Source organism: Porcibacter vitabionis (assembly GCF_046263795.1).
In the GTDB taxonomy this organism is placed as follows: Bacteria; Bacillota; Clostridia; order Lachnospirales; family Lachnospiraceae; genus Lachnocurva.
Window position 1 is genome coordinate 57,672 of sequence record NZ_JBJYZD010000002.1, and the last position, 115,343, is coordinate 173,014.

Below are 115,343 nucleotides of genomic sequence, written 5' to 3' on the forward strand. Positions count from 1 at the left end.
TAACATCCAGACGCCACGAGAGTAGGTCTCGGACGAATTTGCAAGCCGATGTAACTTCCGAACGATCGACCGAGAAAAGCGATCAGCCCGAGGACTGTCTGAGCTGCGAAGCAGCGAGTTCCGCAGGGCCGCTTTTCGACAGGAGAGCGTTCGATGAAGTTACACGGCGAAGTAACCCTGAGGACGAGACCTACCCTCGTGGCAGCGGCTGTTTTAGAGAGTAGAACAGCGGATTCGAAGGGGAATCGAATCCGTGAAAATGGAGTTATGAAAAAACAGGATCCGGCTGGGAAACAGGATCCGAACGTAAGAAGAGAGATAGGAAGAGAGCGTTTTATGCATCTTGATGCCCTTCAGACCCGGGCTGTCACCCGGGGAGACGGACCCTGTCTCATATTGGCCGGACCTGGCGCCGGAAAGACGACGGTACTGACCGAACGCATTTTGTATTTAATCAGGGAAGCAGGTATTCCGGAGGAGCAGATCCTTGTGATCACATTCACAAGGGATGCTGCTATGGAAATGAAGACCCGCTTCCTTCAAAAGTCTGGGAAAACGGGACAAAGCGTTTCTTTTGGAACCTTTCATTCCGTTTTCTTTTTTATTTTAAGGACATCTCTCGGTTATCGGCAGAAGGATCTTCTGACCGGGCCAGGACGGCGGGCAATCTTAAAAGCAAGTCTGATCGAAGCCGGCCTTCCTTTCCTGGAAGATGTCGAAGAGGATCCCAAGGTCTGGCAGGAACTCAGCCGATTTGCCTGCAGCGGTCTACCCCTGGATCAGTATAAGCCCAAGTTTTTTCCGGAGGATTTTAGAAGGGTCATAGGACTCTATCAGGAGAAAAAGGAAGAAAGCCGGCTTTTGGATTTTGACGACCTTATGGGAAAAACCAGGGACCTCTTTTTGAATCGACCGGATCTGTTAAAACAGTGGAGGAAGCGCTATCCATACATTTTGGTGGATGAAGTGCAGGATATGAATCCCATCCAGTTTGAGATCCTGGCCCTCTTGTCCGGCCCGGCCAATCATATCTTTGCGGTCGGAGATGACGATCAGTCCATCTATGGCTTTCGAAACGCTTCTCCAAAACTGATGCTTCGCTTCCCGGATATTTATCCGCAGTGTGAAATCTTAAAGATGACGCGAAATTATCGGTCGGCAAAGGCCATTGTCACGGCTTCGGATCGTTTGATCCAATGGAATAAAGAACGCTATCCCAAGGAGGCCCTTGCCGTGTCAGAAGAAGAGGGGCAGATCTTCTATCTTTTTTCTGCATCTTTTGAGGAAGAGGCAAAGAAGATCCTTTCTCTGATCAAGCAGGACCTGAAAGGGGAAGGGCGGATCGGTATCCTTTTTCGGAACCGCTTTCATGCCGATGCCATTCGTCAGGAACTGGCGCTGAATAAGATCCCCTTTTCTTATCCGGAAGAGAAGAAGAACCCTTATGGTCATCCCATTTTCCGGGATATGGAAGCTTATCTTCGTCTGGCGGATGGAAAAAGGACGAGGGAGGATTTCCTTCGGGTCATCAACCGGCCCCTTCGTTATCTGCCGAGAACGATCTTTTCGGAGGATGGTTTAAGTGATGAGGAACTTCTGAACCGAGCCAGGTCTTATGGAGGCGGCAGGACTTCCTGCTCGGATGTCTATGCCGTAAGACAAAAATCGGAACGACTGTATCAAATCCTTCTGGCTTTCCTTTCAGAACTGCATTTCATTCGGACGCTTCCGCCTTATGCTGCGGTGAATTATATCTTGAAAGGGTGTGGTTATGAAGCTTTCTGCAGAGAGACAGAGAAAAACTCCGAGGGAGGCATATTAAGCCGGGAAAGGGAGGATGATAAAGATTCCGGACGAGATGGAGAGAGAGAAAGAAGATCGTCATGGGAAAACGATCGAGATCTCATTCTCCGCCTGGCTCATAAGGAGAAGTCTATTCGGGGCCTGGCGGATCGGATCCGGGACCTCTATCTGGATTGGGAGCGGGAGAATGAAGGTTTTAAAGGAAAACAAAAAGGAAAACAAAAAGAGACAGAAGAATCTCTTAGAAGAGAAAGAGATATTCGAACCGGAGAGGAGGGAGAGGATCCGAATCGATCGAATCTGAGGGATCGGATCTCGCTTCATACCTTCCATAGTTCCAAGGGACTGGAATTCGATACGGTCTATATTTTGAACTTAATCGAGGGAGCGGTGCCGTCGGCTAAGGCGGTTACAGAGGAGGAGATGGAAGAGGAACGCCGCATGTTCTATGTGGCTATGACAAGGGCCAAGACCAAACTGGTCTTGTCGACGGCGGTTTTGGACAATAAAAAATTAAGAACGCCTTCCCGTTTCTTACGGGAAATGCGTTCTTCTCCTGATCACAATTGTTCCTGAATCTCGTCAAAACGTTTGCTGACGCGGTCATATTCCTCGTCGGTTTCGATATTGCCGAGATAGGGCTCCTTCTTCTCATCCTCATAATAGCGGTAAATGTAGACCTGATCCTGCATGGGCTGGCCCTTGTCATCGATGGGTAGGAGGACGATGTAAAACTGGTCGCCGACGTCGAAGATCGTCAGAGCCTGGCAGTCCATTTCACTTCCGTCGTCCAGTTCGATGGTCACGGTAAGATCCGACAGATCGGTCTGTGTGTCGAGAGAAATTCCCTTATGTGCGCTCATATTTGGATCCTTTCTGTTTACATGATGGTTCCCTTACAATAGCTGATATTTTATGGAAAATCAATGCCTGTCTGTAAAAGGAAAGCCCATTTTTCTTTCTCCTATGCTAAAATAAATACAAATGTCCGATTTTCATGCAAGGGGCAATCATAAATATTGCATGGAATATCCAATTTAGGAAAAATTTACACGGAGCTTCAGACGGACCATTACCGGTAGAAGAAAGGCAGCAAAGAAGGCTATGTATCAGGTGGAAAGAGAAAAAGAAAATGAGGGGAAGCATATTGTGGAAAGACAGAGCGGGGAGACTTTTTCCCTTCATGTGACGGTCGGCGATTTCCGACAGTTTGGCTGTATCTTAAGAGGGAAAAAGGCAGTTTTTACCTTTGAAGCCAAAAAGACAGGTTCCCTTGTCCTCTACGATAAAAAAACCGGGGAGTTTTTGACTGAGATTCTCGCTGATATGGCTTACAGGATCGGAAAGGTTTTTTCTTTGTCAATCAGTGGTCCGGATTGGAGCAGGATCTCTTATCTCCTTCGTGTGGATGGAGATCTCATACCGGATCCATACGCCAGGATCATTGTCGGGAGAGAGAAATGGAATGATCCTGGCCGTTATGAAAAGGAATATCAAATTCGCTGCTGCCCGATTCTTAGAAAGTTTTCCTGGAAGGGACAGGAAAAATCCGGACCGATTCCCGCAAAGGATGCGATTCTTTTACGGCTTCATATGCGTGGATTTACCATGCAGACCAACCTGTCCGAAGAAAAAAGAGGAAATTTTCGTGGACTGATGGCAAAACTTCCTGCTTTAAAGGCTTATGGAATTACCATGCTGGAATTTCAGCCTCTCTATGATTTTGAAGAGATCCGTTATGAGTTCAAGGAAAAAGTGGGCTCCAACCGGCAGAAGACCAGGAAGGCAGGGAAACCGATCGGGGTCAATTACTGGGGCTATGGAGAAGCTCAGTATTTTGCACCAAAAGCTTCGTATTTTAGTGATCACAGAGACAGGAAAGCTTCTGAGGCAGAAAGAAGAGATACACCGGATCTTCATATGAAGGAGATGGTTCGGGCCATTCATCAAAATGGAATGAAAATTATTATGGAGATGAACCTGACGCCTCCCTATATGAAAGAGGAATTCGTCTTGTCCTGCCTGCGTTTCTGGGCAGAGGAATATCATATCGACGGTTTTCGTTTGATCGGGATCAGTTATCCTTTCCGGGCGATTGCCGAAGATCCCTTCCTGTCCAATGTGATGATCCTGTCGGATCAGATTCCGGAGGACCTTCTGAATCAGGAGGATAAGGATTACCGGCATTTCTACATTCAGGATGACTCCTTCCTCTATCCGGTCAGAAGACTGCAGAATCATATGGAGGGCAGTTTACCGGAATTCGCTAATATGATGCGGCGCCAGAATCAATCTTATGGCTTTGTGAATGCCGTTGCATCTACCTTTGGCTTCACACTGATGGATGCCTATTCTTACAGTGAGAAACACAATGAAGCCAATGGCGAAGAAAACCGGGACGGATTGAATGTGAATTTCAGCCATAATTATGGTGTCGAAGGGCCAACGAACAGCAGCAATGTCCTGAACCTGAGACTGCAGCATATCCGGACAGCCTTATCCTACGCGATCCTCTCTCAGGGGATCCCCATGATCCAGGCAGGGGACAGCTGGGGCAACAGTCAATCAGGCAATAACAATGCTTATTGTCAGGACAATGAGATCGGCTGGGTCACCTGGTCCGGGAAGAAAATTTATCGGGATCTGCATCGATATATAAAAAGGATCATTGATTTTCGAAGGGCCCATCCCATTCTTTCTAAGGAAAGCCCCATGCAGATGTCGGATTATCGCCATCTGGGCCTGCCGGATCTCTCCTATCATGGCAGAGAACCCTGGACGCCATGGCTGTCGAATGACAGGAAGTCCCTGGGAATCCTCTATTTCGGATCCTATGGTCCCTTCGGTCAGGAGGAAGATGTCTATCTGGCCTTTAACTTCTATTTCGATGAGGAGGAACTGGCTCTGCCGACCCTGCCTCGGAATGGTCAGTGGTTCTATGTGACCAATACCGGGCGGGCAGACTGGGCAGAGGAGCCCTTACTTCTCGAGGATCAGACCAAGGTCCGGGTTGGCGGAGGAAGTCTGACCATTCTGATCGGCCGGGAAGAGGAGCTTTCGAATCCTGAAGAAAAGAATAAAGAAAAGAAATAAAGAAAAGAAATAAAGAAATATAGAAATAAAGAAATGATGAAAGTTTTGGTAACAAAAAAATGACAGAAACAGAATCAATGGATCAAAAAAGAAAGTATATGGAAACAGGGATCAAAGAGGAACTTTCGGAGGGACAGAGTCACAAGGACTCTCCCAGAGCTTCGGATTTTGATCATAAGATCACCTGGAAGAAATTCAAGGGCCATTTGAAAACGATTCTTCACCACAAGCACTTGGTACGACAGGCCTGTTTTAAGGCCGGTCTTTACAAGCAGGGACTGCTTCACGACATGTCCAAATTCTCGCCGACAGAATTCTGGGTCGGCTGCAGATACTATCAGGGTTATCGGAGTCCCAATAACGCGGAACGGGAAGACAAGGGATATTCAACTGCCTGGCTCCATCATAAGGGAAGGAATAAACATCATCTGGAATACTGGATCGACTATAATCTGGAGAAGGACGGACCTCCCCTGGTCGGTATGCGGATGCCGGAGAAATACGTTGTGGAAATGTTCTGTGATCGTCTCAGCGCTTCGAAAACCTATCTCAAAGACAAGTATACCGATCGAAGCGCCTATGACTATTACAAAAAAGGCCGGGCTCATTATCTATTGCATCCATCTTCCGAAGCCCTTCTGGAAAAGCTCCTTTCTATGTGTGCCGAGAAAGGGGAGGATGCAACCTTCCTTTATATCCGAAAAGAAGTTCTGCATAATTTGAAATGATAGTCAAGTGACAGTCATTTATGATCGATCACGCGTGGTATTCCACCACAGACCACAGGTAACATTCTATGCAGCTTACACCTTTACATAATGCTGACGGTTGACTTCACGGATCAGTCCCTTTTGGGACAGGAGATGAATCACTTCCAGGAAGTCCCGGAAGCTTAGGCCGGATTCCGCCAGGAGCTTCTCACCGGATTTGGCATAATAATCCATGCATTGATAGAGACATTTCTCCCTCATGGTAAGACTTACCTTCTTTTCCGGGAGAAGATGTAAAGGCATCCCGGCTTCTTCACTCAATTTCTCAATCAATCGTTCCTCTGAAGGGATGATCGTTGCACCCATTTCAATCAAATGATTGGTGCCCTGGCTCATGGGGTCATTGATCCGACCTGGCACCACCAGAAGATTCCGGTTCTGCTGGCAGGCCATCTGAGCGGTGATCAGAGAACCGGATCGGATCCGTGCTTCGACCACGATCACATGGTCGGAAAGACCGCTGATGATTCGGTTCCTTTGAGGGAAGTGTTTTCCAATCGGTGGTGTTCCCGGTGCAAATTCCGAAAGGACACATCCTTTCTCCAAGATCCTCTGATAGAGATCCTTGTTTTCCGGCGGATAGATGACATCAACGCCGGATCCTAAGACGGCAACCGTTCTGCCGCCGGCTTCTAAGCAGCCTTCCTGGCCGGCAGAATCGATTCCCCGGGCCATTCCGCTCACAACCGTAAAACCGGTCCGCCCCAGGAGGTAACCGATTTCCTTCGCCGTGGAATAGCCGTAAGCCGAACACCTTCTTGCACCGACGATAGAAGCGGCCCTTGCCTCTTGATTGGCAAGTCTTCCGCGATAATAGAGACCGTAAGGGTGATCAATGACTTCCCGCAGTCTCTTCGGATAAGTTGTTTCTTCCACCGAAACAAAGGAGATCTCCTCTTTCTCTAATTCCATGGCCAGATCTTCCGGCCGGCTTTCTTTCTGTAATTCGATCAGATCATCCAATTCTTTCTCCGATAAGAGATTTGCCGAAGCCAGCTGCATCGGATCGGCCCGGTATACATTTCTTGCGCCTTTCAGACGGCTTGCCAGAGCTTTTTTCATTGGTGTTGATAAGAAACGCGCCTGATTGAGCCAGAGCGCGTATGGATTTTCTATTTTTTCTATCATATTTTTTATCATATTTTTCCCTTTTCTTAGAAATTGGCCCGGGTCAAAAGTCCTTTTTGTCCTGCTTATTTTTTTATAATCCACAGAATATCTGACCTATCCCCGAAAGGCTTTGATCCCCTGCCAGACAGCATCCTCCTGCCAGTATTTCTTATCCATGCTCCGATAGGAGACCGCTTCCATAAGGTCTGTTACTTCGGGATCCTCGTGTCCTTCGAGATCTGCAATGGTCCGGGCTGTCCGTAAGATCCGATGGAAGGATCTGGCGGTCAGATGCTGTTCCCGGAAGGCCGATTCCATATAGCGCATTCCCTGGTCGGTCAGCCGACAAAAGCGGTTCAGGTCCTTTACCGGGATCCGACTGTTCAACTGATAGGTCTGATCCCGGAAACGCAGGGCCTGGCGCTCTCTTGCCAGAATGACCCGGGAACGTATGGCAGCAGAGGATTCCATGGCATCACCTGTCACAAGATCCTGGAAGGTAACTGCCTGAGATTCTGCCGTCAGATCCATCCGGTCCAAAAGCGGCTGGGAAATCCGGGATAAGTAGGACGTGATCGCGCCATAAGAGCAATGACAGAGCTTTCCCGGATATTGACCGCAGGGGCAGGGGTTCATGGCACAGACCAGGAGAAAGTCTGCGGGATAAGTAATGGATATATTGTTCCTGACAAGGGTCACAGACCTGGCTTCCAGAGGTTCCCGGAGATTCTCCAAAGTATTTCTCTGAAATTCCGGCAGTTCATCGAGAAAGAGAATGCCGGAAGTTGCCAGAGAGATCTCACCGGGAGCTGCCTTCATACCGCCGCCGATCAGGCCTGCGGATGTAATGGTATGGTGGGGATTTCGGAAGGGTCTTTCCTCTAATAATCCTTGATTTACCTTCAGCATTCCGGAAACCGAATAGATCTTCGATAAACGGATGACTTCTTCCGAAGTCATGGGAGGAAGGATGCCGGGAAGAAGGCTTGCGGCCATGGTCTTCCCGGAACCGGGCGGGCCGATCATCAAAAGATGGTGACCACCGGCAGCAGATATTTCCAGGGCACGCCTTAAGATCAGCTGACCGTGCAGATCCTTGAAGTCCGCTGAGACAGGAAGAGCGCCGGATCGAGACATTCTTTTTTCCTCGGGATGATAAAAGAAATCCTGCACTTCTTCTTCGCTTTTCGATAGAAGATCGATCAGTTCTTTCAAGGAAGAGACGGGCAGAACATGGATATCCGGGCAGAGGCCGGCCTCATCGGCATTGGCTCTTGGTACGACAAGAATGTCCTCACCGCTTTCTGCCAGTCTTTCTTTCATGGAAAGGGCCGTAGGGAGAACGCCACGGACCGGAAGCAATTCTCCTTCCAGGGAGAGCTCGCCAATCATCATGACCCGCCGGAGAATGTCTTCCGGAATCAGTCCGATGGCGGCCAGAATCGAGGCCGCGATCGGGAGATCAAAGGTGGAACCGGACTTTCGAATGGAAGCCGGTGAAACATTGATGGTGATTCGTTTGGGAGGAAGGTGGATACCGGTATTCCGAAGTGCGGTTCGGATCCGGTCTTTGGATTCCCTGACTTCCTGACTCAGATAACCGAGATAGGTTGTGACGGGCAGTCCCTCGGATATATCCGCCTCACAAGTGACATGGAGACTGTCGATCCCGAAGATTGCAGCCGTTGAGACAGAACTGTACATGCAATACTCCTTTTATTTCTACATGGCCGTAAGGGGGGATCACAGCAAAATCTCTACTTCCGGGATGCAGGGAAGCAGAGTAGAATTTGTTTCCTATCTTACCATGAAAAATCAGCCTGCCATTGCGAAAAATCTTAAATAATTATGAATTTTATGAAAATTAAAGAAAAAAGTTGGGCCTATAGACACAGTTTATGCTTGAAATAGAAAATACGGTGTTGTATATTAAATGCGTTTGTTTACAAAAGCAGGGAGGTAATTTTTATATGGCAAAGAACCTCGTTATTGTGGAGTCACCGACAAAGGTGAAAACCATAAAAAAATTTCTCGGTAAAAACTATGAAGTAGTTGCTTCTCAGGGGCATGTCCGTGATCTGCCGAAAAGTCAGCTCGGCATTGATGTGGAGCATGGATGCGAGCCCAAATATATAACGATCCGTGGCAAGGGTGAATTATTGGCGGCGCTTCGGAAAGAAGTGAAAAAGGCAGATCATGTTTATCTCGCAACCGACCCGGACCGTGAAGGAGAGGCGATTTCCTGGCATTTGACCAAGGCTTTGAACCTGGAAGGAAAAGATGTCAAGCGGATCACTTTTAACGAGATCACTAAGAATGCTGTCAAAGCATCTTTTAAAAACCCCCGTTCCATCGATATGAATCTGGTGGATGCTCAGCAGGCAAGACGTGTCCTGGACCGGATGGTGGGATATGAGATCAGTCCCTTGCTCTGGGCTAAGGTCAAGAGAGGGCTTTCTGCAGGACGTGTTCAGTCGGTAGCACTTCGTATCATTGCCGACCGGGAAGCTGAGATCGATGCATTTATCCCTCAGGAATATTACACACTGGATGTTCTCCTGCATCCGGATGACATGAAACAGAAGATTACTGCTTCTTTCTATGGGAAAAATGGCAAGAAGATGGAGATCTCTGACAAGGCTTCACTGGATCAGATCATGAAAGAAGTGACCGGGTCTGAATTTCAGGTGGATTCCATCAAGACTGCTTCGAGAGAGAAGAAGGCACCCCTTCCTTTTACGACATCTACGCTTCAGCAGGAAGCATTCAAGGCTTTGAATTTCACCACGCAGAAGACCATGCGGGTTGCCCAGCAGCTTTATGAAGGCGTGGATATCAAGGGAAGCGGAACGGTCGGTCTCATCACCTATCTTCGAACGGATTCCGTTCGTGTATCTGAAGAGGCACAGACACAAGCTTCGGCCTATATTTCAGAGACTTATGGAGATGAGTTCCTAAGAAAAACGAAGGGCGAGGCCAAGCAGGGGCGGATTCAGGATGCCCATGAAGCAATTCGTCCGGCCGATCTGACCCGTCTGCCATCTGATATCAAGGATTCTCTTACCAGGGAGCAGTTCCGCCTTTATCAATTGATCTGGCGGCGTTTCATGGCCAGTCAGATGTCCAATGCCCGCTATGAGACGAAGACGGTTCGGATCAAGGCCGGACATTATCTCTTCACAGCTTCTGCATCCCACCGGACTTTTGACGGTTATATGCTGGTTTATACGGAAGCAGATCAGGAGAAGGATGAGAAGAAGGAAGCGGTCATGAAACTGACCGAAGACAGTAAACTGACCTTCGACAGTTTTGATGAGAAGCAGCACTTCACCCAGCCGCCAAGCCACTTTACGGAGGCTTCTCTGGTGCATACCCTGGAGGAACTCGGCATCGGCCGTCCTTCCACTTATGCGCCGACGATCTCCACCCTTCTGAAACGGCATTATGTCACCAAAGAAGGCCGGAATATTTTCATGACGGAGCTCGGCGATGCGGTAAATTCGATTATGAAAAAGTGCTTCCCGACCATTGTGGATGAGAAGTTTACAGCCAATATGGAGAGCCTTCTCGACGGAGTAGAAGAAGGAACCGTCGATTGGAAATCCATTATCTTGAACTTCTATCCCGACCTCGAGGAGTCGGTAAAACAGGCAGAAAAGGATCTGGAGAAGGTCAAGATCGCAGATGAAGTGACGGATGTGATCTGTGAAAACTGCGGCAGACATATGGTGATCAAATATGGACCGCACGGAAAATTCCTGGCTTGTCCGGGCTTCCCCGAATGCCGGAATACCAAGCCCTATCTCGAGAAGATCGGTGTTGCCTGCCCCAAGTGCGGCAAGGATGTTGTGATTCGGAAAACCAAGAAGGGTCGTGTCTTCTATGGCTGTGAGGATTATCCGAACTGCGATTTTATGAGTTGGCAGAGGCCGGTCGGCAAGTCCTGCCCCAAGTGCGGCAAGTATATGGTGATCCGTGGCAACCGCCTGGTTTGCTCAGACAAAGAATGCGGATATACAGAAACTCTTTCCAAAGATGAGAAATAATTTTAAGGAGGAAATATGGGAGTACAGTTACTCGATAAAACAAGGAAAATCGGAAAGCTTTTACACAACAACAATTCATCCAAGATTGTATTTAATGACATCTGTAAGGTATTGACAGATGTCCTGGAATCTTCGGTTCTTGTGATCAGTAAGAAGGGCAAAGTCCTTGGAATCAGTAATGACAGCGAAGTTCCGGAAATCACTGAGCTTTTGGTCGATGAGGTCGGCTCTTTTGTGGATGGACTTTTGAATGAACGTCTTCTGGGCATTCTTTCCACCAAGGAAAATGTAAATCTCTCCACCCTTGGCTTTGAAAAGACGGATTCTTCCAAGTACGCTGCAATTATTACCCCGATCGAAATTGCAGGAGACCGGCTGGGAACGCTTTTCGTTTATCGCTATAACAGACTCTATGACATTGACGATATCATTCTGGCTGAGTATGGCACAACTGTTGTCGGACTTGAGATGATGCGGTCTGTCAATGAAGAGAATGAGGAAGAAAACCGTAAGGAGCAGATCGTAAAATCTGCAATCAGCACACTTTCTTATTCAGAACTGGAAGCAATTATTCACATCTTCGATGAGCTGGACGGCACAGAGGGAATCCTGGTTGCAAGTAAGATTGCAGATCGTGTCGGGATCACAAGATCTGTTATCGTCAATGCCCTTCGGAAATTTGAATCTGCGGGAGTGATCGAGTCCAGATCTTCCGGTATGAAGGGAACCTATATTAAGGTCCTGAACGATGTGGTTTTCAGTGAACTGGAAAAGATCAAGGACAAGAGAAAATAAAAGGCTGATAATGCATGCTTGCATCTCTTGTCATACTATAGTATAATTTCAACGTTTGTAGTTTACACGTGACGGGGATTCCGGATCCCGGTGCCGCATTGCGGTCGATCCGAGAGAGGATCCGTCATGGAAGTTTTAACCAATGGAGGTTTTAAAATGAGTGTTTTATCCATGAAACAGTTACTTGAGGCAGGCGTACATTTCGGTCACCAGACCAGAAGATGGAACCCTAAGATGGCTCCTTACATCTTCACCGAGCGTAACGGTATCTACATCATCGACCTGCAGAAGACCGTAGGCATGATCGACAATGCTTACAATGCAGTTTATGATATTGTAGCTCAGGGCGGTACCGTTCTTTTCGTAGGTACCAAGAAGCAGGCACAGGATGCTGTTCGTGAAGAGGCAGAGCGCTGCGGCATGTTCTATGTCAATGAGCGTTGGCTTGGCGGTATGCTGACCAACTTCAAGACCATCCAGTCCCGTATCGAGCGCCTGAAGACCATTGAGCGTATGCAGGAAGACGGAACCTTCGATGTACTGCCGAAGAAGGAAGTTGCTGAACTCGTTAAGGAGATGGAGAAGCTTCAGAAGAACCTTGGCGGTATCAAGGATATGAAGCGGATTCCGGATGCCATCTTTGTTATCGATCCGAAGAAGGAGCATCTCTGCGTTGATGAAGCAAATAAGCTTGGCATTACCCTGATCGGTATCTGCGATACCAACTGTGATCCGGAAGAACTGGATTATGTCATCCCCGGTAACGATGATGCGATCCGTGCCGTTAAGCTTCTGACTGCTACGATGGCTGATGCCGTTGTAGAGGCAAAGCAGGGCGCTGAGGAGAACGCATCCGAGGAAGCTAAGGTAGAAGAGACTGAGGAGAACGAGTGATCTATCTGAACGCAAGGTTTGGATTTTACATTCCCTTTTAGATGACCTATTTTCGGAGGAAATTAAAATGGCAATTACAGCAAAGATGGTTAAGGAACTTCGTGAGCAGACCGGTGCCGGCATGATGGAGTGCAAGAAGGCACTGGCTGAGACCAACGGAGATATGGCAGAAGCAGTAGAGTACCTGCGTAAGAATGGTCAGGCAAAGGCTGAGAAGAAGGCCAGCCGGATCGCAGCAGAGGGTCTCTGCCTGGTAGCAAATGATGGTGATAAGAAGGCCGTTGTTGTAGAGGTCAACTCTGAGACTGACTTCGTTGCATCCAATGAAAAGTTCCAGACATATGTTAAGGAAGTCGCTGAGCAGGCACTGAATAGTGATGCTGAGGATATGGATAGCTTTATGGCTGAGAAGTGGGCAAAGGATCCTTCCAAGACTGTTCAGGAAGCTCTGGTAGAAGAGATCGCTGTCATCGGTGAGAAGCTTTCCATCCGCCGTTTCGAGCGTGTATCTGAAGAGAATGGTTTCGTCGTTTCCTATACACATGGCGGCGGCCGTATCTCTGTTTTGGTAGATGCTGAGTGTGCAGTTGTAAATGACGAGGCAAAGGAAGCAGTTCACAACATCGCAATGCAGATCGCAGCTTTAAATCCCAAGTATCTGTCTGATAAAGATGTTGATCAGGACTTCATTAATCATGAGACCGAGATCATCAAGGCCCAGATCGAGAATGATCCGAAGGAATCCCAGAAGCCTGACAAGGTGAAGGAAGGCATGGTTAAGGGTAGACTGAATAAGGAGTTGAAGGAAGTCTGCCTGATGGATCAGCCTTATGTAAAGGCTGCTGATGGTAAGCAGACCGTTCAGAAGTATCTGGATGAGGTTTCCAAGAGTCTTGGTTCTACTCTGACTCTGAAGAAGTTCGTTCGTTTCGAGACCGGCGAAGGCATGGAGAAGAAGAACGAAGACTTTGCAGCTGAAGTTGCAGCTCAGATCAATGGCTGATTTGAAATGACTGTTTTCAGACGGAAAACGCGAGAGCGTTTTCCGTCTTTTTTTTACAAAAATGGATCTAAAAACATAAACTACGATTGACGTACTACGATAGTCGTTGTATTATATTTTTGTCAAGATACTACGACAGCCGTAATACGACAGACATAATACGACAGATATAATTCGACAGAAAGGAGGATATGCTTGGAAATCAGCAGTGATGTGATTCGGGGCTACAATGACACTATCATATTGAGTCTGCTTCTGGATCAGCCATCCTATGGATATGAGATCTCAAAGATGATTCGGGAAAAGACAAAGGATGCCTATATTATCAAAGAGACGACCCTTTATTCCGCCTTTACCCGTATGGAAAAGAACGGATATATCGAATCCTTTACAGGGTTTTCTGACCAGGGGAAACGGCGGACCTACTACCGAATCACGGAAAAGGGAAAACAATATTACAGAGAAAAATGCAGTGAATGGGACCTGACCAAACAGGTGATTGAGCATTTCATCAGAAAGGAAACGTAATGGAAACAATTCAAAACTATCTGGAATCGATGTTTGCAAGTCTTCCAAATACGCCGGAAGTGATCAAGGCCAAGTGTGAACTGGGACAGATGATGGAAGATAAATACACAGAACTCATGGCGGAAGGAAAGTCGGATAATGAAGCGGTCGGACAGGTCATTGCAGAATTCGGGAATCTGGATGACCTGGCAGAAGCACTCGGAATCAGCCACATTTTACATGATAAAGGTGTATATTTTTCGAATACTCGTAAGGTTACAGAAGAGGAGGTTCGTTCCTATCTCTTTGATGCAACTCTGAGCAGTATGCTGCGGGGGCTTGGTGTATTCCTTGCCATTGTTTCTCCATGTGGAGTCATCCTTGCTGCTACCCTGCATTCCTCCAATGGCCGAAATTTCATTATTCTGGGATTGGTCTTTCTTTTCCTGGCAATCGCGGCATGTGTCGGGCTCTGTACCTACAGCGGACTTAAGATGGGAAAATGGGCTTTTTTGAAAAGAGAAGCTTGCAGCATCGATTATTCTACGACCGGAATGGTAAATGATGCCAGAAATCAACTGCATGGCACGGTGATCCTGGAACGGACCATTGCGGTCATTCTCTTTTGTACTTGTTACATACCACTGATTGTATTATGCATGTGGAAAAGGGAAGCATTTTTCGCCGGGATCGGTGTGACGATCCTTCTTTTCATGGTTGGTATAGCAGTTTTTATTCTGGTTGCAGCTTCCGGCAGAGAGAATGGCTATGCCCGCCTTTTACGACTCAATAGCCGGCAGAAGATGGAGGGCTATTTCTCAGAAGGGCAGAGGGATGTTTATTATAATCATCCGAGACTACAGGCTTTCATGTCTCTCTACTGGCCAACCGTCGTCTGCGCTTATCTGATCATCAGCTTTCTGACCTTTTCCTGGGCGATCAGCTGGATCATCTGGCCGATTGCAGCAATTGTCAATAACCTGATCCATACGATCTTTGGAAATGAGAAAGGCGAGTGAATTTCATGGAAAAGAAAAAGAGATATCTAAGAAATATTTATCTCACCCTTCTATCGCTGGCAACGATCGCAGCAATCTGCTATGGTACTTTTACTCGTATAGGTATGCCGGTCTTACATATCTCTGACGATGATTTTTTCTTCGGCTTCTACAATGAAGGAAACGAGACAACAAAAAAGGAGATCGAACCTTTTTCCAGTGTCAGGATCGAGCTGAAAAATGCGGATGTCTCTTTGGAAAACGGTGCGGATTATTCACTTAGCTACCGAGGAAACAAGTCCCGCTTTCCGGTATATCATATGGAGAATGATGTCCTTGTTATTTCAGATCCATCGACCGGGAAGGCTCCCACAGGTCTTCTGACAGTGATTGTTCCCAAAGAGCTTTCTTCGATGGGAGAATGGGACATTTCGACAGCAAACGGTGATGTTACGGTGGCTTTTGATCAGGAACTTACGATCGGGGCGGTAAATATTTCCAGCAAGAATGGAGATCTGAATTTATCTTCCAAGCAGACTGCCACAGGAGATGCAGTAAAATTGGATAGTAAAAACGGGGATCTTTCCCTTTCCAATTGGAATGGCAATTCTCTTCATGCTTCTTCTGAAAATGGAGATGTGACGGCAGAGAGGATCTGCTTTGAAACAACAGATCTGACCAGCGATACGGGTGATCTGTCAGTAAAACCGTCAGATCATTTGTCGGAATACCGCTATCATCTGACCGGAGGAGAAGGAGATATCTCCATCGCTGACGGGATCTATGACGGAAGTCCTGATTCGAAATCGGAGATCACAGTCGGAAAAGGGGAAAAAGACATGACCCTTCGATCACAAAACGGTGACATTGTTGTACAATGATTTGAGACCGGCCGGATGAAAAGGAGAAGGGAAGTCACAAGATGAAAAGGAGTCGGCAAGAGATCCGAAAAGAATTGGAAAAACATGCAGATGCAGACTATCGGAAATTTTCTTCGGGTCTTCTTCCCGGCGTCACATCTATACTTGGTGTTCGTCTGCCACAGCTTCGAAAAATGGCAAAAGAGCTTGCCCGGGAAGATGGAAGATGGAATCTAAAACAGCTTTCGGATAACTGCCTGGAAGAATTGATGCTTCAGGGTATGATCATAGCTTATATGAATTGCCCGATGGAAGAGAGGCTGGATCTGATCCGGGGCTTTGTCCCGAAGATCAATAGCTGGTCGGTTTGCGACAGCTGCTGTTCAACCTTAAAATTTGTAAAAAAAGACCAGGAGCCGTTTTTCTTATTTTTGCAGCCCTACATTCATTCTGATAAGGAATACGAACAGCGCTTTGCCGCAGTCATGCTTTTGGATTATTATATTGATGATCACTGGCTTTCTAAAACGGTGGAAGCTTTGGAAGAAATGCAGGCAGACAAGTACTATGCAAAAATGGCGATTGCCTGGGCCATGGCAGAATGTTATCTCCATTTTCCAAAAGAAATGATGCCGGTGATCCGGAATAATTCCCTGGATCCCACGATTCAGAGGATGACCTTGCAGAAAATCATAGAATCCAGGACGATCCCGGAGGAGATGCGGGAAGAATTTCGGACTATGAGGAATCGCTTGAACATTGATATAAAGGAGAAGGGACAGCATGGAAGAGACGCAGGAAACATTAGAAGAGGGGCTGAGACAGGAGATCCAAAAGCTTTGTCATGGAAGAAGAGACCTCGGGGAAAGAGATCGCTTTATTGAGAGCTTTACGGCTCTGATCACGATCTCAGACAGCCGGAGCAATTACAGCAATGCCAGAAACAGGCTTCGGAAAGCCAGGGAGATCTGGGAGGCGCTCGGATTTTTGCTCTGTCAGACCTTTGTTCGGAAGGGACTGGATCAGGAGAGGGCAGATGCCTGCCTCTATCAGGCTCTTTATGATTCGGCATGCCGTTACGTCGCAACGATGGATCAGCCGGGCTATGGAAAGAAACTCCTTGGTCTGATCACCATTAAGGAGAAGGAGAGAGCCAGACGGTCTGCCCAGGATGTCTGGGCCTCGGTCAATGGGGCTGAATTCTTATGGAAGGATACCGTTCCGGAATTTGACCATGCTTTTCTCGTCTATCAGAAGGCACTCTACGAAGCCTATCGAGCCCATGATGAGGAGGCAGATCTTCGATTGCGCCATGAGATCCTTTCTCATAAATAGGATGGGTTTTGATTCGGGTATTAAAAGTTTTTGACATTCATACTGAAACATTTTCAGATGATTGGAATTGGAAATAATGAAATAATAATGAAATAAGGGGGACAAGAAATGACTTACCAGGCAGATGAACACCGTTATGACAATACCGATTTATATCAACATGTAGGCAGATCCGGTCTCATGCTTCCTAAGATCTCTCTGGGACTTTGGCATAATTTCGGCTGTAACAGTGACTTTTCCAATATGAAAAAGCTCCTTTTTACGGCCTTTGACCATGGCATTACTCATTTTGATCTGGCCAATAATTATGGCCCGGAATATGGAAGAGCAGAGACGAATTTCGGTCAGATCCTAAAGGAGGATCTCATGCCTTATCGGGATCAGCTGATTATTTCTACGAAGGCAGGATATGATATGTGGCCGGGTCCTTATGGAAACTGGGGATCGCGAAAATATCTGATCGCATCTCTGAATCAGTCTCTGAAACGCATGGGGCTCGATTATGTCGATATCTTCTATCACCACAGAATGGATCCGAATACACCGATTGAGGAGACCATCATGGCTCTGGACCAGATCGTTCGTTCCGGCAAGGCTCTTTATGTCGGCCTTTCCAATTATAACGGGGAAATGGCAGATAAGGCTGTTCAGATTGCAAGGGAAATCCACCTGCCACTTATCATTCATCAGAATCGTTATTCGATTTTGGATCGAACCATCGAAAACAACGGATTAAAGGAGAGCGCAGGGAGAACCGGGATGGGAATTATCTGCTTTTCTCCTCTGGCTCAGGGTCTCCTTTCCGAGAAGTATTTGAAGGACATCCCTAAGGATTCCAGAATGGCCAGAGATGGCCGCTTCCTTCATGCGAGCGACTTAACAGAGGAAAAGAAGGCAGCCATTCGTTCATTGGATGCTTTGGCTAAGGAACGTGGTCAGACCCTTCCTCAGATGGCGCTTGCCTTTGTCCTTCATTCGAAGGAAGTGACATCGGTTTTGATCGGAGCATCGAAAGCGGAGCAGATTCTCGAGAATTTGGATAGTTTAAAACAGCCGGATTTCTCGGAGGAAGAGCTTCGCCGGATCGATAAAATATCTCTGCCGGTTGCCAGAAAGTAAAATCTTTTAGCCCTGCCTTGTGGCAGGGCTTTTTTGTGCAATTTTTAGGTCTCTTTCGTATTTCGATAGCTGTATGTTCACAAACCAGAAATAATGCACAAAAGATAAGCCTTGTTTTTATATATATTATACAGGATCAATAAAAAATCTTAGAATATCTAAGATGGTCATTAAAATATTCTATGTTTTTCAAGATCAAAAATCCTTATAGTATTCCTTGTAAAACAGATGAGGCACAAGGGGTGCTTGATAAAGGAGGGTTTTTACATGCAGAAAAAAAGAATTTTTGCAGCAGCTCTGGCATGTGTGCTTGGAGCATCAATGATGGCTTGCGGATCTTCGGGAAGTGGCTCTAAAGGCAGTGGAAAATCCACGAGCAGCGTAGCCAATAAGGATAAGCCGGTTGTATGGTATAACCGTCAGCCGTCCAACAGCTCCACCGGTGAGCTGGATTCCAATGCACTTCATTTCAACGACAATACTTATTATGTCGGATTTGATGCGAATCAGGGTGCTGAACTCCAGGGCAAGATGGTTGCAGATTACATTCAGAAACATGCAGCTGATCTGGACCGGAATCATGACGGAACCATCGGTTATGTCCTTGCAATCGGTGATATCGGACATAACGATTCGATTGCTCGTACCAGAGGTGTTCGTAAAGCACTTGGCACAGGGGTTAAGGACGGAAACGACATCGACTACAAGCCGGTTGGTACCAACACCGACGGATCCTCTAAGGATGTTCAGGACGGTAGTGTAGGAGGACTGAAGGTTCGTGAGCTTGCTTCTCAGGAAATGAAGAACTCTGCAGGTGCTACATGGGATGCAGCTACTGCAGGTAATGCAATTGGTACCTGGTCTTCTTCTTTCGGTGATCAGATCGATCTGGTCATCTCCAATAATGATGGTATGGGAATGTCCATGTTCAATGCATGGTCCAAGGACAACAAGGTTCCTACCTTCGGCTATGATGCAAACTCCGATGCAGTTGCAGCAATTGCAGACGGCTACGGCGGAACCATCAGCCAGCATGCTGACGTTCAGGCTTATCTGACACTGCGTGTTTTAAGAAATGCTCTGGACGGCAAGGATGTCATGACCGGCATTGCAACAAAGGATGATGCAGGAAACGTTCTGACAGATGATGTTTACAGATATGATAAGGACAATCGTTCCTTCTATGCATTGAACGTTGCTGTTACCGCTGATAACTACAAGGATTTCACCGATTCTACCAAGACCTATGAGCCGGTAAGCAATCAGGTGAAGAGTGACAAGAAGAAGGTATGGCTGGATATCTATAACTCCTCCGATAACTTCCTTGGTTCTACTTATCAGCCGCTTCTGAAGAAGTATGACAAGCTTTTGAATCTTGATGTTGACTACATTGGTGGTGATGGCCAGACGGAGTCCAATATCACAAACCGTCTTGGTAACCCCAGCCAGTATGATGCATTTGCAATCAACATGGTTAAGACCGATAATGCGGCATCCTACACCGCAATCCTGAATCAGTAATAACTGTTAACAGGATGGCTGCAGAGTAAAATGCAGCATAATTTGAGGAGGCATCAGGAGGTCGTCTCCTGCTGCCTCCTCTCTTTTTTGAGACGGAAGAAGATGGAGAATACAAAATAGGACAATCAGATTTTATTCTGTATCATTTTCTTCACCTTCCGCTTTCAAATCTTCTGAGACATGAGAGCCAAATCTCTGATCTCAACTACAGGATCTACAATGAAAAAGAAAAGTCAATACCCCCTAAGACTTTCTGTAAAATTGGATTCTGTGACAGATCTGTTGTGACTGTTTTTTCGATTCTAAGTAGTACAGGAGTATACATATGGCAGAAGAGAAAGATAATGTTATCTTATCGATTCGCGGAATGTGCAAGTCCTTTGGCCGTAACCGGGTTCTGGATCACATTAATATGGATGTGAAACGAGGATCCATTATGGGTCTGATGGGAGAGAACGGTGCTGGTAAATCAACCATGATGAAGTGTCTGTTCGGTACCTATCAGAAGGATGAAGGACGAATTATTCTGGACGGTAAGGAAATCAATTTCTCCGGACCCAAAGAGGCCTTGGAGAATGGTATTGCCATGGTTCACCAGGAATTAAACCAATGCCTGGAGAGAAGTGTCGTTGATAACCTCTTTTTGGGACGCTATCCCAAGACATCGTTAGGTGTCATTGATGAAGCACGGATGAAAAAGGAGGCATCGGATCTCTTCCGCCAGCTCAATATGACGGTGAATCTGACTCAGCCCATGAAATATATGTCCGTTTCTCAGCGGCAGATGGTTGAAATTGCAAAGGCTATTTCCTATCATTCGAAAATCATTGTTCTGGACGAGCCGACATCCTCTTTGACCGTTCCGGAAGTTGAGAAACTCTTTAAAATGATGCGGGCTTTGAAGGAACAAGGTATTTCCATCATCTATATCTCACATAAGATGGATGAGGTTTTCGAGATCTGCGATGAGGTATCGGTCCTTCGGGATGGTTCTCTTGTGATGACAAAGCCGGTTTCAGAAACCAACATGAATGAGCTGATTGCAGCCATGGTCGGCCGGTCTCTGGACAATCGTTTTCCTCCGGTGGATAACAAGCCGGGTAAGACGATTCTGAAGGTTCAGCATCTGTCGACGAAATTTGCGCCTTTCTTAAAAGATGTCACCTTTGATGTTCGTCAGGGAGAAATCTTCGGCCTATACGGCCTGGTCGGCGCAGGCAGATCCGAACTTCTGGAGACAATCTTCGGAATGCGGACCCGGGCTTCCGGTCGTGTCTACTACGATGACAAGCTTAGTAACTTCAACAGTTCCAAAGATGCCATGGATCACGGATTTGCAATGATCACAGAGGAGAGAAAAGCGAACGGACTCTTCTTAAAGGGAGACCTTACTTTCAATACCACCATTGCCAACATGAATCATTATAAGTCGGGAGTTGCTCTGAGCAGTCCGAAGATGATAAAGGCAACTTCGAATGAAATCTCCGTTATGCATACCAAGACCATGGGACCGGATGATATGATTGCCAACCTGTCCGGCGGTAACCAGCAGAAGGTTATTTTCGGTAAGTGGATGGAGCGGGATCCCAAGGTCTTTCTGATGGATGAGCCAACCCGAGGCATCGATGTCGGTGCCAAGTATGAGATCTATGAGCTTATCATTAAGATGGCAAAACAGGGCAAGACCATTATCGTGGTTTCTTCTGAAATGCCTGAAATTCTCGGTATTACAAACCGAATCGGTGTGATGAGTAACGGACACCTGGCCGGCATTGTGAATACCAAAGAGACCGATCAGGAAGAGCTCTTACGATTAAGCGCGAAGTATCTCTGATAATAGGATATAAGGAGAAAAGCTATGGCAAATACGATATTGACACAGGAGGATAAGGATCAACTCCTGAAGCCGATCGATGAGTATGTCGGCAAAATACAGGATGAGATCGATCAATTAAGAGCGGATGGTGCAACACTTGTGCGTCAGCTGGAAAATCACATGATCCTTCTGAAAGATGATAAGTCTTTGAACAAAGAGGAGAGAGCAAACCGGATCGCCGAAGATAAGGAGGCTCTGGCCAAGGCAAGGGAAGTTGAGTCGAAGAACCGGGCAGAGGTAGATGCCCTGGTCAAGAAAGCTGAGACTTATATCAATGCTCATTTCGACAAGGATTATCTGGAACCGATCAAAGCATCCTGTGAGGCAGAACGACAGGCCATCGAGAAGGATTATGAGCAGGCCATCGGAAAACTGAAGAATGAGCATGAAGCCGAATTGTCCAAGACAAGCGACAAGGCGGAGATCAAGGATGAGAATTATGTCTATAAGAACCGTCTCTATGATCAGAAGATGCGTCGGGATCTGAAACTCCAGGCCGTAAAGGATGAAGAGCATGAGGCTTTTGTCTATCGTTATCATTTGATCGACAAGCTCCGTATGTCCCATTTCACCTTCGGACAGAATATGGCTCAGAGAAGAGAGAATTACAAGTATACTTTTAACGCCCAGCAATTCCTTCTTCAGAATGGTCTGTATTTCGTTATCATTATGGTCTTTGTCATCCTGGGTATTGTTACACCGATGGTTAAGGGCTCTCCGCTTTTCACCTATAATAATATTCTGAATATTCTCCAGCAGGCTTCGCCGAGAATGTTCTATGCCCTGGGTGTTGCAGGACTGATCCTTCTGACCGGTACCGACCTTTCCGTTGGCCGTATGGTTGGCATGGGCATGGTGGCTTCTACCATTATCATGCATCAGGGACCTAATACCGGTACTGTTTTCGGTAAGGTTTTTGATCTGACCAAGATGCCTCTGGCAGGAAGAGCAATTCTGGCACTTCTTGTCTGCATCGTTCTCTGCACCATCTTTACATCGATCGCAGGTTTCTTCACCGCAAAGTTCAAGATGCACCCCTTTATTTCAACCATGTCCAACATGCTGATCATCTTCGGTATGGTTACTTATGCAACCAAGGGTGTATCCTTCGGATCCATCGATCAGAAGATTCCTGCTATGGTCATTCCGAAGATCAACGGCAGATTCCCGACCATCATTATCTGGGCGGTTGCAGCGATTGCCATTGTATGGTTCATATGGAACAAGACGACTTTCGGCAAGAATCTCTATGCAGTCGGAGGTAACCCTGAGGCTGCATCGGCTTCCGGTATCTCTGTCTTTCGTGTAACTCTGGGTGCATTTATTCTTGCCGGTATTCTCTACGGCTTCGGCGACTGGCTGGAATGTAACCGAATGGTTGGTTCCGGATCTGCAGCGTACGGACAAGGATGGGATATGGATGCAATCGCAGCCTGCGTTGTCGGTGGCGTATCCTTCACCGGTGGTATTGGAAAGATTTCCGGCGTTGTTGTCGGTGTTCTGATCTTCACGGCATTGACCTATTCTCTTACGATTCTGGGCGTTGATACCAACCTCCAGTTCGTATTTGAAGGTATCATTATTCTTGCTGCAGTTACTCTGGACTGCCTGAAGTATATCCGTAAGAAGTAAGGACTAGAATTATCTTCTCCCAGACAGATACAAATAGGACCCGTCACAGATAGCATTTTGTGACGGGTCTTTTTATGCTACAATGACTATAAATATTTGTATGAAAATAAAGGGGAAAGTCATGGCAGACTATCGTGTTTTACTTGTAGATGATGAAGAGGATGTTATCCATGTCATGCAGAAAAAGGTCAACTGGGAGGACCTTGGATTTTCTGTCATCGGATATGCGAAGAATGGTGTCCAGGCTCTGGAGATTGCAGAAGAAGAGATGCCGGATGTGGTCATAACAGATATCAAGATGCCCTATATGGATGGTCTGGAATTATCGCGCCGTTTGAGAAAGGAATTTCCGGATCTTCGTATCCTTCTTTTTACCGGCTTCGATGAGTTTGAATATGCCAAGGAAGCCGTTCATCTGGAGGTTTCGGAGTATATTTTAAAGCCCATCAGTTCCATTGAACTTACCAAGACTCTGACTGAGCTTAAGAAAAACATGGATGAGGAAAGAAGCGCACGGCAGAATGTCCGTATGCTTCAGGAATTCTATATGGAATCTCTGCCGGTGATCCAGTCCAATTTCTATATCATGCTGATTGAGGGCAGAATACCGGAGGACTCTTTTGATAAATATAGAGCGGATTATCAGGTGGCAGAATCTTCGGGCGGTTACTGCTTCTGTATTTTTCATGTCAGCTCCCATCATATTCCGGAGGGTATGCATCCTTCGGTCCTTCAGCTTTCGGTCTGGAAGTATATTACGGATGAAATGAAGCAGAAATGGGATGCGGATTTCTTCACATATCGTGGAGATATTGCCATGCTGGTCCGCATGCCATCTGCGGAGGATGTGACCAGATTGACGGATGATTGTAACCGGATCGTTCGAAGCGCCGGACGGGTTCTTGGAGCTGTTGTGACCGCCGGAATCGGTGGACCGGTAGAAGATCTCAAAGACTTGCAGACCTCCTATCTCGGTGCCAGAGAAGCGGTTTCCTATCGTGTTTTGTACGGAACAGGACGGGCAATTAATATCCGTGAAGCAGCACCGGAAGAAAAAGCAAATTATGAGATTTCTTCGGAGGGAGATTTTCACCAGTTTTTTACAGCCATTCGGATGGGTAAGAAGGATGTTGTCACAGAAGCTTCGGATGACGTGATTGATAAGATCATCCGTCTCTCATCAACGGTGAAGCAGTATCGAATGGAGGTCAGTAATCTTCTGGCTGCATTGTATCGTTTTGCCAGGGGCAATGAGATCTCCATGGAGGCAATTCTGACACAATCGGGTCTGACAGAAGATCCTTTTCTGCAGCTTATTGAATTGGATGCGGAATCCCTTCGGGAATGGCTGAAAGGAACCGCTCTCTCCATGATGGATGCCATGAGCCGCCTTCGTTCCTCCAACAGTCTGTCTTATGTCGAAGGCGCCAAAAACTATGTTCGGGATCATTATAGTGAAGCCGACCTCTCCCTGGAATCGGTTTGTAAGGCCTTGGGCGTATCGGAATCCTATTTCTCCAGTATTTTCAAGAAGGAGACGGGAGAGGCATTTGTAAGCTTTTTGACCGGTTATCGGATGGAGAAGGCGAAAGATTTGCTTTTACTTACCAATGATAAGAACTATATCATCGGTAAGAAAGTCGGATATGAGGATCCGAATTATTTCAGTTATGTTTTTAAAAAGGCCTTCGGGGTCTCTCCGTCCAGATTTCGTCAGAAACAGGTAGAAGATGCGAAATAACAGGAAAGAAACAAATGAGAAAAAACAAAAGAATGTGAGAGAACGTATCAAGAGCCGCCTGGAACTTTACCGTGAGAGGATTATGGTTTTAAAGAAAAGCCATACAGTCAATGGGATCCAGTCGACACTCATGATTTCCTTTTCTGCCTTGTCTTTGGCCATTGTTGTGATTCTCGGATCACTCTTTATGTTTCGCTTTCGGACGAGTGTCCGTACAACGGCATTAAGCAGCACGGAAGCAATTCTCCAGCAGACGGGAACATCTCTGGACGAGAACCTTCTTATGGCCCGCCGTATTTCGGATACGGCGGATTATGAGGTGCTTTCGGGTAATTCCCTTTCGGATCCATTTGTGGCCAAGAATCTCTATCTCCTCTATGAAGCAAATAAGGATGCCATTTTGTCCATTGCACTCTATGATACAAGCGGAAGCCTGCTTCTGGCAGAACCTGTGGCAAAACAGAAAGAGGATCCTGATGTCAGTCATCAGGAGTGGTTTCAGGGAGCTTTAGATAAGCCGGAAAGTTTTTATGTCTCTGCTCCTCATGTCCAGAATCTTTTTCAGGACGATAGTTCCCGCTATAACTGGACGGTTTCTATGTCCAGAGTGATCTATCTGACCGAAGGAGACCGGCCGAAAAAGGCGATCCTTCTTGTAGATCTGGATTACAGCCGTCTGGAACGGATCATGAAGAAGATCAATGAGAATGCGGGCGGTCAATATTACTACATATGCGATGATAAGGGAAATCTCATCTATCATCCCAGGCAGGTGCCGATCCTGGAAGGTTATGAGAAAGAACCCTCTGCAACATTTGCTATCCGCCATGAGGATGGCAGCTTTCCTAAGGCTTCTTTGAAGGGAAGGGATTACATCAGTATCCGCTCGATCACCTATACCGGCTGGAAATTAGTCAGTGTGATTCCGGGCAAGACCCTGACTCAGAATATGATCAATAATGTCTGGTTTCTTTTCTTCATTCTTTCCATGACTTCTGCAACCGTCCTGCTGATTAACCGGATCGCTGCAATCCGAATCGCCCGGCCCATTCTGGCTCTGGATGAATCGGTCAAGTCCATTGAGGCCGGAAAACTGGATGGACAGACCATCTATATCGGTGGCTCCCCGGAGATTCGTCACCTGGGGGACAGTATCCAGAAGTCCTATGAAGAGATCGATCGTCTCATGCACCAGATTGTAGAAGAAGAAAGACTTCGGCAGAAAAGTGAGATGGATGCTTTGCAGAGCCAGATCAACCCGCATTTCCTTTACAATACCCTGGATTCCATTACCTGGATGATAGAAGGAGAGAAAAATGAAGAAGCTGTCTATATGATCACTCAGTTGGCAAGACTCTTTCGGATTAGCTTATCCAAGGGCAATCGTATCATTTCCATTGGTGATGAAGTGCTGCATGCCCAGAGTTATATGAATATTCAGAAATACCGTTATAAGGATCGCTTTCAAGTGCAATTTCATCTTCCGGAGGAAATCAAGACCTATTGCACGGTCAAGCTCATTCTCCAGCCAATTCTGGAAAACGCCATTTATTATGGCGTAGAGACCATGGATGGGGACGGCTTGATCGAGGTGAGTGGAGAAATTTCCGATAAGGATATCTACATCCATGTCAAGGATAATGGAATCGGTATGACAGAAGAAACAGTCAAAGGACTTCTGACCGGGGGTGAGAAGACTCCACGGCATGGATCTGGCGTCGGTTTGAAGAATGTGAATAACCGGATCCGCCTTCAATTCGGCGAGGCATATGGTCTCATCATTCAAAGTGAGCCGGACGAAGGTACAAAAGTGACACTGCATCTGCCGGCCATTCCCTTTACAGAGGAAAACAGAAAGAGACTGGAGGAGGGACAATGAAGGGAAAGAAGGGTTTTCTCATCTCAGAATTGATTCTTGTCGGTCTGACTGTTTTCTTCCTGGCGAAGCTTATGTGGGGAAATTCAGCTCCTAAGATGAAAGAGGTTGCTGTGATTCTGGAAGATTCGGAAAATGAAAAATGGACCGCCCTGAAGGGAGGGCTGAAGGCAGGAGCTTCGGAAGCCGGGATCCGCCTGAATTTTATCTCTACCGGAAGCTTTGAATCTGCAGAGGATGAGGTTTCGATCGTGAAAGAAACCCTGGCAGAGGGAACGAATGGACTTCTTGTCTGGCCGCTGAATGGAGAGGCAGAAAAAGAGATTCGAACACTGGCTCGTCGGACTCCCCTGGCTTTTCTGGGAAATGGTCATACCAAGAAAGTTCGGACGACACAAAACGATTCCAGAGAGAACGGGAAACAACTGGCCGGGATGATCCTTACGGATTATTCTTCGAATCTGAGTGAAAAGCATTTGGGAGTTCTTCGGTCAAATCCGGCGGATCAAAGCGAGAAGGAGCTGTTTTTAGGGTTAAAAGAAGGTCTGAAAGGCAGCGGAGTGACATTTTCCTGGGAACTTGGATCTGCTTCGGACGAAGAGGTCACAAGTAAGATCTCAGAATTTCGAAACCGAACGGAAATCATCGTCGCTTTGGATGACAGACAGATTGAACTTTCGACACAGATGAAAAAGAATGGCGATCTGAATCGAGCGGTTCTCTATGGCTTCGGCCGTGGCATGAATGCCGTTTACCAGTTGGATGAAGGGAATCTTCAGGGTCTGGTCTTCCCGAATGATTTCGATATGGGATATGAGGCCGCCAGAAGCTTCAGCGGTTTCTCTAAAGTTTCCCTTCTCAAAGAAAGCAATCATAAGATTCCGGTTCGGCTTTTACGAATGAGAGATCTTATGAAAAAGGAAAATCAGGATATGCTTTATATCATCTCGCATAATCTTTGAATGCAGGGAAAATAGGTGAATAAATGATGAAATCCTTTTTTAAGAACAATGGAAGGCGCTTTCTTTCCGCCCTTCTTATGATCGCTTTGACAGTTTGTCTTGTTTCCTGCGGCACCGTCGAAACGTCGGATGTAAAAAGACTGAAGCTTGGGGTCGTGATCTACGATGAAGGAGATCTCTTTTTAAAAGAGATCACCGATGAACTTATTGCCCAGGCGAAGAAGAGATCAAAAACTTCCGGCGAAAAGCTTCAGATTACAGTTTCTGTTCGTTATGCGAGAAGCAAACAAAATATTCAGGATGACCAGGTGGAGGACCTGATCGACAATGGCTGTAATGTTCTGGCCGTGAATCTTGTGGACCGAAATGACCCCATGGATATTATCGATATGGCCAAGAAGAATAATATCCCGGTGATCTTCTTCAATCGTGAGCTGGTTTTGCAGGACCTGAACCGCTGGAACGGGCTCTATTATGTTGGAGCAAGGGCTGCCCAGTCCGGCCAGATCCAGGGCCAGGAGTGCGTGGAGTATTTGAAACAGCATCCGGAAGTGGATCGAAATCATGATGGGAAGATCCAATATGTGGTCTTACGCGGGGAAATTAACCATCAGGATGCAATCATCCGGACAGACCGATCGATCAATACCATTTTGGATAACGGAATTCCTTTGGATAAATTGTCCTATGAGGTAGCCAATTGGAGCCGGCTCCAGGCAGAAAATAAGATGAATCAGCTCTTAGAAAGCTATGGGAATTCGATTGAACTGGTGCTCTGCAATAATGATGATATGGCACTCGGCGTTTTGGATGCCTTGCAGAAAAGGAATCTCTCGAGAACTTCTTATCCGGTGATCTTCGGTGTAGATGGGGCGAAAGAGGTCCTTTCGGATATTAAGAAAGGACTGATTCAGGGAACTGTCTATAATGATGGCAAGACTCAGGCGGATAAGGTGATGGATATTGCTGTCCGTGCCTTTGAAGGGAAAGACCTCAGGGGACTCTCCATGACGGATGGAAAGAGCACCTATGTCGACTACCGGAAAGTGACCATCGATAATGTCGATCAGTTTCTGAGCCTGAAGTAATTGAAAAGGAAAGTATTCTTATGGTAAGATAGATTTTGGCTTTTAAGAAATTCGCGCTTTGACGGATATATAAAGTCGGGTGTCCGTCCAATAGAAAGATGCAAAGGGGATGAAAAAATGAGTAATAAGAAACGTGTTCTCCTGAAACTGAGCGGTGAAGCTCTGGCGGGAGAGAAGCATACCGGTTTTGATGAAATGACGGTTCGGACCGTCGCAAAGGAAGTAAAGAAACTGATCGATCACGACTTCTCTGTCGGAATCGTCATCGGCGGTGGAAATTTCTGGAGAGGGCGTACCGGAGAAGAGCTGACCCGTTCCAAGGCAGATCAGATTGGTATGCTGGCTACCGTTATGAACTGTATCTATGTATCAGACATTTTCCGTGGGGAGGGAATGAAGACCGAGATCTACACCCCCTTTGTCTGTGGCGCTTTCAGCCATCTTTTTGACATTGATGCGGTTAATACTGCCTTGGATGCCGGAACAGTGACCTTCTTTGCAGGCGGCACAGGACATCCATACTTCTCGACCGATACAGCTACGGTTCTTCGCGCTGTTGAGATCGGTGCGGATCAGATCCTTCTTGCCAAGGCAATCGATGGTGTCTACGATTCCGATCCCAAGACCAACCCCAATGCAAAGAAGTATGACAGCCTTCCGATTCAGGACCTTGTTGATCAGAAACTCGGTGTCATCGATCTGACCGCTTCCATTATGTGCCTGGAGAATAAAATGCCGCTCAAGGTCTTTGCCCTTTCGGAAGAAGATGGTATTCTGAAGGCAGCATTGAATCAGGATTTTGACGGAACTTCCATTACAGCCTGAAATGAAATAGAATTTCGGCATGACATCTTGATGAAAAAGATCAAAACTGCAGCTCTTAAATTTTAAAAATGATCAAGGAGAATCATTATGGCAGTGAATTTATCTGAAAATAAAGACCGTATGGAGAAGAGTATCCTGAATCTCAAGGAAGAACTCAATGCGATTCGTGCAGGCCGTGCCAACCCTCATGTCTTAGACCGGGTTATGGTCAGCTATTACGGAGCCGAGACACCGATTCAGCAGGTAGCCAATGTTACCGTTCCGGAACCTCGCATGATCCAGATCCAGCCCTGGGATCCCAGCCTTTTGAAGGAGATTGAAAAGGCAATCATGATCTCTGATGTCGGAATCAATCCGACCAATGATGGCAAGACCATTCGTCTGGTTTTCCCGGATCTCACGGAGGAACATCGTAAGGATCTGGCCAAGGACATCAAGAAAAAAGGTGAGGAGGCCAAGGTCGCTGTTCGAAATATCCGCCGGGATGCTATGGACGCTTTAAAGAAGGCACAAAAGGCTTCTGAAATTTCCGAAGATGAAGAGAAGGATCAGGAAACCGAGGTGCAGAAGATGACAGACGAGTTCACGAAGAAAGTGGATGGTCTGATTGAGGAAAAAATCAAGGAAATCATGACTGTCTGATATTGGACGATAGAACAGACTTACGAGGGCACGAGGGTTTCTTGTGTCCTCGTACTTTATCATGGAGGAATATATGAAGATTCCGGAACATGTTGCAATTATTCTGGATGGAAACGGACGCTGGGCCAAGGCCAAGGGCATGCCCCGGACTTATGGACATGCAGCCGGCGCCAAAAATGTGGAAGTGATCTGCAAGGCTGCGGACGATATCGGAATCAAATATCTGACGCTTTATGCTTTTTCTACGGAAAACTGGAAACGTCCGTCGGATGAGGTTTCTACTCTAATGAAGCTGCTCGGGACTTATTTAAAGAAATGTATGAAACTTTCCGTAGAAAATAATATGCGGGTCCGCATTCTCGGAGATCCGGAAGGTCTGCCGGAAAACTTAAAGAAGGCAATTGATCAGTTGGAAGACCTGTCGAAGGACTTTACCGGCCTGAATCTTCAGATCGCTATCAATTACGGCAGCCGGGATGAGATCACGCGTGCGGCAAGAAAAGCCATGAGAGACCTTATGGATGCCGGAAAGCAGCCGGAGGATCTGACAGAAGAAGATCTGTCCTCTCATATGGATACGGCAGGAATTCCTGATCCGGACTTTATGATTCGGACCAGCGGAGAAGAACGGCTGTCCAACTATCTCCTCTGGCAGCTTGCATATTCAGAATTCTATTTCACCAAGACTCCCTGGCCGGACTTCAATGCAGACTGCCTGAAAGAGGCAGTGGAAGAATATGACAGGAGAAACCGCCGCTTCGGTGGACTTTGAGTAGAATAAGAAAGGAGATTTTATGTTTCGAACCAGATTATTAAGCGGCATTGTTCTGGTCGCTCTGGCTTTACTTTTTATTATCACGGGAGGAAGGGTTCTTCTCGCATCGACTTGCGCCATTTCCCTGGTCGGCCTCATGGAACTCTATCGAGTATTTGATATCAATAAGAAGCCGGTCGGTATATTGGGTTATCTTTTTACCGTCCTTTACTACTTTGACCTCTTATACCAATTTCTCCCCAATCTGGAGATCCTGGTCATTGCCTTTTTGATCCTGCTTCTGGCCTGCTTTGTCCTGACCTATCCTAAATATCATTCCAGACAGATCATGGCGTCTTTTTTCGGCGTATTCTATGTCTCGATCATGTTGTCCTTTATCTATCAGACTCGTGAGATCACAAACGGCGAATACATTGTCTGGCTGATCTTCCTCTGCTCCTGGGGCTGTGATACCTGCGCTTATTGTGTGGGCCGCCTGTTTGGAAAGCATAAGATGGCACCGGTCTTAAGTCCGAAAAAATCTGTCGAAGGTGCTATTGGCGGTGTCGCCGGGGCTTTCCTTCTGACATTGATTTACAGTCTGATTTTTAAAAGCCAGATGCAGATCGGTGGCCGGGAGATTCTGATCTTAGGATTGATTTCCTCAGTCGGCGCTTTGATCTCCATGATCGGTGATCTGGCAGCATCTGCCATCAAGAGAAATTATGATATCAAAGATTACGGTAAGCTGATCCCGGGACACGGCGGTATTCTTGACCGTTTCGACAGCGTGATCATCACGGCGCCGATCATTTACTTCCTGGCAGTCTATCTGGTTTGATCTTACAGATTTCAAAGGATAAAATTTCAATCGATCCTATGCTGTTGGGGAGGACCATTTCCTGACATCAGAAGTATTTCGAATGGAAGTATTTTGGATGGAAGTATTTCGAATGGAAGTATTTCGAATGAAAGTATTTTGGAGTTCATATGAAAGTTGCAATTTTAGGGGCTACCGGTTCGATCGGGACCCAGACTCTGGATGTCATACGACAGCATCCGGAAGCTTATGAAGTGACAAGTTTATCCTGCGGGAGAAATATAGACCAGTTGGAAAAAGAAGTGCGGGAATTTCATCCGGCTTTTGTTTCCGTCTGGGAAGAAGAGAAGGCTTTGGATCTTCGCACCCGTCTGAAGGATCTTTCGCTTCCGGTTTACAGCGGCATGGAGGGCTTGATCCGGGTGGCAGAAGATCCGGCATCGGATATTTTAATTACCGGTATCGTTGGTATGCTTGGAATTAAACCGACGATGGCAGCCATTCGGGCAGGGAAGAAGATCGGTTTGGCCAATAAGGAAACACTGGTTACGGCAGGGCATCTGATCATGCCTATGGCTAAGAAATATCATGCCGAGATCCTGCCGGTTGACAGCGAGCATTCGGCGATTTTCCAGTCTCTTCAGGGAAGCCCGAAGAAACGCTTAAAGAAGATCCTTCTTACCGCATCCGGAGGCACTTTCCGAGGGAAAAAGCGAGAGGATCTCTTACACGTCAGGCTGGAAGAGGTCTTAAAGAATCCCAACTGGGATATGGGCGCCAAGGTGACGATTGACTCGGCAGGACTGGTTAATAAAGGCTTGGAAGTCATGGAAGCCGGCTGGCTTTTTGGTGTCAAAAGAGAAGAGATTCAGGTTCTGGTTCATCCGGAGAGTATCCTTCATTCTGCTGTGGAGTTTGAAGATGGGGCAGTGATTGGTCAACTTGGAATACCGGATATGAGAATTCCCATTGCCTATGCCTTGAGCTATCCGGATCGCCTGCCTCTGGATCTTCCGGAGCTTGACCTCTTTTCCCTGGGATGCCTTACATTTGAGAAACCGGACATGGAGACTTTCCGCGGTCTCGGACTGGCCTATGAGGCCATGGACCGGGGAGGTAATATTCCGACGGTATTCAATGCTGCAAATGAGAAGGCAGTAGCCCTGCTTCTGGATCGAAAGATCGAATTCTTAGAGATTCCGGATCTGATCCAGGCAGCGATGGAAGATGTGACCTTCCGTCCGGATCCGTCTCTGGAAGAGATTCTGGAAACGGAAAAGGAAGCCGGAGAGGCTGTTCTTCATGCTGCGAAGATCTGAAATTTAGAATTACAAATGAGGATACTTTATTGAAAATAATCATTGCGGTACTGATCTTCAGTTTCATTGTCATATTCCATGAATTCGGACATTATTTCGTGGCCAAACGCTGCGGGATCCGTGTCAATGAATTCATGCTGGGACTGGGTCCGAGATTATTTGGCTTTCAAAGAGGGGAGACGCTTTTCTCTGTCCATCTGCTTCCCTTCGGCGGCGCCTGCGTCATGGAAGGAGAGGATCAGGATACGTCCGACGAGCGCTCTTTTCAGAAGAAGCCTGCCTGGCAGCGCTTTCTGGTCGTGTTAGCGGGCCCTGTCTTTAATTTTCTATTGGCCTACATTTTAGCTGTGATCCTTGTCGCTTGTGTCGGTTATCAGCCGGCCAAAATTGAAAAGCTGATGGACGGCTATCCGGCAGCGGAAGCGGGATTAAAAGCCGGCGACCAGATCACGGACATCAACGGCTATCACATTCATTTCTATGGAGAAGTGCGGGCTTATACGATGCTGCACAGCGGGAAACCCTTATCTGTGACAGTCGAGCGGGAATCGAAAGGGAAGACCGTAAAAAAGACCTACAACATCAGGCCCCGCTATGATAAGGAAAGTAAGGCCTATCTGCTTGGAATCCAGGGAGGAACGAAGAGCGTCCGGACCAATATCTTCGGAGCGATGCGTTACGGCGCCTACCAGGTCCGCTATCTGATCTATGTGACCTTCGGCTCCTTAAAGATGCTTTTCACCGGTCAGCTCGGAGTCACCGATATGTCCGGCCCGGTCGGTATCGTGAAAACGATAGGAGATGCCTATGAACAATCCCTGGCGGTCAGCATCTTCTTTGCTGTCATGGAGATGCTGAATCTGACGGTTCTTCTGTCGGCAAATCTGGGTGTTATGAATCTTCTTCCTTTCCCGGCTCTGGATGGAGGACGGCTGGTCTTCCTTCTGGTGGAGATGATCACGAAGAAGAAGGCACCTGAAAAGTTGGAAGGGGCAGTCAATTTCGCCGGATTTGCTATTCTAATGGGCTTTATGGTACTTGTCATGATCAGTGATATCATGAAGCTATTCTGAGAGGAGACAAATAAGGAATGTTTGAACGGATGAAAACCAGAGAAGTAAGGATCGGCGACCGGGTGATCGGTGGAAACCATCCGATTTTGATCCAATCCATGACCAATACGCCGACGGAGAATGTGGAAGCGACGGTAGCTCAGATCCTTCGATTGGAGAAAGCCGGCTGCGACATTATCCGCTGTGCTGTTCCGACCAAGGAAGCGGCAAGAGCCATTTCTGAAATCAAAAAAAGGATTCATATTCCACTGGTTGCGGATATCCACTTTGATTATCGACTGGCACTTTTAGCCATTGAAAACGGGGCAGATAAGATCCGGATCAATCCGGGTAACATCGGTTCCGAAGAAAGGATTCGGGCAGTTGTTGATGCCTGCAGGGAAAGGAATCTTCCGATTCGGGTCGGGGTGAATTCCGGATCCCTGGAGAAGAATCTGATCGAGAAATACGGCGGAGTGACGGCCCAAGGCCTGGTGGAGTCTGCTCTGGATAAGGTTCGGATCATTGAAGATATGGGCTATGACAATCTGGTGATCTCCATTAAATCATCGGATGTTATGATGTGTGTCAAGGCACATGAATTGATCAAAGATCAGACCGATCATCCTCTTCATGTAGGTATTACCGAGGCCGGAAATGTGACAGCCGGAAATATCAAATCGGCCATCGGACTCTCTCTGATCCTGTCTCAGGGAATCGGCGATACGATCCGGGTTTCTCTGACCGGAGATCCTGAAGATGAGGTTCGTTCGGCCCGGCTGATCCTAAAGACACTCGGCCTTCGTTCCGGCGGTGTGGAGGTGGTATCCTGTCCGACCTGCGGTAGAACCCAGATTGATTTGATCGGTCTTGCAAATAAAGTGAGTGATATGGTGAAGGATATCCAACTGGATCTCAAGGTTGCTGTCATGGGCTGCGTTGTGAATGGCCCGGGAGAAGCCAGAGAGGCGGATCTCGGTATCGCCGGAGGCAAGGGCGAGGGCTTGATCTTAGAACATGGCAAAGTACTTCGTAAAGTTCCTGAGGAAGATCTCTTAGAGGAATTAAGAATCGAATTGGATCGCCTGATTGCCGAGAGAAGCAAAAAAGGTCAACAGGCTAAGTCATAAAAACCTGGAAGGAGTAGGAAGAGTTGGCAGAAGATCGCTTATTATCAGAACTTTTTCCTGAGCTTTCCCGCAATGGGAAACTGGACAAGCAGCTTCAGGATGCAAGAGTAAGCCGGGTTACGACCAATCCGGCCCGCGATCTCATGCGGATCTATCTTCGGGCCTATGCCCTTGTCCCCAAGAACCGGATCTGGAAATTGGAGAAGAATATTGAAGAGACCTATTTTCAGGACAAGGTGAAGGTTCATATCATTGAGAAGTTTCAACTTTCTGGTCGATATTCGCCCAAGGCTCTTTTTGACCTCTATCAAGACTCCATACGATCAGAGATCTATAAAAACAATATTATCCTTTATAAAGTTCTCTCCAGAGGTCAGATGGAGTTTACGGATGACCGTCATCTTCTGATCACCCTTCCGGATGATGCGGCCTCTCATATGTTTGAGGAGACCATTCTTGACATTCTGACGAAGATTCTCTGCCAGCGCTGTGGCCTGGATGTCATCTGCGATGTGGCCTACAGGGAAGCGGATGAGGAGGAAAGGCAAGACCGGGGCGAAGAATTGATTGAGCAGGAGATCGAAAGCATCAGCCGCCGTTATGAGGAAGTCAAGGAGGAGAAGAATTCCGATCAGGATATTATCGGAGAAGGGGAGAAGACCGGCGAAAAGAAAACATTAAAAAAAGGATCCGGAACTGTTTCCGGGAAAGGAGCCTCTTCGGATTCCTATCAGAAGAAGGATCAGAAACAAAAAGAGCCGGATCAGAATCGGAAAGGCCGATCCGGGTCCTTCGAGCAGGGCAGAGAGTCCAGAACTTATCAGAACAGGGAACGCCCTCTGGTACGTTCGAACAATCCGGCAGTTTTCTATGGCAGGGATATCGAGGAGGAAGTTACTGCCTTAAAGGATGTCCAGGGCGAAATTGGAACCATTGCCGTCCGGGGGCAGGTCTTCGATCTGGATGCCAAGGAAATCAGAAACGAGAGAACGATCCTGATCTTCTCTCTTACTGATTTTACGGATTCCATTACCTGTAAGATCTTTGTAAGCAATGATCAGGCCAAGGCCCTGACCAATGGAAAACTGCATAATGGCGCTTTTATCAAAGTCAGGGGAGTTCCGTCCATTGATACGTTCGACCATGATCTGGTGCTTCAGAAGATCTCCGGCATGATGGAGATCCCGGACTTCCAGGAAAAAAGGATGGATCATGCTCCGGTCAAGAGGGTAGAGCTCCATTGTCATACCAAGATGAGTGATATGGACGGCGTCAGCACGGCAGGGGATATTATTGCCCAGGCCAAACGCTGGGGACACAGGGCTATCGCTATTACGGACCACGGCGATGTACAGGGCTTCACCGAAGCCTATCATGCCGTACAGAAGGATCCGGATGCGCCGCAGATCATTTATGGAGTGGAAGCCTATCTGGTGGATGACATCCGCCGCCTTGTTACCGATCCAATCGGAGAAGATCAGAGCCTGGATGATGATTTTGTTGTCTTCGACCTGGAGACAACAGGATTCTCTGCAGAAAAAAACCGGATCATTGAAATTGGTGCCGTGCGTTTTTCCGGAGGGAAAGTAAAGGATCGATTTTCGGAATTTGTAAACCCCAAGATCCCCATTCCCTACCGGATCACGGAATTAACCAGTATCCGGGATGATATGGTAAAGGATGCGGAATCCATCGAGACCTTGCTTCCGAAATTCCTGGAATTCAGCAAAGGGGCCATTATGGTCGGCCACAATGCGGATTTCGACATGGGCTTTATTAAGGCCAACTGCAAGAGGCTGGGCTTAGAGGCTCCTGTGACCTATATGGACACGGTGGAAATGGCCCGGGTCCTTCTTCCCAACCTGTCGAATTATAAGCTGGATACCGTGGCTAAGGCCTTGAAGGTTTCTCTGGAACATCATCACAGGGCTGTCGATGATGCGGAATGTACGGCTTGGATTTTCGATGCTCTGTCGACCAGGCTTAGAAACCGCGGCCTGACGAAATTGACAGAGATCCAGAAGTCCATGAAACTGGAAGAGGAATCCATTCGAAAGCTTCATAGCAATCACTGTATTGTTCTTGCAAAGAATGATCTGGGACGGATCAATCTCTATCGCCTGATTTCTCTTTCCCATTTAAAGTATTTCCGGAAACGTCCTCTGATGCCGAGATCTCTGATTAATAAATATCGGGAAGGCCTGATCCTGGGTTCGGCTTGTTCCGCCGGAGAACTCTATTCGGCGATTCATGACGGTCGCCCGGAACAGGAAATTGAAAGGATTGCTTCCTTCTATGATTATCTGGAGATCCAGCCGGTCGGGAATAATCAATATATGATTGACAGTCCGAGAGATTCTGTGGTCAATTCCGTGGAAGATCTACAGGACTTGAACCGCAGGATCTATGAACTTGGGAAAGCTATGGATAAGCCGGTCTGTGCGACTTGTGATGTCCACTTTCTGAATCCGGAAGATGAGATCTATCGGAGAATTCTGATGGCCGGTCAGCATTTCGACGATGCGGATCCTCAGCCGCCCTTGTATCTGCATACGACTCAGGAGATGCTGGATGAGTTTTCCTATCTTGGCGCGGAAGCGGCAGAGGAAGTGGTCATAAAGAATCCCAATCGGATTGCGGATATGTGTGAACCCATCGCACCGGTTCGGCCGGACAAGTGCCCGCCGGTTATTGAAAATTCCGATGGAATGCTTAGAAAGATCTGCTACGATAAGGCCCATGAGATGTATGGCGAGGATCTTCCGAAGATCGTATCTGCCCGTCTGGAGAGAGAGTTAAATTCCATTATCGGAAACGGCTATGCCGTCATGTACATCATTGCCCAGAAACTGGTCTGGAAGTCGAATGAAGATGGTTATCTGGTCGGATCCAGAGGCTCGGTCGGGTCGTCCTTTGTCGCGACTATGGCCGGCATCACCGAGGTCAATCCTCTGCCGGCTCATTATCTCTGCCCGCACTGCCATTATGTCGATTTTGATTCTGAGGAGGTCAAGGCTTTTTCGGGCCGGGCAGGATGTGATATGCCGGATAAGAAATGCCCCCGCTGCGGTCATTATCTGACCAAACAGGGATTCGATATCCCCTTCGAGACCTTCCTCGGTTTCAAAGGAAATAAAGAGCCGGATATCGATCTGAACTTTTCCGGGGATTATCAAGCCAAGGCCCACCGTTATACAGAGGTTATTTTCGGCGAAGGCCAGACCTTCAAGGCAGGAACCATCGGCACCCTGGCGGATAAGACGGCTTTCGGTTATGTCAAGAATTATTTTGAGGAGCGTGGCATCCATAAGAGAATGTGCGAGATCAACCGGATTGTCAAGGGCTGTGTCGGGATCCACAGGACGACCGGCCAGCATCCGGGCGGAATCATCGTTCTGCCCATGGGAGAGGAGATCAATACCTTTACGCCGGTTCAGCATCCGGCCAATGATATGACAAGTGATGTGATCACAACGCATTTCGATTATCATTCGATTGACTCAAATCTTCTGAAACTGGACATCCTGGGTCATCAGGATCCGACCATGATCCGGATGCTGGAGGATCTGACCGGTCTCCATCCGACAGATATTCCCCTGGATGATCGGACAGTAATGTCCCTGTTTGAAAATACGGATGCCTTGGGAGTAAAGCCGGAGGATCTCTGGAAGAATTGTCCTCTGGGAACTCTTGGTATTCCGGAGTTTGGTACCGACTTTGCCATGGGACTTCTGATGGAAGCCAAACCAAAGGAGTTTACGGACCTGATCCGAATCTCCGGCCTTTCGCATGGAACCGATGTATGGCAGGGCAATGCCGAGACCCTGATCCAGGAGGGGACAGCAACCATTTCCACCTGTATCGCCTGCCGGGATGACATCATGGTTTATCTCATCCATCAGGGGCTGGAATCCGAGGAGAGCTTTACCATTATGGAGCGGGTCCGGAAAGGCGTTGTTGCCAAGGGAAAGTGCAATGAATGGCCGCAATATGTCGAAGACATGAAGGCACATGGCGTTCCGGACTGGTATATCAAGTCCTGTGAGAAGATCAAGTATATGTTCCCCAAGGCACATGCAGCAGCTTATGTTATGATGGGCTGGCGGGTAGCTTATTGTAAGGTCTATTATCCCCTGGCTTATTATGCTGCCTATTTCTCCATCCGTGCCACGGATTTCAGCTATGAGATCATGTGTCTTGGGAAACAGCATCTGGAAGATACCTTAAGAGCCTACGATGCCAAGGGAGACAGACTGACAGCGAAGGAAAAGGGAACTTACGGCGATATGAGGCTGGTTCAGGAAATGTATGCCAGAGGTTTTGAATTTTTACCGATGGACCTCTACCGGTCGGATGCCCGTTATTTCCAGATCATCGACGGCAAACTCCTGCCTCCCTTTAATTCTCTGGAAGGCATGGGCGATTCAGCGGCAGAGTCTCTGCAGATTGCAGCAAACAGCCGGCCCTTTACATCGAAGAATGATTTGAAGAACCGAGGCAAGGTCTCTTCCACGATCATTGATACCATGGAGCGGCTTGGAATTATTCAAAACCTTCCCGAAGATGATCAGCTGTCGATTTTCGATCTTCTGGATGCTTCCGGGAATGTCTGAGAAAAAGGAAAAAGAAAATGAGAGATATTACAGAAATCAGAAAAGACATCGATTCGATCGATCAAAAGATCGTAGATCTCTACGAGAGACGGATGGATCTGGCGGACGAAGTGGCCGCCTTCAAGATGGAAAAAAGGCGGCCGATCTATGACCGGCAGAGGGAAGAGGAAAAGCTGACCGGCCTTTCCAATCTCTCGGCGGACCCCCTGACTCGTCAGGGTATCAGGGAACTTTTTTCTTCGATCATGTCCGGCAGCCGGAAGAAACAGTATGGGATCCTTTCCAGGAATGGCCTTCGCAAGGATTTCGGCTTTCAGTGCAAATCCGGTTTTGATTTCCATGGCTGTGAAATTGCATACCAGGGCGTCGAGGGTGCTTACAGCCAGGCTGCCCTGGTCAAATTCTTCGGAGAGCATAATAAGACCCATCCGGTCAAAACCTGGAGGGAAGCCTTTGAGGATCTGAAAGATCATCGGGCCGATTACGCTGTCCTTCCCATTGAAAATTCTACCGCCGGCATGATCAGTGAGAACTTCGACCTCATGACGGAGTATGATTTTGCCATTATCGGTGAGCAGGTGATAAAGATAGACCATGCCTTACTTGCCCTCCCGGGCGCTAAATTGTCGGACATCAGGGTGGTTTATTCCCATCCTCAGGCTCTGCTTCAATGCAGTGATTATCTGGATCAGCATCCTTCGTTTGAGGCCAGATCCCTTCTCAATACAGCAATGTCAGCCAAAAAAGTCCATGATGATAAGCGATTGGATCAGGCTGCCATTGCCGGGAAGATCAACGCCGATCTCTATGGACTGCAGGTCCTGGATGAGAAAATTCAGGATGATAAGACCAATGCAACGCGGTTTATTATTGTTTCCTCAGAGAAGAAGTTTTTTATCAATGCAAAGACTTTGACCTTGTCTTTTGAACTGAATGACAATTCCGGATCTCTCTATCATGTTCTGTCCAATTTCACCTATAACGGACTCAGCATGTCACGTATTGAATCCCGGCCCATTAAGGATCGTCCCTGGGCTTATCGTTTTTTCGTAGATCTGGAAGGCAACTTAAATGATGAAGCAGTTCAGAATGCACTGACAGGACTGTCGGAGGAGGCAAACTCCATCCAGATCCTCGGCAATTATTAAGAAGGAGGCATGTTATGGAAAACTTGATGAATCATATGTTTCTTTATCGGGCGGATTCGTCGGACGTGATTTACCGCTACAGTGAGATCCTCTGCAAACCCCAGGGCGCTTATCCGGAGGAAGAAGTCTATCAGAGGATCCATGAATTGATCGAGATGGCTGCCTCTCATGGCTTCTATGGAAATCTCTATCATGCCCTTCTTACGAATTTCATTGTGAACCATGAAAATGCCTTTACCAGAGCCTGTGAAATGCGGGGCGACTGTGGAGGCTCCCTTTCCCGCGCAGGTCGTCACGATCTGGAACTTTTCATGAAGCTTTTCCACCTGGAGCATGAGTATTCAGATTTCCTGGACTTCTCTGAAATCGCTCTTCTGACGGATTATCGGGATAATCCGGAGTCGGGCTATCTTTTCAATAAGAGGATCCGGGATTGTATCATGGATCTCTGTCATAAGCTGGAAGAGGCAGTGGACCTGGATACATTTGCCGCTTCGGTTCTGGATTTCTATCAGTCCTACGGGATCGGCACATTCGGCCTTCATAAGGCCTTCCGTGTGGATGAACAGGGCAATGTGGTTCCGATCACCAGAATCGCTCATGTCAGTCTGTCCGATCTGGTGGGCTATGAATATCAAAAGAAGCAGCTGGTGGATAATACGGAAGCCTTTTTGAAGAAACTTCCGGCCAACAATGCGCTTCTTTTCGGTGATGCCGGGACCGGAAAGTCTACATCGATCAAGGCCATCATCAATCAGTATTACGGCCAGGGACTCCGTATGATCGAGATTTTCAAGCATCAGTTCCGGGATCTGAACAAAGTGATTGGCCAGATCAAGAATCGGAACTACCGCTTTATCATTTATATGGATGACCTCTCTTTTGAAGAATTTGAAACGGATTATAAGTATCTGAAGGCAGTGATCGAGGGCGGCCTGGAAAAGAAACCCGATAATGTTCTGATCTATGCGACCAGTAACAGAAGACATCTGGTGCGGGAGATTGCCGGTGACAAGAAAGAATATGACGATCTTCATAAGAATGATACTGTTCAGGAGAAGCTGTCTCTGTCTTATCGTTTCGGCTGCAAGATTTATTATGACTCTCCGTCCCCCAAGGGCTTTCAGGAGATTGTTCTCAGATTGAGAGACCGGGCAGGACTGAACATCAGTGATGAAGAAGTTCTTTTGGAAGCGAACCAGTGGGAACTGTCTCATGGCGGACTTTCCGGCCGGACAGCTCAGCAGTTTATCGATGATCTGAGCGGAAAAATTCAAATGGAAGAGGAAAAACGCTGAAGCGGTCTGTATGGAAAGATGCTGACAGATGGCGGTATAGGGCCTTTTTCAAAAAATCCGAAAGCTTATAAGAAAGAAAGCGAAAGAAAGCGAAAGAAAGCGAAAGAAAGCAGTTGACACGCTGGCAGGGGCGTGGTAGGATATCAATGTTGTAACAAGAAAGCAGAGTATCCACTCTCACCTAAGCACTGGAAATGTGACTTAGTGTTCATGATGTTTTCTTTGATCTGTTTCGAAGAGATATGTATGATTGTGGATAGCCTGCCTATCCACTTTTTTATTGCTTCGGTCTATATTTTACATAGACCTCGGGCAGTGGAAGCGGAATGCGGAGAGAAGACTTACGGAGGTAACACCAATTAGCGATTTAATGATTAATGAACAGATCAGAGATAAGGAAGTTCGTCTGATCGGTTCTCATGGAGAACAGCTTGGAATCATGTCTGCAAGAGATGCCTATAAGATGGCTCAGGATGAGAATCTTGACCTTGTCAAAGTAGCACCGAAAGCAAAGCCGCCTGTATGTAAGATCATTGATTACGGTAAGTATCGTTATGAGATGGCCCGTAAGGAGAAGGAAGCTAAGAAAAAGCAGAAGACCATCGAAGTGAAGGAGATCCGTATGTCTCCCAATATCGATTCCAACGACCTTTCGACTAAGACCAATGCAGCGCGCAAGTTCTTAGAGAAGGGAAATAAGGTTAAGGTAACGCTTCGCTTCCGTGGAAGAGAGATGGCTCATATCTCGACCTCTCAGCATATTCTGGATGACTTCGCCAACGCCCTTTCGGACGTGGCTGTCGTTGAGAAGAGACCGAAGATGGAAGGCAGAAGTATCAGCATTGTTTTGTCACAGAAAAAGAACTAAGGAGGAATAGGTTATGCCTAAGACCAAAACCAAGAGAGCAGCTGCAAAGCGGTTCAAACTCACAGCAAATGGTAATCTGAAGAGAAGTAAGGCTTTTAAGAGCCATATTCTGACAAAGAAGTCCACCAAGCGTAAGAGAAATCTTCGTAAGGCCGGATATGCAGATGAAACCAATGTTAAGAATATGAAGAAGATTTTACCTTATCTCTGATTCGGACAGGAGGAAACATAAATGGCAAGAATTAAGGGCGGTTTAAACGCTAAGAAAAAACATAATCGTGTACTGAAAATGGCTAAGGGTTACCGTGGAGCAAGATCCAAGCAGTACCGTGTAGCCAAGCAGTCTGTAATGAGAGCTCTTACCTCCTCCTATGCAGGACGTAAGGAAAGAAAGAGACAGTTCCGTTCTCTCTGGATCGCTCGTATCAATGCAGCAGCAAGAATCAACGGACTTTCCTACAGCAAGCTGATGCATGGCTTGAAACTCGCCGGTGTTGAAGTAAACCGTAAGATGCTGGCTGACCTTGCAGTAAGTGATTCTGCAGGATTTGCAAAGCTTTGTGATGTTGCAAAAGAAAAGATTGCATAATACAATGGATGGTGGCCTGCGAAAGCAGCCACCATTTTTACTGTATTAAGACGTAGGCAAAGGAGGAAGTGTTATGGCAATCTTAGTAACCGGAGGAGCCGGATTCATCGGCAGCCATACCTGTGTGGAACTCTTGAATAATGGTAAGGAAGTCGTTGTCCTGGACAACCTCTGTAATGCGAACCGGAAATCCCTGGAGCGTGTCAGAGAGATCACCGGTAAGGAGCTGAAGTTCTATCAGGGAGATATCAGAGACCGTGAGATCTTAAAGAAGATCTTCCATGAGAATTCCATTGAGAGCGTTATCCATTTTGCCGGATTAAAGGCTGTCGGCGAATCCGTACATCTTCCTGTAGAATATTATGATAACAATATCAACGGTACCCTGACTCTTGTTGATGAGATGAGAAAGGCCGGTGTCAAGAATATCATCTTCTCGTCTTCTGCAACGGTTTATGGTAATCCTGCCCAGATTCCTATCACAGAAGAGTGCCCGAAGGGAACCTGCACCAATCCCTATGGCTGGACGAAGTGGATGATTGAGCAGATCCTGACCGATCTTCATACAGCAGATGAGGAATGGAATGTCGTTCTTCTTCGTTACTTCAATCCGATCGGCGCTCATCCGACAGGACTGATGGGAGAGAATCCTTCCGGCATCCCCAACAATCTGATGCCTTATATTACCCAGGTTGCCATCGGAAAGCTGGATCATCTGAATATCTTTGGCAATGATTATGATACACCGGATGGAACCTGCGTTCGTGACTATATTCACGTCATGGATCTGGCCAGCGGTCATGTAGCAGCTTTGAAGAAACTGGAGCCGGGCAGCGGTGTCTCCATCTATAATCTGGGAACCGGTATCGGCTACAGCGTTCTGGATATCGTCAATAATTTTGAGAAGGCAAACGATTTGAAGATCCCTTATGAGTTTGCTCCCAGAAGAGAAGGAGATGTTCCTCAGTGCTATTCCAATGCGAAGAAGGCTGAACGTGAGCTTGGCTGGAAGGCAAAGTACGGTATCCTTGAGATGTGCAGAGATTCCTGGAACTGGCAGAAGAAGAATCCGAACGGATACGAAGACTGATGCAGGAGAGGAAATGATTATAGTGGGAATTGTACCTTTTGATACTGTAATCAAAAATTAAAAAAAGTACTTGCATTTTATCCCGGTATCCTGTATAGTATCTATTGTTGACGCGGTTCAACCGGGTCAACAATCTGGTTCGTTGGTCAAGTGGCTAAGACGTCGCCCTCTCACGGCGAAAACAGGGGTTCGACTCCCCTACGAACTACTTTTATAGCCCAACCCTAAGGTACCGGTTTTTCAACCGGTACTTATTTTTTACTTGTATGATCTATGGTTCTGTGTTATTTTAGAATCGTAACAGCTGGTTGAGAGTGGGCGGGAACGTCCACTCTCAATTGCGTATTGTGGTATTTTCAAAGTCTTTCCCTGGTCTGGTCTATATTTGACAGGAAAAGAAAGATTTGATTGGTTTACAGAGCTTTTTCTGGAGGGACTATGTCAAAGAAATCAGAGCTTTACGAAAAGAAAACGGAAGCTTTTCTGCAGCCGATCCTGGATCGAATGGGCTTCGAACTGGTCGATGTGGAATTTGTAAAGGAAGCTGGTGAGTATTTCCTTAGAGCCTATATCGATAAGCCGGGCGGGATCGAACTGGATGATTGCGTGGCAGTTTCACAGGAAATGAATGAGATCCTGGACCGGGAAGATTATATCAGTGAGGCCTATACCTTTGAAGTCTCCTCTCCCGGACTGACGCGTCCCTTGAAGAAAGAGAAGGATTATCAGAGGAATCTGAAGAAACCGATCGAAGTCAGGACCTATAAGGCTTATGATGGAGAGAAATATTTCATGGGCGATTTAGAGGCCTATACCGATGATACAATCACCCTGAAAATGCCGGACAAAGAACTTACAATTCAAAGAAGCGATATTTCGGCGATCAACCAGGCGTTTGTGGAGTAAATTATAACCGGAGGAAGAAATGGCAAAGTTAAAAGCAGCAAAGAACAAAAAGGACCTTCTGAATGCAGCAAAGGATTTTGAGAGAGAGGAAGGCTTGGATCGATCCCTGATGCTCGATGGCGTAAAGCGTGAGCTTCTGAGAAAATGTGAGATCCGTTTCGGAACAGCCGACAATATCACAGTCATGGTCGACCCGAAAACTTGTGATTATCATGTGATCCGCGAACTTACGGTTTCGGATCCCATCACTGATCGTCCAACCCAGGTAACTCCGGCAGAAGCCTCCATGATCGATAAGAAGAATCATGCCGTCGGTGACATTGTCAAGGAAGAGGTTGAGTTCCAGAATATCGGTGAAGTTGCCCGGAATGCCGGCCGTAATGCCATTATGCAGAAGGCAATCAAGATGCTTGAGGAGGAGAAGAATATCCCGAGAGAGATCGTCTTCCATGCCATCCGAAGCGCCATCATGACGGCTTGTAAGAATACCTATGATCGTACGGACAATATCACAGTCGACATTGATCCGGATACCTGCGAATATCATGTACGTTCTTCCAAGAACATTGTAGAGACTGTGGAGGACCCGGAAACCGAGATCTCCCTGGAAGAAGCACAGGAGAAGGACGGAAGCTATAAGATCGGTGAGGTCTATACCGAAGAGATCGACTCCAAGACCTTTGGCCGTATCGCAGCCAGCGCAGCCAGAGGCGTTATGATGCAGGATATCCATGAAGAAGAGCACCGCATCATCCTGGAAGAGTATAGCAAGCTGAATCATACGGTGATCACCGGTATTGTACAGCGTAAGATCGGTAAGTCCTACAGCATCAATCTCGGTACGGCAGATGCCATTCTGACCGAGAGAGAGCAGATCCGCGGTGAGAGCTACCGGCCGAATGACCGCTATAAGTTCTATGTCCTGGACGTCAAGGACAGCCGTCGCGGAACCAAGATCTATGTTTCCAGGACCCATCCGGACCTTGTCCGCCGTCTCTTCGAACAGGAAGTTGTCGAGATCCGCGATGGCATCGTCGAGATTCGTAATATCGCCAGAGAAGCCGGAAACCGTACCAAGATGGCAGTCTGGTCCAATGATGAAAATGTAGACCCGGTTGGAGCATGTGTCGGCATGAACGGAACCCGTGTCAATGCCGTGGTGGAAGAACTCCATAACGAGAAGATCGATATTATCAACTGGGATGAGAATCCTGCCCGCCTGATCGAGAATGCTCTGTCACCGGCTAAGGTCATCTCTGTCATCGCTGATTCCGAAGAAAAGACAGCGAAGGTCGTTGTTCCGGATTATCAGCTTTCCCTGGCTATCGGACGTGAGGGACAGAATGCTCGTCTGGCAGCCCGTCTGACCGGATATAAGATCGATATCAAGAGCGAGACCCAGGCAAGAGAGTCTGGCGACTTCTTCGATATGGATGAAGAATATTATGATGAAGACGGCTATTACGAAGATGAGGACGACCTCGTGACAGAGGATGCATCCGATGATGATCTTCTTATGGATGATAGCGAGACTTCGGAGGAAACGAGCGAAGAGCCCATGGAAACAGATCCGAAAGACGAAGAAGGAAGTCAGGATGACGAAGAATAAGAGACCTTTGAGGAGATGTGTTGCCTGCGGGAATATCCGGGATCCGAGGGAGATGTTTCGTTTGGTCCGTAAGACCGACGGATCCGTCAGTCTGGATCCTACAGGACGGGAAAATGGCCGCGGGGCCTATCTGTGTAAGTCAGAGTCCTGCCTTGACAAGGCAATACAGAAAAAACTGATCGAAAGATCTCTAAAAGCGGCTGTAGATCCTGCAGTATATGATCAGGTGAGGAAAGAACTGGAACAATGATTCAAAAATTGAGATCAATGCTCGGAATTGCCGAGAAATCCGGAAAACTAAAAAGCGGAAACTACCAGGTGGAAGAGTCTGTGAAGGAAGGAAAGGCATTTCTGGTATTGGTTGCAAAAGACAGTTCCAAACGAACCTTAAAAGCCTATCAGGACATGTGCAGTTTCTATGAAACGCCGATCTATATAGATGGAAGCATTGATGAAATCAGTCAGTCGATCGGTAAGACCAACAGAACGGCGGTCTGTGTCAACGACCCCGGTCTTGGAGATGCCTTACGGAAACTGATTGAAGAGGATATGAAAACGGAGGGTGAAGCATGGCAAAAATGAGAGTTCATGAACTCGCAAAAGAGCTTGGAGCATCAAGCAAGGATGTATTGGAGTATCTGAACTCCACAGGATTGGAACTGAAATCCGTATCTTCCGGTGTTGATGAGGAGTCGGCAAGGAAGGCTATGGAGCATTTTCATAAAAACGGCACGAATGCCGCAAAGCCTGCTGAACCTGTGAAAAAGACCGTGCATCCCATGAAGTCCATTCGGACAGAGAACCCGGGGAATTCGGGAAAGACCAAGGGAAAAGATACAGAAGGAAATGTGGTGAAAGAAGGATCAATGCCTGTGAATAAAGAAAATCCAGAGGTAAAGAAGGAAACTGAGGAGGCAAAGGCTGTTAAAGCGCCTAAGAAGAAACCTACGATCACAGCGGTTTTTAATGCCCAGTATTCCGGCAAATTCAGAGATCATCACGGCGCAAAATCTGCCGGAGGATCGAATGGAGACAGAAAAAACGGGCGGAATGATCGCTCCATTTCGAATGGAACAGGCTCTTCGAACGGACGAAATGACGGACGAAATGATAGAAGGAAGCCGAATAGAAGGGATGGACAGCGGCCGAATGGAAATCCCATGGCAAGGCCTCTGATCAAGCCGAGAAGCGGATCCGGCCCGATCCGTGCGGATGGAACCCGGAAGGGAGAACCGACTCTGGCAGAACAGCAGAAGATGCGTGAAGCCGAAGAAGCAAAACAGAGAGCACTGGAAGAAAAAAGACTGGCAGAAGAAAAGAAAGAGGCGGAGGCTCTGGCTCTGGCAAAAGCTGCGAAAGAGGCTGAGAACAAAGAAAAGGAAGCTTCCAAGGCCTTCGAAGAGAAAAAGCCGGAGGAGAATCATTCTTCCCTTACAGGCCGCCAGAACCGAAATCATGAAGAGCAGAATGGCCGAGGCGGAAGAAACGGCCGGAATGTACAGAATGACAAGCCGGAAAGAAATGACAGAAATAACAGAAACGATCACAAGAAAAATGATCGAAACGACAGAAATAACCGCGCTCAGGTTTCCGGAGAAAATGCAAAGGACAGCCGGAAGAATAACCGGAAGAAGAATGACAGAAAAGACCGGAATTCTTACAATGACAAAAATCAGGAACGCTATGTAAATCTGGAGAAGAACGGCGGCAAGAAGAATAAAAAGCCTCAGAACAAGAAGGAAACAGTGGAAGAGGAGATCAAATCCATTAAGGTCCCGGATCATATCACTTTACGTGAGCTGGCCGAGAGGATGAAGATCGAGCCTTCCCAGATCATCAAGAAACTCTTCCTCCAGGGCGTTGTCATTACATTGAATACCAGTCTGGATTATAACAAGGCAGAAGAAATTGCCATGGATTATGACATTCTCTGTGAGCACGAGGAGAAGGTGGATCTGATCAAGGAATTCCTGAAGGATTCTGATGAAGAAGATCCGAAGGATCTGGTTCCGAGACCTCCTGTTGTTTCTGTTATGGGACATGTCGATCATGGTAAGACCTCCCTCTTGGATGCCATCCGTGATACCAAGGTCGCAAACCGTGAGGCCGGTGGTATTACGCAGAAGATCGGTGCATATGTGGTAGAAACCAACGGACGTAAGATCACTTTCCTGGATACACCGGGTCATGAAGCCTTCACAGCCATGCGTATGCGTGGTGCCAATTCGACGGATATTGCCGTTCTGGTCGTTGCAGCCGATGATGGTGTGATGCCCCAGACCGTTGAGTCCATTAACCATGCTAAGGCAGCAGGTGTTGAGATCATTGTTGCAGTCAATAAGATCGACAAGCCGAATGCCAATATCGACCGCGTCAAGCAGGAACTTTCCGAGTATGAGCTGATCCCGGAAGACTGGGGCGGCAGCACGGTATTCTGTCCGGTATCCGCTAAGACACATGAAGGAATTGACAATCTTTTGGATATGATCCTTCTTACAGCGGATGTCATGGAATTAAAAGCCAATCCGAAAGCCAAGGGCCGTGGCATTGTCATTGAGTCCCAGCTGGATAAAGGCCGTGGCGTTGTTGCAACGGTTCTGGTACAGAACGGAACTCTTCATGTCGGAGATCCGGTATCCGCCGGTTCTTCCTACGGTAAGGTCCGTGCCATGGTCGATGAAAACGGACGCAGAGTGAAGTCTGCAGGACCTTCTGTTCCGGTAGAGATCCAGGGCTTAAATGAAGTGCCTTCTGCAGGTGAGATCCTTCTGGTTCATGATTCCGATCGGGATGCCAGAAGCTTTGCTCAGGAATTTGTCAATGAAGAAAAGAATAAGCTCGTAGAAGAGAGCCGGTCCAGAATGTCTCTGGAGAATCTGTCCGATCAGATCAAGTCCGGAAGTCTGAAGGAACTGGATGTGATCGTTAAGGCGGATGTACAGGGATCCGTAGAGGCTGTCAAGCAGTCTCTGGAGAAGCTTTCCAATGATGAAGTCGTTGTGAAAGTTATTCATGGCGGCGTTGGTGCCATTACCGAATCCGATGTTGTCCTTGCCTCTGCATCCAATGCCATTATTATCGGTTTCAATGTCCGCCCGGATGCGGTAGCCAAGGATATTGCGGAGCGAGAACATGTTGATATTCATCTTTATAATGTCATTTATAATGCGATCGAAGATGTTGAGCATGCCATGAAGGGAATGCTGGAACCGATCTATGAGGAGAAGGTCATCGGCCATGCAGAGGTTCGCCAGACATTCAAGGCTTCCGGTATCGGTCTGATTGCCGGATGTGTTGTAAATGACGGCCAGATCGAGCGCGGATGTAAGATTCGCCTGACGCGTGGCAAGGATCAGCTCTTTGACGGAGATCTGTCTTCCTTAAAGCGCTTCAAGGATGATGTCAAGGAAGTCAAGGCAGGCTTCGAATGCGGTATTGTCTTAAAGGATTACACTTCGGACATCCAGGAAGGCGATATCATGGAAGCTTACAAGATGGTCGAGGTTCCGCGCGAGTAATAAAGGAGAAATAACTTGCGTAAAAATAGTATTAAAAATATCAGAATCAATGAGGAGGTCCTTCGGGAACTCTCGGATATTATCCGTAACAAGGTCAAGGATCCCCGCATCGCTCCGGTCACTTCGGTGACCTCAGTCGAGGTGGCCCCGGATCTTAAGACCTGTAAGATATGGATCAGTGTTTTAGGAGATGAAGAATCGGAAAAGAAGACGATGGAAGGCTTGAACAGTTCCAAGAATTTCATCCGTCATGAACTTGCCCGTACGGTAAATCTCAGAAACACACCGGAGCTTTATTTTCATCTGGATACTTCGATTGCCTATGGTGTCCATATGTCAAAGATGATCGATGAAGTGAATCATGGTCTGAAGGTTTCGGACCTTTCCGATCCGGAATCTCCCTTTTCGAATGACTCCGAAAAAAAGAAGGATCAGTGACAATGATGGGTATGAATAAAAGCTTTGATCTGGAAGAGGAAGTCAGAAATGCAGACCGGATCGGTATTGCCGGCCATGTCCGTCCGGACGGAGACTGCGTGGGAAGTGTCCTTTCCATCTACAATTTTATTCGGGAAAATTTTCCGGGTAAGGATCTTCACGCTTTTCTGGAGCCCATTCCGGACTGTTTTCGCTTTTTGACCAATGCAGACAAAATCGAACTGCCCGGTCAGAAAGAAGATCCTTTTGACCTCTTTTTTGTGGTTGACTGCGGTGAACCGGCTCGTCTGGGTGATTCGGAAGCATATCTTTCCGGTGCAAAGACGATCTGCATCGATCACCATCTTTCCAAAACACCTGGATTTGCCGATTTGAACCATATTGATCCGGAAGCATCATCGACATGTGAACTGATCTATGACCTCCTTCCCAAGGATTCTTTGGATCAAAAGATCGCTGAATGCCTCTATACCGGTATGGTAACGGATACGGGCCTCTTCCAGTATTCATCTACTCATCACAGTACCATGGAGGCCGCCGGCCGGCTGATGGATCTCGGGATCAACTATCCGGCTATCGTAGACCGGGTCTTTAATGAGAAATCTTTTGCAGAGAACCGCCTTATGGGTCTGGCTCTCTTGAAGGCAAAACGAAACGAAAGCGGCTCTGTGATTTCTTCGGTCATAACGACGGAAGATTTTCTGACCTGCCAGGCAGATCCCATGGATACCGAGGGTATCGTTTCCCAGCTTCGGGTGACCAGAGGTGTTCAGGCAGCCATCTTTCTCCATCAGAATCCGGATGGATCTTATAAGGGAAGTCTTCGCGCCAAGGGAGATATCTTAAATGTAGCAGAGATTGCTTCACTTTATCATGGCGGCGGTCATGCCAAGGCCAGCGGATTCCGTGTGGAAAAGGACCAGGATCCGGATCAGGTGATTCGTGAAATCAGTCTTGCAATAGAGGAACAGCTTCGGAAGGGCGGTTTCTATCAAGGAGAAGGGAAATGAAAAGCGGATGCATCTTGATTGACAAGCCGGCCGGGTTCACTTCCTTTGATGTCGTGGCTAAGCTTCGCGGTATGCTGCATGAAAAGAAAATCGGTCATAACGGTACCCTGGATCCGGATGCGACCGGTTTGTTAGAAGTATTTATCGGAAGAGGCACCAAGGCAGTGCCTCTTCTTTCGGATCACGACAAAACCTATCGGGCCGTTCTTCGCCTTGGTCTGAAAACCGATACGGAGGATTTGTCCGGGCAGGTTTTATCCGATGCCACGGATCGGGCCATGGAAGTCAGCGAGGGACCCATCCGAGAGGCTTTTTCCGTGATAAAAGAGCAGAAGAGTCAGATCCCGCCTATGTATTCCGCCAAGAAAATCGGCGGGAAAAAGCTCTATGAGCTGGCAAGACAGGGACAGGTGATCGAGCGGAAAGCCGTTCCGATCGAGATCTATGAGCTGACCATTGAAGAGATCCGTCTGCCGGAAGTCGTTTTCACGGCCCATGTTTCCAAAGGAACTTTCATCCGGACCATCTGCTCAGATATCGGAGAGAAACTTGGAGTCGGAGGCTGTATGGCTTCTTTAAGGCGGACAAAGATCGGACAGGTCGATGTAAATGATGCATATCGTCTGGAAGATCTGCAGGAATTGGCGGATCAGGGGAGGGTAGAAGAAGCCCTGATTCCCCTGGATCAGATCTTTCCTTATCCGAAAGCATTTGTTCTTCCGAAAGCAGACCGATATCTTAAAAATGGAAATCCTGTTTATGCCGAGGAAGTTCTTTTCTTTCCCGGATCTCTGGCCGGGAATGAAAAAGACAGCCGGATCCTTCTCTATCTGTCGGATCAGGTGACATTTGCCGGTATTTTCGAGAAGAAAGAATCGGTCTATCGAGCGGTCAAGATGTTTTTAGAATAGACGAGAAAAAACATGCAATATATTACCAATTTTTTTGACAGCAGGATCGATCGGCCGACAGCCGTTTCGGTTGGAAAATTCGACGGCCTTCATCGGGGCCATGATCTTCTTCTGGACCGGATCCGTGACAGGAAGGATCTCGCTTCCTGCCTTGTCACCTTTGACATTCCACCGAAAAATCGGATCGATCATGAGAAAGGCAGAAGTCTTTTGACCCGGGAGGAGAGAAAGGGAGAGCTTCTAAGCCGCGGCATAGACTATCTCCTGGAATGCCCTTTTACGGATCGCTTCATGAAGCTTTCTCCGGAGGAATTCATTGAGATCCTGGTTACAAGCTACTCTATGAAATATATGGCGGTCGGTCGTGATTTTCGCTTCGGCTATCAGGGCACAGGAGATTTTGAACTTCTGGAAAGATTGTCGAAGAAATATGATTTTACCTTCGATGTGATCGATAAGATCCGTTTCCATGGGAGAGAGATCAGCTCGACCTATATTCGGGAAGATATCGAGAAGGGCAGGATCGAAGAGGCCAATGAACTTCTCGGATATCCTTACTTTATCTGGGGCGAAATCATTCATGGAAATCATATCGGGACCGGTATGGGGGTTCCGACCATCAATCAGCTCCCGCCGACGGAGAAACTGTTGCCGCCCAAGGGGGTCTATATTACTGAGGTTGAAATTGACCACAGGATCTTCCACGGAGTGACGGATATCGGTGTCAAACCGACGGTTCAGAAGATGGGACAGATGGGTGTGGAAACCCACATTCTGGATTTTAAGGCGGATGTCTATGAGAAAGAGGCCAAGGTCCTTTTCTTAAAATATTTAAGACCGGAGATGAAATTTGACTCCCTGGAAGCTTTAAAACAGCAGATCCTTTCGGACACGCATACTGCTCTGGATTTCTTTAATCAAAGGAAATAGGGATGGAAGCAAAAATCCGGTTTACATCCTAAAGAAGCTATGATATATTTAAACACGGTGCTGACCTGAGTTCAGTTGACGGAATTTCCGACCGCAGCTTGATTCGGGCATAAATTTGCAGGATCCCTGCAAGAACAAATGGAGGAAAACCATGATTACAAAGGAAAAGAAGACAGCTATTATCAATGAGTACGCAAGAACAGCCGGCGATACCGGTTCACCTGAAGTACAGGTAGCCATTCTGACAGAGCGTATTACAGAGCTCACGGAGCATCTGAAGCAGAACCCTAAGGATCATCATTCCAGACGCGGACTTCTGAAGATGGTAGGTAAGAGAAGAAATCTTCTTGCTTATCTGAAGAGTGTTGATATCGAGCGTTACAGATCCCTGATTGAGCGCCTTGGCCTCAGAAAATAATAGAAGCCTTAAGAGGAGCGGAACAGCAAAGCATGCCGTTCCGCTTCTTTAGTTAAATGTAAGAGGATATTCTTTTTTCCTCAAGAGAATCGTTAGGAGACGTGAGATGGTAAAGACATTCGAAATGGAACTGGCCGGTCGTCCTCTCAGAGTTGAGGTCGGCAAGGTCGCAAAACAGGCAAACGGAGCTGTATTCATTCAGTATGGTGAGACAACCCTTCTGTGCACTGCAACAGCATCCGATGCACCGAGAGAAGGCATTGATTTCTTCCCTCTCTCCGTTGAATTTGAAGAAAAATTCTATTCGGTCGGAAAGTTCCCGGGCGGATTTAAGAAGAGAGAAGGAAAGGCATCAGATAACTCGGTTTTGACAGCCCGTGTCATCGACCGTCCTATGCGCCCCCTTTTCCCTAAGGATTTCAGAAATGATGTCACCTTGAACAATATGGTCATGTCCGTAGATCCGGAATGCCGTCCGGAGCTGGTTGCAATGATCGGTACCGCTATGGCAACCACAATTTCCGACATTCCTTTTGACGGCCCCTGTGCTATGACCCAGGTCGGCATGAAGAATGGCGAGTTCATTATCAATCCATCTCAGAAAGATTGGGATGAAGGAGACCTGGAGCTTACCGTTGCATCCACAAGAGATAAGGTCATCATGATCGAGGCAGGTGCCAATCTGATCTCTGATGACAAGATGATCGAAGCAATCTATAAGGCTCATGAAGTAAACCAGACCATCATTGCTCTGATCGATCAGATGGTGGCTGAAGTTGGTAAGCCTAAGTTCACCTATGAGAGTGTTGCAGTACCGGCTGAGATGTTTGCTGACATGAAAAAAATTGTTTCTCCTGAAGAGATGGAAGAAGCTGTCTTTACCGATGACAAGCAGGCTCGTGAGGAAAATGTAAAGCAGATCACAGAGAAGATCCGTGAAGCATATGCTGAGAATGAAGACTGGCTTCCTCTGGTAGATGATGCGGTATATCAGTATGAAAAGAAGACGGTACGTAAGATGATCTTAAAGGATCACAAACGTCCGGACGGAAGAAGGATTGACGAGATTCGTCCTCTTTCCGCTGAAGTGAATCTGATTCCCAGAGTTCACGGTTCTGCAATGTTTACCCGTGGACAGACACAGATCTGTGATGTTGTGACCCTGGCTCCTTTGTCTGAAGTTCAGAAGATCGACGGACTGGATCCGAATATCACCGAGAAGCGTTATATTCATCAGTATAATTTCCCTTCCTATTCGGTAGGTGAAACCAAGCCGTCCAGAGGACCGGGACGCCGTGAGATCGGACATGGTGCCCTGGCAGAGCGTGCCCTGGTTCCGGTACTTCCTTCGGTAGAAGAATTCCCTTATGCCATTCGTGCCGTATCCGAGACTTTCGAGTCGAACGGATCCACATCCATGGCTTCGACCTGTGCATCCTGCATGTCTCTGATGGCAGCCGGTGTTCCTTTGAAGGATATGGTTGCCGGAATTTCCTGCGGACTGGTGACCGGTGATACAGATGACGATTATATCGTTCTGACAGACATCCAGGGACTGGAAGATTTCTTCGGTGATATGGACTTTAAAGTAACCGGTACCCATGAGGGCATTTCAGCCATTCAGATGGATATCAAGATCCATGGCCTGACCCGTCCGATCGTAGAGGAAGCTATCCACAGAGCCCATGAGGCCAGAAACTTCATCATGGACACCTGCATGTCCAAGGCAATCGCAGCACCCCGTAAGGAGCTTTCCAAGTATGCTCCGAAGATCTATTCCATGAACATCGATCCTCAGAAGATCGGTGATGTGGTTGGACAGAGAGGTAAGACCATCAATGAGATCATCGAACGCACGGGTGTGAAGATCGACATTACCGATGACGGACGTGTGGATCTCTGCGGAAATGATATGGATGGTATCGAGGAAGCCAAGCGCCTGATCGAAATCATCACAACAGACTTCTATAAGGGACAGATCCTGACCGGCAAGGTTGTCAGCATCAAGGAATTCGGTGCATTTATTGAGTTCGCTCCCGGAAAAGAAGGTATGGTTCATATCAGTAAGATCGCCAAGGAGCGTATCGACCGGGTAGAGGATGTTCTGACTCTTGGCGATGTCGTAAAGGTCATCTGCATGGGTAAGGATAAGATGGGACGCATGTCCTTCAGCATCAAGGACCTGCCTGCAGAAGAGCGATAAGTCCTGTTTTCATCGATCGATCATGGATGACGAAGATTTCTTTCCTCTGTCATTCATATGACGGACTATATAAGAAGGAGAAATCGGGGCATAAGAAAAGCCCCGATTTCTTTTTGTCTGGTTTTGCTTTTCCCTGGAATCAGAAGACTTTCGGGCTTAAGACTCCCCTGACTTGGACGGAAAAAAAGGAAATTCATTCGTTCGTCGGATGAAATGGAGAATATTATGGAACTTAGTGTACATCTGGAGGCATTCGATGGCCCTCTGGACCTTCTTTTACATCTGATCGATAAAAATAAGGTCAGTATTTACGATATTCCGATTGCCGATATCACGGATCAGTATCTGGAATATCTGGATTCCATGCGACAGGCGGATCTGGATATCATGAGTGAATTTCTGGTTATGGCGGCAACCTTACTCGATATTAAGTCCCGCATGCTTCTGCCTCAGGAGAAAAACGAGGAGGGAGAGGAAGTAGACCCCCGATCGGAACTGGTGGAAAGACTCCTGGAATATAAGATGTATCGCAGCATTTCAGAAGAGCTGGCCGATCTGCAGAAAGAAGCAGCCCCTCTTTATTACCATGATCCGGACATTCCTTCCGAAGTGAGGACCTATGAGGAACCGGTGGATATTGATGAGCTTCTGGATGGACTGACACTGAAGGATCTGGGCCGGGTCTTCGAATCCGTCCTTCGTCAAAAGGAAAACAGGGTCGATCCGATTCGGTCTAAATTCGGGAAGATCGAAAAAGAAGAGGTCTCTCTGGAAGACAAAATGCAGGAGCTCTCGGTTTATGCGAAAAGCCATCGCAAATTTTCCTTCCGTCAGCTTCTTTCCGGGCAGTCTTCCCGGATTCAGGTGATCGTGACTTTCCTTTCGATCCTGGAGTTGATGAAGACCGGACAGATTAAGATCCGTCAGGAGGAGGCTTTCGGCGAGATCGAGATCACATCGAATCTGGCGGACCATAGCGGATCTTAAGATCAAAAAGGATGAAAGCAGATAAAAGAAAGATGGTGAGAGGATGGAAGAGAAAGAGAAGATACATAAGGAGAAGCTTCGCGCAATCGAAGGGATCCTTTTTGCCATGGGAAGTCCGGTGACAAAAGGTCAGCTGGCTAAGGCCCTGGACATAAGCGAGGAAGAGGCCGAACAATTGGCCCAGGAGCTTCGTACTTCTTATGACAGGGAGGAACGCGGCATCCGGATCCAAGAGGTCAATCATGCCTTCCAGATGTCCACGTCCCGGGAGGCCTATCCCTATTTGATCCGTCTGGCCAGGCAGCCCAGGAAATATGCTCTGACAGAGGTCCTTCTGGAGACTTTGTCCATTATTGCTTACAAGCAGCCGGTGACAAAGGCAGAGATCGAGAAGATCCGGGGGGTTTCTTCAGATCATGCGGTCAATAAATTGGTGGAATACGGACTGGCGGAAGAACTGGGGCGGCTGGATGCACCCGGACGACCGATCCTTTTTGGGACGACCGATGAGTTTTTACGCGCTTTCGGTATCTCGAGCCTGGAGGAGCTTCCGGTCATTGACCCGGTCAAAGTCGAAGAATTTAAAGAGGAAGCAAAGGAAGAGGCCAGGGAAGTCCTGGAAAACGGACTGTCATCTGACGGATCAAAGACTTAAGAAACTTTTCCTTTGGAATGACAATGATTGACAAAGGAAGACCGAATGATTGAAAGAGGAAGAAGTAAGAGTCCATACAGACCGTCGAAATTGTCTATTTTTTAACGGAATACTTGTTGTTTTGCAGTTCTAATTGGGATAAAATACATTACGTATGAAATTTATCAGCTTTATGGAGGATAGCAGCATGAGTGAACGTAAGAACAGTCTTGCAGCTCAGAGAATCCAGCGTCTGCTCGACGAGAACAGTTTCGTAGAGCTCGGCGCAGGCGTTACCAGCCGAAATACGGATTTTAACCTGAGTAAAGATGACACCCCATCGGACGGTGTAATTACCGGCCATGGCCTGATCGATGGCAATCTTGTCTTCGTATACAGCCAGGACAACTCAGTACTGGGCGGTACGATCGGTGAGATGCATGCAAGAAAGATCCGGAATATTTACCGGATGGCAGTAAAAATGGGAGCCCCTGTGATCGGTTTTCTGGATTGCGGCGGTGTACGTCTGCAGGAATCCTTCGATGCTCTGGAAAGCATCGGATCCATCTACCAGGAAGCAGTCAAGGCTTCCGGTGTTGTACCGGAAATCACAGCTGTCGTTGGAAAATGCGGTGGCGGTATGTCGACTCTGGCAGGAGTCAGCGACTTTGTCTTCATGACTGAGGATGCGAAACTCTTTTTAAATGCACCGGATGCCATTCCGGGAAATAATGTTGATCAATGTGACAGTGCTTCCGCAAAGTTCCAGTACGAGAACACCGGTCTCGTTGACGGTATCGGAAGTGAGGATGAGATCATCGATTCCATGCGGAAGCTGGTTACCATTCTTCCCGGGTCTAATCTGGAAGACGGATGCTTCAATGACTGTGAAGACGATTTGAACCGTGCATCTGAAATTACAAAAGACAGCTGTCCTTGTGAGATTGCAAAAGAACTTTCCGATAACCATGTCTTTGTTGAGACCAAGAAAGGTTACGCAACCTCCTTTATTACCGGTTTCATTCAGCTGGATGGTCAGACGGTAGGAGTTGTAGGAAATAAGGAAGACAAGCTGAAAACCGCCGGATGCCGTAAGGCAGCAGACTTTATCCGTTTCTGTGATGCTTTCTCCATTCCGATCCTGACTCTTACAAATGTGTCTGGTTATGAAGCAAGTATTCATTCTGAAAAGACTCTGCCGAAGGCACTTTCTGCTTTTGTATTTGCATTGTCTGAGGCTACCGTTCCGAAGATCAATCTGATCACAAAGAAGGCAGTCGGCACAGCTTATATTCTTATGAATTCCAAGTCCGTCGGCGCAGATCTCTGCCTGGCATTCCCCGATGCCGAAATGGGGATCATGGATGCAGACCTGGCTGCAAAGCTTATTTGTGCAGATGATAAAGAAGCAGATCTTTCCAAGGTTGCAGCAGAATTCGATGAGAAGCAGTCCGGTGTCGTAAATGCACTTCGTCGCGGCTATATTGACCGCCTGGTAAATCCTGCAGATGCAAGAAAGTACCTGATTGCAGGCTTTGAAATGCTCTGCACCAAACAGGAAGATGAGACCTATAAAAAGCATGGCACAAAGTAAGTGAGGTACTTATGAAAATGAAGAAAAGACTCATCCTTTTCGCCTGCATGCTTGTCATGATGCTCAGTCTGGTTTCCTGCGGCAAGTCGATCGATCAACAGTCCAGGGTTTACGGATATTCCAGATCCTCTCTGAAAGAGAGCGTCCAGTCCATGACAACGAATCTGGCTCAGATCTCCGCAGAGGATGCGGCCAAGCAGGCCGAGCAATATCGGACCGCTTCCGAGACAGCAACGGGTACGGAAAAGGAACAGGATGTAATGTATGAGACCCTTCTTCAGAACTGGGCCGACAATGCAGAGACGCTCGGTGATTTGAAGGGCTTTGGCACTTTCAAGATTGAAAAGGCAGGAAAGACTGTTACAGCCACACAGGCTGTAAGTTATGCCAAGCGTACCGGTAAGGTCATTTTTACCTTTAATGTTCTCGGAGACCGGATGAAACTGACCTCCATGAATGTTAACGTGGACTATTCCCTGGGAGAGACCATGTCTAAGGCAGCATTGAATGTGCTGATGGGCATGCTGGTGGTGTTCTCGGTACTGATCATCATCAGCCTCGTTATCTACGCTTTCCGGATCATTCCTTATCTGCAGAAGAAATTCTCCGGTCAGGAAGATACTGAGAAGCAGGCTGCAGTAAAAGAAGAAGTCGAAAAAACGGAAGAAACGGCGGATGATGGCGAACTGGTTGCAGTGATTGCCGCAGCCGTCGCAGCGTCGACCGGAATGACAACCGATGACTTTGTTGTCCGTTCTATCCGGAGAAGATATTAATTAGTGTTCAGGAGGAATTTATAATGAAAAGCTATACCATTACCGTTAACGGCACAGCATATGATGTAACTGTAGAAGAGACCGGAAGCACAGCAAGCGCACCTGCAGCAAGACCTGCACAGGCTCCCAAGGCTCCGGTAAAGAAGGCAGCCGGTGCAGCAGGTTCTCTGAAGATTGATGCCGGTGCATCCGGAAAAGTCTTTAAGATCAACACCAAGCCCGGTGATGCTGTAAAGCCAGGCGATCCCATCCTGACTCTGGAAGTCATGAAGATGGAGACCCCGGTTGTTGCACCGAAGGCCGGCACTGTAGCCAGCATCGAGGTTTCTGAAGGTCAGATGGTTGAGGCTGGAGATCTTCTCGCTACAATGAATGAATAATCTGACTTTCAGGAGGAATTTACATGAGTTACGTTGCAAGTACGTTAGGTAACCTTCTCCATCAGACTGCCTTTGCGAACCTGACTGTCGGTAACTTCATCATGATCGTGATAGCAGGGATTTTCCTCTATCTCGCGATTGCGAAGGACTTTGAACCGCTTCTTTTGGTTCCGATCGCATTTGGCATGCTTCTGGTTAATATTTATCCGGATATCATCGCATCTCCGGCTGAGACTTCCAATGGAGTCGGTGGCCTGCTTTATTATTTCTATCAATTGGATGAATGGTCGATCCTGCCTTCCCTGATCTTCATGGGAGTCGGAGCAATGACCGACTTCAGTCCTCTGATCGCTAACCCGATCTCGTTTTTGATGGGTGCCGGTGCTCAGTTTGGAATTTACATGGCTTATCTGGTTGCGATCCTTCTCGGATTCAACGATAAGGCAGCAGCTGCAATTTCCATCATCGGTGGAGCAGATGGCCCTACATCCATTTTCCTGGCCGGAAAATTGGGGCAGTCTTCTCTGATGGGACCGATTGCCGTAGCAGCATATTCTTATATGTCTCTGGTTCCAATCATTCAGCCTCCGATCATGAAGCTTTTTACATCGGAAAAGAATCGTAAGATCCATATGGCTCAGCTTCGGCCGGTATCCAAGCTCGAGAAGATCCTCTTCCCGATCGTTGTTACCATTATTGTCTGCCTGATCCTTCCGACCACAGCACCGCTTGTCGGTTTGCTGATGCTTGGCAATCTCTTTAAAGAGTGCGGCGTTGTTCGTCAGCTGACCGATACAGCCAGCAATGCGCTGATGTATATCGTCGTAATTCTTCTGGGTACTTCTGTCGGAGCATCTACTTCTGCAGAAGCCTTCCTGAATGTTTCCACACTGAAGATCGTCGCTCTGGGTCTGATCGCATTTATGGTAGCAACTGCAGCTGGTATTTGGCTTGGCAACCTCCTTTGCTGGATCACCAAGGGTAAGATCAATCCTCTGATTGGTTCAGCCGGAGTCTCTGCGGTGCCTATGAGTGCCCGTGTTTCCCAGAAGGTTGGCGCCGAAGCAGATCCGACCAACTTCCTTCTCATGCATGCCATGGGACCGAATGTTGCCGGTGTTATCGGAACAGCCGTAGCTGCCGGTGTATTCATGGCTATTTTCGGTGTCTAATATAAAGGAGAATGAACAATGGCAGAAGTCACAAAGAAACCATTAAAAATTACAGAAACTGTTCTTCGTGATGCCCATCAGTCTCTGATGGCAACGCGTATGACTACAGAAGAAATGCTTCCGATCATCCCTACCATGGACAAGATCGGATATAATGCTGTAGAGTGCTGGGGCGGTGCTACATTCGATGCCTGCCTTCGTTTCCTTCATGAGGATCCGTGGGAAAGACTGAGAAAACTGAGAGACGGCTTCAAGAATACCAAGCTGCAGATGCTTTTCCGCGGCCAGAATATTCTCGGCTACAAGCCCTATGCTGATGATGTTGTTGAGTATTTCGTACAGAAGTCCATTGCCAATGGTATTGATATCATCCGTATCTTTGACTGTCTGAACGATCTTCGTAATCTGGAGACCGCTGTCAAGGCTGCTAAGAAAGAGGGCGGACATGCGCAGGTTGCTCTGTCCTATACTCTTGGAGATGCTTATACCCTGGATTACTGGGTGGAGAAAGCAAAAGCCATTGAAGAAATGGGTGCAGATTCCATCTGCATCAAGGACATGTCCGGACTTCTGGTTCCCAAGGCTGCATCCGAGCTCTTCACCGCTTTAAGATCTGCAACCGATCTGCCTCTGGAGCTTCATAACCACTATACTTCCGGTGTTGCTTCCATGACCTGCATGAAGGCAGTTGAAGCAGGATGCGATATCATCGATACCGCCATTTCTCCTTTCGCCATGGGTACTTCCCAGCCGGCTACCGAGGTTATGGTTGAGGCATTCAAGGATACGCCTTACGATACCGGACTGGATCAGAATCTTCTTGCTGAAGTAGCTGATTACTTCCAGCCCATTCGTGAGAAGTATATTGCAAACGGCCGGATCTCTACCAAGGTTCTGGGTGTTAATATCAAAACTCTCCTCTATCAGGTACCGGGCGGAATGCTTTCCAATCTGATTTCCCAGCTCAAGGAGCAGGGTAAGGAAGACAAGCTGAGAGAGGTTCTGGAAGAAGTACCGAGAGTACGTAAGGATCTCGGTGAACCGCCTCTGGTTACCCCTTCTTCTCAGATCGTCGGAACTCAGGCGGTCTTCAATGTCTTGATGGGCGAGCGTTATAAGGTCGTTACCGATCAGACCAAGGATCTTCTTCTTGGTAAGTATGGAAAGACCGTTAAGCCTTTCAATCCGGAAGTCGTAGAGAAGGCATTGGGAGACAGAAAATCCGAAGCAATCACCTGCAGACCTGCAGATCTCTTACAGCCACAGCTTCCTGAGATGGAGAAGGCAGTTGCTCCTTACAAGCAGCAGGATGAGGACACTCTTTCCTATGCATTGTTCCCTCAGGTTGCAACTGAGTTCTTCAAGTATCGTCAGGCTCAGCAGACCGGCGTAGATCCAAAGGCAGCTGACACCAAGAACGGTGCTTATCCGGTCTGATCGTCAACTGATCAGTACATAAAACAAATTGAAAAGCTCTGCTTTGGATTCCATCAGGGTCCAAAGCAGAGCTTTTGTCTTTCTGTTTCTTACGCTTTCTTTATGTTATAATAAAACGCGAATCAAAACGGACTGGCATTTTAAGGATCAAGATATGTCAACAAACAGTGATCTTATGAATCGGATCAACCGGCATTATAGCCGTATGTCCAAGGGACAGAAACTTCTGTCGAATTATATAGCAGATAATTATGATAAGGCGGTTTTTCTGACAGCTGCCAAAATGGGTGAGACGGTCGGAGTCTCAGAATCTACGGTTGTTCGTTTTGCAATGACTCTGGGTTATAAGGGCTATCCGGATTTCCAAAAAGCGCTGGAAGAGATGGTCCGGAATAAATTGAATTCGATTCAGAGGATGGAAGTGACTTATGGACGGATCAGTCAGTCGAAAATTCTGGAGTCTGTTCTCCAGTCAGACGAAGAGAAGATCAAGCAGACCTTGCAGGAGATTGACGACAAAGCCTTTGAAGTTGCAGTAGATACGATTTTAAAGGCCAGAAGGATCTATGTCATCGGCATCCGGTCCTGTGCTCCTTTAGCATCTTTCCTTGCTTTTTATCTGAATCTTCTTTTCGACAATGTCATTCTTCTTCATACCAACAGTTCCAGTGAAATCTTCGAACAGATGATCAGGATCAATGAAGAGGATGTAATCATCGGCATCAGTTTTCCCCGCTATTCCATGCGGACTTTAAAAGCTTTGGAATTTGCCAATAATCGGAGTGCCCGTGTGATCACACTTACGGACTCCGTGAATTCCCCGATGAATCTCTATTCTTCCTGCAATCTGATTGCCAAGAGTGATATGGCATCGATCGTGGATTCCCTGGTAGCGCCTCTGTCTGTGATTAATGCCTTGATCGTTTCTCTCTGCATGAAGAAACAGAACGATGTTGCTGAGACTTTGGGTCAACTGGAGAATATCTGGGACGAGTATCAGGTCTATGAGAGCGATGAAATTGATAAGGTCGATGATTCGGTGAAGATCCGGTTGTCGAAAAGATATAAGAAGGATGAGACTTAAGCCTTAGGGAGAATCATCCGGCAAAGGTACTTTTGATCCCTATAGTATCATTCAATAGGAAAAGGATAGGAATTATGATAGTTGCAGTCATCGGTGGCGGCGCCGCCGGTATGATGGCCGCGATCGCTGCCGCCCGAAAGGGTCATAGGGTAACGATCTATGAGAAAAATGAGAAGTTGGGAAAGAAGATCTACATTACGGGGAAAGGCCGCTGCAATTGTACCAATGCGGCTCCTATCGATGAGTTCTTTTCTCATTTTGTTAGTAATCCGCGTTTTCTTTACAGTGCTCTCTATCGATTTACCAATCAGGATCTGATGGAAATGATCGAGAAAGAAGGAATCCCTCTGAAAGTGGAGAGAGGGAATCGTGTGTTCCCGGTCTCAGATCATGCATCGGACATTACCAAGGCTTTGGAAGGGCAATTAAAGCGTCTTCATGTGAAAATCTGCCTTCGGACAGAAGTGAAGGACCTTGCCTTACAACCGATTTCCGAAGACGAGTCCTCTTCTTTATCTGTGAAGGGAAAGGATCAATATAAAGATGAAATCCTTGGCCTGATCCTGTCCACAGGTCAGAAAGTGAAGGCGGATATTGTTATTGTCTGCACGGGAGGTCTGTCTTATCCGACAACCGGATCGACGGGTGACGGTTACCGTTTTGCCAGGGAAGCGGGCCTTCAAGTCACACCTCTTCGTCCGAGCCTTGTTCCATTCCAGACAAAGGAAAGTGATATCTATGCACTTCAGGGCCTGTCTCTTAGGAATGTCAGTCTGACGATGCCCTTTGGAAAGAATCCGAAAAAGCAATCCTTCCGGGAACTGGGCGAAATGATGTTTACCCATTTTGGCATTACAGGGCCATTGGTTTTAACGGCCTCTGCCAGATGCGGGAAATATCTGGAAGAAATGGGAAGCCTTCCGGCCGCCATTGATTTTAAACCGGCTTTAAGTGAGGAACAGTTAGATCAGAGACTGCTTAGAGAATTCGACAAGGCGATGAACAAGAGTTTGCATACCATTATGGGAAGCCTGCTTCCTGCCCGGATGATTCTTGTCCTCTTAGCCCGAACCGGGATCTCACCGGAGAAGAAAGCACATGACATTACAAAGGAAGAAAGAGAGAAACTGGTTCATGTCTTAAAGCATTTTCATTTGACAGTGACCGGTACCGAAGGTTTCCGTCAGGCCATTGTGACGCAAGGAGGAGTATCTGTCAAAGAAATCTCTCCCAAGACCATGGAGGCAAAGAAGATTCGTGGTCTGTATTTTGCAGGAGAAGTTCTGGATATCGATGGCTTTACCGGAGGTTTTAATCTGCAGGCAGCCTTTTCCACCGGCTTTCTTGCCGGTGACGGGATCTGATGAATAAAGGAGTAGAGAGGATCGAAGATGAAAATAATGAATGTTGCGATTGACGGACCTGCCGGAGCTGGAAAGAGTACGATTGCCAGACGGGCCGCAAAGGAGCTGGGCTATATTTATGTCGATACAGGTGCTATGTATCGTGGCATGGCCTATCATATGCTGAAAAAGGGGATCGACATTTCGGACGAGTCCGCTGTGTCAAGAGAGGCGGAGAAACTTTCCGTGAAGATCTCTTATGAAAATGGAGAACAGGCGGTCCTGGTCAATGATTGTAATGTGACGTCCTATATCCGGACGCCTGAGGTCAGTGCGGCTGCGTCTCGTGTCAGCGCCTATGCCAAGGTTCGGGAGGCTCTTTTGAATCTGCAGAAGGATCTGGCAAGGAAGCAGTCGGTTATTATGGATGGAAGAGACATCGGAACGGTTGTTCTGCCAAATGCGGATGTGAAGATCTTTTTGACGGCCAGTGCCGAGATCCGCGGCAGGAGACGCTATGATGAATTGATTTCGAAAGGGCAGAAGGCCGATCTGGATGACATTATTCAAGATGTGAAAAAAAGAGATGAGCAGGATATGAACCGGGCCATTGCTCCTCTTCGCCAGGCAAAAGATGCCATTCTTCTGGATTCATCGGATCTTACGATCGAAGAAGTAACAGAGAAGATCGTAAGTCTTGTACATCAAAAGGAGAAAGACCTATGAAAGTTCTTCTGGCACAGAGCGCCGGCTTTTGTTTCGGAGTGAAAAGAGCCCTGGATACGGTGGAGAGGGAAATTGAAAAGGCCGATGGCCGTCCAATCTATACCTATGGGCCCATCATCCATAATGAAATTGTTGTGGATGATCTGAAAGCCCGCGGGGTCCGGGTTATGGACGAGAATTGTGATCTGGACCGCCTGGAAAAAGGAACGGTGATCATCCGCTCTCACGGCGTCTCCTCTCAGGTCATGGAAGAACTCAAGGAAGATGGCTTTGATGTCGTGGATGCAACCTGCCCTTTTGTTCTGAAAATTCACAGGGTCGTCAATGAATATGCCAAAAAGGGCTACCATATCATTATTACCGGAAACCGGGAGCATCCGGAAGTGGAAGGCATTATCGGCTGGATCCCCGGAGATGATTATGAAGTAATAGGATCCAGGGAGGAAGCAGAAGCCATCGATCTGCCTCTGGATCGAAAAATCTGTCTGGTTTCTCAAACGACCTTTAATTACAAGAAATTTGAAGAACTTGTTGAAATTATTGAGAATAAAGGTTATAGTATATTTTGTTTGAATACGATCTGCAGCGCTACAGCTGAACGCCAGAATGAGGCGGCAGCCGTTGCGGATAAAGTTGATGTGATGATTGTTATAGGCGGTAAACACAGTTCTAATTCACAGAAGCTCTACGAGATTTGCAAAGAGATCAATCCCCGGACCTTCTTTATACAATCTCGAGACGACCTGGATCTGTCCGTAATCGAATCCATTGACAGCGTAGGAATAACAGCAGGGGCATCGACGCCACAAAAAATTATTCAGGAGGTTCAGGAAACATGCCAGAACAGAGCTTTGAGGAAATGCTGAACGAGTCGTTCAAGACGATTCACAACGGGGAAATCGTAGAGGGTACCGTTATTGCGGTAAAGCCGGATGAGATCGATCTTAATATCGGTTATAAGTCCGATGGAGTAATTACTCGGAATGAATATTCTGATGACTCCAATCTTGATCTTACAACCGTTGCCAAAGTTGGCGATACCATGGAAGCAATCGTTGTTAAGACACAGAATGATGACAATATGGTTGTTCTTTCTTACAGAAGACTTGCTCAGGAGAAGGGCAATGAGAAGCTGAAGGAAGCATTTGAGAACCACGAAGTACTGACCGGTAAGGTTGTAAAGGTGCTGAACGGCGGTCTTTCCGTTGTTGTTGATGATGCAAGAGTATTCGTACCTGCAAGTCTTGTTGCTGATACTTATGTTAAGGATCTGAATCAGTACAATGGTCAGGATATCGAATTTGTTATCACCGAGTTCAATCCGAGAAAGAGAAGAATCATCGGTGATCGTAAGCAGCTTCTCGTTGCAAAGAAGGAAGAGTTGCAGAAGGAATTCTTCGAGAACATCCATGTTGGTGATGTGATTGAAGGAACCGTTAAGAATGTAACTGATTTCGGTGCATTCATCGATCTTGGCGGTGTAGATGGTCTGCTTCATATCTCTGAGATGAGCTGGGGCCATGTTGATAATCCGAAGAAGCTTTATCATGTAGATGATAAGGTTCGTGTCTTCATTAAGAATATCAACGGACATAAGATTGCTCTTTCCCGTAAGTTTGATGATGAGAATCCTTGGAACGGTGCTGCTGAGAAGTATGCTATCGGTACCGTTGTAACCGGTAAGGTTGCACGTATGACCGACTTCGGCGCCTTCATCGAGCTTGAACCGGGCATCGATGCTTTGCTTCATGTTTCTCAGATTTCCAAGGAACATGTTGACAAGCCTTCTGATGTATTGAAGACTGGTCAGGAAGTTACCGCTAAGGTTGTTGAGCTTCGTGAGAACGAGCACAAGATCTCCCTCAGCATCAAGGCACTTGATCAGGATAATGAAAATTCTGATTATGCAGATGTCAATGTCGACGACTACAAGAACCAGTAATTGATGATCGGATTTTGATCTGAATACGAATGAAAAGCCCCAGGGAATGATCCCTGGGGCTTTTTTTAGCAAAGAACTTTTTATTTTTCTGCTGACACATGGAGAAGAACAGGATCAAAAAAAGGGTGGAGCGCCGGATCAATCATTGAAAACGGGAGAGAAGATAGAGATTGAGATATTTTTCTATGATACGAATCTGCTCGGCTTCGTTTTCCTGATCCGGCAGACGGATAAACTTCTTCTTCGGCTCTTCCTTTTTAAAGTAAATACGCTGATTGGCAAAATGATCTATATTTATTCCGGGCAGGAGAGGGAGGAAGAGGCCATGACTTTTTTCCATGCAGTCTTCTTTTCTGGCTTTTCGATAGCGGTCTCTTGGCAGGCTGGCCGCCAGAACCTTGGGCAGGATCCGGCCTTCTTCCGGGAGATAATAATAATTCTTATAATCCGGGAGAGTAAAGTAAAGGTCTTGCCTTTCCGGAAGGAGAACGCCCTTGACCTTTCCCTGATCCAGACTTAGAAGCAGACAGTCTTCCCGATAGCGTACTTCCGATGGCAGGATTAAATCGGTATTTCCGAAGAAAACCAGGCTGTTTTTGATGTCCGGCTGGACTTTCTCGATGGAAAGATGTATTTTTAAAAGCTTGTTTTTCAAAAGCTGTTCTTCCGAGGAAACTTGCCGGTCCGGGCTTTGGCCAAGGAAATCGATATAGTCATACATCAAAAAGAGAGGAACCATCCCTAAGACATCGTCCCTGTTATGAAGAAGTAATAATTTGGACAAGTCAGAGGATCTGGTTCTCTCATAGGCATGATAAATGGGGATGAGCTCTTTTCCGCTTTTTTCATCTTCTCTTTGGATACCAAGGAAAGCTTCGATCGACTTCTGGCGGAGAGAAGGCAGGTTATAATACTTTTTTGCCGGTTTAAAATCCAGATACAGATCTTTTTTCAATATTTTTTCCAAAGGACCGGGATCCAGACCGAAAACCTGAAGCCGATCTCTCAGAAAGGGCAGATCAAATCGATTCCCATTAAAGGTAATAATGGAAGCGGTCCCTTCCAATTCCTTTTGAAAGGCTTTTAAAATAGCTTCCTCTTCCTTTTCTTCCTCCGCAAATAATTGACGAACAGAGATGGTGGAATCTTCTATATTGAACTTTCCAAGCCCGATCAGATAGATTTTATTTCGTTTTGAGGACAGGCCGGTTGTCTCAATATCCAAAAAGAGATCATCTCCTGTCAGCTGTCTTAGGGCCGTCGGAGTCCTTTCTATTCTTTTTTTCGGATAAGTAATTTCTTTCATTTTATCTACCAAAGAAGCTTACAAAGCAGCTTTCAACCTGTCATCACCTGATTACTACATATGCATTATAACGGATTTGCCTCTTGCCTGCATTTCTTAAGTGGTAGTTGTTAAATATTTAACATATAATTAGAAAATGGCCATTTTCTTGTGCATATCGTATAACAGTTTTTACAATTAAAAGATTGGTTCTCACAAAATGCATAATTCCATACAAAATACATGACAAATTTCTATTGATTTTTACAAAAAGTGTTATAATGATGAACAGAAGCAAAAGACTTTATAAGTATTATATCTTGTCTTGTTAAGGGATTTTGACTTCGACATCATAGGTTTAGAAATTTGTATTGTATGCGTAATACAAAGGAGGTCAGTTCATGGGCTTACATACGTTTCAGGGAGGGGTTCATCCCATTGAAGGGAAGGATCTCTCGAAGGACAAGCCAATCAAAGAATTGCTTCCCAAGGGGGATTTGACTTTTCTTATGTCGCAGCACATTGGTGCTCCGGCTAAGCCTGTCGTGGCAAAGGGAGATCATGTCTTACGGGGACAGTTGTTGGCAGAAGCCGGTGGATTCGTATCGGCACCGGTTTTCAGTTCTGTTTCAGGTACGGTCAAGGCATTGGAAAAACATCGGAATGCAACCGGCGATATGGTGGATGCCATCATCGTGGAGAATGACGGACAGTATGAGGAAGTGCCTTATCAGGAGACGCCGGATTTCCATAAGCTTTCCAAAGAGGAAATCCTTAAGAAGATTAAGGATGCCGGTATTGTCGGTATGGGTGGCGCAGGTTTCCCTACTCATGTAAAGCTTGCACCGAAGGACCCTGCAAAGATCGATTATATTATCGCCAATTGTGCAGAATGCGAACCTTATCTCACCTGTGACTACCGGATGATGGTAGAGCATCCTGAAAAACTGGTCCGGGGTATGGAAATCATCTTAAGCCTTTTCGACAATGCCAAGGGGATCCTGGCAATTGAAAATAACAAACCGGATTGCCTGCAGAAGTTTTCAGAACTCGTTAAGGATATCCCGAGGATCACTGTGGCAGAGCTTCAGACCAAGTATCCTCAGGGCGGTGAGCGTCAGATCATTCATGCGGTTACCGGCAGAGACATCAATTCCAAGATGCTTCCGGCAGATGCGGGCTGTATTGTCGACAATGTGGAAACGATCTGTGCAATCGATGATGCGGTAACGCTTGGAAAGCCTTTGATGGATCGGATCTTTACCGTCTCCGGCGATGCAGTTACAGATCCGAGGAATTTCAAGGTTCTGACCGGAACTTCCATCCGGGAAATCCTTGATGCTGCAGACGGACTCAAGGCATCTGCAGCCAAGATGATCTCCGGCGGTCCTATGATGGGATTTGCAATGTTTGATCTCGATGTTCCGGTTACCAAGACAACATCCGCCTTACTTTGTTTTACAGAGGACCAAGCATCCAAGTATGAGACAACGCCTTGCATTAACTGCGGACGCTGTGTAGATGCCTGCCCGGAGAGACTGCTCCCGGCCCATCTGTCCAAGCTCTCAGAGCATGGAGATAAGGCATCTTTTGAGAAATTATACGGACTTGAGTGTATTGAATGCGGAAGCTGCTCTTATGTATGTCCGGCCAGAAGACCTCTGGCTCAGGAGATCCGGACCATGAAGAAACAGATTCTGGCAGACAAGAGAAAGCAGAAGAAATAGGAAGAGGTGAATATCCGTGAGTGAACTGATACATGTAACGTCTTCTCCCCATGTCAGAGAGAAGATGGACACACAGAAGATTATGCTTTGGGTGATTATCTCACTTCTCCCTGCGACGATCTTCGGTATTTTTAATTTCGGACCCAGAGCTCTTTTGGTGCTTGTTCTATCCATCTGCTCCTGCGTGGCTTCGGAATATGTCTATGACAGAATTGTTCATAAGAAGAACACCATCAGCGATCTGTCGGCAGTTGTGACCGGCCTGCTCTTAGGTCTGAACCTGCCTCATACCGTATCCTGGTTTGTTCCGGTTTTGGGTGGATTCTTCGCTATTGTTGTTGTCAAGATGCTTTTCGGCGGTCTGGGACAGAACTTTATGAATCCGGCGCTTGCTGCCAGATGTTTCCTGCTTTTGTCCTTTACCCAGCAGATGACAAGTTTCAGCTACGACGGTGTGACAACAGCAACGCCGCTTGCCAATTTGAAGGCAGGCCAGTCCGTAGATCCGGTCAAGATGCTTTTAGGTACGGAAGCCGGAACGATCGGTGAGACCAGTGTGATTGCTCTTCTGATCGGTGCGATCATTCTGCTTCTGACCGGCGTGATCAAGCTTCGGATCCCGGCAACTTATCTGATCTCCTTCTCTGTTTTCATTCTGCTTTTTGGCGGACATGGTTTTGATTTGACTTACCTGATCGAAGAGATCTGCGGAGGCGGGCTGATCCTCGGCGCATTCTTTATGGCAACCGATTATGTCACAAGCCCCATTACACCTAACGGACAGATTCTCTATGGAATTCTTCTCGGTCTTTTGACCGGACTGTTCCGGATCTTCGGAAGCTCTGCAGAGGGCGTAAGTTATGCAATCATTATTTCCAATCTGATTGTTCCTCTCATCGAGCGTGTTACCGTTCCGACTGCTTTCGGTATCGTAAAAGAGAAGAAGGGAGGGGAGACGAAATGAAGAAAGGCACAAAAGACGCACTGATTCTGACTCTGATCACATTGGTCTCCGGTTTCTGTCTTGGTACTGCACATGAAGTGACAAAGCAACCGATTGCAGCGGCACAGGAGAAGGCCACTCAGGAGGCTTATCGCGAAGTTCTTCCCAAGGCGAAGAAATTTGATGAAGTGAAGGGCTTTGATACCAATAAGGCTACCGCTTTGATTCATAAGAAAGGCTTTGATAAGGATACCATCAATGCAGTCGTGGAAGCCAAGGATTCTTCGGGCAAGAATATAGGTTATGTCATTACCTTGACTTCGTCTGCTGGATACGGCGGAGATATTACTTTCTCCATGGGAATCGATCAGGATGGAAATATGACCCGTTACTCCATTACCTCGATCAGCGAAACGGCCGGTCTTGGAATGAAGGCAACGGAAGATGATGCAAACAGCGATAAAGATTTCTGTGATCAGTTTAAGAAACTGAAAAACGGTAATTACAGTGTTGTAAAGCATGGCTCTGAGAAGGGAGAAAATGAGATCGAAGCAATCAGCGGCGCAACCATTACTTCCCGTGCAATGACTACTGCAGTGGATGCCGGCTTTACCTATTATAACAGCGAGCTTAAGGGAGGAAAGTAAGATGAAAAAGCTTAAGGCAGATACTCCTCTGGAACGGCTCTGGAATGGTATTTTCCGTGAGAACCCGACTACGGTTCTGATGCTGGGTATGTGTTCTACCCTTGCGATCACCACCACCGTATTTAATGCCATTGGTATGGGCTTGTCCGCGACAGCCGTTCTCGTTCTATCGAATGTTGTGATCTCGGCACTCCGAAAGATCATCCCGGATACGGTTCGTATGCCGGCCTATATCGTAGTTGTTGCCACTCTGGTTACGATTGTTCAGTTCCTGGTGCAGGGTTTCGTACCGGCACTCTATGATTCCCTGGGAATCTTTATTCCTCTGATCGTTGTAAACTGTATTATCCTCGGACGTGCAGAAGCCTACGCAAAAAGTCATGGTGTGATCGCTTCCCTCTTCGATGGCCTTGGTATGGGACTTGGTTTTACCATATCCCTGACCTTGATCAGTGCAGTTCGTGAGATCCTGGCTCAGGGTAAGATCTTCGGTATTCAGATTCTTCCTCTGGCAGATCCGTCCACAGGCAAGGCCGGCTATACACCGATCTCCATCTTCGGCCTGGCTCCCGGAGCCTTCTTTATTATGGCGATCCTGATCGCCGTCATGAAGATCGTAAGAGAGAAGGCTGCTGCAAAAGGAAAGCCGCTTCCTCCTGCACAGGGATGTATTTATACCGGTGATTGCAGTGGCTGCGCTCTTCGTGCTTCCTGCCACGGTATGCAGCCCAATACCCTGTCAGAGAAGACAGAGAAAGAAGAGAAAAAGGCTGCCACTTCCGCCAAAGCAGAAGCGAATACAAAAGAAACTATTTCAGTGAATAAGGAGGATAAGAAATGAAAACCTTAATTTTAATCCTGATTTCGTCCTCCGTTGTGAATAATGTCGTGCTGAGCCAGTTCCTCGGCCTCTGTCCTTTCTTCGGTGTATCGAAGAAGGTCAGCACAGCGGCAGGTATGGGCGGAGCTGTTATTTTCGTAGTAACTCTTTCCTCCCTGGTAACCAGCATCATTCATGAATTCATCCTGAAACCTTTGAATCTTGATTATATGAATACGATCGTATTCATCCTTGTCATTGCGGCTCTGGTTCAGTTCATTGAGATGTTCCTGAAAAAGAATGTACAGTCCCTTTACCGTGCCCTGGGTATCTATCTGCCACTGATCACAACCAACTGTTGTGTACTTGGAGCAGCTTTGAATATTGTGAAATATAAATACAATATTCTGACCGGTACGGTTTACGGCTTTGGTATTGCCGTTGGTTTTGCCATTGCCATTGTTATCATGGCCGGCATCCGGGAGAAGATCGAATCCAATGATATCCCTCATGCCTTCCGGGGATCTGCGATTGTAGTCGTTACGGCAGGTCTTATGGCAATCGCATTTATGGGCTTTTCCGGAATGATCTCCGGAGTCTGAAGCGGAAGGGAGAGTAGATTATGTATGGAATCATCATTGCGACCGTATTGATCGGTCTGACCGGATGTCTGATCGGCTTCTTTCTGACCTTTTCCGCCAGGAAATTTGAAGTCAAGGTAGATCCCAAGGAGAGCGCTGTATTAGACGCACTGCCCGGAAATAATTGCGGCGGCTGTGGTTTTGCCGGATGTGCTGACTGCGCCAAGGCAATTGCAGAGGGAAAGGCAGCAGTGAATCAGTGCCCGGTCGGCGGCGAGCCGGTTGCGAAAATCATTGCCGGCATCATGGGCGTGGAAGCCGGAAAAGAAGAAAAGAAAGTTGCCTATGTCCGTTGCAGCGGCGACTGTACCAAGGCAAAAGACCGCTATCTTTACAGTGGCTTTGAGAGCTGCGCTGCAGCAAAGATGGTCCCGGGCGGCAGCCATAAGGCTTGTAGTTTCGGCTGCATGGGATTTGGTGACTGCGTCAATGTCTGTGAATTTGATGCGATCCACATCATCGATGGAATCGCCCGTGTGGATAAGGAGAAATGTAAGGCTTGCGGGAAATGCATCAAGGCTTGTCCTCAGAATCTGATCACATTTGTTCCTTATGACAGCGCCTATGTCGTATCTTGCAGAAATGAGGAAAAGGGTAAGGATGTCATGAAGGAATGCAGCGTCGGCTGTATTGCCTGCAGGATCTGTGAGAAGAACTGTCCTTCGGATGCGGTTCATGTAGTAAATAATATTGCAGAGATCGACCAGTCAAAATGTACGGGATGTGGTATCTGTGCTGAGAAGTGTCCGAGAAAGATCATTCTTCTCCAGCCCGGTCAGGTTCGCCTTCCCTCTGAAGAAAAGACAGCTGATCCGGTCGGAGCTTCGGCAGCTTCGGAATAAGAAAGACTTCTTATAAAGACTTCTTAGGAAGGCCTGCTTCATTCTCTGCCAATTTACCATCAATTGAATACCATCATAAATAGAAGAAAAATAAGCCCTGTTTTCCACTCGAAAGACAGGGCTTATTTTCATCCTCTAGTGCGAAAAATGATCAAATATGGTATTGTAATAACGTTTGGAAAGGAATTTATCATGTCAAATGTTACTAATACCAAATCGAATCGGCCCGGGCGGGAGAACATAGCTGCCGCCGGTTTTGATTTCTCAAAGATCCATCGCATCATTGTAAAGATCGGATCCAATTCCCTGACCCATCCGGAGACCGGTCATTTGGATTTCGTGAAAATCGAGCACCTGGTCCGGGAACTTTCGGACTTAAAGAATCGGGGACTCGATGTCTGCCTGGTTTCTTCCGGTGCAATTGCAATCGGAAGGCAGAATCTGGGAATCACGGAACGGCCGAAAAGCCTGCCGCAGCGTCAGGCCCTTGCAGCAGTCGGTCAGGCCAGGCTCATGTCTGTTTATCAGAATTTTTTCCGCGAATATGGTCAGGTGTCCGGTCAGGTTTTAATGACCAAGGCGACCATGATCGATAATGTTTCCAGAAAAAATGCCCAGAATACCTTCAATGAGCTCTTTCGAGAGGGTGTGATCCCAATCGTAAACGAGAATGATACCATATCAACCTATGAGATCCAGTTTGGCGACAATGATACTTTGTCTGCCATGGTGGCTGCTTTGACAGATGCAGACCTTCTGGTCCTTCTTTCGGATATTGACGGCCTCTATAGCAATGACCCCAAAAAGGATCCGGATGCCAGGCTGATCCCTTTGATTGATCGACTGGATGATCATATTCTTTCTATGGCCAGTGACCAGCCGGGCAGTGATGTCGGAACCGGCGGTATGTCCACCAAGCTTCGGGCAGCAAAAATTGTTGTAAATTCGGGCATCGCCATGCTGATTGCCAATGCAGACCATGTCGGCGTTCTCCATCGGATGTTTCAGGGTTCTGTGGAAGGAAGTCTCTTCTTACCGCATTTGGATGAAGATTTTGATTTGATTGATTTTCTGGAGGATGATATCGGATGAGGAAGGCAGGATCAGAGGAAAAAACGAAATTAGAGACCGACCGAAGCAGACGCTTTCATAAGGCTCTGAGAAATCATATGACTGCGGATCATGTCCGCTTTTCTTCTGTTTTGGTTCGCCGTCATCTCAGGAAGCTGATCCATTCTTTCCCGGAGGACCTGTCCCTGCTTTGTTATTATCCGATCGGAAATGAGATCGATCTGATTCCACTTTATCAGGAATGGATGGATCATGGACGGGATCTGTATTTTCCTGTCACAGATCTGGAAAAGAAGGAGATCCGTTTTTTTCAGGTGGATTCCATGGATTCCTTCCGGCCGGGGGTCATGCAGATCCCGGAACCGGAATTTTCGGATGAAAAACACGCATTATCAGACGAGGACAGGCTTCTTCTGTCCATTACGCCGGGTCTGGTCTTTGACCGAAAGGGAGACCGGATCGGATATGGCGGCGGCTTCTATGACCGCTTTTTTGCAGAGCATCCGCAGATCATACGGATCGGCACCGCTTTTTCACATCAGGTCGAAGATCGTATTCCGACAGAAGACTGGGACATGCCTTTGGATTATCTGGTAACAGATCAAAAGATCTATAAATTTTAGAAAAGGAAATGATATGCAGAATCAAGTTCAGATTCCAACCACTGAGCCGGAGCGCCAGTATTATTTTATCGGGGAGGCAAGGAAACTTCTGAAAAGAGAAGAGGAGGAGGCCGGTCGTAAGCTGACATTCCATGTGACAACTTTCGGCTGTCAGATGAATGCCAGAGATTCGGAAAAATTGCGTGGCATTCTTGAGGACATCGGTTATGAAAAGTCTGATTCCGAGAACGCTGATTTTGTTGTCTATAATACCTGTACCGTCCGGGAAAACGCTGATAACAGGGTTTTCGGAAGATTAGGCATACTGCATGGTTATAAGGAAAAGAATCCTCATATGAAAATCGCCATTTGCGGCTGCATGATCCAGGAAAAACAAGTGGTGGACAAGATCAAACAGAGTTATCCCTTTGTAGATATCATGTTCGGTACCCATAATATCCATGAGCTGGCGGAACTTCTGACAGAGAATCTGAAGACAGGAAAGAGAACGGTCCATGTCCTGGAAAAGGGCGATGAGCCGGTAGAAAATCTGCCGATTGACCGAACATATCGCTTTAAGACCGGGATCAATATTTCTTACGGCTGCAACAATTTCTGCAGTTACTGTATCGTCCCGTACGTTCGCGGAAGGGAGAAGAGCAGGGATCCCAAGGCTATTCTTTCCGAGGTCGAAAAGATGGTACAGGACGGCGTCAAAGAGGTCATGCTCTTAGGACAGAATGTCAATTCCTATGGAAAAGAGCTGGATCCTCCCGTTTCCTTTGCAGAACTGCTCCATGATGTAGATGAGGTAGAGGGGATCGAACGGATCCGCTTCATGACAAGCCATCCCAAGGATCTGTCCCAGGAATTGATCGATACCATTGCAAGTTCCAGGCATGTCTGTCATCATATTCATCTTCCGCTTCAGTCCGGTTCCAGCCGTATTCTGAAGGACATGAACCGGAGGTATACCAAGGAATCCTATCTGGATCTGGTTCGGCGGATCCGGGAAGCAATACCGGATGTTGCCTTGTCGACCGATATCATTGTCGGCTATCCGGGTGAGACAGAAGAAGACTTTGAAGAGACCATGGATGTGGTAAGACGTGTCCGTTACGACAGTGCCTTCACTTTCGAATATTCCAAGCGGTCCGGGACACCGGCGGCCGACCGGCCGGATCAGGTTCCGCCGGAAGTGGTAAAGGAGCGCTTCTCCCGCCTCCTTACTGAAGTCCAGAAGTATGGCAGAGAGCGGGCCATGGCCCTGGAGGGACAGACCGGAAAAGTTCTGGTCGAAAGTGTCAACCGGGAGACTCCGGGCTTTGTGACCGGACGATTAGAGAACAATTCGGTTGTTCATTTTCCGGGGAGTCCGGACCTCATCGGACAGATCGTTCCGGTCAAATTGACGGAATGCCATGGTTTCTATTATATCGGTGAGATGGAAGGATGAGTCTGGATTGGCGGGAAATATAGACCAAAAAAAGAAGTTCCATTATTTTGGCAAGGCAGACATCCTGTTGATCCTTCTGATGCTTCTTCTTACGGCTCTTTTATCTCTCTTCCCATTGCTCCAATCGAAAAAGACCGGAGCCAGAGTTCGGATCCAGGTCAAGGGAGAGACCTTTGGAACCTATCCTCTGAACAAGGACCGGACGATTCGAATTCAGAATAAGGAAGGAAAGAGGATCAATACCGTAAGGATCCAAAAGGGCTATGTCTTCATGGAGGATGCAGACTGTCCGGATCAGCTTTGTGTGAAAATGGGGAAAATTCATGCAGACGGTCAAAGCATTGTCTGTTTGCCCCATAAAGTTGTGGTCACAGTTCTGGGTGGAGAAGGATCCGACTATGATTCGATTGCGAATTGATGGGAAGCGAAGCATTATCGATCATATCAGGGAATCGAAAAGGACAAGAAAGGATCGTTTCAAATTCGTTTAAGATGGAAAAGTACAGATCAAATCGACCGGCCGAAAAAATAGTAATACTGGGAGCCTATCTTGGCCTTTCCCTGATGTTGTCCTATCTGGACAGTCTGATTCCGATTCCAATCGGGGTGCCGGGACTGAAGATTGGCCTGACCAATCTTTCTGTATTGATGATGCTGTATCGAACCGGTTTGCCGGATACGATTTTTGTCAGTATCGTCCGGATCCTGCTTTCCGGTTTTCTATTTGGGAATCCCTTCTCGATCCTTTACAGTCTCTCTGGAGGGATGGCCAGTCTCTTTCTCATGTATGGCTTGAAACGATGCAGGTGCTTTCGCCTTATCACGATCAGCATGGCCGGGGGCATGACCCACAATCTGGGGCAGATCATTCTGGCTTCCCTTGTGATGCAAAGTCCCGGTTTATATTTCTACTTCCCGATCCTTAGTCTGGGAGGAATGGCGGCCGGCTTTGTGATCGGGATTACTGCCGTGGAGGTCCTTCGGCGGCTGCCGGATCAGAAAGGAGTTTTCATTTCATGATTTCATATATTAACGGAAGTGTGGAAGAAATTCTATCGGATTCCATCATTCTGGACCATCAGGGGATGGGGTTTCAGATTTTTATGCCGACAGGGGACCTTGGCCGCCTGGAGCGGGGCAGACAGCTTCGTATCTATACTTATTTTCAGGTAAGGGAAGATGCCTTTGCTTTCTATGGTTTTCTGAAAAAGGATGAGCTGGAATTGTTTCGTCTTTTGATCGGAGTCAATGGAGTCGGCCCTAAGGCGGCTGTTACGATTCTTTCGACTTTGACGACGGATGACCTTCGTTTTGCCATTGCAGGAGGCGATGTAAAGCTCTTGTCTAAGGCTCAGGGTGTCGGCCAGAAGACCGCTCAGAGGATCATCCTGGATCTGAAGGATAAAATGGATCTTACTTCCATGCTGGAGCCGACCAATAACGGTCCGGTTTCCGAAGGAAATATAGACCCGGCAGGGAATCAGGGGAATCAGGAAAGGAAGGATGCTATCCTTGCTTTGGAGTCTCTGGGTTATTCTTCTACGGAAATTTTAAAGGCCATGAGTGACTTTCCGGCTGATACAAAGATGGATACCGAAAGCTGGATCCGGGAAATTTTAAAGAAGATCGGACTTAAGATCTGATCAATTGGAAAGATATTGCAAATCAGGCTGAAGATCTCATAAATAGCAGGAGCAGACATGGAACATCGGATCATATCAACACAGGTTCAGACAGAGGATGAGAAAGTCGAAAACTCTCTTCGTCCCAAAACACTGGACGAATATATCGGACAGGAGAAGGTCAAAAAAACCATGGCCATCTATATCCGCGCCGCAAAGGAACGCGGGGAATCCCTCGATCATGTCCTTCTTTACGGCCCTCCGGGACTGGGAAAGACCACTCTGTCGGAGATCATTGCTCACGAAATGGGTGTTCATATTAAGATCACATCGGGACCTGCCATTCAGAAACCGGGAGATATGGCAGCTATTCTGTCGAACTTACAGGAGGGGGATCTTCTTTTTGTTGATGAGATCCACCGCCTGAACCGCCAGGTCGAAGAGGTTCTTTATCCGGCCATGGAGGATTATGCCATTGATATTATGATCGGAAAAGGGCAGACCTCCCGGTCGATCCGCTTGGACCTGCCTCATTTTACATTAGTCGGGGCGACAACCAGGGCGGGACTTTTGTCCGCACCTCTGCGGGATCGGTTCGGTGTGATTTCTCATCTGGAGTTCTATACGCCGGAGGAACTGAAGACTATTATCTTAAGATCTGCTTCGAAATTGGATGTGAAAATCGAAGAAGAAGGTGCCTTGGAGATGGCAAGACGTTCCCGGGGGACACCGCGAATCGCCAACCGCCTTTTAAAGCGGGTCCGGGATTATGCCCAGGTCCGATACGACGGAACCATAACAAAGGAGATCGCCCGGGAAGCCCTGAAACTTTTAGATGTGGATTCCATGGGGCTTGATTCCACAGACCGCAATATGATCCTTACGATCATCGAAAAATTCGGCGGCGGTCCGGTCGGCCTGGATACGCTGGCTGCGGCCTTAAGTGAGGACAGCGGTACCATTGAGGAAGTCTATGAACCCTATCTGGTAAAAAACGGCTTCATCAATCGTACGCCCAAGGGAAGGGTGGCAACCGATCTGGCCTATGAACATTTTCATATTTCAAAAGCTGAGTATTAAAGGTATAATAAGATATTATTGAGGAGGATAGTTTTCGCATGTCAGCAAAAAAGAGTGTAAATGTCATTATCGGGGACAAGATGTATACCCTGAGCGGATATGAAGAAAAAGAGTATCTGGAGCAGGTTGCGTCCTATATTAACAGTAAGATCGAAGCTACCAAGCAGGTCCCCTATTACAGGAATCTGACAAACGATATGAGAACGGTGCTTTTGGAGCTGAATATAGCGGATGACTATTTCAAAGCCAGAGACCAGGTCCTTCATAGCGAAGAAACGATGAAATACAAGGATCAGGAGATCACCAATCTGAAGCAGGAGCTTGTATCTAACCAGATCCATACCCAGGAGCTGGAAGAAGAAAAAAAGGCACTGGAAGCAGAAAATCAAGAGCTGAGACTTTCGAAAAGCCGCTTGGAAGCATCTTTGGAAGATGCCCTGCTCGGGTCGAAAGCCGACAACAAAGATTGAAAACAGAGGAATGAAAACAAGTTATGAGGGGACAAAAACGATTGCGCTTTGTCCCCTTTTTCATTCCGTAAGTATCATGGAGTGGGACAGCTGCTTTTGACACATATATCAAATATTTTTGAGAGAATAAGGATACAATGTCTGAAAAAGGAATGGAATTACTAGCACCTGCCGGAAATCTGCAGGTCTTTAAAAGCGTTATCAATGCGGGAGCCGATGCCGTTTATTTCGGCGGCCCTTCTTTCGGCGCCAGAGCTTATGCCGGGAATCTTACTCTGGAAGAAAGTGCGGATGCTATCGATTATGCCCATCTGCATGGCAAGAAGGCCTATCTTACGGTCAATACCCTGTTAAAGAATCGGGAGATGGAAGAATTATATTCCTATCTTCGTCCCTTTTATGAAATGGGATTGGATGCGGTCCTGGTTCAGGATCTCGGTGTCCTTGATCTGATCCGGTCTTCCTTCCCGGGCCTGGCCATTCATATGAGTACCCAGGCAAGTATTACTACATCTCTGGGGGCTGGCTGGCTGAAAAGTTTAGGGGTCGAGCGGATCGTGGCTGCCCGGGAACTGTCTCTTCTGGAATTGAAAGAAATGTATCAGAACACCGGTATGGAAATTGAAGCATTCGTTCACGGTGCGCTTTGTGTCTGTTATTCCGGCCAATGCCTGATGAGCAGTTTCCTAGGCGGAAGGTCCGGAAACCGGGGGCGCTGCGCCCAGCCCTGCCGCCTGCCTTATCAGATCAAGGGGCAGAAGACACCGGGGTCCTATCTTTTAAGCCCCAAGGATTTCTGTCTGATCGATTTTCTGCCTCAAATGGATGCGGCCGGTGTCTATTCCTATAAGATCGAAGGGCGGATGAAATCCGAAGAATATGCGGCTACCGTTGTTTCCGTTTATCGGGAGGCCATGGATCGTTATCTTTCGGATGGGGCAGAGAATTATTCTGTCAGCAAAAGAGAACATGAATTATTACGGGACGCCGGCAGCAGACATGGCTTTACGGATCTCTATTTACGAGAGAGAAACGGAAAAGAACTGATGACCTTCCAAGATTCCAGTCATGAAGCAAAACTGGATTCGCTGCCCCTTTTGAAGGAGCGTAAGATCCCTGTGGAAATAGAGGCTTTGATCGAAAGTGGAAGGCCCATGTCAATTTCGATCCGCTGTCAGGGGAAAAGAGTCCAAAAACAGAGTATCAACCCTGTCGAAGTGGCAAAAAAGGCTCCTTTAAGCGAGGATAAGGTAAGAAAACAGCTGGAAAAGCTCGGTGGAACGCCCTATCTTTCGAAAAAGACAGATCTTAGTCTGTCCAGCGATGCCTTTGTTCCGGTCAGTGCCATAAACGAGCTCCGTCGGGAGGCCATTGAAGAATTGACCCGGCTTCTGATCCGGGAGAATGGTCCCTGTCTTTCAGAGCGGCAAAAGGCCGTGAAAGATTGGGAAGAAAAGAAGGAGAGAAGGACTTCTTCCTCCCTTACAGAAGGAAAAAAACCTTTGAAAAGCCCCGAATTTTCTCTAGCGAAAATTTCGAAAGAGGGCCCAAAAGTCTTTGTAAGTTTCTTACATGCAGATCAGCTTTTTCCTTTGGCAGAAAGTTTGAAAGGAATCCAGGCAGACTGGAATCTGATCCTTCCGGTAGAATTCCTTTTGAATGGAAAGGAAGGAAATGGTAAAAAAGATGTAAGGAAGGGGGATCTTTCTGACGGAAAGCATAAGGGGGATTGGGATGGCGTGGAATCCTTCCGAAAGCTTTGTCCGACTGCCCGCCTCTGGCTGGATCTGCCGGAGGTGGTAAGAGAGAGGGAAAGGAAACTTTTGGATCAGAACGTTATTCATTTTACGGGTTTTTCGGGTTTCCGCTGCCATTCTCTGGACGGCCTGGCCTATCTTTTAGATCGGGGGATCCCGAAGGAGCAGATCCTTCTCTCCAGCCGGATCTATACCTGGTCCGATCAGATCGTTTTGACCTTCCGTTCGATGGGGTTTTCCCGGATGGAGATGCCGGTGGAACTGACCGAAAAGGAACTGGCCCATCGGGACAATGAGACGTCGATCCTTCCGATCTATGGAAGACAGGTCCTTATGATCAAGGCAGACTGCACACACAAGAATCTAAAGGGCTGTGATAAGAAGTCAGAGATCCTAAGCCTGACAGATCGAAAGGGAAAGGATTTTCCTCTTTGGAACCGCTGCAGTGTCTGCACGAACTATATTTACAACAGTCTTCCGACCAGCCTCCTTTCCGATTTTCATGCGATAAAAAAACTGCATCCTTTGGCCTATGAGATTGCTTTGACACTGGAAGATCCCCATCAAATCAAAGAAATCGGACAGGCTTTTTCGGCCTTTCTGAGAGGGGAAAAGAAGGAGTTGTCCTTCCCGGTCACCAGAGGTCATTTCAGAAATGGAGTATTATGACAGAAGCTATTACAACGATATCTCGTTTTACATTATTATTGCTGCTTGTCATCTATATGTTTGACTCCTTTGCGGCATTAAAAAATGAGATCCGTCCCATCCGAAAGAAGCACTTGTTTCATCGGATGAATCTTACTCAGATCTTTTTCTGCATCAATGCGAATCTGGTTCTCTATTTGAATAGTCAGAAGGTCATGTATTTGATCCTTTTACTGGCGGAGATCCTCTTTACACAGATTCTCCAATTGATTTATAAGATCTTTTTCCCGCATTGTGAGAGGATTCTGGTCAATCACATGGGGATGCTTTTGACCATCGGTTTTATTATCCAGTCCCGTCTGAAAGTTGATACGGCCATCCGGCAGTTTGTGATTGCAAGCGTAAGTCTGGTGCTTACGGCATTTGTTCCTGCCATCATAAGGGCCGTCAGGGATTTCTCCCGATTTGAGCTTATTTATGCAATTTTCGGCATAGGAAGTCTGCTTCTGGTTTTACTTGCCGGGTCCTGGGAAGAGGGTGCGAAACTGGCCTTACGTTTCGGCGCTTTTCGCATTCAGCCTTCAGAACTGGTGAAGATCAGTTTTGTCTTATTCTTGGCCAGCGGTATGGAAGAAGCCCGAAATTCGGATCAGGAAAAGAAGATTCTTCTGGTAGTCTCGGCCATTGCCTTTCTTCATATCCTGATCCTTGTAGCCAGCAGGGATCTGGGGTCGGCCGCCATTCTTTTTGTGATCTATCTGATCCTTTATTATTGTTACAGCGGGAAATTTCGGATCCTTCTCCTCGGCGGCGGAGGGATCGGCCTTTTCTTACTTCTTGCCAATAAGCTTTTCTCCCATGTACATGCCCGGATCGTGGCCTGGCTGGATCCCTTGTCCGTCGTAGATACCTCCGGCTACCAGGTTTCGCAAGGCCTTTTCGCCATGGGGACCGGCGGCTGGTTTGGCTCCGGTCTCATGCAGGGCATGCCTGATAAAGTACCGGTTGTGACCAAGGACTTTATTTTTGCAGCGATCGGGGAAGAGTTCGGCGGACTCTTTGCCGTGATCCTGATTTTCATTTATCTGGCCTGCTTTATTCTTATGATGAATACGGCAGTCCGGGTGCGAGAGGAGTATCCCAGGCTGATTTCTACCGGTCTTGCCGTCTGCTATGGCTTTCAGCTTTTCCTTTCGATCGGCGGCGTGGTCAAATTTATACCCTCCACCGGAGTAACCATGCAATTCATAAGTTACGGCGGATCGTCACTCCTGTCCACCATGCTGATGTTTTCCATCATCCAGGGAATCACGATCCGGGACCTTGGATTTGGTAGAAAAGATTCTGATGGATCTTATGATGAGGAGGATTTTTCATGAGTCGAATGAATGACAGACATCGGAATCGCCGGGATCTTTATGATGTCGATGATGACTTGTATCTGGATCTTCCGGATATTCATATTCAAACCACAGAGAAAAAAGGGCGGAATCGTGGTAGAAGACCGGGGACCTCTACCCGGGAATATACGACGATCACCTATCTCTTTCTCTTCCTCTTTCTGGCTATGGTGGCTTACTTTGTCTATTTTCTGTCCTTTCAAAGTGAGGATTTCATTGCAAATTCCTATAATCCGCGGATGAACAATCTGTCTGCCAAAGTGATCCGGGGAAATATAGAGACCAGCGATGGAAAGGTCATTGCCACGACGACTGTGGCTGCTGATGGAACAAAGACCCGGTCCTATCCGGAAGGAGACAAATATTCCTTTGTTACCGGATACAGTGCAAAGGGGATGACCGGACTGGAAAAAAGCCAGAATTTTAAACTCCTGACCAGTCATACTTCTTTGATCGAGCACTTGCAGAATGCTTTGAAGGGACAGGAGAATACCGGTGATACCGTGATCACAAGTATTGACAGCAGGGTTCAGACAGCGGCAGATCAGGCCCTTGGTTCGGCTAAGGGAGCTGTCATTGCCATGGATCCCCAGACTGGCCGGATCCTCTGCATGGTCTCAAAACCTGATTATGATCCCAATACCATTGTTTCCGACTGGGACAAGCTGAATGATGCATCAAAAGATTCTTCTCCATTATTAAACCGGGCAACGCAGGGGCTCTATGCGCCGGGGTCTACATTTAAAATTGTAACCACACTGGAATACTTAAGAGAAGGAAATTCCGTGAATGATCCTTTCCATTGTGACGGTTCTTTTACTCATGACGGATATACAATCAGCTGTGCCGGCCATGAGGTCCATGGGGATGAGACAACAGAGAGCGCCTTTGTCAATTCCTGTAATGTGGCTTTTGCACAGATGGGTCTGAAACTGGACAGATCCGCCTGGAGAAAAACAGCGGACAGTCTGCTTTTTAATAAGTCCCTGCCATCTTCTATGGGAAGTACAAAAAAGAGCAGCTTTCAAATCAATGCAGATTCGGGCGATTCGGAAGTGATGTCGACGGCTTTTGGCCAGGGCAGAACAACTGTGACGCCGGCCCATATGATGATGATCACCTCTGCCATTGCAAATGACGGCCTTTTGATGAAGCCCACTCTGGTTCAGGCGATTTCCAGTGCCGATCGTGCTGTCGTGAAGGAAGAGGATGCGGTAAGCGAAAAGAGATTGATGTCAGAGGATGAGGCAGAAACTCTGCAGAACTTCATGCAGCAGGTGGCTGAGAAGTCAACGGCAGGAAAATTGCGTTCGGATTCCTATACCGCTTATGGAAAGACTGGCTCTGCAGAATACCAGACCGGTGTCAATAATACCCATTCCTGGTTTGTAGGATATGCAGACAATGGTCAGAAAAAGATCGCTATTGCAGTGATTGGTGAGAAAAAGGGTTATGGGGTTTCTTTTGCCGTTCCGGTTGCAAAAAGAGTCTTTGACGCATATCTGAAGTAAGGTATAATTGCTGCAGAGGGAAGCTTTATGACATTTTATTGTGATTTCACCGCAGGATCAGATGGACCTGGCGTTCAAGAACTGAAAAGGGTGGAGAAGGAGCAAAAAAGAAGAGAGGGATCCGGCTTTTTCGGAAAGTGCTTCCGGTCCTTTTCGCCGTCGGAAAAGAAAAAAAGGACTGTTTTTGGCTATGTAATCCTTCTTCTCTTCGATTCTCCGGAGCAGCTGGAAATCTACAGCCTGAGAGAGTATGCTTTCCGCCGGCTCTACTTACGAGACGGGCTCATTGTCGGCAGCGGTGAAACGCTCGATTCCTGCCTTGACCGGATCTATGAATTGGCCGAGGAGACTTATCAGAAAACCGGAGGACTGGAGATTCGAAAGGAGATTCTAAAGAAACAGGAAGAGAGGAAGAAACTATGGCAGTCTTGATCCTTTTTACTGTTCTGAAAGTCATCCTTTGGATCCTTCTTTTCCTTCTTGCTTTTCTTCTCTATTTTCTCCTGGTGCCCTGGAAAATCCGCGGACAGTTTCGATGGGAGGAAGAGGAAAAGCTCGCTAAATTTTCATTGAAAAGTTTTCTCCATTGCTTTCAGTTGAGACTTGGACTTTCAAAAGAAGAAAAAGTTCAATTGGAAGTCAGCTTCTTTTGGGGAATCTGGAAACTGTTTTCTTATCCGGGATCCAAACAAGAGACGAGTCATAAAAAAGGGATGAGTCATAAAAACAGCAAGCGGAATCGGAAGAGGACTGAAGAGAAAGCTGGAGAGAAAGCCGGAGAGAAAGCCGGAGAGAAAGACAGAGAAAAGTGCGTAAAGAGCAAGAAGAGTGAGAAGAGAAGAAAGAACACCAAGAATAAATTCCGGAAGATGATAAAGGTATTGTTTACGAACTCTTCCAAGGCCGCTGTCAAAAAGATCCTCCGGGAGCTGATTTCTTTTCTTCGAAGGCTGGGACTGCATTTTGATGAAACAGAAATTCATTTTGCCGGACCCGGACCGGATCGGACCGGACAGATCCTCGGGGGCCTTTCTATGATCCCCTGGATCTATCAGCCGGGACTTAAGATCCTGCCGGATTTTGCCGCAGATGATGCTTACTTTTCAGGACACGGGAAAATCAAAGGACATTTGCCGGTTGGTATCCTCCTTCTGATGGGGATCCGCCTGCTGATGGATAAAAATGTGCGAACCTTATTTCATACGATAGGAGGAAGGAACAATGAGCCAGAATAAGGAAAATGGAGAATTCAAGTCTACCGTGGAAACGCTTTTCTCCGGCATGGAGTCTTTTTTGACTTCAAAGACTGTGGTCGGTGAGCCGGTCACGGTAGGAGATACGATCATTCTTCCCCTGGTCAATGTCAGTTTCGGTGTCGGTGCCGGGGTCTTTGAACAGGAGAAGAGCAATAACGGGGGCGGCGGACTCGGCGGAAAGATGACTCCCAATGCTGTCATTATTATTCAGAACGGAAGCTCCCGTCTGGTTCGTATTGATCATCAGGATGGCTTGGATAAGCTTTTGAATCTGGTTCCGGATCTGGTCAATAAATTTGCGGATCTTGGAGGAAAGAATAAAAAGGCTTCTGATGCGGACAGCGAGACAGTAGATGAGTGAGAATTGATTTGATAGGGGATCCGTTACATGGCCGGATCCCTTTTTTTACAAGAAAAAAAGACCCGGGAAAAAAACCGAGTCAAAACCCACAAGAAAAAAAGATCCGGGTCAAAACCCGGATCTTTTTATTAGAATTAGATTCGCGAAATACTATTCTCGAGATTATGCACGCTCAACTGCGCCGGAACGAAGACAGGATGTACATACATAAAGTCTCTTAGGGGTGCCATTTACCAAACACTTTACAGACTTTACATTAGACTTCCACATCTTGTTTGATCTTCTATGAGAATGGCTCACCTTAATTCCAAAATGAGCTCCTTTTCCGCAAACTGCACACTTTGCCATTGCCTTACACCTCCTCGGATCGAATTTATGTATGGATTTGATGCCAAATCACAACGTGCTTATTCTAGCAAAGTAGAATTCAAAAAGCAAGTACTATAGAAAAATTTCGCCTTTGTTTTTTGAAACAAATGACTTATAATGATTTTACATTGTTGTTTATCGAAATCAAACAGTTTGGAGGTTCTTATGCAGGGACAGATGGAGACAACACTCGGGAAAGTAGTGATTGACAATGATGTCATTGCTGCATATGCCGGTTCGGTTGCCGTTGAGTGCTTTGGTATCGTCGGAATGGCTGCCGTAAATATGAAGGATGGTCTTGTAAAGCTTTTGAAGAGAGACTATCTCAGTAAGGGAATTACGGTTGAGACTCTGGATGACAATCAGGTCACACTGGATTTCCATGTCATCGTTGCTTATGGTGTCAGCATCAAGACGGTCTGTGATAACCTGATGGAGACGGTGAAGTATAAGGTGGAAGAATATACCGGTCTTAAGGTAAAGGAAATTCGTGTACACGTTGAAGGCGTACGTGTCATTGACTGAGGAGGTTCATCTTGGAAATAAAGACAATCGATGCCAGCATGCTGGCTAAAATGTTTCTGGCAGGCGCCAAGTCTCTGGAGGCACATAAGGATGAGATCAACGAATTAAATGTGTTCCCGGTACCCGATGGTGATACCGGAACCAATATGACGATGACGATCATGTCCGCAGCCAGGGAAGTCGCAGGCCTTTGTGATGCTCCGGAAATGAAATCCATCTGTAAGGCAATTTCTTCCGGCTCTCTTCGTGGTGCCCGCGGAAACTCCGGCGTGATTCTTTCTCAGCTTTTCCGCGGATTCACCAAGGTGATCCGGTCGGAAGAGGAGATCACAGTTCCGATCCTGGCTGCTGCTTGTAACCGGGCTGCAGAGACGGCTTATAAGGCTGTCATGAAGCCGAAGGAAGGAACGATCCTGACGGTTGCCCGTGCGGCAGCAGATAAGGCAATTGAACTGGCAGACCAGACGGAGGATGTACTGGTTCTGACCCAGGAGGTTGTCGCTGCAGCAGAGGAGACTCTTCAGAAGACCCCGGATATGCTTCCCGTATTAAAGCAGGCCGGCGTAGTTGATTCCGGCGGAGCCGGACTTGTTCAGGTATTGAAGGGCGGTCTCCGCGTTCTTTCCGGGGAAGATGTGGATCTTACCATTGAGAACCCGAATGCAGAGAATAAGGATGTTGTGAAGAAGCAGAACTTCCAGTATCATCTGGAATTCAAACTCGTGATTACAAAGCCTGCGACAGATGAGGAAAGAGAGAAATATAAGTCCTATCTTACAGCAGCCGGAAGCGACGTTACAAATACTCAGGCCGGCGATACCATTACGACTTCTATGGATACCAATGCACCCGGTGATATCATCAGTAAGGCAACCGGTCTTGGATCTATTTCGGATGTCGTATTAAAGAATCGGATGATGAATGGAAATCAAGAGGATTCCCTTGATAAGCCCGAGGAGGAAGAGGCTCCTGTATCGGAAGATCCATCTCTTGTGGAAGAGCCGGATTCTGCAGAAAAGAAGGCCTTCGGATTTGTATCCGTATGTGCCGGCGACGGTATGGCTGAGATCTTCAAGGGAATCGGAGCGGATTATGTCATCTCCGGCGGTCAGACCATGAATCCGAGTACGGATGATATCTTGAATGCTGTTTCTCATGTCAATGCGGACACGATCTTTATTCTCCCGAATAATAAGAATATTATTCTGGCAGCAAATCAGGCAGTAAGCTTAGAGGAGAAGAAGAAACTGATTGTGATCCCGACCAAGACGGTTCCTCAGGGAATTACTGCTCTCATTAATTTCGTTCCGGATGACAGTGCAGAGGAAAATGAAAAGCGGATGGACGAGGAGATCAACCATGTGAAGACAGGTCAGATCACTTACGCGGTTCGTGATACTGTCATTGATGACAAGGAGATCCAAAAGGGAGATCTCATGGGCATGGGTGATCAGGGTCTGCTTTCTGTCGGATCCGATATGAAGACCGTCATGCTGGAGACCTTACATAAGATGGTGGAAGAGGATTCTGCCCTGATCAGTATCTATTATGGAGCGGAAGTGACAGATGCGGAAGCGGAAGAGATTCGTTCTGCCGTTGCTTCGGCCTTCTCCGGTATGGATATTGAACTGGAAAAGGGCGGCCAGCCGGTTTATTATTATGTCTTCAGTGTAGAGTAAGAATTGTTATGAATGAAGATGCAGCGCTCCATAATTTTCATGGTATCGGGGCGAAGACAGAGGAGCTCTTCCATAAGATCGGGATCGATCGGGCGGGAGATCTCCTCTTGTATTTTCCACGAGATTATATGGTTTATCCGGAGGCAGTGGATAGCACAGAGGATCTGGAGCCGGGAAATAAGGCAGCACTTCGCGGCTTTTTTAAGAAGTCCCCGGTGACTCATCACTATCGGTCCATGGATGTGACCATAGGTTTGTTCTATCTCGGAACAAGGGGAGACAAGGCCATTTCGGTCTTCTGGTACCGGATGCCCTATATTTCAAGGAATATCCGAGTCGCCTCGCCTTATGTCATCTATGGAACGGTCCAAGAGAAGAATGGCGAATTCCGTTTGGAACAGCCTGCCCTCTTTTCTCCCCAAGCTTATCAGAAGGAGACAGACCGATTGCTTCCGGTTTACAGTCTGACCAAGGGCATTTCCAACCAGAAGATGACAAAAACGGTAGAAGAGGCATTGAATCTCTGCCTGCCGCTTCAAGATCCTCTTTTCTCGGAAGAGGACTTCCTGTCGAAAGAAAATATCCTCCCCCTTGGGGAAGCCATACGAAATATGCATTTTCCGGAAAGCGAAAAGGCCTTGTCGGATGCCATCCGGCGTTTCAGTTATCAGGAATTTCTGGTTTTCTTCTTAAGTGTACGCATGGAAGAAAAAGGCCTGGCCAAGGGAAAAAATCATCTGGTCCTGAAACATCATGAGATCTATGACCAAATCATGGAAGATCTTCCTTTTTCTCTGACCCGGGGACAAAAGCAGGCTTTGGAGGATCTGAACAGGGATTTTTGCGGTTCCACGATCGAAGAACGCCTGATCCAGGGAGATGTCGGCAGCGGAAAGACCATTGTTGCCTTTCTTTCCATGGTCCGTATGGCAGAAAATGGCTATCAGGCAGCCATTATGGCGCCAACCGAAGTCCTGGCTGCTCAGCATGAGAAGACTTTTCAGGACTTTATTGACCGCTACAAACTTCCCTTTCATATTGCATTTCTCACAGGCTCTTTGAAGGCGGCGGAAAGACGAAAGGCCTTAGCTTCCATTGCGGATGGAAGTGCAGACTTTATTATCGGGACCCATGCCCTGATTCAGGAAGGGGTTTCCTATCACGCTCTGGCTCTGGTCATTACCGATGAGCAGCATCGTTTTGGTGTGAAGCAAAGAGATACTTTTTTGCGAAAGGGCCAACATCCATTCTCTATTGTCATGAGTGCAACGCCCATTCCAAGGACTCTGGCTCTGATCCTTTATAACGGTATGCAGGTTTCCACGATCCATGATGTGCCAAGCGAGAGACTGCGGGTGAAAACGGCTGTGATTTCAGAGGAGAAGCGCCCGACTGCCTGGAATTTTATTCGGAAGGAAGTGGCAAAGGGTCATCAGGCCTATATCATCTGTCCCCTGGTTTTGGCCAGTGAAAATCTGGATCAGGAGAATGTCACGGATTATGGGAAAAATCTGTCCGAATATCTGAAGGGGGAAGCCAAAGTCGGTATTCTTCATGGCAGGATGAAAGCTGAAGAAAAGGAAGAAGTCATGCGGGATTTTGCCTTAAACAAGATCCAGATTCTTGTCTCCACCACGGTTGTCGAGGTCGGCGTTAATGTGCCGAATGCGACGGTCATGATGGTAGAAAATGCAGACCATTTCGGTCTGGCCCAGCTCCACCAGCTTCGCGGACGTGTCGGGCGTGGTCAGTGGCAGTCCTATTGTATCTTAATGAACAGCCAGAAGAAAAATGCAGACCACGCCAATAAGAGACTGGACATCATGAATCATAGTTACGATGGTTTTGAAATCGCGGAAGAGGATCTGAAGCTCCGTGGCCCGGGAGATGCCAGGGGGATCCGGCAAAGCGGAGATAGTGCCTTTACGATGGCAGACATCTACCGCGACAGTGATCTTTTGAAACTGGCATCCCAACATGCGGATCAGATCCTTTCGAGGGATCCGAAATTAGAAGAAGAGGGTCACAAGGGACTTCGAAAACTGGTTGATAAGAAAGCAGATGAAACTTATACAAATCTGTAATGACAGATCAGGACTCTTTTACTTCCTCCACTTCTGCGACAGAAGGTTTCACAGTCATGGAATAATTCGTATAGTAAACTACAAAGCCCGGGGCTGAGCCGTTGGGCTTTTTTACGTTCTTTTTTCGGAGATAGTCGACTTCCAGCTTGTCATTATCACGGCCGGAAGAATAGAAAGCTGCCAGAGCTGCGGCGATTTCGTAATCATGATCCGGAACTTCGCGGCCTTCCGTCTTCAGTATGACATGACTTCCCGGCATTTTCTTGGCATGAAACCAGAGGTCATTCCCGGTGGCAAAATGAAAGGTCAATTCATCATTCTGGTGATTATTCTTTCCGACATAGAGATGGAAACCATCCTTTGTCACAAAATGCAGAGGAAGAGATTTGACCTGACGGCTCTTTTTCTTTCCATATTTCTTATGGACGAAACCGGCATCTTCCATCTCGGACCGGATCTCGGCAATATCTGCTTCGTTTTCGCAGAGGTCTAAATTTGCACGGATGGATTCCAGATGGCGGAGTGTCGACTCGGTTTCTTTACAGAAGACAGAGAGCTCTTCCCGGGTTCGTTTCAGCTTCTGATACTTTTCGAAGAGGCGGCTGGCATTTTCCATCGGAGTCTTTTGGGGATCCAGACTGACTTTGACCTTACTTCCGTCATACCAGTTGTCGAGAAGAACTTCCTTACTTCCTTCCGGAATCGAATAGGCATATGCCTGAAGCAATTCACCGCGGAGGCGATATTTGTCCATCTTATCCGTGTCTTTGAGCTGCTTCTTTTGGAGAAAGAGCTTCTTCTCATTTCGCTGGATCAGAGTCTGAACGATCTTTCGAAGATCGGAAGACTTCTGGTGCATATTGGTATAGATATTCCGCTCGGCATAATAGGTTTCCAGCATTTCTGAAACACTCTGGAAGTTTTTGACTTCGCTTCCGGCATAGATGGTCAGAGGCAGGACGGTGAATTCGAGGGGCTTTTCTCTTCCCTTGTCATAGATGATGGCAGGATGATAGTTTTTCTCTTTCAGATCCTTCATTAAGGAAGAGAATTCGTGGGCACATCTGTCCCTATCCTCTTTGGTCAGAGAGGCCGTGGACTGATCGCCATCCAGCCCGGCCCGGCAGCAGAGCTCATTTGCCATGAGAGGGGAGAAACCGATATAGGAGGAATAAATGGCCTGATAGATGGGAAGAGCCTTCCCTTCTGCAAGCTTTTGGAAACCGCTTTCATCTTCCTCCAGGGGATCTTTTCTTCCCTCCTGGGTCGGGATGAAATACTGCTTACCGGGCAGGACCTCCCGTACGGAACTGACCTGAAAGGAGATATGCTTGATACTGTCGATGATCACATTCTCTTCATTTGTGAAAATAATATTACTGTGCTTGCCCATGATCTCAACGTAGAGATATTTTTCCCGGCTATCCCCCAGTTCATCCAAATGTTCGATGGTGAAACGGATGACTCGCTCTAAACCGATCTGTTCGATCTTCTTGATCCGGCCATTGGCGATATGCTTCCGTAAAACCATGCAGAAATTAGGTGCAAGAGCCGGAGCTGTTTTATTTTCGGATGTAAGATAGATCAGGGGCAGACTGGCATTGGCTGAAATCAAAAGCCGCTGAGTGCCGTGTGGCATCTTTATGGTAAAGAGGATCTCCTCCGGTTCCGGCTGGGCAATTTTTGAAATCCGCCGGTCCGTCAAAAGTTCGGATAATTCGTCTGTCAGTGCATGTACTGTAAAACCGTCAAAAGCCATGGTGTCTCCTGTTTTCTTTTTTTGAATCGTTTCATTGTTCATCATAACACAGATTTGGTTTGACTGGCTTATCTAAAAAACATATAATAAGGTTTGTTTATGGTCTTTAGCAATTACCTCTGTAATTTTCTAATGTAAGCTTCGAAAGGCAGGCAGTCCCTTTGGAAAGTATGACAGGCTATGGCCGCTCCTCCCGTTTGATCGGACAGAAGCAGATCTTAGTTGAGATAAAATCCGTCAATCATCGTTATCTTGAATTATCGACCCGGCTTCCGGATGCATTCAATTCTCTGGAACCGGCAATTCGTAACCTGGTAGGGCATTCCGTTTCCCGTGGGAAGACGGATCTTATGATTCGGATCAAAAGAAGCGAAACAGGAGATGCTGACCTGGTCTGGGACCGGGGCATGGCCTCCTTTTACCGGAAAGCAGCAGAAGAGATGGCAGAGGAATTAGGTCTTAGGAACGATCTTACGACTTCCCGCCTTCTCACCATGCCGGGTCTTGTTCTGCCGGCAGATACCGAGGAGGATCAGGACAGGCTTTGGGAAGAGATCCGCCCGGTCATTGAAGAAGCACTGGAAAATTTCCACAGTTCCAGAAAAGCCGAAGGAGACCGTTTGGCAAAAGACCTTTCCGAGAAAGCTGACCGCATGGCATTCCTTGTGGGCCAATTGGAAGAGAGGGCACCGGAACTGATCGAAAACTACAGGATCCGCCTTTATGATAAGGTGAAGGAAGTACTCCAAGGAGAAAATGTAGACCTCGATGACAGTCGGATCGCTTCTGAGGTTACAATTTATGCAGATAAGATCTGCATCGATGAAGAGATGGTTCGATTAAAGAGCCATGTTGCCGCCTTACGAAAGGACCTTAGATCGAGTGAGCCGGTTGGAAGAAAACTGGACTTTCTGGTTCAGGAAATGAATCGGGAAAGTAATACGATCCTTTCCAAGTCTACGGATGTTCTTACGGCAGATCTCGGTATTGAGATGAAAACTTTGGTTGAGAAAATCCGTGAACAAGTTCAAAATATCGAATAAGAGGAAGCCCGGCATGAAATTTATTAATATCGGTTTTGGAAACATGGTTTCCTCGGATAAGATCCTCTGCATGGTGACGCCGGATTCTGCACCGGCCAAACGGCTGATGCAGACAGCAAAGGAAAGCGGACAACTGATCGATGCTTCTCAGGGACGAAAGACCAGAGGAGTTCTTGTGATGGAAAACGGGGCGGTTCTTTTATCCGCTTTGAATCCGGATACGATAGCCGGCCGCTTGAATGGAGATAGTAAGGAAGTAAAGGAGCTGGAGAACGATGGCTGAAAAAACAGGAATGGTAATTGTACTTTCGGGCTTCTCCGGAGCGGGAAAAGGCACGATCATGAAGCACCTTCTCTCGGACTATCCGGGAAAGTATTTTCTGTCTGTTTCTGCGACAACCCGACAGAAGAGGCAGGGAGAAGAGGAAGGAAGAGAATATTTCTTCAAATCCCGGGAGGAGTTCGAACAGATGATTCGGGAACATGAACTCTTGGAATATGCTTCCTTCAATCAGAATTATTATGGAACTCCAAAAGCTTATGTAGACCAGCTTTTGTCCGAAGGGAAAGATGTTATTCTGGAAATTGAAGTCCAGGGGGCCCTTCAGATCCGAAAGATTTTCCCTCAGGCCCTTCTTTTGTTCGTCACACCACCAACCGCTGCGGTCTTAAAAGAACGCCTGGAAGGCCGGGGAACAGAGGAGCCGGAAGTCGTTGCACAGAGACTTGCGATAGCATCACGTGAATCACTGCTCATGGAGCAGTATGATTATATTATTGTTAATGATGATCTGGACCGGGCCGTACGATCCGTACATAGTCTGATCCAGGCAGAGCACTTAAGAGCCATGCGTTCCACGGATTTCATAGATGAGATCCAAAAAGAACTGGCCGTCTTTTCGAAAGGAGAAAATGAAGCATGATACATCCGTCTTATCTTGAGCTGATGAAGAAAATGAATGAAAACAGTGAGATCGGTGACGAGCCGGTTGTAAACTCACGTTACAGTATCGTTTGCGCAACAGCAAAACGTGCCCGTCAGCTGATCGATGGCGATGAACCTTTAATTGATGTGAAGTCAAATGAAAAGAGGAAGCCGCTTTCCATCGCAGTCGAGGAAATGGACAAAGGATTACTGAAGATCCAGACACCAGAAGAAAAGCTTATGACCGAAGAAAAGATCAAAGAAGCTTATGAAGAGACAAAAGAAGAGACAATAGAAGAGATCGAGATCCCTGATGATGCAAGCGATAGCTCTTCAGAAGCAGTTGCCGAGACAAATCCTTCTGATCCTGAAACTACTGAAACGGCAGCTTCCGATGGAGAAAGCCAGGAATGAAGGTAGCTTTTGTTTCCCTGGGCTGTGACAAGAATCTGTCGGATTCCGAGCACATGCTCTATCGACTTCAGAAGGCCGGTATGGAACTGGTAGCGGATGAATCCGATGCCGATGTTGTCATTGTCAATACCTGCTGCTTTATCGAATCTGCTTTGCAGGAAAGCATTGATACGATCCTTGATCTTGCAAAATATAAGACAGAGGGCCATCTGAAAGGACTTCTGGTCGCAGGCTGCATGAGTGAGCGCTATGCCGAGGAGATCCAAAAGGATCTGCCGGAAGTCGACGGGATCATTGGTACCAATTCCTATGATTCCATCGTAGAAGCCGTTACTAAACTCGGAAAAGAGAAAAATCTGTCGATCATCAAGCCTTTGACCGGCCTTCCGGATGAATCCGAGGGACGGATCAATACGACAGGTGGAGTCTTTGACTATTTAAAAATTGCCGAAGGCTGCGACAAGCATTGTACTTATTGTATTATTCCATCCTTACGGGGTCCCTATCGTTCCGTCCCCATGGAACAGCTCCTGAAAGAAGCCAGAGATATGGCGGATCGGGGCATCAGGGAACTGATATTGGTCGCTCAGGAGACGACTCTTTACGGGACGGATCTCTATGGAGAGAAGAAATTGCCTGAGCTTCTGGATCGTTTGAATGAAATTCCGGGTCTTCGGTGGATCCGCCTTTTGTACTGCTATCCGGAATCTATTGACGATGCCTTGATTCAGGCCATGGCCAGGAATTCCAAGGTATGCCATTATATTGATATGCCGATCCAGCATGCTTCGGATTGGATTCTGGGGCGGATGGGAAGAAAAACCAGCCAGAAGGATATCAAAGTGACCATCGAAAAGCTTCGGGCCGCCATGCCGGACATTGCGATCCGAACCTCATTGATTTCCGGCTTTCCCGGTGAAACAGAGTCCATGCATAAGGAAATGATTGATTTCTTAAAGGAAATGGATCTGGATCGGGTCGGTTGTTTCCCTTATTCCAGAGAGAAGGGAACGCCGTCCTATTCTTATCCCAACCAGCATGAGGAGAAAGTCAAGAACCGCTGGAGAGATGAAATCATGTCGACGCAGCAGGGCCTGGTTTTCCGAAAGAACCGGACATTGATCGGGAAGACTTTCCCTGTCATGGTGGAAGGCTTTATGTCCGATCAGGGCGTCTATGTCGGTCGAACCTATCGGGATGCCCCCTCAGTAGACGGCCTGGTCTTTTTCCCCTGTGAGAGAGAACTGATCAGCGGTGACATCCTCCCGGTCCGCATCACAGCAGTCAATGATTATGATTTAGTAGGAGAATTGAATAATGAATTTACCGAATAAGCTGACGATCTTACGCGTTATTATGATTCCGTTTTTCATCTTCTTTTTGCTTTTTAAGCCCAATGAAGCATCCTTCCGTATCATTGCCGAAGTCCTTTTCTGTGCGGCTTCCTTTACGGATATGCTGGACGGTAAAATTGCACGGAAATATGGCCTTGTGACAAATTTCGGTAAGTTTATGGATCCCTTGGCGGATAAGCTTCTGGTCTGCTCTGCTATGATCTGTCTTCTTTCCCTGGGTCAGCTTCCGACCGTCGCTGTCATTATTATTGTGGCTCGTGAGTTTATTATTTCCGGTTTCCGCCTGATCGCAGCTGACAATGGAATCGTCATTGCGGCTTCCATGTGGGGAAAGTCCAAGACCGTGTCTCAGATGGCCATGGTGATCTGGCTCATTATCATGCCTTTATTCAAGGGACAGGCAGCTGTTATTTTTGCCAATATCCTGATCTGCCTGGCAACCATACTTACCGTCGTTTCTCTGATCGACTATCTGGTAAAGAATAAGGATGTTCTGAAAGAGCAGAATTAATGTTATTTGAAAAAGAACTGGTCCATATTTTAAAAAAAAGAACAGAGACTGTGGCCACAGCGGAATCCTGTACCGGCGGAATGATCGTAAGCTCGATTGTTTCTGTTCCGGGTGCTTCCGATATCCTGACGGAGTCTTTTGTGACCTATTCCGAGGAAACAAAGGATCAGATTCTGCATCTGGATCCTTCTATTATTCAGGATCATGGTGTGGTTTCCTATGAGACAGCCAAAGCCATGGCAGAGGGCCTTCGAAAGACCTATGGTGTAGACCTTGGCATTGCCTCGACCGGAGTGGCAGGCCCCGGACCGGATGGCGATATTCCGCAGGGAATTGTATATCTTGCGGTTTCCTATCGGAGTAAAACTTTGGTTCGACGCTACCATTTCCATGGCACAAGGAATCTGGTCCGCTTCCAGGCAAGCCGGATGGCGCTTTCCATGGCAGTTTCTATCATTAAGGAAGTTTCTATATGCGTGTGATTGCAGGAAAATACCGGTCGCGGCTTCTTGATACACCGAAAGGCATGAATACCCGTCCGACAACAGACCGGATCAAGGAAACCCTGTTTAATATTCTTAGCAATCGTCTGCCGGGGGCTTCCTTTCTCGATCTTTTTGCCGGATCCGGACAGATGGCAATTGAAGCCATCAGCCGCGGGGCAAGATATGCCTGCCTGGTTGATTCGAGCCGAGATGCACAGGATTGTATCAGAAAGAATATTGAAAGGCTTGGCATAGAGGAAGAAACGGATTTGATCGGACAGGATGCCTTATCTGCCATAAGAACCATGCCCAAACAACATTTTGATTTGGTCTTTTTAGATCCGCCTTATCGGGATGAAAAGGAAGGAGAAATCCTTTCGGCATTGGCAGAAAGTGAATTGATCGATTCGGAGTCGCTGATCATTATCGAAGCGGATCTGCATCGGGACTTTCGTTTTGCGGAGGAGCTCGGATTTACGATCGAAAGGATCAAAAAATACAAGACCAACCAGCATGTCTTTTTATCCTGTCAATCAGGAAAAACTGTTGAATGAATCATTTTATGACTAATCGGGCAGGAGGAATCAAACGCCTGCATCTGGAGGTATGAGCTTTGCTCATAGAAAATTATGAAGATCGCATTATATCCGGGAAGCTTTGACCCGGTCACTTTCGGACATCTGGATATCATCAATCGATCCGCCAAATTATTCGATGAATTGATCGTCGGTATACTCAACAACAGTCAAAAAAACGCGTTGTTTTCCGTAGATGAACGTGTTAGTATGATTAAAGAATTGACGCAGGAACTGCCCAATGTTGAAGTCACATCTTTTGATGGGCTGATGGTAGAATTTGCGCGGAAGATCCATGCGACATGTGTTATTCGTGGCCTTCGCGCCGTTACGGATTTTGAGTATGAGCTTCAGATCGCTCAGTCCAATAAGATCCAGTATCCGGAACTTGAGACAATCTTTCTGACGACGGATCTCCATTATTCTTATCTCAGCTCCACCATTGTCAGGGAGTTTGCTTCGTATGGGGGAGATATATCAAAATTTGTTCCCGCTTCCATTATTCCGAAGGTTATGGAAAAATACAGCATCAAAAAGAAGGAGTCATTCTAATGGCCAGTGATATTGAACAGATTATTGAGGCAATGGAGCAATTTATTGAAGAAAAGGGTAAGGTTTCTGCATTTTCCTCGAATAAGATCACTCTGAATAAGGATGAACTGGAAGGCTATCTGGAGGAATTGAAGGCGGCAACGCCGGATGAGATCCGCAGATATCAGAAGATTATCAATAATAAAGATGCAATCATTGCCGATGCCAGAAAGAAGGCTCAGCAAATTATCGAACAGGCTCAGGTGAAGACCGATGAGCTGGTCAGCGAGCATCAGATCATGCAGCAGGCCTATGCGCAGGCCAATCAGGTCGTAATGATCGCAACAAAGAATGCTCAGGATATGCTGGATAAGGCAACGATGGAATCCAATGAGATCAAATCCTCCGCGATTGCATATACGGATGAGCTTTTAAGCGGAGTTCAGACGGTCATCGGCAATTCTCTGGACCTTGCCAGAATGCGGAATCAGAATTTCATCGATAAGCTGCAGGATGTTCTGAATCAGGTGATAGAAAACAGGCAGGAACTTTTGCCTCCGGAAGAAACTGCAGCGGCTGCAGACCAGACAGAAGGCTCGTCTGCCGGAAAAGCAGAAGAGATGAATCCACAGGATCCGGCAAATGCTTCAGGCAATGCAGATTCCGTGCAGACTGCACCAGGCCTTACAAATACCTACGATTCGGCTTCCGCAGGGGAAGATGGTCCATCGATCGATGTTTTGCCGGAGGAATATTTTCAGCATAAGAATAAAAATTGATACATTTATGAAATCCTGCACCCGGCAGCCTATGCCGGGTGTTTTTTTGAAATAAGGGACAGTTCAATGAAATTTTCATTAAGTGATAAAAGAAATCAGGCCGTTCTCTTTGACCTGGATGGAACTCTGGTGGATTCCATGGGAATGTGGGGCGATATCGATCGAATCTTTATGGCAGAACGAAATCTCCCTTTGCCCAAAGATCTTCAGCTTTCCATTGCCGGCATGAGTATGTACGAGACCGCCATTTATTTTCGGGAGAACTTTCATCTAAAGGACACACCGGAGGAATTGATGGCCATCTGGAATGATATGGCAAGAGAGGAGTACCGCACCAAGATTCCCTTAAAAGCCGGAGCTTTGGATTTTTTAAACTGTCTGAAGCAGGAAGGGATCCCAATGGGACTTGCCACTTCCAATTCCATGGAACTGGTTCGTGCTTGTTTTGAAGCAACCGGTCTGGATCATTATATGGACGCTGTGATTTCAGCCGATCAGGTCAGGAACGGGAAACCGGCACCGGATGTCTATCTGGCCTGCGCAGGAAAACTTGGCCGGGATCCCATGGAATGCACGGTCTTTGAGGATGTCCTTCAGGGCATTCAGGCCGGGCTCAATGCCGGTATGCGGGTCATTGCAGTAGATGATCCGGTTTCTCGAAATGCGCTTTCCGAGAAGAAAAAACTGGCTTCCAGTGTGATCCGTGATTTTATGGATCTTGAGGTGGTTCAATGAAAGAATTGAAAGTCAGCGCCTTCAATCAAGACCAGAAATTGATCCGCTTTCTGGAGCGTATTTTAAAAAATGCAGGTTCTTCCTTTCTCTACAAAATGCTTCGAAAGAAAAATATTACTTTGAATGGGAAGAAGGCCAGTGGAAATGAGATCCTGAAGTCCGGTGACGTGGTCCGCGTTTTCTTCTCGGACGAGACCTTTTCTAAGATGGCCGGCTCGGATCCGGTCCAAAGGCACTCTGCTTCTGCAAATCACTTCTACCCCAGGGCACCGTTTCCTTTGCAGATCCTCTACGAAGACGCGGATCTCCTTGCGGTAAATAAACCGGCCGGGATCCTGTCTCAAAAGAGTGACAAAAGAGAAGATTCCATGAACGAATATCTGATCCGTTATTGTCTGGATCAGTGCAGGCTGACAGAAGAAGATTTAAAAAATTTTCGACCTTCGGTCATCAACCGCCTGGATCGGAACACTTCCGGCATCCTTTTATTCGGAAAAACGATCCGTGGTCTTCATTTGGGAGCTGATCTGGTCAGATCTCATGAGGGACAGAAGACCTATCACTGCATCGTCAGCGGCGACAGCAGTCTCTTTCGAGAGAGAAAGCTTGTCAGGGGATGGCTCTTGAAGGACCCGAAACGAAATATCGTTTCCTATTTCGATCATGAGATAGAAAAAGGTCTCTATATGGAAGAAGAGGTTTTTCTTTTGAAGAGGAAGGGAAACTATTCTCTTCTTGAAGTTGTTTTACATACCGGAAGATCCCATCAGATCCGAAGCAGCCTTTCGGCTCTGGCTTGTCCCATTGTAAATGACAAAAAGTACGGCGGAATTGTCTTAGAAAAGCATCCTTCGCAGCTCCTCCATGCGGCGGCTTTGACTTTGCCAAACGGAGTCCGGATCGAATGCCCGGATCCGGAGAGCTTTTCCGGGTTTGGTCTGTGATCCGCCGCAGCCTGTTAATATGATTCGATCCATTCATCCGGTTTTTCATTGGGAGATAGAATATGGGAACCTGGAATTCCCGGGGACTCCGGGGTTCAACTTTAGAAGATTTTATCAATCGGACCAACGAGATCTATCTGGAAAATCATCTGGCCCTGATTCAGAAGATACCGACACCGATCACACCGATCGACATTGACAAGGAGTCCAGGCATATTACCCTGGCTTACTTTGATAAAAAGAGTACCGTGGATTATATCGGTGTAGTTCAGGGCATACCGGTCTGCTTCGATGCCAAGGAGTGTACGACGGATAGTTTTCCGCTCCATAATATTCATGAACACCAGATGAAGTTCATGGGCGATTTCGAAGGGCAGAACGGCATTGCATTTTTTCTGCTTTACTATACCAAGTATCAGAAATATTATTATCTGACCTATCGGGAGGCCTTATATTTCTGGAAGAGGGGCATGGAGAAAAATGGCAGAAAGAGTTTTCGAATCGAGGAATTGAAGGATGATTATTTTTTTGAATCCCGCGGTATCCTCCTCGTCCCCTATCTGGACCTCCTCCAGCATGATCTGGATGAGAGAGCAAAGGAAGAATGACCATGATAAAGCCCTTTTCGAAAAAAGACATACCCAAAAACAGCCGACTTTTGATCATTACGGAAATGCCGGTAAGAGAAGAAAGTTTTCTTTGTGAATTCCTTTTGGATGGGGAGAAAAAGACCCTGTTGATCCATGCTGAACCGAGAGAATCCCATATGAAAATGGGAAGTCTCTATAGCGGCCGGATCGAAAGAGTCCTTTCGTCTCCGGCGGCTGCTTTTTTGAACCTGGGCGAGGGGATGGCTTATCTTCCCATACGTCAGGGCATGCCGCTTTTCTATACGGATAAAAGGTCCGGAAAGGACTTCTGCAAGGGTCAGGGCCTGTCCCAGGGAGACAGCCTTTTGGTTTCTGTCGATAAGGAAGCGGTTCGGACCAAGGAGGCTGTCCTGACCAGCCGCTTTACGGTCAAAAGCAGTCATTTGATCTATGAATTCGGTCGGAAGGGTCTGCATTTTGCCAAAGCGATCCGGAAAGATCAAAAGAAAGAAGTGGAAGAGCTCTGCCTGACCGAGTTGGATCCAGGGGACTGGGACGGTTCGATCACACTTCGGACGAATGCGAAGGGAGTTTCTGCGAATGTCCTTTTGCCGGAGATGCGAAGGCTTTTGGACCGGGTCCGGTCTCTGGAAATGCGGGGCATGTCTATGGCAGGGCCGGTACTTTTGGAAGAAGCCGAGCCGCATTATATCGAAAGTTTTCTTCATGAAGAAGATTCCTATGATTATATAAGGACCGACCTTTGCGAAGTCAATGAGATCCTGAAGGAAAAGGCGATAGAGAGTCATCGGCCGGATCTTCTGGATCGAATCGATTATTATCAGGATGATTTTTCCCTGGCCAAGCTCTATTCTCTGACGAAACGGCTGGAGGAGGCCAGTCAGAGATTGGTCTATTTAAAATGTGGCGGGAATCTGGTTCTGGAGAAAACGGAGGCCTGCTATGTGATCGATGTGAACAGCGCCAAGGCTCTTCATGAGGCCCCCTTTGACCTGAACCGGGAGGCCCTGTTTGAAGCCTTTCGGCAGATCCGCCTTCGGAACCTGTCCGGCATTATCCTGATCGATTTGGTGAAAATGAAGACCGAAGAGGAAAGACAGGCCCTGGTTGACATTTCGAAGGACTTAGCAGAAAAGGATCCGCTTCCGGTCCGGGTTTACGGGATCACAGCCCTCGGACTTCTGGAAGTAACCCGGGAAAAGAGGGAGAGGACCTTACGGGATCAACTGAAAATTTGATTGCAATTTTTAAGTGTTTTTGGCAAACTGGTTTTAGATTTTTAGATATTAAACAATTTGCTTCTAAGGGGAGGACACTATGCTGACTGTCGATCACTTGACCAAGAAGTATCGGAAAACGATTGCCGTAAATGATGTCAGTTTTTCTCTGGAACCGGGGACCGTAACGGTTCTTCTCGGTCCAAACGGTGCGGGAAAGTCGACTTTATTTAAGTCGATCATCGGATTCTTAAAATACACGGGGGAAATCACCCTTGACGGAGTCTTGAATAAGACTTCTGAGGCAAGAGCCAGGATGGGTTATGTTCCGGAGATGCCGGCACTCTATCCGAATCTGACCGTCAAAGAGCATATGGAGTTTCTGGCCAGAGCCTATCGGCTGAAAGATTATGAGGACAGGTCAAATCAGCTTCTCTCGGATTTTGAACTCTCTGACAAGAGCACGAAGTTCGGCGATGAGCTTTCGAAAGGAATGCAGCAGAAATTAAATCTCTGCCTGGGGCTTCTTCCGGATCCGGACCTTATTTTAATGGATGAACCAATGATCGGTCTGGACCCGCATGCAATCCGGAAGTTAAAGGAGATCATTGAAGAGTTAAGGCAGGCGGGAAAGACTGTTGTGGTCAGCACCCATATCATTGACAGTGTGGACATGCTTTGGGACCGGGTCCTTATCATGAAGGAAGGCCATCTTTCCGCAGATATGACAAAAAAAGCACTGGATCAGAACGGAGAGAGTCTGGAGCAGCTCTTCTTTGAGATCACGGAAGGCGGTGACCAATGAGACTATTCGGTTACTATGCCCTTCATACCCTGATCAATCAGATTCGGAGACTGTTTCGAAGCTGGGTCATTCTCTTTATTCTGGTTTGCGCCATTTTGGGCGGAGCGATCGGCTTCCTTGGCGGAACGGCTGCTGATAAATTACAAAATCAGGAAGTGACAGAGGAGACTGTTTCGGAAGAAACTGATCAGAAACAGAATCAGAAACCAAGCGATGCTTTCGAACATGTTATGGATGCTGCAGGAATGGAAAAGGCAGAGCTTGTCCGTCTCGCTATGTCTGCAGCGATTCTTGTTATTATTATCTATTACATTTTTCAGGTGGACGGCGTAACCATTTTTCTTCCTGCGGATGTCAGTCTCTTATTTTCTTCCCCTCTTAAGCCCCAGTCGGTTCTGATCTTCAGGCTCTTTGCCCGTATGGGTTTATCGGTATTCTTCGTGATCTATCTGGCTTTTTTCATTCTTCCGACCCTACCAATAGTGAAAGCCGGTGTGATCGGAAGCTCTCTTTTTATTCTTTCCTGGATCCTGGTTTTTACTTTGGCAAAGCTTCTGCAGGTCGCCCTCTATTTATTTACAGAAGATAGACCAATTGTAAAACGAAACCTTCGACCCGGGATACTTGCGCTGGCAGTTGTTCTTGCGGGGCTGGTCTGTCTTTCTTCCAAGAGAAAGGGAATCTCTGTTGCTGCATCCTTTGATCAGATCCTGAATGGCAGAGGAAGTAACTGGTTCCCGATCTACGGCTGGCTGAAGGGTGCAATGCTTTCCAGCATGACAGGAAATATTCGGATGGCTTCGCTTTTCGTCTTGCTTTCCATCCTTGCTACGGCAGGATTCCTTGTTTTGATCTATCATATGAAGGCGGATTTCTACGAATCTGCCATGGAAAAGACGGATCAGCTGGCAGAAAAGATGGAAAAAATACAGGAATCCAGAGATGGGCTTTCCGTGAAGAGGAAGCAGAAGCGTTCCAAAGCGGATCGCGAGAGAAAGGGTATCCGACACGGCTTTGGTGCCTCCGTCTTCTTCTTTAAGGAGATGTATTTAAGATTTCAGGGCAGAGGACATGGCATCATAACCAAAACCAGCCTGACCTATCTGGCGGCGGCTGGTATCGGAGGCTATCTGATCCATGCACAATGGAATCGGAATGGGACCATAGCTGCCCTTCTGATCCTGACACTTCTGGTTTTCTGGCGGTCTCTCGGCAATCCTCTGGGCCAAGATACCAGGATGGCTTTCTATCAGCTGATTCCGGAAAGTCCGTGGAAAAAGCTCTTTTTCTCCCTTCTGGCCGGAACAGTGGACAGTTTTCTGGACCTTTTGCCGGCTATGATCTTGATTGGGATCCTCTTTTGGCCCGATCCTTTACTGCTTCTCATCGGGATGGGACTTCTGCTGTCGACCGATCTCTATGCCACCTTGGTCAGTACTTTCCTGGACGCTTCGATTCCCCGGTCGATTGACAAGACTGTAAGGCAGCTGGTGCAGATCGTTTTTATTTACTTTGGCATGATGCCGGATCTTGTTGTTCTTGTCCTTGGATTGGTCAATGATCATCTGATGGAGGGCCTGATCGTATGCTTCCTTTTGAACCTTACGATCTCAGCGATCTTCTTTGCTGTGACACCACTGGTTATGGAAGATCGAAAAGTCCGATTGGCGAAACCGACAATGGAATCCTATCCGTATGACTTGAAAAAGGTTCGAAAGACATTTTCCCGGATCGGCCTTGGCCTCTTTCTTATGATCACGGTCACGGTTCTGGCACAGCTTCTTGTCGGAACTGTTTGTAAGAAAATTGCACCGGCACTTTTGAATAAGGAGCTGTCTTCATGGTTTTTATCCATGCTGCCGGAATATTTGATCGGTTTTCCCGCCGGACTTCTATTGATCCGAAAGGAAAAAGCAGAAGCACCGGATAAAAGATCACTTGGATTTGGAAAGTTCTTAGCTGCCATACCTATTACTGCCTTTGTTCTGGTCTTAGGCGCACTGGTCGGTCAGCTGGTCCTTCACCTTGTGACCTTGCCTTTTGGAATTCATGAGAAGCCCCCGATCGTTATGACGATGTCATCGATCGGCCCGGTCTGGGTCAGAATTCTCTTTCTTGTGATCCTTGCCCCGATCCTTGAAGAAGTGATTTTTCGAAAGATCCTGATCGATCGGACGAGATGCTATGGAGAGAAGACGGCAATTTTCTTTTCCGCTCTTGCCTTTGGCCTCTTTCATGGAAATTTCAACCAGATCTTCTACGCCTTTGGGCTGGGCCTGGTGTTTGGAACCATCTATGAGAAGACCGGAAGATTATCTTATTCGATCTCGATACACATGGCAGTGAATTTCCTCAGCGGTGTTTTGGTTCCATTTCTCCTGGGCGGTCTGGACAGCCTTTCAACAAAAGAAATGACAGAACTTCCTTCGGCTTTTTGGATTTATATGATCACTTATTATGGACTGGCGGTCCTGGGCTTTGTGGTCCTTTTAAAGGAAGCTGCTTCCCTTCGCTTCAGCTTACAGGAAAGGGAGCTTCCCAAGGGACAGATTTTTCGAACGGTCTATGTGAATCCCGGTGTGGTCATGTTCTTGATTTCAATCATTGCTTTAGTGGCCTGGCAGACCTTTTACTAACAGATCCGGATAAGTCAGTTGACTTTATTGAATTTACATGATAATATACTGGAGTATGCCGCTTGGAGAGGTTAGAAGTCTGCCCATAACGGACAGCGCCATATCCAGCGAGAAAGAATTTAGGAGGTGCCACAATGTACGCAGTGATTCAGACTGGTGGCAAGCAGTACAAGGTTTCTGAAGGTGATATCATTAACGTTGAGAAGCTGAATGTTGAAGAAGGTCAGAAGGTCAATTTCGACCAGGTTCTTCTTGTCGGCGGAGATGAGATGAAGGTCGGCAATCCGGTTGTTTCCGGTGCCACTGTAGAAGGTTCTGTACTTCGTAACGGTAAGGCCAAGAAGGTCATCGTTTACAAGTATAAGCCAAAGACCGGCTATCATAAGAAGAACGGTCACAGACAGGCTTTCACTCAGGTGAAGATCGAGAAGATCAACGCTTGATCCGTGTGAAGAAATGATCCGAGTAAGAGTCGATAAAAGTCATGGAAAATATAAGGGCATCTGCTGCGAGGGGCATGCTTTGTTTGACAGTTTCGGCAGAGACATTGTCTGTGCCGCAGTCAGCGTTCTTGTAATTAACACGATCAACAGTCTGGAAGTCATTAGTAAAGATTCTTTTCAGAATGAAAATGATCCGGAAGGCGGTTATATCCGGGTGACTTTCGACCGGGATCTATCGCATGAGGGAGTTATTTTAATAGAGTCCATGATTTTAGGCTTGCAATCGATCGAAGACAATTATGGCAAACGTTATTTGAATCTTACGATTCAGGAGGTAGAACAATGTTGAATTTAAACCTTCAGTTTTTCGCTCATAAGAAGGGAATGGGTTCCACCAAGAACGGACGTGATTCTGAGTCCAAGCGTCTTGGTGCCAAGAGAGCAGACGGTCAGTTCGTAAAGGCCGGCAATATCATTTATCGTCAGCGCGGAACCAGGATTCATCCGGGTCAGAATGTCATGAAGGGTGGAGATGATACCCTTTTTGCAACCAGCGATGGTATTCTTCGTTTCGAGCGTAAGGGTAAGGATAAGAAGGTTGCTTCTGTATACCCTGCAGCTTCTGAGAACTAATACTGGTTTTCTGAATGGGCCCGGCTGATCATGGATCAGTCGGGCTTTTTTTCGAGATCTCAGAGGAGTTTAGAAAGGATATCTATGTTTGCTGATAAAGCCAGGGTCATTCTCTGTTCCGGAAAGGGCGGTAATGGCCATGTTTCTTTCCGCCGAGAGAAATATGTACCGGACGGCGGTCCGGATGGCGGTGACGGCGGAAAGGGCGGAGATGTCATTATTGTAACAGACACCGCCTTAAATACCTTAAGCGATTATCGCCATGTGCATAAATTGTCTGCTCAGAATGGAGAAGAAGGCGGTAAGAAAAACTGCCACGGGAAAAAGGGACAGGATCTGATCCTGAAAGTACCGGAGGGTACTGTCATTCGTGAGGCAGAGACCGGGAAAGTCATTATGGATATGTCCGGCGATCGGAAGAGATATACGATTTTGACCGGAGGTGTCGGTGGTCTTGGAAACCAGCATTTCGCTACTTCGACCATGCAGGCTCCGAAGTATGCCAAGCCGGGCGGACCTGCCCGTTCCATCGAAGTGATCTTCGAATTAAAGGTGATTGCAGATGTCGGCCTGATCGGATTTCCCAATGTCGGCAAATCCACATTTCTTTCTCATGTGACCAATGCGCAGCCGAAGATCGCAAATTACCACTTCACAACACTGAATCCCATTCTTGGTGTAGTGAATTATCCTAATATTCCGGAATTCGTCATTGCAGATATTCCGGGACTGATCGAAGGCGCTGCAGATGGAATCGGTCTGGGCCACGAGTTTCTGAAGCATATCCAGAGAACCAAGATCCTGGTTCATCTGGTGGATGGAGCTTCTGCCGAGGGAAGGGATCCGATCGCAGATATCAAGGCCATTAATGAAGAACTGGGTAAGTATGACGGTGATCTCTTAAAAAAACCACAGATCATTGCCTTGAATAAAATGGATCTGATTCCGGATCAGAAAGATGAGGTCATAGAAAAAGTAAAGGAAGCATTTAAGGAAGAAGGCTATCCGGTCTTTGCGATTTCCGCAGTCAGCGGCCGGGGCTTGAAAGAACTTCTCTTTGCAATGAAAAAGGAGCTGGATCAGTTCCCGAGAGAGCCCATGGTCTATGCATCGGAAGTGGATCCGGATCATGCAGATCTGTCCGAAGGAAGTCTTTCGGTTTATCGGAAGCCGGATAACAGTTTTGTCGTAGAAGGAACAAAGATCGACAAGATGCTTGGTTATACGAATCTGGATTCGGAGAAAGGCTTTATCTTTTTCCAGAAATTCCTGCATGAGAATGGCATCAATAAAATGCTGGAAGATCAGGGCTGCGAAGAAGGTGACACCGTCTGGGTTGGAAATATGGCTTTTGAATACTTCAAATCATAATCTGAAATAAGAATGGAGAACCTATGAATAATAAACAGAGATCGTATTTATCCGGTCTTGCCGCTAAGGAACAGGCAATCTTCCAGATTGGCAAAAGCAGCCTGACTCCGGAAGTGGTTGCCGCTGTTTCGGAAGCCCTGGAGGCCAGAGAACTGGTGAAAGTCTCCGTCCTGAAGAACTGTGCGGACGATCCGAAAGATCTGGGCGAAATGCTGGCAGAACGGACGAGATCCCAGATCGTTCGTGTCATTGGCCGAAAGATCGTTCTTTACAAGAAGGCAAAGAAACCGAAGATCGTACTTCCGGAATAAGGAAGGTCCTAAGGCGGTCATAGGGAAGGCCAGAGACGAAGAAAGCTTATAGGGGAAAGGCAAAAGAAAGGAATCCATGAGAAAAATCGGCATTCTGGGCGGTAGTTTTCTGCCCATGCATCAGGGACATCTTAGGATGGCAAAAGCTGCAAGATCAGGGCTTTCTCTGGATCAGGTCTGGATCCTTCCAAATGGGAAGCCTCCCTATAAGAAGGTCTCGGATGAGATTTCGATTGAGGATCGGCTGCAATTGATCCGCCTTCTGATCTTTCGCGAACCGGGCCTGGTATTAAAGGACCTGGAATGTCGACGGTCTGCATTTTCCTATTCCTATCAGACGATGACGGAACTGGATCTTTCCCATCCTGATGTTCAATTCTATTTCATCATGGGAGAGGATTCATTGAATTATTTTGACCACTGGCGGCATCCGGAAATCATCACAAGGCATGCGAAAATCGCTGTGGTCGGCCGGCCCCTGACGGATGGAAAACAGACCGATCAATCCGAAAATGAAGATCCGGATTTTAATTTGCTTCCTTTGGAAGAAAAATGCAGAGCTATGGCAAAGAAATATGATCAGGACTTTCTTCTCCTTCCTATGGAGCCTCTGGGAGCCTCATCTTCCGAGATCCGTTCGCGCTTACATTCACTTACAGGGGATGAGAGAAAAGGCCTGCTTCAGGATCCTATGGCCTTAAAAGCCTATGCCGCTTCGGTTTATCTTTCACCGGAAGAACTGACCTATATCCTGGATCATCAATTATTTATATGAAGTGAAGAAAATGACTATTACGGAAATAGAAAATGACTTAAAAAAGAGGCTGAAGCCTTCCCGTTATCAGCATACGATGGGGGTCATGTATACGGCTGCGGCTCTTTCTATGCACTATCAATATCCTATGGAGAAAGCACTTCTTGCGGGCCTTCTCCATGATTGCGCCAAGTACGAGTCGGCGGGGAATCTTTTGAAAATTTGTATGGAGCATGATATTCCGGTGACGGAAGCGGAGAGAAAATCGCCCCAGCTTCTCCATGCCAAGGTGGGCGCTCTCTATGCCAAGGAGCGTTATGGGGTGACGGACCCGGAGATCCTGCATGCCATTCTGGTTCATACGACCGGTATGCCCAATATGAGTCTTTTGGATAAGATCGTCTTTATTTCTGATTATATTGAGCCGGGAAGAGATAAGGCGAAGAATCTGACCGAGATTCGCCGCATGGCTTTCGAAGATCTGGATCAGACTTGTGCTAAGATCCTGAAAGATACCTTGGATTATCTCAAAGAGCGGGGCCAGAATATCGACCAGACAACCGAAGCAACTTATGAGTTCTACAGTTCTACAGCAAGATCCAATGATGCTGTGGAAGAATAGGAGAAGAGTATGAGTGAAATAATAAAAGAAGACCTGGACCTTTTAAAGATGATCCGTGCTGCCCTCGAAGATAAGAAGGCAGAAGATATCCGCATTCTGGATATCCGTGAGATCACAACGATCGGAGATTACTTTGTCATTGCAAGCGGCAGCAATGCCAATCAGCTTCAAGCCATGGAAGATGCTGTCGATGAAGTGATGTATCAAAACGGCCATCATCAGAAATCGGTAGAAGGGAATCGGGCTTCCTCCTGGATCCTTATGGATTATGGCAATATTATTGTCCATATTTTCTCAAAAGAAGACCGTCTCTTCTACGATTTGGACCGGATCTGGAGAGATGGAAAAGAAGTGACTTTTTAAAAGAGAGTTCTTTTAAAAGAGAGCTCTTTTAAAAGAATCGAAAGACACCGAAGACTTTGCCTATGATCTGGCAGTCCGCTACGATAATGGGATCCATGTTGTCATTTTCCGGTTGTAAACGGATATGGTCCTTCTCGCGATAGAAACGCTTGACTGTCGCAGAATCCTCCACCAGAGCAACTACAATATCTCCATTTTCACAAGTGGGCTGCTTTTTTACGAGAATCAGATCTCCGTCAAAGATGCCGACATTGATCATGGACTCTCCTCGGACACGAAGCAAAAAGGACTGCTGATTTGGCATAAACTCTGTCGGGATCGGGAAGTAGTTCTCGATATTTTGCGTTGCCAGGATGGGCTGGCCTGCGGCCACCTGTCCAACCAAAGGAACATTGACGACTTCCCGTCTCGTCAGATTAAAATTGTCATCGATGATCTCGATGGCACGTGGTTTTGTCGGATCGCGACGGATATAGCCGTTTTTTTCCAATTTTTCCAGATGGGAAAAGACAGAAGAGGTGGATTTCAGATGTACGGCTTCACAGATCTCCCGCACAGAGGGCGGATATCCCTTGCTGAGGATCTCATTTTTTAAGAAGTCTAAGATCTCCTGCTGCTTTTCCGTAATTTTTCCGTATGCCATGATTGGCCTCCATTTTTCTATATTTATTTCAGTTTACCATAGTGTCTGAAAGAAGACAAACATATATTCTGAAAATATGTTCGCTAAAATAAATATCAGAAAAAAAGAAAATGAAAGATATAGGTTGACTCTGGTATAATGCCAGGGTTCAGAGTATAGGAAAGAACATCAAGGCAAAGGCGCCATTCCAGGTTGGGATGGCGCCTTCTTTTTGTTTCAGAAAATATTGTAACAAGGGATCAGTCAGAAAGGCTCATTTCCTAATAAGCATAGGAGAAAAGGAGGACCGAATGGATACCAGGATCGATTTTTTATATCTGAGTGAACCGGATATGATCAAGGCCGGAGTAAAGGATATGCCGGCCTGCATCGAGTCAATGGAAGACATGCTGAAGTTATTAAAAGCCGGCGATTATATGATGGGCGGTGAGAATCATAACTCGCATGGCTGCATGGTCACTTTCCCGGATGATCCGAAGTTTCCGGGCATGCCGAAAAATACCCAGGACCGCCGTTTTATGGCAATGCCGGCATACCTGGGCGGAAAATACCAGATGGCCGGTGTCAAGTGGTACGGCTCGAATGTGGAAAATAAGGAGAAAGGACTTCCGAGATCTATCCTGATGATGGTTTTGAATGATAAGGACACCGGCGCACCCTTAGCATTTATGTCAGCCAATCTTCTTTCCGCATACAGGACCGGTGGCATTCCCGGTGTCGGAGCCAAGTATTTGGCCAGAAAGGATTCCGAAACAGCAGCAATCATCGGCCCCGGTGTTATGGGAAAGACCAGTCTGGCAGCTTTTGCAGCCACCTGCCCCAAGCTTCATCGGGTTCAAATCAAAGGACGGGGCAAAAAGTCCATCGATTCTTTTGTCGCTTTCGTT

General features: G+C 47.1%; 113 protein-coding genes and 1 tRNA gene (2 of these 114 cut by a window edge). 107 read left to right on the plus strand and 7 right to left on the minus strand.

Features of this window, described 5'->3' with window-relative positions; all coding sequences use genetic code 11:
* On the plus strand, positions 1–3 hold the end of the coding sequence (gene gltX / locus ACKX2L_RS01875; protein ID WP_497552560.1) for a glutamate--tRNA ligase. Its footprint begins 1,467 nt before the window's first position; the window shows 3 of its 1,470 coding nt (coding positions 1,468–1,470); the start codon falls outside the window, past its left edge; its stop codon occupies positions 1–3.
* Between the two features lie 150 nt (positions 4–153).
* Positions 154–2,379 (plus strand): ATP-dependent helicase, encoded by a 2,226-nt coding sequence (locus tag ACKX2L_RS01880; RefSeq protein WP_497552561.1) that lies wholly within the window; start codon positions 154–156, stop codon positions 2,377–2,379.
* Here ACKX2L_RS01880 and ACKX2L_RS01885 read toward each other — a convergent pair.
* A complete protein-coding gene (locus tag ACKX2L_RS01885; protein WP_497550675.1) occupies positions 2,364–2,666 on the minus strand; it encodes a DUF1292 domain-containing protein in 303 nt (100 codons plus the stop codon). The two genes, ACKX2L_RS01880 and ACKX2L_RS01885, sit on opposite strands and share 16 nt — an antisense overlap.
* A gap of 250 nt (positions 2,667–2,916) precedes the next feature.
* Here ACKX2L_RS01885 and ACKX2L_RS01890 point away from each other — a divergent pair, with 250 nt between their 5' ends.
* Positions 2,917–4,896, plus strand: a complete 1,980-nt coding sequence (locus tag ACKX2L_RS01890; protein WP_497550674.1) for a hypothetical protein — start codon at positions 2,917–2,919, stop codon at positions 4,894–4,896.
* A gap of 98 nt (positions 4,897–4,994) precedes the next feature.
* A complete protein-coding gene (locus ACKX2L_RS01895; RefSeq protein WP_497550673.1) occupies positions 4,995–5,624 on the plus strand; it encodes a DUF5662 family protein in 630 nt (209 codons plus the stop codon).
* A gap of 75 nt (positions 5,625–5,699) precedes the next feature.
* Here the strand turns inward: ACKX2L_RS01895 and dprA are convergent, their stop codons facing one another.
* Positions 5,700–6,806 carry a DNA-processing protein DprA gene (dprA, locus tag ACKX2L_RS01900; protein ID WP_497550672.1) on the minus strand — a complete coding sequence of 369 codons (1,107 nt, stop codon included), beginning with the start codon at positions 6,804–6,806 and terminating at the stop codon, positions 5,700–5,702.
* Between the two features lie 84 nt (positions 6,807–6,890).
* The gene (locus ACKX2L_RS01905) at positions 6,891–8,480 is read right to left on the minus strand and encodes a YifB family Mg chelatase-like AAA ATPase (RefSeq protein ID WP_497550671.1); all 1,590 of its coding nucleotides are present in this window, start codon (positions 8,478–8,480) and stop codon (positions 6,891–6,893) included.
* Positions 8,481–8,746: 266 nt separating this feature from the next.
* Between ACKX2L_RS01905 and topA the strand changes: the two genes are divergently transcribed.
* The 55 genes from topA (at position 8,747) to rpsA (ending at position 69,195) form a co-directional block, all read left to right on the plus strand.
* On the plus strand, positions 8,747–10,822 hold the full coding sequence (gene topA, locus ACKX2L_RS01910; protein WP_497552562.1) for a type I DNA topoisomerase: 2,076 nt from the start codon (positions 8,747–8,749) through the stop codon (positions 10,820–10,822).
* A 15-nt stretch (positions 10,823–10,837) separates the two neighbouring features.
* A complete protein-coding gene (gene codY / locus ACKX2L_RS01915) occupies positions 10,838–11,617 on the plus strand; it encodes a GTP-sensing pleiotropic transcriptional regulator CodY (RefSeq protein ID WP_497550669.1) in 780 nt (259 codons plus the stop codon).
* A 156-nt stretch (positions 11,618–11,773) separates the two neighbouring features.
* Positions 11,774–12,511, plus strand: coding sequence for a 30S ribosomal protein S2 (gene rpsB, locus ACKX2L_RS01920; protein ID WP_497550734.1), 738 nt, complete (start codon positions 11,774–11,776; stop codon positions 12,509–12,511).
* A 67-nt stretch (positions 12,512–12,578) separates the two neighbouring features.
* A complete protein-coding gene (gene tsf / locus ACKX2L_RS01925; protein WP_497550668.1) occupies positions 12,579–13,514 on the plus strand; it encodes a translation elongation factor Ts in 936 nt (311 codons plus the stop codon).
* A gap of 195 nt (positions 13,515–13,709) precedes the next feature.
* The gene (locus tag ACKX2L_RS01930) at positions 13,710–14,042 is read left to right on the plus strand and encodes a PadR family transcriptional regulator (RefSeq protein WP_497550667.1); all 333 of its coding nucleotides are present in this window, start codon (positions 13,710–13,712) and stop codon (positions 14,040–14,042) included.
* Positions 14,042–15,040, plus strand: a complete 999-nt coding sequence (locus ACKX2L_RS01935; protein ID WP_497550666.1) for a permease prefix domain 1-containing protein — start codon at positions 14,042–14,044, stop codon at positions 15,038–15,040. Before ACKX2L_RS01930 ends, ACKX2L_RS01935 begins: the two co-directional genes overlap by 1 nt.
* 5 nt (positions 15,041–15,045) lie before the next feature.
* On the plus strand, positions 15,046–15,900 hold the full coding sequence (locus tag ACKX2L_RS01940; RefSeq protein WP_497550665.1) for a DUF4097 family beta strand repeat-containing protein: 855 nt from the start codon (positions 15,046–15,048) through the stop codon (positions 15,898–15,900).
* A gap of 41 nt (positions 15,901–15,941) precedes the next feature.
* Positions 15,942–16,763, plus strand: coding sequence for a DNA alkylation repair protein (locus ACKX2L_RS01945; RefSeq protein ID WP_497550664.1), 822 nt, complete (start codon positions 15,942–15,944; stop codon positions 16,761–16,763).
* The gene (locus tag ACKX2L_RS01950; RefSeq protein ID WP_497550663.1) at positions 16,663–17,214 is read left to right on the plus strand and encodes a DUF6553 family protein; all 552 of its coding nucleotides are present in this window, start codon (positions 16,663–16,665) and stop codon (positions 17,212–17,214) included. Before ACKX2L_RS01945 ends, ACKX2L_RS01950 begins: the two co-directional genes overlap by 101 nt.
* A 108-nt stretch (positions 17,215–17,322) precedes the next feature.
* Positions 17,323–18,333, plus strand: a complete 1,011-nt coding sequence (locus tag ACKX2L_RS01955; protein WP_497550662.1) for an aldo/keto reductase — start codon at positions 17,323–17,325, stop codon at positions 18,331–18,333.
* A 267-nt stretch (positions 18,334–18,600) separates the two neighbouring features.
* Positions 18,601–19,854 carry a substrate-binding domain-containing protein gene (locus ACKX2L_RS01960; protein ID WP_497550661.1) on the plus strand — a complete coding sequence of 418 codons (1,254 nt, stop codon included), beginning with the start codon at positions 18,601–18,603 and terminating at the stop codon, positions 19,852–19,854.
* A gap of 325 nt (positions 19,855–20,179) precedes the next feature.
* Complete coding sequence (locus tag ACKX2L_RS01965; protein ID WP_497550660.1) at positions 20,180–21,688, plus strand: sugar ABC transporter ATP-binding protein; 1,509 nt, start codon at positions 20,180–20,182, stop codon at positions 21,686–21,688.
* Between the two features lie 24 nt (positions 21,689–21,712).
* Positions 21,713–23,362 (plus strand): galactose/methyl galactoside ABC transporter permease MglC, encoded by a 1,650-nt coding sequence (locus tag ACKX2L_RS01970; protein ID WP_497550659.1) that lies wholly within the window; start codon positions 21,713–21,715, stop codon positions 23,360–23,362.
* Between the two features lie 121 nt (positions 23,363–23,483).
* Entirely contained in the window at positions 23,484–25,103 is a 1,620-nt protein-coding gene (locus ACKX2L_RS01975; protein ID WP_497550658.1) for a response regulator transcription factor, read from the plus strand.
* Positions 25,093–26,982, plus strand: a complete 1,890-nt coding sequence (locus tag ACKX2L_RS01980) for a cache domain-containing sensor histidine kinase (protein WP_497550657.1) — start codon at positions 25,093–25,095, stop codon at positions 26,980–26,982. Before ACKX2L_RS01975 ends, ACKX2L_RS01980 begins: the two co-directional genes overlap by 11 nt.
* Positions 26,979–27,941, plus strand: a complete 963-nt coding sequence (locus tag ACKX2L_RS01985; RefSeq protein ID WP_497552563.1) for a substrate-binding domain-containing protein — start codon at positions 26,979–26,981, stop codon at positions 27,939–27,941. The genes ACKX2L_RS01980 and ACKX2L_RS01985 overlap by 4 nt, the downstream gene beginning before the upstream one ends.
* 26 nt (positions 27,942–27,967) lie before the next feature.
* A complete protein-coding gene (locus tag ACKX2L_RS01990; RefSeq protein ID WP_497552564.1) occupies positions 27,968–29,029 on the plus strand; it encodes a galactose ABC transporter substrate-binding protein in 1,062 nt (353 codons plus the stop codon).
* A gap of 117 nt (positions 29,030–29,146) precedes the next feature.
* Entirely contained in the window at positions 29,147–29,854 is a 708-nt protein-coding gene (gene pyrH / locus ACKX2L_RS01995; RefSeq protein WP_497552565.1) for a UMP kinase, read from the plus strand.
* Positions 29,855–29,941: 87 nt separating this feature from the next.
* Positions 29,942–30,496 (plus strand): ribosome recycling factor, encoded by a 555-nt coding sequence (frr, locus tag ACKX2L_RS02000; RefSeq protein WP_497552566.1) that lies wholly within the window; start codon positions 29,942–29,944, stop codon positions 30,494–30,496.
* Between the two features lie 73 nt (positions 30,497–30,569).
* Positions 30,570–31,268 carry an undecaprenyl pyrophosphate synthase gene (uppS, locus tag ACKX2L_RS02005; protein ID WP_497550652.1) on the plus strand — a complete coding sequence of 233 codons (699 nt, stop codon included), beginning with the start codon at positions 30,570–30,572 and terminating at the stop codon, positions 31,266–31,268.
* A 22-nt stretch (positions 31,269–31,290) separates the two neighbouring features.
* A complete protein-coding gene (locus ACKX2L_RS02010) occupies positions 31,291–32,091 on the plus strand; it encodes a phosphatidate cytidylyltransferase (protein ID WP_497550651.1) in 801 nt (266 codons plus the stop codon).
* A gap of 149 nt (positions 32,092–32,240) precedes the next feature.
* Positions 32,241–33,389, plus strand: a complete 1,149-nt coding sequence (dxr, locus tag ACKX2L_RS02015) for a 1-deoxy-D-xylulose-5-phosphate reductoisomerase (protein ID WP_497550650.1) — start codon at positions 32,241–32,243, stop codon at positions 33,387–33,389.
* Between the two features lie 29 nt (positions 33,390–33,418).
* Positions 33,419–34,462, plus strand: coding sequence for a M50 family metallopeptidase (locus ACKX2L_RS02020; protein ID WP_497550649.1), 1,044 nt, complete (start codon positions 33,419–33,421; stop codon positions 34,460–34,462).
* Positions 34,463–34,491: 29 nt separating this feature from the next.
* Entirely contained in the window at positions 34,492–35,571 is a 1,080-nt protein-coding gene (ispG, locus tag ACKX2L_RS02025; RefSeq protein WP_497550733.1) for a flavodoxin-dependent (E)-4-hydroxy-3-methylbut-2-enyl-diphosphate synthase, read from the plus strand.
* A 23-nt stretch (positions 35,572–35,594) separates the two neighbouring features.
* A complete protein-coding gene (locus ACKX2L_RS02030; protein WP_497550648.1) occupies positions 35,595–40,184 on the plus strand; it encodes a PolC-type DNA polymerase III in 4,590 nt (1,529 codons plus the stop codon).
* Between the two features lie 17 nt (positions 40,185–40,201).
* Entirely contained in the window at positions 40,202–41,332 is a 1,131-nt protein-coding gene (gene pheA / locus ACKX2L_RS02035; protein ID WP_497550647.1) for a prephenate dehydratase, read from the plus strand.
* A gap of 14 nt (positions 41,333–41,346) precedes the next feature.
* Complete coding sequence (locus tag ACKX2L_RS02040; protein WP_497550646.1) at positions 41,347–42,630, plus strand: ATP-binding protein; 1,284 nt, start codon at positions 41,347–41,349, stop codon at positions 42,628–42,630.
* Between the two features lie 370 nt (positions 42,631–43,000).
* Positions 43,001–43,498 (plus strand): translation initiation factor IF-3, encoded by a 498-nt coding sequence (infC, locus tag ACKX2L_RS02045; protein ID WP_497550645.1) that lies wholly within the window; start codon positions 43,001–43,003, stop codon positions 43,496–43,498.
* Between the two features lie 13 nt (positions 43,499–43,511).
* Positions 43,512–43,709: a 50S ribosomal protein L35 gene (gene rpmI / locus ACKX2L_RS02050; protein ID WP_497550644.1), complete on the plus strand. Its 198-nt coding sequence runs from the start codon at positions 43,512–43,514 to the stop codon at positions 43,707–43,709.
* A 21-nt stretch (positions 43,710–43,730) separates the two neighbouring features.
* The gene (gene rplT, locus ACKX2L_RS02055; protein ID WP_497550643.1) at positions 43,731–44,087 is read left to right on the plus strand and encodes a 50S ribosomal protein L20; all 357 of its coding nucleotides are present in this window, start codon (positions 43,731–43,733) and stop codon (positions 44,085–44,087) included.
* 73 nt (positions 44,088–44,160) lie between these two features.
* Positions 44,161–45,177 carry a UDP-glucose 4-epimerase GalE gene (galE, locus tag ACKX2L_RS02060; protein WP_497550642.1) on the plus strand — a complete coding sequence of 339 codons (1,017 nt, stop codon included), beginning with the start codon at positions 44,161–44,163 and terminating at the stop codon, positions 45,175–45,177.
* Positions 45,178–45,313: 136 nt separating this feature from the next.
* Positions 45,314–45,385, plus strand: a tRNA-Glu gene (locus ACKX2L_RS02065).
* A 230-nt stretch (positions 45,386–45,615) separates the two neighbouring features.
* Entirely contained in the window at positions 45,616–46,083 is a 468-nt protein-coding gene (gene rimP / locus ACKX2L_RS02070; protein WP_497550641.1) for a ribosome maturation factor RimP, read from the plus strand.
* A gap of 19 nt (positions 46,084–46,102) precedes the next feature.
* The gene (gene nusA / locus ACKX2L_RS02075; RefSeq protein ID WP_497550640.1) at positions 46,103–47,692 is read left to right on the plus strand and encodes a transcription termination factor NusA; all 1,590 of its coding nucleotides are present in this window, start codon (positions 46,103–46,105) and stop codon (positions 47,690–47,692) included.
* Entirely contained in the window at positions 47,679–47,942 is a 264-nt protein-coding gene (rnpM, locus tag ACKX2L_RS02080) for an RNase P modulator RnpM (protein WP_497550639.1), read from the plus strand. The genes nusA and rnpM overlap by 14 nt, the downstream gene beginning before the upstream one ends.
* The gene (locus ACKX2L_RS02085; RefSeq protein WP_497550638.1) at positions 47,939–48,274 is read left to right on the plus strand and encodes a L7Ae/L30e/S12e/Gadd45 family ribosomal protein; all 336 of its coding nucleotides are present in this window, start codon (positions 47,939–47,941) and stop codon (positions 48,272–48,274) included. The genes rnpM and ACKX2L_RS02085 overlap by 4 nt, the downstream gene beginning before the upstream one ends.
* Positions 48,262–51,210, plus strand: a complete 2,949-nt coding sequence (gene infB, locus ACKX2L_RS02090) for a translation initiation factor IF-2 (protein ID WP_497550637.1) — start codon at positions 48,262–48,264, stop codon at positions 51,208–51,210. The genes ACKX2L_RS02085 and infB overlap by 13 nt, the downstream gene beginning before the upstream one ends.
* A gap of 15 nt (positions 51,211–51,225) precedes the next feature.
* On the plus strand, positions 51,226–51,648 hold the full coding sequence (rbfA, locus tag ACKX2L_RS02095) for a 30S ribosome-binding factor RbfA (protein ID WP_497550636.1): 423 nt from the start codon (positions 51,226–51,228) through the stop codon (positions 51,646–51,648).
* Positions 51,649–51,650: 2 nt separating this feature from the next.
* Complete coding sequence (locus tag ACKX2L_RS02100) at positions 51,651–52,658, plus strand: DHH family phosphoesterase (RefSeq protein WP_497550635.1); 1,008 nt, start codon at positions 51,651–51,653, stop codon at positions 52,656–52,658.
* A complete protein-coding gene (gene truB, locus ACKX2L_RS02105) occupies positions 52,655–53,569 on the plus strand; it encodes a tRNA pseudouridine(55) synthase TruB (RefSeq protein WP_497550634.1) in 915 nt (304 codons plus the stop codon). Before ACKX2L_RS02100 ends, truB begins: the two co-directional genes overlap by 4 nt.
* Positions 53,570–53,581: 12 nt before the next feature.
* Positions 53,582–54,499 (plus strand): bifunctional riboflavin kinase/FAD synthetase, encoded by a 918-nt coding sequence (locus ACKX2L_RS02110; RefSeq protein WP_497550633.1) that lies wholly within the window; start codon positions 53,582–53,584, stop codon positions 54,497–54,499.
* A 151-nt stretch (positions 54,500–54,650) separates the two neighbouring features.
* A complete protein-coding gene (gene rpsO / locus ACKX2L_RS02115) occupies positions 54,651–54,917 on the plus strand; it encodes a 30S ribosomal protein S15 (protein ID WP_497550632.1) in 267 nt (88 codons plus the stop codon).
* A gap of 106 nt (positions 54,918–55,023) precedes the next feature.
* Positions 55,024–57,120, plus strand: a complete 2,097-nt coding sequence (locus ACKX2L_RS02120) for a polyribonucleotide nucleotidyltransferase (protein ID WP_497550631.1) — start codon at positions 55,024–55,026, stop codon at positions 57,118–57,120.
* A gap of 225 nt (positions 57,121–57,345) precedes the next feature.
* Positions 57,346–58,107, plus strand: coding sequence for a segregation and condensation protein A (locus ACKX2L_RS02125; RefSeq protein ID WP_497550630.1), 762 nt, complete (start codon positions 57,346–57,348; stop codon positions 58,105–58,107).
* Between the two features lie 43 nt (positions 58,108–58,150).
* The gene (gene scpB / locus ACKX2L_RS02130) at positions 58,151–58,762 is read left to right on the plus strand and encodes an SMC-Scp complex subunit ScpB (RefSeq protein ID WP_497552567.1); all 612 of its coding nucleotides are present in this window, start codon (positions 58,151–58,153) and stop codon (positions 58,760–58,762) included.
* Between the two features lie 187 nt (positions 58,763–58,949).
* Positions 58,950–60,335: a carboxyl transferase domain-containing protein gene (locus tag ACKX2L_RS02135; RefSeq protein ID WP_497552568.1), complete on the plus strand. Its 1,386-nt coding sequence runs from the start codon at positions 58,950–58,952 to the stop codon at positions 60,333–60,335.
* Between the two features lie 11 nt (positions 60,336–60,346).
* The gene (locus tag ACKX2L_RS02140) at positions 60,347–61,111 is read left to right on the plus strand and encodes an OadG family protein (RefSeq protein ID WP_497550627.1); all 765 of its coding nucleotides are present in this window, start codon (positions 60,347–60,349) and stop codon (positions 61,109–61,111) included.
* A gap of 23 nt (positions 61,112–61,134) precedes the next feature.
* Positions 61,135–61,491: a biotin/lipoyl-containing protein gene (locus tag ACKX2L_RS02145; RefSeq protein WP_497550626.1), complete on the plus strand. Its 357-nt coding sequence runs from the start codon at positions 61,135–61,137 to the stop codon at positions 61,489–61,491.
* A gap of 23 nt (positions 61,492–61,514) precedes the next feature.
* Positions 61,515–62,663, plus strand: a complete 1,149-nt coding sequence (locus tag ACKX2L_RS02150; protein ID WP_497550625.1) for a sodium ion-translocating decarboxylase subunit beta — start codon at positions 61,515–61,517, stop codon at positions 62,661–62,663.
* Between the two features lie 18 nt (positions 62,664–62,681).
* Positions 62,682–64,100, plus strand: coding sequence for an oxaloacetate decarboxylase subunit alpha (locus tag ACKX2L_RS02155; protein WP_497550624.1), 1,419 nt, complete (start codon positions 62,682–62,684; stop codon positions 64,098–64,100).
* Between the two features lie 154 nt (positions 64,101–64,254).
* Complete coding sequence (locus ACKX2L_RS02160) at positions 64,255–65,184, plus strand: MurR/RpiR family transcriptional regulator (protein WP_497550623.1); 930 nt, start codon at positions 64,255–64,257, stop codon at positions 65,182–65,184.
* 74 nt (positions 65,185–65,258) lie between these two features.
* Entirely contained in the window at positions 65,259–66,548 is a 1,290-nt protein-coding gene (locus ACKX2L_RS02165; protein ID WP_497550622.1) for a BaiN/RdsA family NAD(P)/FAD-dependent oxidoreductase, read from the plus strand.
* Positions 66,549–66,575: 27 nt separating this feature from the next.
* Positions 66,576–67,253, plus strand: coding sequence for a (d)CMP kinase (gene cmk, locus ACKX2L_RS02170; RefSeq protein WP_497550621.1), 678 nt, complete (start codon positions 66,576–66,578; stop codon positions 67,251–67,253).
* Entirely contained in the window at positions 67,250–68,119 is an 870-nt protein-coding gene (gene ispH / locus ACKX2L_RS02175) for a 4-hydroxy-3-methylbut-2-enyl diphosphate reductase (protein ID WP_497550620.1), read from the plus strand. Before cmk ends, ispH begins: the two co-directional genes overlap by 4 nt.
* A complete protein-coding gene (gene rpsA, locus ACKX2L_RS02180; RefSeq protein ID WP_497550619.1) occupies positions 68,089–69,195 on the plus strand; it encodes a 30S ribosomal protein S1 in 1,107 nt (368 codons plus the stop codon). Before ispH ends, rpsA begins: the two co-directional genes overlap by 31 nt.
* 142 nt (positions 69,196–69,337) lie before the next feature.
* Here the strand turns inward: rpsA and ACKX2L_RS02185 are convergent, their stop codons facing one another.
* The gene (locus ACKX2L_RS02185; protein WP_497550618.1) at positions 69,338–70,420 is read right to left on the minus strand and encodes a ribonuclease H-like domain-containing protein; all 1,083 of its coding nucleotides are present in this window, start codon (positions 70,418–70,420) and stop codon (positions 69,338–69,340) included.
* A 461-nt stretch (positions 70,421–70,881) separates the two neighbouring features.
* Here ACKX2L_RS02185 and rsxC point away from each other — a divergent pair, with 461 nt between their 5' ends.
* From rsxC to ACKX2L_RS02285, 20 genes are all read left to right on the plus strand, one after another.
* Entirely contained in the window at positions 70,882–72,207 is a 1,326-nt protein-coding gene (gene rsxC / locus ACKX2L_RS02190) for an electron transport complex subunit RsxC (RefSeq protein ID WP_497550617.1), read from the plus strand.
* A 16-nt stretch (positions 72,208–72,223) separates the two neighbouring features.
* Positions 72,224–73,171, plus strand: coding sequence for an RnfABCDGE type electron transport complex subunit D (locus ACKX2L_RS02195; RefSeq protein ID WP_497550616.1), 948 nt, complete (start codon positions 72,224–72,226; stop codon positions 73,169–73,171).
* Positions 73,168–73,797: an RnfABCDGE type electron transport complex subunit G gene (locus tag ACKX2L_RS02200; RefSeq protein ID WP_497550615.1), complete on the plus strand. Its 630-nt coding sequence runs from the start codon at positions 73,168–73,170 to the stop codon at positions 73,795–73,797. The genes ACKX2L_RS02195 and ACKX2L_RS02200 overlap by 4 nt, the downstream gene beginning before the upstream one ends.
* 1 nt (position 73,798) lies before the next feature.
* Positions 73,799–74,638, plus strand: a complete 840-nt coding sequence (gene rsxE / locus ACKX2L_RS02205) for an electron transport complex subunit RsxE (RefSeq protein WP_497550614.1) — start codon at positions 73,799–73,801, stop codon at positions 74,636–74,638.
* Entirely contained in the window at positions 74,635–75,219 is a 585-nt protein-coding gene (rsxA, locus tag ACKX2L_RS02210; protein ID WP_497550613.1) for an electron transport complex subunit RsxA, read from the plus strand. The genes rsxE and rsxA overlap by 4 nt, the downstream gene beginning before the upstream one ends.
* Before the next feature lie 20 nt (positions 75,220–75,239).
* Complete coding sequence (locus ACKX2L_RS02215; RefSeq protein WP_497550612.1) at positions 75,240–76,100, plus strand: RnfABCDGE type electron transport complex subunit B; 861 nt, start codon at positions 75,240–75,242, stop codon at positions 76,098–76,100.
* Between the two features lie 192 nt (positions 76,101–76,292).
* Positions 76,293–77,192 (plus strand): glutamate 5-kinase, encoded by a 900-nt coding sequence (gene proB, locus ACKX2L_RS02220; RefSeq protein ID WP_497550611.1) that lies wholly within the window; start codon positions 76,293–76,295, stop codon positions 77,190–77,192.
* Positions 77,189–77,794, plus strand: a complete 606-nt coding sequence (locus tag ACKX2L_RS02225) for a 5-formyltetrahydrofolate cyclo-ligase (protein WP_497550610.1) — start codon at positions 77,189–77,191, stop codon at positions 77,792–77,794. Before proB ends, ACKX2L_RS02225 begins: the two co-directional genes overlap by 4 nt.
* Positions 77,795–77,807: 13 nt before the next feature.
* Positions 77,808–79,229: a tRNA (N6-isopentenyl adenosine(37)-C2)-methylthiotransferase MiaB gene (gene miaB, locus ACKX2L_RS02230; protein WP_497550609.1), complete on the plus strand. Its 1,422-nt coding sequence runs from the start codon at positions 77,808–77,810 to the stop codon at positions 79,227–79,229.
* Positions 79,230–79,236: 7 nt separating this feature from the next.
* Complete coding sequence (locus ACKX2L_RS02235; RefSeq protein ID WP_497550608.1) at positions 79,237–79,647, plus strand: NusG domain II-containing protein; 411 nt, start codon at positions 79,237–79,239, stop codon at positions 79,645–79,647.
* Positions 79,648–79,721: 74 nt separating this feature from the next.
* Positions 79,722–80,249, plus strand: a complete 528-nt coding sequence (locus tag ACKX2L_RS02240) for a Gx transporter family protein (RefSeq protein WP_497550607.1) — start codon at positions 79,722–79,724, stop codon at positions 80,247–80,249.
* Complete coding sequence (gene ruvA / locus ACKX2L_RS02245; RefSeq protein ID WP_497550606.1) at positions 80,246–80,872, plus strand: Holliday junction branch migration protein RuvA; 627 nt, start codon at positions 80,246–80,248, stop codon at positions 80,870–80,872. Before ACKX2L_RS02240 ends, ruvA begins: the two co-directional genes overlap by 4 nt.
* Before the next feature lie 57 nt (positions 80,873–80,929).
* Positions 80,930–81,931 carry a Holliday junction branch migration DNA helicase RuvB gene (ruvB, locus tag ACKX2L_RS02250; protein ID WP_497550605.1) on the plus strand — a complete coding sequence of 334 codons (1,002 nt, stop codon included), beginning with the start codon at positions 80,930–80,932 and terminating at the stop codon, positions 81,929–81,931.
* Positions 81,932–81,969: 38 nt separating this feature from the next.
* A complete protein-coding gene (locus tag ACKX2L_RS02255; RefSeq protein WP_497550604.1) occupies positions 81,970–82,401 on the plus strand; it encodes a cell division protein ZapA in 432 nt (143 codons plus the stop codon).
* A 152-nt stretch (positions 82,402–82,553) separates the two neighbouring features.
* Positions 82,554–84,827 carry a peptidase U32 family protein gene (locus ACKX2L_RS02260; RefSeq protein ID WP_497550603.1) on the plus strand — a complete coding sequence of 758 codons (2,274 nt, stop codon included), beginning with the start codon at positions 82,554–82,556 and terminating at the stop codon, positions 84,825–84,827.
* Positions 84,824–86,185 (plus strand): FtsW/RodA/SpoVE family cell cycle protein, encoded by a 1,362-nt coding sequence (locus ACKX2L_RS02265; RefSeq protein ID WP_497550602.1) that lies wholly within the window; start codon positions 84,824–84,826, stop codon positions 86,183–86,185. The genes ACKX2L_RS02260 and ACKX2L_RS02265 overlap by 4 nt, the downstream gene beginning before the upstream one ends.
* Positions 86,182–87,717 (plus strand): peptidoglycan D,D-transpeptidase FtsI family protein, encoded by a 1,536-nt coding sequence (locus ACKX2L_RS02270; protein ID WP_497550601.1) that lies wholly within the window; start codon positions 86,182–86,184, stop codon positions 87,715–87,717. Before ACKX2L_RS02265 ends, ACKX2L_RS02270 begins: the two co-directional genes overlap by 4 nt.
* Before the next feature lie 27 nt (positions 87,718–87,744).
* On the plus strand, positions 87,745–88,149 hold the full coding sequence (locus ACKX2L_RS02275) for a hypothetical protein (protein WP_497550600.1): 405 nt from the start codon (positions 87,745–87,747) through the stop codon (positions 88,147–88,149).
* Complete coding sequence (locus ACKX2L_RS02280; RefSeq protein WP_497550599.1) at positions 88,137–88,952, plus strand: hypothetical protein; 816 nt, start codon at positions 88,137–88,139, stop codon at positions 88,950–88,952. Before ACKX2L_RS02275 ends, ACKX2L_RS02280 begins: the two co-directional genes overlap by 13 nt.
* Entirely contained in the window at positions 88,939–89,334 is a 396-nt protein-coding gene (locus ACKX2L_RS02285; protein ID WP_497550598.1) for a GerW family sporulation protein, read from the plus strand. Before ACKX2L_RS02280 ends, ACKX2L_RS02285 begins: the two co-directional genes overlap by 14 nt.
* Positions 89,335–89,496: 162 nt before the next feature.
* Here the strand turns inward: ACKX2L_RS02285 and rpmB are convergent, their stop codons facing one another.
* On the minus strand, positions 89,497–89,682 hold the full coding sequence (gene rpmB / locus ACKX2L_RS02290) for a 50S ribosomal protein L28 (protein WP_497550597.1): 186 nt from the start codon (positions 89,680–89,682) through the stop codon (positions 89,497–89,499).
* 186 nt (positions 89,683–89,868) lie between these two features.
* Here rpmB and ACKX2L_RS02295 point away from each other — a divergent pair, with 186 nt between their 5' ends.
* Genes ACKX2L_RS02295 through recG form a run of 3 tightly spaced genes read left to right on the plus strand, consistent with a single transcriptional unit; the run spans position 89,869 to position 93,991 of the window.
* Positions 89,869–90,228: an Asp23/Gls24 family envelope stress response protein gene (locus ACKX2L_RS02295; protein ID WP_497550596.1), complete on the plus strand. Its 360-nt coding sequence runs from the start codon at positions 89,869–89,871 to the stop codon at positions 90,226–90,228.
* Positions 90,229–90,239: 11 nt separating this feature from the next.
* Positions 90,240–91,907: a DAK2 domain-containing protein gene (locus tag ACKX2L_RS02300; RefSeq protein ID WP_497550595.1), complete on the plus strand. Its 1,668-nt coding sequence runs from the start codon at positions 90,240–90,242 to the stop codon at positions 91,905–91,907.
* Positions 91,908–91,915: 8 nt separating this feature from the next.
* On the plus strand, positions 91,916–93,991 hold the full coding sequence (gene recG, locus ACKX2L_RS02305; protein WP_497550594.1) for an ATP-dependent DNA helicase RecG: 2,076 nt from the start codon (positions 91,916–91,918) through the stop codon (positions 93,989–93,991).
* Between the two features lie 7 nt (positions 93,992–93,998).
* On the opposite strand, the gene ACKX2L_RS02310 is transcribed toward recG, so the two are convergent.
* On the minus strand, positions 93,999–95,750 hold the full coding sequence (locus ACKX2L_RS02310) for an Rqc2 family fibronectin-binding protein (protein ID WP_497550593.1): 1,752 nt from the start codon (positions 95,748–95,750) through the stop codon (positions 93,999–94,001).
* A 170-nt stretch (positions 95,751–95,920) separates the two neighbouring features.
* On the opposite strand from ACKX2L_RS02310, the gene ACKX2L_RS02315 reads away from it, so the two are divergent.
* The 24 genes from ACKX2L_RS02315 to rsfS all read left to right on the plus strand — a co-directional run bounded on the left by ACKX2L_RS02315 (position 95,921) and on the right by rsfS (position 113,813).
* Positions 95,921–96,793, plus strand: a complete 873-nt coding sequence (locus ACKX2L_RS02315) for a YicC/YloC family endoribonuclease (RefSeq protein WP_497550732.1) — start codon at positions 95,921–95,923, stop codon at positions 96,791–96,793.
* 13 nt (positions 96,794–96,806) lie between these two features.
* Positions 96,807–97,076 (plus strand): DUF370 domain-containing protein, encoded by a 270-nt coding sequence (locus ACKX2L_RS02320; protein ID WP_497550592.1) that lies wholly within the window; start codon positions 96,807–96,809, stop codon positions 97,074–97,076.
* Positions 97,069–97,716 carry a guanylate kinase gene (gmk, locus tag ACKX2L_RS02325; RefSeq protein ID WP_497550591.1) on the plus strand — a complete coding sequence of 216 codons (648 nt, stop codon included), beginning with the start codon at positions 97,069–97,071 and terminating at the stop codon, positions 97,714–97,716. Before ACKX2L_RS02320 ends, gmk begins: the two co-directional genes overlap by 8 nt.
* The gene (gene rpoZ, locus ACKX2L_RS02330; protein WP_497550590.1) at positions 97,713–98,132 is read left to right on the plus strand and encodes a DNA-directed RNA polymerase subunit omega; all 420 of its coding nucleotides are present in this window, start codon (positions 97,713–97,715) and stop codon (positions 98,130–98,132) included. The genes gmk and rpoZ overlap by 4 nt, the downstream gene beginning before the upstream one ends.
* A complete protein-coding gene (gene rimO / locus ACKX2L_RS02335) occupies positions 98,129–99,466 on the plus strand; it encodes a 30S ribosomal protein S12 methylthiotransferase RimO (RefSeq protein ID WP_497550589.1) in 1,338 nt (445 codons plus the stop codon). Before rpoZ ends, rimO begins: the two co-directional genes overlap by 4 nt.
* Positions 99,450–99,998: a CDP-diacylglycerol--glycerol-3-phosphate 3-phosphatidyltransferase gene (pgsA, locus tag ACKX2L_RS02340; RefSeq protein ID WP_497550588.1), complete on the plus strand. Its 549-nt coding sequence runs from the start codon at positions 99,450–99,452 to the stop codon at positions 99,996–99,998. The genes rimO and pgsA overlap by 17 nt, the downstream gene beginning before the upstream one ends.
* Positions 99,998–100,480: a CinA family protein gene (locus ACKX2L_RS02345; RefSeq protein WP_497550587.1), complete on the plus strand. Its 483-nt coding sequence runs from the start codon at positions 99,998–100,000 to the stop codon at positions 100,478–100,480. The genes pgsA and ACKX2L_RS02345 overlap by 1 nt, the downstream gene beginning before the upstream one ends.
* The gene (gene rsmD, locus ACKX2L_RS02350) at positions 100,471–101,037 is read left to right on the plus strand and encodes a 16S rRNA (guanine(966)-N(2))-methyltransferase RsmD (protein WP_497550586.1); all 567 of its coding nucleotides are present in this window, start codon (positions 100,471–100,473) and stop codon (positions 101,035–101,037) included. The genes ACKX2L_RS02345 and rsmD overlap by 10 nt, the downstream gene beginning before the upstream one ends.
* Before the next feature lie 75 nt (positions 101,038–101,112).
* Positions 101,113–101,610, plus strand: coding sequence for a pantetheine-phosphate adenylyltransferase (gene coaD, locus ACKX2L_RS02355; protein WP_497550585.1), 498 nt, complete (start codon positions 101,113–101,115; stop codon positions 101,608–101,610).
* Positions 101,610–102,368 (plus strand): ATPase, encoded by a 759-nt coding sequence (locus tag ACKX2L_RS02360; RefSeq protein WP_497550584.1) that lies wholly within the window; start codon positions 101,610–101,612, stop codon positions 102,366–102,368. The genes coaD and ACKX2L_RS02360 overlap by 1 nt, the downstream gene beginning before the upstream one ends.
* 66 nt (positions 102,369–102,434) lie before the next feature.
* Positions 102,435–103,103, plus strand: a complete 669-nt coding sequence (locus ACKX2L_RS02365) for an HAD family hydrolase (protein ID WP_497550583.1) — start codon at positions 102,435–102,437, stop codon at positions 103,101–103,103.
* Positions 103,100–104,047 carry an RluA family pseudouridine synthase gene (locus ACKX2L_RS02370; protein WP_497550582.1) on the plus strand — a complete coding sequence of 316 codons (948 nt, stop codon included), beginning with the start codon at positions 103,100–103,102 and terminating at the stop codon, positions 104,045–104,047. Before ACKX2L_RS02365 ends, ACKX2L_RS02370 begins: the two co-directional genes overlap by 4 nt.
* 62 nt (positions 104,048–104,109) lie before the next feature.
* Positions 104,110–104,655, plus strand: coding sequence for a Holliday junction resolvase RecU (locus ACKX2L_RS02375; protein ID WP_497550581.1), 546 nt, complete (start codon positions 104,110–104,112; stop codon positions 104,653–104,655).
* A gap of 2 nt (positions 104,656–104,657) precedes the next feature.
* Positions 104,658–105,896, plus strand: a complete 1,239-nt coding sequence (locus ACKX2L_RS02380) for a ribonuclease E/G (RefSeq protein ID WP_497550580.1) — start codon at positions 104,658–104,660, stop codon at positions 105,894–105,896.
* A 79-nt stretch (positions 105,897–105,975) separates the two neighbouring features.
* Complete coding sequence (locus ACKX2L_RS02385) at positions 105,976–106,680, plus strand: ABC transporter ATP-binding protein (RefSeq protein ID WP_497550579.1); 705 nt, start codon at positions 105,976–105,978, stop codon at positions 106,678–106,680.
* Positions 106,677–109,316: a putative ABC exporter domain-containing protein gene (locus ACKX2L_RS02390; protein ID WP_497550578.1), complete on the plus strand. Its 2,640-nt coding sequence runs from the start codon at positions 106,677–106,679 to the stop codon at positions 109,314–109,316. Before ACKX2L_RS02385 ends, ACKX2L_RS02390 begins: the two co-directional genes overlap by 4 nt.
* A gap of 134 nt (positions 109,317–109,450) precedes the next feature.
* Entirely contained in the window at positions 109,451–109,759 is a 309-nt protein-coding gene (gene rplU / locus ACKX2L_RS02395; RefSeq protein WP_497550577.1) for a 50S ribosomal protein L21, read from the plus strand.
* A gap of 13 nt (positions 109,760–109,772) precedes the next feature.
* On the plus strand, positions 109,773–110,108 hold the full coding sequence (locus ACKX2L_RS02400; protein ID WP_497550576.1) for a ribosomal-processing cysteine protease Prp: 336 nt from the start codon (positions 109,773–109,775) through the stop codon (positions 110,106–110,108).
* Positions 110,102–110,392 (plus strand): 50S ribosomal protein L27, encoded by a 291-nt coding sequence (rpmA, locus tag ACKX2L_RS02405; RefSeq protein WP_497550575.1) that lies wholly within the window; start codon positions 110,102–110,104, stop codon positions 110,390–110,392. The genes ACKX2L_RS02400 and rpmA overlap by 7 nt, the downstream gene beginning before the upstream one ends.
* An 84-nt stretch (positions 110,393–110,476) precedes the next feature.
* Complete coding sequence (obgE, locus tag ACKX2L_RS02410; RefSeq protein WP_497550574.1) at positions 110,477–111,763, plus strand: GTPase ObgE; 1,287 nt, start codon at positions 110,477–110,479, stop codon at positions 111,761–111,763.
* A gap of 23 nt (positions 111,764–111,786) precedes the next feature.
* Complete coding sequence (gene yhbY, locus ACKX2L_RS02415; RefSeq protein ID WP_497550573.1) at positions 111,787–112,074, plus strand: ribosome assembly RNA-binding protein YhbY; 288 nt, start codon at positions 111,787–111,789, stop codon at positions 112,072–112,074.
* A gap of 76 nt (positions 112,075–112,150) precedes the next feature.
* Positions 112,151–112,849, plus strand: a complete 699-nt coding sequence (nadD, locus tag ACKX2L_RS02420) for a nicotinate (nicotinamide) nucleotide adenylyltransferase (protein WP_497550572.1) — start codon at positions 112,151–112,153, stop codon at positions 112,847–112,849.
* A gap of 10 nt (positions 112,850–112,859) precedes the next feature.
* On the plus strand, positions 112,860–113,450 hold the full coding sequence (gene yqeK / locus ACKX2L_RS02425; protein ID WP_497550571.1) for a bis(5'-nucleosyl)-tetraphosphatase (symmetrical) YqeK: 591 nt from the start codon (positions 112,860–112,862) through the stop codon (positions 113,448–113,450).
* Positions 113,451–113,459: 9 nt separating this feature from the next.
* Positions 113,460–113,813, plus strand: coding sequence for a ribosome silencing factor (gene rsfS, locus ACKX2L_RS02430; protein ID WP_497550570.1), 354 nt, complete (start codon positions 113,460–113,462; stop codon positions 113,811–113,813).
* 28 nt (positions 113,814–113,841) lie between these two features.
* Here the strand turns inward: rsfS and lexA are convergent, their stop codons facing one another.
* Positions 113,842–114,456, minus strand: coding sequence for a transcriptional repressor LexA (lexA, locus tag ACKX2L_RS02435; protein WP_497550569.1), 615 nt, complete (start codon positions 114,454–114,456; stop codon positions 113,842–113,844).
* A gap of 290 nt (positions 114,457–114,746) precedes the next feature.
* Here lexA and ACKX2L_RS02440 point away from each other — a divergent pair, with 290 nt between their 5' ends.
* Positions 114,747–115,343, plus strand: the 5' portion of a protein-coding gene (locus tag ACKX2L_RS02440; RefSeq protein WP_497550088.1) for an ornithine cyclodeaminase family protein. 546 nt of this gene lie beyond the right edge of the window; only the first 597 of its 1,143 coding nucleotides appear in the window; it begins with the start codon at positions 114,747–114,749; the stop codon falls past the right edge of the window.

Excerpts from the sequence above, each read along its gene's own strand:
- ACKX2L_RS01880 (WP_497552561.1), top strand. The coding sequence starts at position 154 with ATGAAGTTACACGGCGAAGTAACCCTGAGGACGAGACCTACCCTCGTG.
- ACKX2L_RS01885 (WP_497550675.1), bottom strand. The coding sequence starts at position 2,666 with ATGAGCGCACATAAGGGAATTTCTCTCGACACACAGACCGATCTGTCG.
- ACKX2L_RS01895 (WP_497550673.1), top strand. The coding sequence starts at position 4,995 with ATGGAAACAGGGATCAAAGAGGAACTTTCGGAGGGACAGAGTCACAAG.
- dprA (WP_497550672.1), bottom strand. The coding sequence starts at position 6,806 with ATGATAAAAAATATGATAGAAAAAATAGAAAATCCATACGCGCTCTGG.
- ACKX2L_RS01905 (WP_497550671.1), bottom strand. The coding sequence starts at position 8,480 with ATGTACAGTTCTGTCTCAACGGCTGCAATCTTCGGGATCGACAGTCTC.
- topA (WP_497552562.1), top strand. The coding sequence starts at position 8,747 with ATGGCAAAGAACCTCGTTATTGTGGAGTCACCGACAAAGGTGAAAACC.
- codY (WP_497550669.1), top strand. The coding sequence starts at position 10,838 with ATGGGAGTACAGTTACTCGATAAAACAAGGAAAATCGGAAAGCTTTTA.
- rpsB (WP_497550734.1), top strand. The coding sequence starts at position 11,774 with ATGAGTGTTTTATCCATGAAACAGTTACTTGAGGCAGGCGTACATTTC.
- tsf (WP_497550668.1), top strand. The coding sequence starts at position 12,579 with ATGGCAATTACAGCAAAGATGGTTAAGGAACTTCGTGAGCAGACCGGT.
- ACKX2L_RS01935 (WP_497550666.1), top strand. The coding sequence starts at position 14,042 with ATGGAAACAATTCAAAACTATCTGGAATCGATGTTTGCAAGTCTTCCA.
- ACKX2L_RS01940 (WP_497550665.1), top strand. The coding sequence starts at position 15,046 with ATGGAAAAGAAAAAGAGATATCTAAGAAATATTTATCTCACCCTTCTA.
- ACKX2L_RS01945 (WP_497550664.1), top strand. The coding sequence starts at position 15,942 with ATGAAAAGGAGTCGGCAAGAGATCCGAAAAGAATTGGAAAAACATGCA.
- ACKX2L_RS01950 (WP_497550663.1), top strand. The coding sequence starts at position 16,663 with ATGGAAGAGACGCAGGAAACATTAGAAGAGGGGCTGAGACAGGAGATC.
- ACKX2L_RS01955 (WP_497550662.1), top strand. The coding sequence starts at position 17,323 with ATGACTTACCAGGCAGATGAACACCGTTATGACAATACCGATTTATAT.
- ACKX2L_RS01960 (WP_497550661.1), top strand. The coding sequence starts at position 18,601 with ATGCAGAAAAAAAGAATTTTTGCAGCAGCTCTGGCATGTGTGCTTGGA.
- ACKX2L_RS01965 (WP_497550660.1), top strand. The coding sequence starts at position 20,180 with ATGGCAGAAGAGAAAGATAATGTTATCTTATCGATTCGCGGAATGTGC.
- ACKX2L_RS01970 (WP_497550659.1), top strand. The coding sequence starts at position 21,713 with ATGGCAAATACGATATTGACACAGGAGGATAAGGATCAACTCCTGAAG.
- ACKX2L_RS01975 (WP_497550658.1), top strand. The coding sequence starts at position 23,484 with ATGGCAGACTATCGTGTTTTACTTGTAGATGATGAAGAGGATGTTATC.
- ACKX2L_RS01980 (WP_497550657.1), top strand. The coding sequence starts at position 25,093 with ATGCGAAATAACAGGAAAGAAACAAATGAGAAAAAACAAAAGAATGTG.
- ACKX2L_RS01985 (WP_497552563.1), top strand. The coding sequence starts at position 26,979 with ATGAAGGGAAAGAAGGGTTTTCTCATCTCAGAATTGATTCTTGTCGGT.
- ACKX2L_RS01990 (WP_497552564.1), top strand. The coding sequence starts at position 27,968 with ATGAAATCCTTTTTTAAGAACAATGGAAGGCGCTTTCTTTCCGCCCTT.
- pyrH (WP_497552565.1), top strand. The coding sequence starts at position 29,147 with ATGAGTAATAAGAAACGTGTTCTCCTGAAACTGAGCGGTGAAGCTCTG.
- frr (WP_497552566.1), top strand. The coding sequence starts at position 29,942 with ATGGCAGTGAATTTATCTGAAAATAAAGACCGTATGGAGAAGAGTATC.
- uppS (WP_497550652.1), top strand. The coding sequence starts at position 30,570 with ATGAAGATTCCGGAACATGTTGCAATTATTCTGGATGGAAACGGACGC.
- ACKX2L_RS02010 (WP_497550651.1), top strand. The coding sequence starts at position 31,291 with ATGTTTCGAACCAGATTATTAAGCGGCATTGTTCTGGTCGCTCTGGCT.
- dxr (WP_497550650.1), top strand. The coding sequence starts at position 32,241 with ATGAAAGTTGCAATTTTAGGGGCTACCGGTTCGATCGGGACCCAGACT.
- ispG (WP_497550733.1), top strand. The coding sequence starts at position 34,492 with ATGAAAACCAGAGAAGTAAGGATCGGCGACCGGGTGATCGGTGGAAAC.
- pheA (WP_497550647.1), top strand. The coding sequence starts at position 40,202 with ATGAGAGATATTACAGAAATCAGAAAAGACATCGATTCGATCGATCAA.
- ACKX2L_RS02040 (WP_497550646.1), top strand. The coding sequence starts at position 41,347 with ATGGAAAACTTGATGAATCATATGTTTCTTTATCGGGCGGATTCGTCG.
- infC (WP_497550645.1), top strand. The coding sequence starts at position 43,001 with ATGATTAATGAACAGATCAGAGATAAGGAAGTTCGTCTGATCGGTTCT.
- rpmI (WP_497550644.1), top strand. The coding sequence starts at position 43,512 with ATGCCTAAGACCAAAACCAAGAGAGCAGCTGCAAAGCGGTTCAAACTC.
- rplT (WP_497550643.1), top strand. The coding sequence starts at position 43,731 with ATGGCAAGAATTAAGGGCGGTTTAAACGCTAAGAAAAAACATAATCGT.
- galE (WP_497550642.1), top strand. The coding sequence starts at position 44,161 with ATGGCAATCTTAGTAACCGGAGGAGCCGGATTCATCGGCAGCCATACC.
- rimP (WP_497550641.1), top strand. The coding sequence starts at position 45,616 with ATGTCAAAGAAATCAGAGCTTTACGAAAAGAAAACGGAAGCTTTTCTG.
- nusA (WP_497550640.1), top strand. The coding sequence starts at position 46,103 with ATGGCAAAGTTAAAAGCAGCAAAGAACAAAAAGGACCTTCTGAATGCA.
- rnpM (WP_497550639.1), top strand. The coding sequence starts at position 47,679 with ATGACGAAGAATAAGAGACCTTTGAGGAGATGTGTTGCCTGCGGGAAT.
- ACKX2L_RS02085 (WP_497550638.1), top strand. The coding sequence starts at position 47,939 with ATGATTCAAAAATTGAGATCAATGCTCGGAATTGCCGAGAAATCCGGA.
- infB (WP_497550637.1), top strand. The coding sequence starts at position 48,262 with ATGGCAAAAATGAGAGTTCATGAACTCGCAAAAGAGCTTGGAGCATCA.
- ACKX2L_RS02100 (WP_497550635.1), top strand. The coding sequence starts at position 51,651 with ATGATGGGTATGAATAAAAGCTTTGATCTGGAAGAGGAAGTCAGAAAT.
- truB (WP_497550634.1), top strand. The coding sequence starts at position 52,655 with ATGAAAAGCGGATGCATCTTGATTGACAAGCCGGCCGGGTTCACTTCC.
- ACKX2L_RS02110 (WP_497550633.1), top strand. The coding sequence starts at position 53,582 with ATGCAATATATTACCAATTTTTTTGACAGCAGGATCGATCGGCCGACA.
- rpsO (WP_497550632.1), top strand. The coding sequence starts at position 54,651 with ATGATTACAAAGGAAAAGAAGACAGCTATTATCAATGAGTACGCAAGA.
- ACKX2L_RS02120 (WP_497550631.1), top strand. The coding sequence starts at position 55,024 with ATGGTAAAGACATTCGAAATGGAACTGGCCGGTCGTCCTCTCAGAGTT.
- ACKX2L_RS02125 (WP_497550630.1), top strand. The coding sequence starts at position 57,346 with ATGGAACTTAGTGTACATCTGGAGGCATTCGATGGCCCTCTGGACCTT.
- scpB (WP_497552567.1), top strand. The coding sequence starts at position 58,151 with ATGGAAGAGAAAGAGAAGATACATAAGGAGAAGCTTCGCGCAATCGAA.
- ACKX2L_RS02135 (WP_497552568.1), top strand. The coding sequence starts at position 58,950 with ATGAGTGAACGTAAGAACAGTCTTGCAGCTCAGAGAATCCAGCGTCTG.
- ACKX2L_RS02140 (WP_497550627.1), top strand. The coding sequence starts at position 60,347 with ATGAAAATGAAGAAAAGACTCATCCTTTTCGCCTGCATGCTTGTCATG.
- ACKX2L_RS02145 (WP_497550626.1), top strand. The coding sequence starts at position 61,135 with ATGAAAAGCTATACCATTACCGTTAACGGCACAGCATATGATGTAACT.
- ACKX2L_RS02150 (WP_497550625.1), top strand. The coding sequence starts at position 61,515 with ATGAGTTACGTTGCAAGTACGTTAGGTAACCTTCTCCATCAGACTGCC.
- ACKX2L_RS02155 (WP_497550624.1), top strand. The coding sequence starts at position 62,682 with ATGGCAGAAGTCACAAAGAAACCATTAAAAATTACAGAAACTGTTCTT.
- ACKX2L_RS02160 (WP_497550623.1), top strand. The coding sequence starts at position 64,255 with ATGTCAACAAACAGTGATCTTATGAATCGGATCAACCGGCATTATAGC.
- ACKX2L_RS02165 (WP_497550622.1), top strand. The coding sequence starts at position 65,259 with ATGATAGTTGCAGTCATCGGTGGCGGCGCCGCCGGTATGATGGCCGCG.
- cmk (WP_497550621.1), top strand. The coding sequence starts at position 66,576 with ATGAAAATAATGAATGTTGCGATTGACGGACCTGCCGGAGCTGGAAAG.
- ispH (WP_497550620.1), top strand. The coding sequence starts at position 67,250 with ATGAAAGTTCTTCTGGCACAGAGCGCCGGCTTTTGTTTCGGAGTGAAA.
- rpsA (WP_497550619.1), top strand. The coding sequence starts at position 68,089 with ATGCCAGAACAGAGCTTTGAGGAAATGCTGAACGAGTCGTTCAAGACG.
- rsxC (WP_497550617.1), top strand. The coding sequence starts at position 70,882 with ATGGGCTTACATACGTTTCAGGGAGGGGTTCATCCCATTGAAGGGAAG.
- ACKX2L_RS02200 (WP_497550615.1), top strand. The coding sequence starts at position 73,168 with ATGAAGAAAGGCACAAAAGACGCACTGATTCTGACTCTGATCACATTG.
- rsxE (WP_497550614.1), top strand. The coding sequence starts at position 73,799 with ATGAAAAAGCTTAAGGCAGATACTCCTCTGGAACGGCTCTGGAATGGT.
- rsxA (WP_497550613.1), top strand. The coding sequence starts at position 74,635 with ATGAAAACCTTAATTTTAATCCTGATTTCGTCCTCCGTTGTGAATAAT.
- ACKX2L_RS02215 (WP_497550612.1), top strand. The coding sequence starts at position 75,240 with ATGTATGGAATCATCATTGCGACCGTATTGATCGGTCTGACCGGATGT.
- proB (WP_497550611.1), top strand. The coding sequence starts at position 76,293 with ATGTCAAATGTTACTAATACCAAATCGAATCGGCCCGGGCGGGAGAAC.
- ACKX2L_RS02225 (WP_497550610.1), top strand. The coding sequence starts at position 77,189 with ATGAGGAAGGCAGGATCAGAGGAAAAAACGAAATTAGAGACCGACCGA.
- miaB (WP_497550609.1), top strand. The coding sequence starts at position 77,808 with ATGCAGAATCAAGTTCAGATTCCAACCACTGAGCCGGAGCGCCAGTAT.
- ACKX2L_RS02240 (WP_497550607.1), top strand. The coding sequence starts at position 79,722 with ATGGAAAAGTACAGATCAAATCGACCGGCCGAAAAAATAGTAATACTG.
- ruvA (WP_497550606.1), top strand. The coding sequence starts at position 80,246 with ATGATTTCATATATTAACGGAAGTGTGGAAGAAATTCTATCGGATTCC.
- ruvB (WP_497550605.1), top strand. The coding sequence starts at position 80,930 with ATGGAACATCGGATCATATCAACACAGGTTCAGACAGAGGATGAGAAA.
- ACKX2L_RS02255 (WP_497550604.1), top strand. The coding sequence starts at position 81,970 with ATGTCAGCAAAAAAGAGTGTAAATGTCATTATCGGGGACAAGATGTAT.
- ACKX2L_RS02260 (WP_497550603.1), top strand. The coding sequence starts at position 82,554 with ATGGAATTACTAGCACCTGCCGGAAATCTGCAGGTCTTTAAAAGCGTT.
- ACKX2L_RS02265 (WP_497550602.1), top strand. The coding sequence starts at position 84,824 with ATGACAGAAGCTATTACAACGATATCTCGTTTTACATTATTATTGCTG.
- ACKX2L_RS02270 (WP_497550601.1), top strand. The coding sequence starts at position 86,182 with ATGAGTCGAATGAATGACAGACATCGGAATCGCCGGGATCTTTATGAT.
- ACKX2L_RS02275 (WP_497550600.1), top strand. The coding sequence starts at position 87,745 with ATGACATTTTATTGTGATTTCACCGCAGGATCAGATGGACCTGGCGTT.
- ACKX2L_RS02280 (WP_497550599.1), top strand. The coding sequence starts at position 88,137 with ATGGCAGTCTTGATCCTTTTTACTGTTCTGAAAGTCATCCTTTGGATC.
- ACKX2L_RS02285 (WP_497550598.1), top strand. The coding sequence starts at position 88,939 with ATGAGCCAGAATAAGGAAAATGGAGAATTCAAGTCTACCGTGGAAACG.
- rpmB (WP_497550597.1), bottom strand. The coding sequence starts at position 89,682 with ATGGCAAAGTGTGCAGTTTGCGGAAAAGGAGCTCATTTTGGAATTAAG.
- ACKX2L_RS02295 (WP_497550596.1), top strand. The coding sequence starts at position 89,869 with ATGCAGGGACAGATGGAGACAACACTCGGGAAAGTAGTGATTGACAAT.
- recG (WP_497550594.1), top strand. The coding sequence starts at position 91,916 with ATGAATGAAGATGCAGCGCTCCATAATTTTCATGGTATCGGGGCGAAG.
- ACKX2L_RS02310 (WP_497550593.1), bottom strand. The coding sequence starts at position 95,750 with ATGGCTTTTGACGGTTTTACAGTACATGCACTGACAGACGAATTATCC.
- ACKX2L_RS02315 (WP_497550732.1), top strand. The coding sequence starts at position 95,921 with ATGACAGGCTATGGCCGCTCCTCCCGTTTGATCGGACAGAAGCAGATC.
- ACKX2L_RS02320 (WP_497550592.1), top strand. The coding sequence starts at position 96,807 with ATGAAATTTATTAATATCGGTTTTGGAAACATGGTTTCCTCGGATAAG.
- gmk (WP_497550591.1), top strand. The coding sequence starts at position 97,069 with ATGGCTGAAAAAACAGGAATGGTAATTGTACTTTCGGGCTTCTCCGGA.
- rpoZ (WP_497550590.1), top strand. The coding sequence starts at position 97,713 with ATGATACATCCGTCTTATCTTGAGCTGATGAAGAAAATGAATGAAAAC.
- rimO (WP_497550589.1), top strand. The coding sequence starts at position 98,129 with ATGAAGGTAGCTTTTGTTTCCCTGGGCTGTGACAAGAATCTGTCGGAT.
- pgsA (WP_497550588.1), top strand. The coding sequence starts at position 99,450 with ATGAATTTACCGAATAAGCTGACGATCTTACGCGTTATTATGATTCCG.
- ACKX2L_RS02345 (WP_497550587.1), top strand. The coding sequence starts at position 99,998 with ATGTTATTTGAAAAAGAACTGGTCCATATTTTAAAAAAAAGAACAGAG.
- rsmD (WP_497550586.1), top strand. The coding sequence starts at position 100,471 with ATGCGTGTGATTGCAGGAAAATACCGGTCGCGGCTTCTTGATACACCG.
- coaD (WP_497550585.1), top strand. The coding sequence starts at position 101,113 with ATGAAGATCGCATTATATCCGGGAAGCTTTGACCCGGTCACTTTCGGA.
- ACKX2L_RS02360 (WP_497550584.1), top strand. The coding sequence starts at position 101,610 with ATGGCCAGTGATATTGAACAGATTATTGAGGCAATGGAGCAATTTATT.
- ACKX2L_RS02365 (WP_497550583.1), top strand. The coding sequence starts at position 102,435 with ATGAAATTTTCATTAAGTGATAAAAGAAATCAGGCCGTTCTCTTTGAC.
- ACKX2L_RS02370 (WP_497550582.1), top strand. The coding sequence starts at position 103,100 with ATGAAAGAATTGAAAGTCAGCGCCTTCAATCAAGACCAGAAATTGATC.
- ACKX2L_RS02375 (WP_497550581.1), top strand. The coding sequence starts at position 104,110 with ATGGGAACCTGGAATTCCCGGGGACTCCGGGGTTCAACTTTAGAAGAT.
- ACKX2L_RS02380 (WP_497550580.1), top strand. The coding sequence starts at position 104,658 with ATGATAAAGCCCTTTTCGAAAAAAGACATACCCAAAAACAGCCGACTT.
- ACKX2L_RS02385 (WP_497550579.1), top strand. The coding sequence starts at position 105,976 with ATGCTGACTGTCGATCACTTGACCAAGAAGTATCGGAAAACGATTGCC.
- ACKX2L_RS02390 (WP_497550578.1), top strand. The coding sequence starts at position 106,677 with ATGAGACTATTCGGTTACTATGCCCTTCATACCCTGATCAATCAGATT.
- rplU (WP_497550577.1), top strand. The coding sequence starts at position 109,451 with ATGTACGCAGTGATTCAGACTGGTGGCAAGCAGTACAAGGTTTCTGAA.
- ACKX2L_RS02400 (WP_497550576.1), top strand. The coding sequence starts at position 109,773 with ATGATCCGAGTAAGAGTCGATAAAAGTCATGGAAAATATAAGGGCATC.
- rpmA (WP_497550575.1), top strand. The coding sequence starts at position 110,102 with ATGTTGAATTTAAACCTTCAGTTTTTCGCTCATAAGAAGGGAATGGGT.
- obgE (WP_497550574.1), top strand. The coding sequence starts at position 110,477 with ATGTTTGCTGATAAAGCCAGGGTCATTCTCTGTTCCGGAAAGGGCGGT.
- yhbY (WP_497550573.1), top strand. The coding sequence starts at position 111,787 with ATGAATAATAAACAGAGATCGTATTTATCCGGTCTTGCCGCTAAGGAA.
- nadD (WP_497550572.1), top strand. The coding sequence starts at position 112,151 with ATGAGAAAAATCGGCATTCTGGGCGGTAGTTTTCTGCCCATGCATCAG.
- yqeK (WP_497550571.1), top strand. The coding sequence starts at position 112,860 with ATGACTATTACGGAAATAGAAAATGACTTAAAAAAGAGGCTGAAGCCT.
- rsfS (WP_497550570.1), top strand. The coding sequence starts at position 113,460 with ATGAGTGAAATAATAAAAGAAGACCTGGACCTTTTAAAGATGATCCGT.
- lexA (WP_497550569.1), bottom strand. The coding sequence starts at position 114,456 with ATGGCATACGGAAAAATTACGGAAAAGCAGCAGGAGATCTTAGACTTC.